The organism is Mesorhizobium sp. 128a (assembly GCF_053848025.1).
This window is the reverse complement of the sequence record NZ_JBSPKY010000003.1, coordinates 391,816-488,413: the sequence shown is the minus strand read 5'-3', so window position 1 is coordinate 488,413 and position 96,598 is coordinate 391,816. Positions and strand designations below refer to the sequence as shown.

At 63.6% G+C, this 96,598-nt stretch carries 91 protein-coding genes and 1 tRNA gene (1 of these 92 cut by a window edge); 65 read left to right on the top strand and 27 right to left on the bottom strand.

The features are described from left to right. Positions 1-104 precede the first annotated feature (104 nt). Together ACWTU9_RS08680 and ACWTU9_RS08675 are read right to left on the bottom strand one after the other, a co-directional pair. Complete coding sequence (locus tag ACWTU9_RS08680) at positions 105-1,298, bottom strand: TMEM43 family protein (protein WP_455857930.1); 1,194 nt, start codon at positions 1,296-1,298, stop codon at positions 105-107. Positions 1,299-1,360: 62 nt separating this feature from the next. Next, complete coding sequence (locus ACWTU9_RS08675) at positions 1,361-4,261, bottom strand: M16 family metallopeptidase (protein ID WP_455857929.1); 2,901 nt, start codon at positions 4,259-4,261, stop codon at positions 1,361-1,363. A gap of 511 nt (positions 4,262-4,772) precedes the next feature. On the opposite strand from ACWTU9_RS08675, the gene ACWTU9_RS08670 reads away from it, so the two are divergent. Further along, the gene (locus ACWTU9_RS08670; RefSeq protein WP_454574573.1) at positions 4,773-5,483 is read left to right on the top strand and encodes a helix-turn-helix transcriptional regulator; all 711 of its coding nucleotides are present in this window, start codon (positions 4,773-4,775) and stop codon (positions 5,481-5,483) included. After that, positions 5,480-6,250, top strand: a complete 771-nt coding sequence (locus tag ACWTU9_RS08665) for a response regulator transcription factor (protein ID WP_454585736.1) — start codon at positions 5,480-5,482, stop codon at positions 6,248-6,250. Before ACWTU9_RS08670 ends, ACWTU9_RS08665 begins: the two co-directional genes overlap by 4 nt. Before the next feature lie 56 nt (positions 6,251-6,306). Here ACWTU9_RS08665 and ACWTU9_RS08660 read toward each other — a convergent pair whose 3' ends face one another. Genes ACWTU9_RS08660 through motA form a run of 6 tightly spaced genes read right to left on the bottom strand, consistent with a single transcriptional unit; the run spans position 6,307 to position 11,169 of the window. After that, positions 6,307-6,744 (bottom strand): hypothetical protein, encoded by a 438-nt coding sequence (locus tag ACWTU9_RS08660; RefSeq protein WP_023671756.1) that lies wholly within the window; start codon positions 6,742-6,744, stop codon positions 6,307-6,309. Continuing rightward, positions 6,741-7,823: a flagellar biosynthesis protein FlhB gene (flhB, locus tag ACWTU9_RS08655; RefSeq protein ID WP_455857928.1), complete on the bottom strand. Its 1,083-nt coding sequence runs from the start codon at positions 7,821-7,823 to the stop codon at positions 6,741-6,743. Before flhB ends, ACWTU9_RS08660 begins: the two co-directional genes overlap by 4 nt. A 19-nt stretch (positions 7,824-7,842) precedes the next feature. Next, a complete protein-coding gene (locus ACWTU9_RS08650; protein ID WP_455857927.1) occupies positions 7,843-8,859 on the bottom strand; it encodes a flagellar motor switch protein FliG in 1,017 nt (338 codons plus the stop codon). A gap of 43 nt (positions 8,860-8,902) precedes the next feature. Next, positions 8,903-9,292, bottom strand: coding sequence for a flagellar motor switch protein FliN (fliN, locus tag ACWTU9_RS08645; RefSeq protein WP_455857926.1), 390 nt, complete (start codon positions 9,290-9,292; stop codon positions 8,903-8,905). A 33-nt stretch (positions 9,293-9,325) separates the two neighbouring features. Beyond that, positions 9,326-10,258 carry a FliM/FliN family flagellar motor switch protein gene (locus ACWTU9_RS08640; protein WP_455857925.1) on the bottom strand — a complete coding sequence of 311 codons (933 nt, stop codon included), beginning with the start codon at positions 10,256-10,258 and terminating at the stop codon, positions 9,326-9,328. 35 nt (positions 10,259-10,293) lie between these two features. After that, positions 10,294-11,169: a flagellar motor stator protein MotA gene (motA, locus tag ACWTU9_RS08635; RefSeq protein ID WP_181057535.1), complete on the bottom strand. Its 876-nt coding sequence runs from the start codon at positions 11,167-11,169 to the stop codon at positions 10,294-10,296. A gap of 143 nt (positions 11,170-11,312) precedes the next feature. On the opposite strand from motA, the gene ACWTU9_RS08630 reads away from it, so the two are divergent. The 35 genes from ACWTU9_RS08630 to ACWTU9_RS08460 all read left to right on the top strand — a co-directional run bounded on the left by ACWTU9_RS08630 (position 11,313) and on the right by ACWTU9_RS08460 (position 46,073). Next, positions 11,313-13,124, top strand: coding sequence for a DUF1217 domain-containing protein (locus tag ACWTU9_RS08630; RefSeq protein WP_455857924.1), 1,812 nt, complete (start codon positions 11,313-11,315; stop codon positions 13,122-13,124). An 8-nt stretch (positions 13,125-13,132) separates the two neighbouring features. Then, positions 13,133-13,858: a flagellar basal-body rod protein FlgF gene (flgF, locus tag ACWTU9_RS08625; RefSeq protein ID WP_455857923.1), complete on the top strand. Its 726-nt coding sequence runs from the start codon at positions 13,133-13,135 to the stop codon at positions 13,856-13,858. Positions 13,859-13,862: 4 nt separating this feature from the next. Further along, the gene (gene fliI, locus ACWTU9_RS08620) at positions 13,863-15,269 is read left to right on the top strand and encodes a flagellar protein export ATPase FliI (RefSeq protein WP_455857922.1); all 1,407 of its coding nucleotides are present in this window, start codon (positions 13,863-13,865) and stop codon (positions 15,267-15,269) included. Next, complete coding sequence (locus ACWTU9_RS08615) at positions 15,256-16,470, top strand: hypothetical protein (protein ID WP_455857921.1); 1,215 nt, start codon at positions 15,256-15,258, stop codon at positions 16,468-16,470. The genes fliI and ACWTU9_RS08615 overlap by 14 nt, the downstream gene beginning before the upstream one ends. A gap of 86 nt (positions 16,471-16,556) precedes the next feature. Beyond that, a complete protein-coding gene (flgB, locus tag ACWTU9_RS08610; RefSeq protein WP_455857920.1) occupies positions 16,557-16,937 on the top strand; it encodes a flagellar basal body rod protein FlgB in 381 nt (126 codons plus the stop codon). Between the two features lie 2 nt (positions 16,938-16,939). Beyond that, the gene (gene flgC, locus ACWTU9_RS08605; RefSeq protein ID WP_454585746.1) at positions 16,940-17,356 is read left to right on the top strand and encodes a flagellar basal body rod protein FlgC; all 417 of its coding nucleotides are present in this window, start codon (positions 16,940-16,942) and stop codon (positions 17,354-17,356) included. Then, positions 17,356-17,691 carry a flagellar hook-basal body complex protein FliE gene (locus ACWTU9_RS08600; RefSeq protein ID WP_455857919.1) on the top strand — a complete coding sequence of 112 codons (336 nt, stop codon included), beginning with the start codon at positions 17,356-17,358 and terminating at the stop codon, positions 17,689-17,691. Before flgC ends, ACWTU9_RS08600 begins: the two co-directional genes overlap by 1 nt. Positions 17,692-17,702: 11 nt before the next feature. Then, complete coding sequence (gene flgG, locus ACWTU9_RS08595) at positions 17,703-18,491, top strand: flagellar basal-body rod protein FlgG (protein ID WP_112559336.1); 789 nt, start codon at positions 17,703-17,705, stop codon at positions 18,489-18,491. 6 nt (positions 18,492-18,497) lie between these two features. Beyond that, positions 18,498-19,013: a flagellar basal body P-ring formation chaperone FlgA gene (gene flgA, locus ACWTU9_RS08590; RefSeq protein WP_455857918.1), complete on the top strand. Its 516-nt coding sequence runs from the start codon at positions 18,498-18,500 to the stop codon at positions 19,011-19,013. Next, positions 19,010-20,251 (top strand): flagellar basal body P-ring protein FlgI, encoded by a 1,242-nt coding sequence (locus ACWTU9_RS08585; RefSeq protein WP_454585748.1) that lies wholly within the window; start codon positions 19,010-19,012, stop codon positions 20,249-20,251. The genes flgA and ACWTU9_RS08585 overlap by 4 nt, the downstream gene beginning before the upstream one ends. A gap of 3 nt (positions 20,252-20,254) precedes the next feature. Beyond that, the gene (locus tag ACWTU9_RS08580; protein WP_455857917.1) at positions 20,255-20,830 is read left to right on the top strand and encodes a MotE family protein; all 576 of its coding nucleotides are present in this window, start codon (positions 20,255-20,257) and stop codon (positions 20,828-20,830) included. Further along, positions 20,827-21,531 (top strand): flagellar basal body L-ring protein FlgH, encoded by a 705-nt coding sequence (gene flgH / locus ACWTU9_RS08575; RefSeq protein ID WP_455857916.1) that lies wholly within the window; start codon positions 20,827-20,829, stop codon positions 21,529-21,531. Before ACWTU9_RS08580 ends, flgH begins: the two co-directional genes overlap by 4 nt. Positions 21,532-21,549: 18 nt before the next feature. After that, positions 21,550-22,050, top strand: coding sequence for a flagellar basal body-associated FliL family protein (locus ACWTU9_RS08570; protein WP_455857915.1), 501 nt, complete (start codon positions 21,550-21,552; stop codon positions 22,048-22,050). Next, complete coding sequence (gene fliP, locus ACWTU9_RS08565; protein WP_455857914.1) at positions 22,047-22,778, top strand: flagellar type III secretion system pore protein FliP; 732 nt, start codon at positions 22,047-22,049, stop codon at positions 22,776-22,778. Before ACWTU9_RS08570 ends, fliP begins: the two co-directional genes overlap by 4 nt. A 212-nt stretch (positions 22,779-22,990) precedes the next feature. After that, the gene (locus ACWTU9_RS08560) at positions 22,991-23,875 is read left to right on the top strand and encodes a flagellin N-terminal helical domain-containing protein (RefSeq protein ID WP_112559330.1); all 885 of its coding nucleotides are present in this window, start codon (positions 22,991-22,993) and stop codon (positions 23,873-23,875) included. A gap of 282 nt (positions 23,876-24,157) precedes the next feature. Further along, positions 24,158-25,042 carry a flagellin N-terminal helical domain-containing protein gene (locus ACWTU9_RS08555; RefSeq protein WP_454574556.1) on the top strand — a complete coding sequence of 295 codons (885 nt, stop codon included), beginning with the start codon at positions 24,158-24,160 and terminating at the stop codon, positions 25,040-25,042. 195 nt (positions 25,043-25,237) lie between these two features. After that, on the top strand, positions 25,238-26,878 hold the full coding sequence (fliF, locus tag ACWTU9_RS08550; RefSeq protein WP_455857913.1) for a flagellar basal-body MS-ring/collar protein FliF: 1,641 nt from the start codon (positions 25,238-25,240) through the stop codon (positions 26,876-26,878). 3 nt (positions 26,879-26,881) lie between these two features. Continuing rightward, positions 26,882-27,508, top strand: a complete 627-nt coding sequence (locus tag ACWTU9_RS08545) for a hypothetical protein (RefSeq protein WP_455857912.1) — start codon at positions 26,882-26,884, stop codon at positions 27,506-27,508. 13 nt (positions 27,509-27,521) lie between these two features. Next, positions 27,522-28,898, top strand: a complete 1,377-nt coding sequence (locus ACWTU9_RS08540; RefSeq protein ID WP_455857911.1) for a MotB family protein — start codon at positions 27,522-27,524, stop codon at positions 28,896-28,898. Then, the gene (locus ACWTU9_RS08535; protein WP_455857910.1) at positions 28,895-30,322 is read left to right on the top strand and encodes a chemotaxis protein MotC; all 1,428 of its coding nucleotides are present in this window, start codon (positions 28,895-28,897) and stop codon (positions 30,320-30,322) included. The genes ACWTU9_RS08540 and ACWTU9_RS08535 overlap by 4 nt, the downstream gene beginning before the upstream one ends. Further along, positions 30,319-31,710, top strand: coding sequence for a flagellar hook-length control protein FliK (fliK, locus tag ACWTU9_RS08530; protein ID WP_455857909.1), 1,392 nt, complete (start codon positions 30,319-30,321; stop codon positions 31,708-31,710). Before ACWTU9_RS08535 ends, fliK begins: the two co-directional genes overlap by 4 nt. Further along, the gene (locus ACWTU9_RS08525) at positions 31,643-32,230 is read left to right on the top strand and encodes a transglycosylase SLT domain-containing protein (RefSeq protein WP_455857945.1); all 588 of its coding nucleotides are present in this window, start codon (positions 31,643-31,645) and stop codon (positions 32,228-32,230) included. Before fliK ends, ACWTU9_RS08525 begins: the two co-directional genes overlap by 68 nt. 222 nt (positions 32,231-32,452) lie before the next feature. Continuing rightward, positions 32,453-33,121 carry a response regulator transcription factor gene (locus tag ACWTU9_RS08520; protein WP_455857908.1) on the top strand — a complete coding sequence of 223 codons (669 nt, stop codon included), beginning with the start codon at positions 32,453-32,455 and terminating at the stop codon, positions 33,119-33,121. Between the two features lie 79 nt (positions 33,122-33,200). After that, entirely contained in the window at positions 33,201-34,454 is a 1,254-nt protein-coding gene (locus tag ACWTU9_RS08515; RefSeq protein ID WP_454574549.1) for a flagellar hook protein FlgE, read from the top strand. A gap of 176 nt (positions 34,455-34,630) precedes the next feature. After that, a complete protein-coding gene (flgK, locus tag ACWTU9_RS08510) occupies positions 34,631-36,085 on the top strand; it encodes a flagellar hook-associated protein FlgK (protein WP_455857907.1) in 1,455 nt (484 codons plus the stop codon). Positions 36,086-36,088: 3 nt separating this feature from the next. Then, positions 36,089-37,132: a flagellar hook-associated family protein gene (locus ACWTU9_RS08505; protein ID WP_455857906.1), complete on the top strand. Its 1,044-nt coding sequence runs from the start codon at positions 36,089-36,091 to the stop codon at positions 37,130-37,132. 30 nt (positions 37,133-37,162) lie between these two features. Continuing rightward, positions 37,163-37,510: a flagellar biosynthesis regulator FlaF gene (flaF, locus tag ACWTU9_RS08500; RefSeq protein WP_454574546.1), complete on the top strand. Its 348-nt coding sequence runs from the start codon at positions 37,163-37,165 to the stop codon at positions 37,508-37,510. Continuing rightward, on the top strand, positions 37,507-37,950 hold the full coding sequence (flbT, locus tag ACWTU9_RS08495) for a flagellar biosynthesis repressor FlbT (RefSeq protein WP_454574545.1): 444 nt from the start codon (positions 37,507-37,509) through the stop codon (positions 37,948-37,950). Before flaF ends, flbT begins: the two co-directional genes overlap by 4 nt. Then, entirely contained in the window at positions 37,950-38,357 is a 408-nt protein-coding gene (gene flgD, locus ACWTU9_RS08490; protein WP_142865976.1) for a flagellar hook assembly protein FlgD, read from the top strand. Before flbT ends, flgD begins: the two co-directional genes overlap by 1 nt. A gap of 25 nt (positions 38,358-38,382) precedes the next feature. Next, the gene (fliQ, locus tag ACWTU9_RS08485; protein WP_127853917.1) at positions 38,383-38,649 is read left to right on the top strand and encodes a flagellar biosynthesis protein FliQ; all 267 of its coding nucleotides are present in this window, start codon (positions 38,383-38,385) and stop codon (positions 38,647-38,649) included. 71 nt (positions 38,650-38,720) lie between these two features. After that, on the top strand, positions 38,721-40,589 hold the full coding sequence (asnB, locus tag ACWTU9_RS08480; protein WP_455857905.1) for an asparagine synthase (glutamine-hydrolyzing): 1,869 nt from the start codon (positions 38,721-38,723) through the stop codon (positions 40,587-40,589). A gap of 223 nt (positions 40,590-40,812) precedes the next feature. Further along, positions 40,813-42,456, top strand: a complete 1,644-nt coding sequence (locus tag ACWTU9_RS08475; RefSeq protein ID WP_455857904.1) for an MFS transporter — start codon at positions 40,813-40,815, stop codon at positions 42,454-42,456. Between the two features lie 155 nt (positions 42,457-42,611). Continuing rightward, positions 42,612-43,211, top strand: a complete 600-nt coding sequence (locus tag ACWTU9_RS08470) for a c-type cytochrome (RefSeq protein WP_455857903.1) — start codon at positions 42,612-42,614, stop codon at positions 43,209-43,211. A 290-nt stretch (positions 43,212-43,501) separates the two neighbouring features. Further along, complete coding sequence (locus ACWTU9_RS08465; protein ID WP_454585763.1) at positions 43,502-44,023, top strand: molybdopterin-dependent oxidoreductase; 522 nt, start codon at positions 43,502-43,504, stop codon at positions 44,021-44,023. Positions 44,024-44,039: 16 nt separating this feature from the next. Further along, positions 44,040-46,073, top strand: a complete 2,034-nt coding sequence (locus tag ACWTU9_RS08460) for a putative bifunctional diguanylate cyclase/phosphodiesterase (RefSeq protein WP_455857902.1) — start codon at positions 44,040-44,042, stop codon at positions 46,071-46,073. A gap of 103 nt (positions 46,074-46,176) precedes the next feature. Here the strand turns inward: ACWTU9_RS08460 and ACWTU9_RS08455 are convergent, their stop codons facing one another. Further along, positions 46,177-47,889 carry a chloride channel protein gene (locus ACWTU9_RS08455; RefSeq protein WP_455857944.1) on the bottom strand — a complete coding sequence of 571 codons (1,713 nt, stop codon included), beginning with the start codon at positions 47,887-47,889 and terminating at the stop codon, positions 46,177-46,179. 205 nt (positions 47,890-48,094) lie between these two features. Continuing rightward, positions 48,095-48,394, bottom strand: a complete 300-nt coding sequence (locus ACWTU9_RS08450; protein WP_455857901.1) for a putative quinol monooxygenase — start codon at positions 48,392-48,394, stop codon at positions 48,095-48,097. Positions 48,395-48,515: 121 nt separating this feature from the next. On the opposite strand from ACWTU9_RS08450, the gene flhA reads away from it, so the two are divergent. From flhA to ACWTU9_RS08415, 7 genes are all read left to right on the top strand, one after another. Continuing rightward, positions 48,516-50,603 (top strand): flagellar biosynthesis protein FlhA, encoded by a 2,088-nt coding sequence (gene flhA / locus ACWTU9_RS08445; RefSeq protein ID WP_454574538.1) that lies wholly within the window; start codon positions 48,516-48,518, stop codon positions 50,601-50,603. Beyond that, entirely contained in the window at positions 50,600-51,352 is a 753-nt protein-coding gene (gene fliR, locus ACWTU9_RS08440) for a flagellar biosynthetic protein FliR (RefSeq protein WP_455857900.1), read from the top strand. Before flhA ends, fliR begins: the two co-directional genes overlap by 4 nt. A gap of 1 nt (position 51,353) precedes the next feature. Continuing rightward, a complete protein-coding gene (locus ACWTU9_RS08435; protein WP_455857899.1) occupies positions 51,354-51,737 on the top strand; it encodes a hypothetical protein in 384 nt (127 codons plus the stop codon). Positions 51,738-51,812: 75 nt separating this feature from the next. Continuing rightward, positions 51,813-52,385: a rod-binding protein gene (locus ACWTU9_RS08430; RefSeq protein ID WP_455857898.1), complete on the top strand. Its 573-nt coding sequence runs from the start codon at positions 51,813-51,815 to the stop codon at positions 52,383-52,385. 13 nt (positions 52,386-52,398) lie between these two features. After that, on the top strand, positions 52,399-52,815 hold the full coding sequence (locus tag ACWTU9_RS08425) for a hypothetical protein (protein ID WP_142865992.1): 417 nt from the start codon (positions 52,399-52,401) through the stop codon (positions 52,813-52,815). A 31-nt stretch (positions 52,816-52,846) separates the two neighbouring features. After that, a complete protein-coding gene (locus tag ACWTU9_RS08420) occupies positions 52,847-53,386 on the top strand; it encodes a hypothetical protein (protein ID WP_454585768.1) in 540 nt (179 codons plus the stop codon). A gap of 201 nt (positions 53,387-53,587) precedes the next feature. Then, the gene (locus tag ACWTU9_RS08415) at positions 53,588-53,872 is read left to right on the top strand and encodes an SCP2 sterol-binding domain-containing protein (RefSeq protein WP_455857897.1); all 285 of its coding nucleotides are present in this window, start codon (positions 53,588-53,590) and stop codon (positions 53,870-53,872) included. 88 nt (positions 53,873-53,960) lie between these two features. Here ACWTU9_RS08415 and ACWTU9_RS08410 read toward each other — a convergent pair whose 3' ends face one another. Continuing rightward, positions 53,961-54,530, bottom strand: coding sequence for a GNAT family N-acetyltransferase (locus ACWTU9_RS08410; RefSeq protein WP_455857896.1), 570 nt, complete (start codon positions 54,528-54,530; stop codon positions 53,961-53,963). A 90-nt stretch (positions 54,531-54,620) separates the two neighbouring features. Next, the gene (gene odc2, locus ACWTU9_RS08405) at positions 54,621-55,754 is read right to left on the bottom strand and encodes an ornithine/lysine decarboxylase (RefSeq protein ID WP_455857895.1); all 1,134 of its coding nucleotides are present in this window, start codon (positions 55,752-55,754) and stop codon (positions 54,621-54,623) included. 539 nt (positions 55,755-56,293) lie between these two features. Between odc2 and ACWTU9_RS08400 the strand changes: the two genes are divergently transcribed. The 4 genes from ACWTU9_RS08400 (at position 56,294) to ACWTU9_RS08385 (ending at position 60,353) form a co-directional block, all read left to right on the top strand. Next, the gene (locus ACWTU9_RS08400) at positions 56,294-57,493 is read left to right on the top strand and encodes an amidase (RefSeq protein WP_455857894.1); all 1,200 of its coding nucleotides are present in this window, start codon (positions 56,294-56,296) and stop codon (positions 57,491-57,493) included. Positions 57,494-57,496: 3 nt separating this feature from the next. Continuing rightward, positions 57,497-58,396: a LysR family transcriptional regulator gene (locus tag ACWTU9_RS08395; protein ID WP_454585771.1), complete on the top strand. Its 900-nt coding sequence runs from the start codon at positions 57,497-57,499 to the stop codon at positions 58,394-58,396. A gap of 89 nt (positions 58,397-58,485) precedes the next feature. Further along, complete coding sequence (locus ACWTU9_RS08390) at positions 58,486-59,154, top strand: DUF1007 family protein (RefSeq protein ID WP_454585772.1); 669 nt, start codon at positions 58,486-58,488, stop codon at positions 59,152-59,154. An 8-nt stretch (positions 59,155-59,162) separates the two neighbouring features. Further along, the gene (locus ACWTU9_RS08385; RefSeq protein WP_455857943.1) at positions 59,163-60,353 is read left to right on the top strand and encodes a nickel/cobalt transporter; all 1,191 of its coding nucleotides are present in this window, start codon (positions 59,163-59,165) and stop codon (positions 60,351-60,353) included. Positions 60,354-60,363: 10 nt separating this feature from the next. Here ACWTU9_RS08385 and denD read toward each other — a convergent pair whose 3' ends face one another. Genes denD through ACWTU9_RS08365 form a run of 4 tightly spaced genes read right to left on the bottom strand, consistent with a single transcriptional unit; the run spans position 60,364 to position 63,303 of the window. Further along, the gene (denD, locus tag ACWTU9_RS08380) at positions 60,364-61,347 is read right to left on the bottom strand and encodes a D-erythronate dehydrogenase (RefSeq protein WP_455857893.1); all 984 of its coding nucleotides are present in this window, start codon (positions 61,345-61,347) and stop codon (positions 60,364-60,366) included. Between the two features lie 13 nt (positions 61,348-61,360). Further along, complete coding sequence (locus tag ACWTU9_RS08375; RefSeq protein WP_455857942.1) at positions 61,361-61,567, bottom strand: hypothetical protein; 207 nt, start codon at positions 61,565-61,567, stop codon at positions 61,361-61,363. 58 nt (positions 61,568-61,625) lie between these two features. Beyond that, positions 61,626-62,603 (bottom strand): cation diffusion facilitator family transporter, encoded by a 978-nt coding sequence (locus ACWTU9_RS08370; protein ID WP_455857892.1) that lies wholly within the window; start codon positions 62,601-62,603, stop codon positions 61,626-61,628. 13 nt (positions 62,604-62,616) lie between these two features. Then, positions 62,617-63,303, bottom strand: a complete 687-nt coding sequence (locus ACWTU9_RS08365) for a GNAT family N-acetyltransferase (RefSeq protein WP_455857891.1) — start codon at positions 63,301-63,303, stop codon at positions 62,617-62,619. Positions 63,304-63,386: 83 nt separating this feature from the next. Here ACWTU9_RS08365 and ACWTU9_RS08360 point away from each other — a divergent pair, with 83 nt between their 5' ends. Then, complete coding sequence (locus tag ACWTU9_RS08360) at positions 63,387-64,571, top strand: pyridoxal phosphate-dependent aminotransferase (RefSeq protein WP_455857890.1); 1,185 nt, start codon at positions 63,387-63,389, stop codon at positions 64,569-64,571. Positions 64,572-64,675: 104 nt separating this feature from the next. Here the strand turns inward: ACWTU9_RS08360 and ACWTU9_RS08355 are convergent, their stop codons facing one another. Both ACWTU9_RS08355 and ACWTU9_RS08350 read right to left on the bottom strand, forming a co-directional pair. Continuing rightward, a complete protein-coding gene (locus ACWTU9_RS08355) occupies positions 64,676-65,437 on the bottom strand; it encodes an SDR family oxidoreductase (protein WP_455857889.1) in 762 nt (253 codons plus the stop codon). 272 nt (positions 65,438-65,709) lie between these two features. Further along, positions 65,710-66,462 (bottom strand): tellurite resistance TerB family protein, encoded by a 753-nt coding sequence (locus ACWTU9_RS08350; protein ID WP_455857888.1) that lies wholly within the window; start codon positions 66,460-66,462, stop codon positions 65,710-65,712. Between the two features lie 203 nt (positions 66,463-66,665). Between ACWTU9_RS08350 and ACWTU9_RS08345 the strand changes: the two genes are divergently transcribed. After that, entirely contained in the window at positions 66,666-67,028 is a 363-nt protein-coding gene (locus ACWTU9_RS08345) for a YybH family protein (RefSeq protein ID WP_455857887.1), read from the top strand. 21 nt (positions 67,029-67,049) lie between these two features. Here the strand turns inward: ACWTU9_RS08345 and trhO are convergent, their stop codons facing one another. Beyond that, complete coding sequence (gene trhO, locus ACWTU9_RS08340) at positions 67,050-67,976, bottom strand: oxygen-dependent tRNA uridine(34) hydroxylase TrhO (RefSeq protein WP_455857886.1); 927 nt, start codon at positions 67,974-67,976, stop codon at positions 67,050-67,052. A 177-nt stretch (positions 67,977-68,153) separates the two neighbouring features. Between trhO and ACWTU9_RS08335 the strand changes: the two genes are divergently transcribed. Beyond that, on the top strand, positions 68,154-68,792 hold the full coding sequence (locus ACWTU9_RS08335) for a 2-dehydro-3-deoxy-phosphogluconate aldolase (RefSeq protein WP_455857885.1): 639 nt from the start codon (positions 68,154-68,156) through the stop codon (positions 68,790-68,792). A gap of 69 nt (positions 68,793-68,861) precedes the next feature. Here the strand turns inward: ACWTU9_RS08335 and ACWTU9_RS08330 are convergent, their stop codons facing one another. The 4 genes from ACWTU9_RS08330 to ACWTU9_RS08315 all read right to left on the bottom strand — a co-directional run bounded on the left by ACWTU9_RS08330 (position 68,862) and on the right by ACWTU9_RS08315 (position 73,051). Then, positions 68,862-68,999: a hypothetical protein gene (locus ACWTU9_RS08330; RefSeq protein WP_455857884.1), complete on the bottom strand. Its 138-nt coding sequence runs from the start codon at positions 68,997-68,999 to the stop codon at positions 68,862-68,864. A gap of 94 nt (positions 69,000-69,093) precedes the next feature. After that, positions 69,094-69,167, bottom strand: a tRNA-Gln gene (locus ACWTU9_RS08325). Positions 69,168-69,298: 131 nt separating this feature from the next. Continuing rightward, entirely contained in the window at positions 69,299-71,125 is a 1,827-nt protein-coding gene (locus ACWTU9_RS08320) for a DUF882 domain-containing protein (RefSeq protein WP_455857941.1), read from the bottom strand. A gap of 390 nt (positions 71,126-71,515) precedes the next feature. Further along, positions 71,516-73,051, bottom strand: a complete 1,536-nt coding sequence (locus ACWTU9_RS08315) for a sigma-54-dependent transcriptional regulator (RefSeq protein WP_455857883.1) — start codon at positions 73,049-73,051, stop codon at positions 71,516-71,518. A gap of 144 nt (positions 73,052-73,195) precedes the next feature. On the opposite strand from ACWTU9_RS08315, the gene ACWTU9_RS08310 reads away from it, so the two are divergent. From ACWTU9_RS08310 to ACWTU9_RS08260, 11 genes are all read left to right on the top strand, one after another. Continuing rightward, a complete protein-coding gene (locus tag ACWTU9_RS08310) occupies positions 73,196-75,034 on the top strand; it encodes a M3 family oligoendopeptidase (protein ID WP_454574518.1) in 1,839 nt (612 codons plus the stop codon). 413 nt (positions 75,035-75,447) lie between these two features. Beyond that, positions 75,448-76,176, top strand: a complete 729-nt coding sequence (locus ACWTU9_RS08305; protein WP_455857882.1) for a proton-conducting membrane transporter — start codon at positions 75,448-75,450, stop codon at positions 76,174-76,176. Positions 76,177-76,341: 165 nt separating this feature from the next. Next, positions 76,342-77,487 (top strand): aminodeoxychorismate synthase component I, encoded by a 1,146-nt coding sequence (locus ACWTU9_RS08300; protein WP_455857881.1) that lies wholly within the window; start codon positions 76,342-76,344, stop codon positions 77,485-77,487. Then, the gene (locus ACWTU9_RS08295; protein WP_455857880.1) at positions 77,436-78,098 is read left to right on the top strand and encodes an aminotransferase class IV family protein; all 663 of its coding nucleotides are present in this window, start codon (positions 77,436-77,438) and stop codon (positions 78,096-78,098) included. The genes ACWTU9_RS08300 and ACWTU9_RS08295 overlap by 52 nt, the downstream gene beginning before the upstream one ends. A gap of 51 nt (positions 78,099-78,149) precedes the next feature. Further along, a complete protein-coding gene (locus ACWTU9_RS08290; RefSeq protein WP_455857879.1) occupies positions 78,150-79,073 on the top strand; it encodes a heme-dependent oxidative N-demethylase family protein in 924 nt (307 codons plus the stop codon). Between the two features lie 133 nt (positions 79,074-79,206). After that, positions 79,207-80,652 (top strand): homospermidine synthase, encoded by a 1,446-nt coding sequence (locus ACWTU9_RS08285; protein ID WP_455857878.1) that lies wholly within the window; start codon positions 79,207-79,209, stop codon positions 80,650-80,652. 180 nt (positions 80,653-80,832) lie between these two features. Then, positions 80,833-81,210, top strand: coding sequence for a hypothetical protein (locus ACWTU9_RS08280; RefSeq protein WP_454574512.1), 378 nt, complete (start codon positions 80,833-80,835; stop codon positions 81,208-81,210). Positions 81,211-81,412: 202 nt separating this feature from the next. Then, entirely contained in the window at positions 81,413-83,443 is a 2,031-nt protein-coding gene (locus ACWTU9_RS08275; protein WP_455857877.1) for a 5'-nucleotidase C-terminal domain-containing protein, read from the top strand. A gap of 130 nt (positions 83,444-83,573) precedes the next feature. After that, complete coding sequence (hemH, locus tag ACWTU9_RS08270) at positions 83,574-84,626, top strand: ferrochelatase (protein WP_455857876.1); 1,053 nt, start codon at positions 83,574-83,576, stop codon at positions 84,624-84,626. A gap of 158 nt (positions 84,627-84,784) precedes the next feature. After that, the gene (locus ACWTU9_RS08265) at positions 84,785-85,735 is read left to right on the top strand and encodes an SPFH domain-containing protein (RefSeq protein ID WP_455857875.1); all 951 of its coding nucleotides are present in this window, start codon (positions 84,785-84,787) and stop codon (positions 85,733-85,735) included. A 35-nt stretch (positions 85,736-85,770) separates the two neighbouring features. Beyond that, positions 85,771-86,235, top strand: a complete 465-nt coding sequence (locus ACWTU9_RS08260; RefSeq protein ID WP_181057460.1) for an NfeD family protein — start codon at positions 85,771-85,773, stop codon at positions 86,233-86,235. Between the two features lie 83 nt (positions 86,236-86,318). Here the strand turns inward: ACWTU9_RS08260 and ACWTU9_RS08255 are convergent, their stop codons facing one another. Next, positions 86,319-87,320 carry a KpsF/GutQ family sugar-phosphate isomerase gene (locus ACWTU9_RS08255; RefSeq protein ID WP_455857874.1) on the bottom strand — a complete coding sequence of 334 codons (1,002 nt, stop codon included), beginning with the start codon at positions 87,318-87,320 and terminating at the stop codon, positions 86,319-86,321. 150 nt (positions 87,321-87,470) lie between these two features. Here ACWTU9_RS08255 and ACWTU9_RS08250 point away from each other — a divergent pair, with 150 nt between their 5' ends. After that, complete coding sequence (locus ACWTU9_RS08250; protein ID WP_455857873.1) at positions 87,471-89,246, top strand: outer membrane beta-barrel protein; 1,776 nt, start codon at positions 87,471-87,473, stop codon at positions 89,244-89,246. A gap of 40 nt (positions 89,247-89,286) precedes the next feature. Here the strand turns inward: ACWTU9_RS08250 and galU are convergent, their stop codons facing one another. After that, positions 89,287-90,192: a UTP--glucose-1-phosphate uridylyltransferase GalU gene (gene galU, locus ACWTU9_RS08245; RefSeq protein WP_455857872.1), complete on the bottom strand. Its 906-nt coding sequence runs from the start codon at positions 90,190-90,192 to the stop codon at positions 89,287-89,289. Positions 90,193-90,399: 207 nt separating this feature from the next. On the opposite strand from galU, the gene ACWTU9_RS08240 reads away from it, so the two are divergent. Both ACWTU9_RS08240 and ACWTU9_RS08235 read left to right on the top strand, forming a co-directional pair. Further along, on the top strand, positions 90,400-91,623 hold the full coding sequence (locus tag ACWTU9_RS08240) for a lytic murein transglycosylase (RefSeq protein WP_455857871.1): 1,224 nt from the start codon (positions 90,400-90,402) through the stop codon (positions 91,621-91,623). 104 nt (positions 91,624-91,727) lie between these two features. Then, positions 91,728-92,942, top strand: coding sequence for an SGNH/GDSL hydrolase family protein (locus ACWTU9_RS08235; protein WP_455857870.1), 1,215 nt, complete (start codon positions 91,728-91,730; stop codon positions 92,940-92,942). On the opposite strand, the gene ACWTU9_RS08230 is transcribed toward ACWTU9_RS08235, so the two are convergent. Together ACWTU9_RS08230 and gltB are read right to left on the bottom strand one after the other, a co-directional pair. Next, positions 92,939-94,393: a glutamate synthase subunit beta gene (locus ACWTU9_RS08230; RefSeq protein ID WP_455857869.1), complete on the bottom strand. Its 1,455-nt coding sequence runs from the start codon at positions 94,391-94,393 to the stop codon at positions 92,939-92,941. The genes ACWTU9_RS08235 and ACWTU9_RS08230 overlap by 4 nt on opposite strands. A 144-nt stretch (positions 94,394-94,537) precedes the next feature. Further along, positions 94,538-96,598 carry the end of a glutamate synthase large subunit gene (gene gltB, locus ACWTU9_RS08225; protein ID WP_455857868.1) on the bottom strand. 2,700 nt of this gene lie beyond the right edge of the window, so the window shows 2,061 of its 4,761 coding nt (coding positions 2,701-4,761); the start codon falls outside the window, past its right edge; its stop codon occupies positions 94,538-94,540.

Genomic DNA, 96,598 nt, shown 5'->3' with positions numbered 1-96,598 from the left:
AACCCTGGACTTCGAAACGCCGGCCGATAGGCTACAGAAGGTGTTGCGATGACCGGTTGAACCCACCATCCCATCTCGGCCACCACCGATTATGGGTTCACGAACTAGACGGCTGCGCCGGCAGGCGGCGCCGCCGCCGGCACGGCCGGCTTTCGCGACCGACCGATCCTGTAGACAATCACCGCGGCGATCACGCCTGCCGCCAGGATGGCTACCGCCAACACTGGCCGGTACCAGAACCAGGCAATCGCGATTGTCGTCGTGCCAACCAGGATCGCGAGCACGAAGGCGATGATGCCAGTGCCCATCCGCGCCATGCTGCCGAGGAAGGGAATGACGTCGAGGATCACCCCGATCGGACTGAGGAACAGCGCAAAGCCGATGGTCAGCAAAAGCAGGCCGGCGCCGCGCAGCAGCCAGGTGATCAGCGTGTTGGCGCTGACCGCGTCGGCGAACATCTTTTCGGCCGGCACGTTGCCGGTATCGACCATCAGCAGCGCGTCGCCCGCTTGCGTCTGGTAGGGCTCGAACCGGCTGCCGGCCTGGCGCGCAACGATGCTGACCACGCCGAGCGGCGCCAGTTCGTAGCCGATGCGGTAGTCGCCCAAAGCAGGCGTCGTGTTGTCGTTGCCGAGATAGATCTTGCCATCGACGATGCTGAGCGGCTTCGTCCCGCTATAGGCGGCCTTTATCGCCGCCGACTGATCGGCCGTCAGCGAATAGTCCTTGTCGCCCTCGATGCGGTCCAGCACCGGCGTGTCCAGATCGAAGGCGACAAGCTTGCCCTGCGGGATCTGGAATGTGCGGCTGTGGATTGCCATTGACGGATTCTGATGGCCGTCCGGCTTCTTGAAATCGGACGAGTCGATCTGGCTGTCATCCCACACTCTGGAATAGCTGTAGGTCGTCACCGTCTCTTCGCCGCCGCCGAGCTTCTTCGTCGTCTCCGACTTGGACTCTTCCTTCCACTGATACATCTCGACACTGCGCGACAGCCGCAGCCCCTGCGCGGCAATGCCGAAATCCGGATCCGCCAGGCCGCTATCGGCCGTCACCGGGCCGCTCACATAGACCAGCTTGCCGTCATTGGCTGCATCGACGCTGTCGGCGCCGACCGAAACGACCGCTCCGGACCCCTCGGCCAGCGAGCGTGCCGTCTGCACGGCGCGGCCCTCGTTCCAGAACAGCCCGATCACCATCAGCACGATCAGGATGAAGCCGAAGATGACCCCGCCGACCGCGCGCTTGATCCGCCCGAACCACGAGACGGACGTTACTTCCTGAAATGAATCGCTCATCGTTTCCCCCGAAACAAAGTTGCCCAAGATTTCAACGCGGCCGGCGCCGCGCGTCGAACCGATTAGTCTGCGTGAATCTGCGCGCCGCAATCCCTGTCACCGGCGCAGGCGTGCACCGCCCGCGTCGTGCCACCATCACCCACCCGCCATGGCGATGCGGACAGAGGCGCTTGCCTCTTGTTGCCGAGAAGGTCAAGCGCCCGCATCGCGGTCTGCTCCTCCGTTTCTTCCCGTTTGACGACCTGCACATCTCTAAGGCCGATCGCGGCAAGCTGCGGCATCACCACATCAGGGTCGCCCGCCACCACGATCAGCGACGGATCGAGCGACGACAAAGCCAACGCCTGTTTCTGCACCGCATCGAGAGTCAGCTTTGTGCGCGCCGCCATGCGGCCTTGCTGGTCCTCCAGCGTCGAGCCGCTGCCAACCGCGCCAATCAGCGAGGAGAACAGGCCGGCCGAGGTCTCGGCCGATCCGGCGAGCGCCCGGCGATAGACGGTCACCGTGCGGTCGACCTCGTCCTGCGCCACCGGCAAGGTGGTCAGGCCGGCAAACCCTTTGAGGATTTCGGTGATCGCCGGTCCGGTGTTGGCGCGCTCGACGGTGGTTGCCACGACCAGTCCCGAGCCGGCCTTCATCGGGCTCATGAGATAGCTCGACACGCCATAGGAATAGCCCTTCTCCTCGCGAATCACCGAATTCAGCCGGCTGGAGAAATCGGCGCCGAGCAGATTGGAGACCGCGGTCGATTCGGCGCGCTCGCTTTCGTCGGTGCCGGGCGCCGGCCGCGCGACGAACAGCGCCGACTGGCTGGCGCCGGGTTCTGGCACCAGCAGCACCGTTTGGCCGCCACCGAAATGCGCCGCCGGCGCTTGCTCGACGGCATAGCCGGCGGCGTCGCTTGTCCATGCGCCGAATGCTTTCTCAAGGCCGGCTGCAACAGTCGCGACCGGCATCGGGCCGACGCTGTAGAAGGTCACCGCCTTCGGCGTGAACTCCGCCTTGAACGCGTCTCTTGCCTCGTCGAGCGAGATCGAGGCCAGCGCCTTTGCCGACCAGTCGACCGCAGCCTTGCCCGGCACCTGCGGGATAAGGGCTGCCTTTGCCACGCGGCCGGCTACGCCCGGCAGGTCCGCCTCGCGGCCGTTCAGCCAGTCGGTCGTCTGCGCCATCAGCACCGTCCATTCGGTCTTGTCGAAACGCGGCTTCAGCACCGCGTCGGTAAGCAGGCCAAGACCCTGGTCCAGTTTTTCCGGTGGCACGCCAAGCGTCATCGTCGTGGTCAGTGCGCCGGCCTGGTAGCCGACACCGGCGCCGATGTCGCTCGCCGCCTTGGCGAAGTCGGCCGAGCCGCGTGTCCCCGCACCGCGCGTTGCCATGCTTGCAGCAAGTTCCAGAAGCCCTTCCTTGCCTTCCGGCACGCTGTTCCAGCCGCCTGCGGCACTGGCCGCCACATAGACCATCGGCGCTTCCGGCATGGTGTAGTGGACGAGCTTGATGCCATTGGACAGCGTCGCCGTTTCTTTTGCCGGCAATGTCGCCGAAGGCGCTTGCCCGGCCTCATGCTTAGGAATGTCGACCGCTGCCCGCTGCGGCGCGGTGAACGGCAGCGGCGTGCCGGACGAACCGATCAGCGCATCGGGATAGCCGCCGCGCGGGCCGGGCTTCAGCACCAGCACGCTGGCGTCTTCCGGTTTCAACAGCCGCTTCATCGTCGCTTCGACGTCCGCCGCGCTGGCGTTCTTGACGCGCGGATCGTCGACCAGCGCGCTCTGCCCATCGCCGAGCACGTCGGCATTGTAGGAGACGGTGCCGGCGCGGTCCTTCAGCCCTTCATTGCCGAGCCGCGCGGCCTGCAACAGGCCGATGCGCGCGCGCTCGACATCGGCCGGATCGAGCGGCGTCTTGAGGAAATCGGCGAACGCCGATTTCATCGCGCTTTCCAGCGCCTCCGGCGCTACGCCTTCGGCCGCACCCGCCTCGAAGGTGAAGCGGCCGCCGAGCAGGCCGACGGTCCAGTTCGCGCTGGCATAGGTGGCAATGCCCAATTGCGAAACCAGCCGGTTGCGCAGAAATCCATATTCGCCATTGCCGAGCAGTTCGGCTCCAATGCTGATCGCGCCATTGTCCGGCGACTGCGCCACCGGGCCGCTGAAGCCGACCACGACAACGGGGCTCGGCACACGATCCTCCAGCACCAGCTTCAGCCGGGCCTGCGCCGGTTCCGGCACGGCGGGTCGCGCCACGTCGGAGCCGCGCGCCACCCGGCCGAACGTATCGGCAATCAGCGCTTTGGTGTCGTCAACCTTGAGGTCGCCGACCAGCACCAGCACCGCATTGTTGGGCAGATAATAGCTATTGAAGAACCCTCTGACATCGTCGAGCGTCGCCGCGTCCAGGTCGGCGACAGAGCCGATGACCATGCGGCTATAGGGATGCGGCTTCGGGAACAGGCCGGACCAGAAAGCTTCCCAGCCGGACGCGCCGGCCTTGTCGAGCACGTTCTGGCGCATTTCGTTCTTGACCACCGAACGCTGCAAATCGAGCTTGGCCTGCGTTACCGACCGGCCGAGATTGGCCATGCGGTCAGCTTCCAGCGACAAGATCATCGGCAGCGACGACGACAGCCCGTCGACGTAATAGACCGTGCCGTCTTCGGTGGTCCATGCATTGATCTCGTTGCCGAGCGCGGCGTGTGCACCGAACACGTTCGGCCAGGCCGGCGTGCCGGAAAACATCAGATGTTCGAACAGATGGGCGAAGCCTGAGCGTCCCGCGGGCTCATTCATCGACCCGACGCGATAGCGCAGGTTCATCACCACCTTCGGCGCACGATGGTCCGGCACCAGCACCACCTGCAGCCCATTGTCGAGCGCATAGGTGACGATCGGCTCCGCCTTGCCAGCTACCACACCGGCAAGAACAGCAAGCACCACCGTGAACGCCAGGAAAACCCGCTTCATCATTACCCCCGATGCTGATGGCCGCGAAGCAAGCGCCGCCAAATCCGCCTTTTACGACCGAAGGGATGCCCACCCCTGCCGGTCGCCGAGAACCTATCGGAATCGATCGTTTCTCGATACGGCAGTGTCGCGCCACCCTCTGGCTTTTTCGTGTCGGCGTTTCGGGTCGCTCGAGGCAGGAAAGGGCCACGGAAGCCGCCCCCGAGTCGCCTGAGTCCAGAAAAATCGATTTTGTCAAATCGCGTTTGATGTCGGATTCATCTGCGGGTAGATTAGACCCGAATCAGCCGGTCCTTGGGGGGCGCGGCGACCACCCAAAGTCTCAAGTACCGGCCTCTGACCGGCACCAGACGCGGACGGCTTCGCGTTCCCTGATGGATTCGGTGATCTGCGCGACACCGCGCCGTGTGAGTGCTTCGTAAACGTGATGCGTCTTCAAGTTCGGCCGCTGGTGACCCAGCATCCGGGCTCAAGAAAAGATTCCGGCCATGACATACAACCAAAGCATCCAATGAGCAGCTCCGCCGCGCTTCTGCAATCCGACACATCAGGTTCGCGCCTCGCGTCCCGCGGCGATCTCACCTCGTTCTTCATGCAGCTTGCCGCCGAGATCGGCGCCGACAGCTACATGCTCGTCGCCATCGTCCACGACCAGGACCGCAACGACGCCCGCATCGTCTCCTCCAATTGGATCTTCGACGCCATCGAACTCATCGGCAAGCGGCTGATCGCCGGCCTTGCCCAGGGGCCGCTGACCGTGGCACCGGGCATCCGCCCGAAGCCGTTGGTGGCCGCCGAAGCGCCCGACGCCGGCAGGCTGCTCACCGGCGAGGAAGCGCGCCTGCTCGACGTGCTTGGCCATGCCGAAGTCTATTCGCTGCGGCTCAATGTCGGCCGCCAGCGGCTGTTTGCCTTGTTCTCGGCCGCCGAGGCCGGCAAGATCGACCAGCCGGCGCTGATGAAGGCGCAGCTGAAGTGCTGCTATGCGCTGTCCGCCATTCCGCAATTGGTCGCCGCCGCCGCCATGCAGGACCCGCTGTCCGACCGCGAGCGCGAATGCCTGTTCTGGGTGTCGGAAGGCAAGACCACCGATGAGGTCGCGGTGATCCTCGGGGTCTCCTCCAACACGGTCAACAGCTACATCACCCACGCCATCCAGAAATTCGCGGCCTCGAACCGCGCGATGGCCATCGCCACGGCGATCAGGAGCGGCATCATTTGAAACACGCTGACATCAAGGCGGCGGCCGAAGCCCTCTTCAACGAGCAGCGCAATCCGTTCGGCGCCTTCTCCATCGGTTCCGAAACGCACAACGCCGTCACCATCCCGGACGCGGTGCGGCGCTGCCGCTGGATCGCCGTCGACATCAACGCGTCAGCCTTCGGCCTCTACTTCGTCAGCCCTTCGCCGGAACGCGCGCGCCTCGTGCCGAGCTTCGATTCCGACTATCCCGCTACCGCTGTCGCGACCAAGTTCATCGCCGGCGCCAATGGCGAGGAGATGGTGCGCCACAGCGGCACTTCCACGGCGCCGCGTTGGTGGGCCGATGACGGCATCGCCGGCTCGGACGCCGTCTTCCAGAAACTCGCCTGGACGGAGCGCACGGCGCCGCTGGCGCCGGGCACCAACGGCATCGCCTTTCCCGTTCATGCCGATCGTGGTCATTGCGGGCTGGTGGTCTTCCTGGGCTCGACGATCACGCTGCCGGAGGACACGCTCTACGAAATCCACGCCCGCTGTTTCTCGCTGTTCGCCGCCGTCGCCCGCATTCGTCCCAACGATGCCAGCCGGATGCGATCGATCTCCAAGCGTGAGCTGGAGTGCCTGAAGCTGACCGCCAACGGCAACACCAGCGAAGAGATCGCCAGGCTGCTGAAGCTATCGGTCCACACCGCCAACCAGTATCTCACCCAGTCCACCCAGAAGCTCAATGCGGTCAACCGCAACCAGGCGGTGGCCAAGGCGTTGCGGCTGGGGTTGATCGAGTAACGCCTGCCTGCGTTCAGGCCGGCGTACTCAGACGATTGAGATAGCGGGAAAAAAAATCAGCGATAGGCGAGCGGCTCGGTCCTGCGGATGCGCGCCTCTTCGATCACCGTTTCCAGCAAGGCCGTGTTGTGCTCGGGGTCCTCACCGGGCTTCTCGAACGAGACATAGTTGACGGCGACCGAAGACCTCTCTTCGCTCAGCGTCAGCTGGAAATAGACGGTCACGCCGGGCGGCCTGAGCTCGAGATCGAGCACGATGCGCGGGCTGCCGCTCCAGTCGACATGCGCTTCGCCGCCGTGGCCGAGCCGCAGCGTGCCAGGCAGGAAGAACAGTTCCACCGCCGAATCCACAAGGTCCGACAGGCAAGCGAAATGCTCGAGCCGGATGAAGGCGATGTAGTCGGCGACATCGATCAGGCGCAACTCGTCCACCACTTGCTCGATGGCCTTGGCGACGATGAGTTCGCGGGATTTTGCGTGCGGTTGGCGGTTCATTGAATTTGTCTCCGCTCAGCCTTTTTCGAGTAGACGATCCGCACCAGTTCGGCGACGGCCTGGTAGAATTGCGACGGGATCACGCTATCAACCGAAACTTGCTTGTACATGGAGCGGGCGAGCGCCACGTCCTCGAAGATCGGGATGTTATGCTCCTTGGCGATCTCGCGAATCTTGAGCGCCACCAGATCCTGGCCCTTGGCCAGCACCACGGGTGCTGAATCCTCGTCGCGGACATATTTGAGCGCGATGGAAAAGTGCGTCGGATTGGCGATGATCAGCGTAGCGCGCGGCACCGCCGTCATCATCCGCTTGCGAGCCCGGTCACGCGCCAGCGAGCGCAGCCGCGACTTGATGATCGGGTCGCCTTCGGACTGCTTGAACTCGTCCTTGACCTCCTGCTTGGTCATGCGCAAATCCTGCTTCCAGTGGAAGCGCGACCAGACGATGTCGACAGACGCGATCAGCCCCATGACGAAGACGATCGCCACCAAAATGTCGACGGCGATGCTTTTGATAACGAGGCCGAAAGCGACCGGGTTGGTGATCATGCCGGCCAGGAGCTGGCGGTAATCCTGCGACAGCGTGAAGTAGAGCACGATGCTGGCAAAGCCAAGCTTGCCCAGCGACTTCAGGAATTCGACGAAACCCTGCACGCCGAACAGCCGGGTCCAGCCCTTGCTGATCGAGATACGCGACAGTTGCGGCCGGATCCGCTCGCCGACGAATTGCGGCATGTTCTGCAGCACCGAAGCGCCGATGCCGGCCACCACCAGCAGCACCAGCAGGCTGACGACGGCACGGCCGATCTCCATCATCACGGTCTTGTAGAGCGCGATGACGTCGGTCTCGGTGTCCATCGGCCACGCCTCCGGCTTCTCCAGGAACATGGACAGGAACATACCGAGATCGACCACCGCGTCCTTGGCGTAGAAGACGGTGAACACCAATATGGCAATGAAGGACGCCAGGAGTGCGGCTTCCCGCGAATGGGGCAGCTTGCCCTGTTCGATGGTGTCGCGGATCTTCTTTTCTGTCGCGTCTTCGGTTTTGGAGTCTTTGTCAGCCGCTTCAGCCATTTGGGGTCAGCGCTCGGCTCTACGCCGCCTCGCTCTGCTGCGACGAGGGGAGTTCGAAAGCCCCCTCGCGCGAAAGCCGGATCGTCGCCACCGCAACGTTCTTGCGCGCCGCCATGATGTCGGCAAGCTGGATGCCTTCCGAACCCTGTCCGAGCTCGGACTCGATCATGCGCCGCGACCGGGCGCCGATTGCCGACAGCACCGACTCGGTCAATGCGGGCGCCGCACCGCGCAGCGCCAGCGTGATCAGTTCGGTCGACAGCCCGTCGAACAGAAGCACCCTCGCCTTCTGCGTCAGAAGCGGCAGATCGTCGAAGGCAAACAGCCTGGAGCGGACGCCGCCGAGATCCGGCGTGCCGGCCTCTTCCAGGTCCTGCATGACCTCTTCCAGCTGCGGCTTGTCCATTTCGTTGAGCACGCTGGCAACGCGCGCCTGTCCGGCCGATATGTCCTTGGTCGCGGTCTGCGCCAGCACGCTGGCGCGCAGCTGGTTTTCGATGATCCTGGCGGCGGCGTCGGGAATCGTCGCCATCGTCACCATGCGCTTGATGATCTCGCTGCGCATCGGCTTTTCCAAGGTCAGCAGGATGTTGGCGGCGGCCTGCGGCGCAAGCTTCGACAGCACCATGGCTGCGGTCTGCGGATGTTCGCCGGCAAGGAATGTACCGAGACGCGTCGGTTCGAGCTTTTCCAGCTCCGGCCAGATCGGCGGCGGTCCCTCCGGCGCGACCTCGAAGCGCTTGTCCCCCATGATGGCGCTCATCTCTTCGGGCGACAGCGATTCGTTGAGGATGGTGTCCATCCGGTCAGCAGAATCGAGCAGGCCGGCGCCTTCGGTGAATTCGGCCTCGAATTCGGCGACGATACGTTCGAGATCGCTCTGCGGAATGGTGCGCAGCAGACGCGCTCCTTCGATCAACGCCTTCAGCTCTTCCTGCTTGAAGAACTTTAAAAGCCGGCTCGCCGATGGCTTGCCCATCGCCACCAGGATGGCGGCGGCCTTTTGCGGGCGCGTGAGCGTCACCGGCGTGGTCATGGCATCCGCTCCGATCGCTGCTGAGACCGCATTTCGTCTGTCCTTAGGCGCTCTTGGTGGCGGCGATGATTTCGGTCAGCCTGATGCCGAAGCGCGACGGATCGCTTTCCAGCACGGTGATCTCGCCACGCGCGATCTTGCGGCCATTGACCACGACATCGACCGGCTCACCGATGCGCCGGTTCAGCGCGACCGTCGAACCCTTCTGCAGCGCCATCAGGTCCGACACCGGCATTTCGGTGCTACCGAGGATGATCTGCACGTCGACCGGAATGCTCATGATGACGTTCGAATTGGTGCTGGACATAGCGGCACGCAAGGCGGCGTCGGGCCGCTTTTCCTCCTCCTGGAGGACGCCGCGCAATTCCTCGATGGCGCGGTCGAGCTGTTCGTCCGGCTGGTCGATATTGGCTTCCACCTTGGTCTTGGCCATAAGTCGTCTCCAAATGCTTGAGCTTGCGCGGCGTCAGCCTGGCATGAGCCCATCGATAAAATCCTGACCGGCATCGTAAGGATGCCTGATCCGGACGGTGTAATTCTGCCCGAGTTTGCCGAACTCGCACACAAACAGCGTCTTGTCGCGCGCGCTCAGCCTCGCGTGCGACTGCGCCGTTTCCTCGAACTCGATGACCTGCCCCGGCTCGAAGCCGGCGATGTCGCCGAGCGTCAGGCGGGCCAGTGGCATGGTCGCTTCAAGCGTCACCGTCGAGCGCATCACCTCTTCCGAAAAGCGTGCCCGCCAGTCGGAGGTTGTGCCCTCGCTGTCCTGAACATCGGCGATACCGCGCGTCGCCAAGAGGATGCGCTGCGGGATCATCACCGTGACCGTGCCGCTGTCGGTCGGCGTCGAAATGCCGAAGACGATGCGCACCGCAGCGCCATCGCGCAGCACGCGTCGCCTGGCTTCGCTGCCCGAAAGCGCCCGCGGCACAGGCAGCCGCAATTCGAGTGAGCGCCGGCCCGATCCGTTCAGCGCCTGCGCAACCTCCTGGAACACGGTGGTCGCCACATCGGTTTCGATCTGCGACAGCGCGCGCTCGATCGGCGAAACCGGCTGATCCGGATCGCCGCCGAACAGCGCGCAGACCATAACTGCGATCGCTGGCGCATCGATCACCAGCGTCATCGCATCGGAAGAGGTCGGCGATGCAATGATGGTCATGGCAAAGCTGTCGCCGGCATGCACGCGCGCATCCGGCACGCGGCTGACCTCGACCGCGCGCAGGTCGACGGTAACTTGGGCGCCGAGTCCGCCGGCCAGGCTCTTCTGCAGCAGCGGCAGGGCGCGCTCGCCCATCGATCGCCCGGTGCCGATGACATGACCTGCCTCACCGCTGTCACCGACCAGACGCTCGATGATCAGCGAGCGGGCTTGCGAGGGGCTGCCAGGACTTGTCATGACGGCGTGCGGTCCTGTCTGTCGTCATGCATGGCTCAGGCCGCTTTCTTCTCGGCGGATGCGGTGTTCATCGTGCTCTGCTCGACGGCATCGATCGTCGGCCGCTCATAGGACGAGATGGTCTTGCGGCCGAACTCGATCGCCACCTGCGGCAAGGCGCCGTTCATGTAGGCGAGCAGCGTCTGCTTGACGATGATGTAGAGGCGGTTCTTCTTCTCGCGCACCGTCTTGATCTTGGTGGCGACCGGCCCGACCACGGCGTAGGACAGGAAGATGCCGAGAAAGGTTCCGACAAGGGCGGCGCCGATCAGGCCGCCGAGGATTTCCGGGGACTGGTCGAGCGCGCCCATCGCCTTGACCACGCCGAGCACCGCGGCAACGATGCCGAGCGCCGGCAGACCGTCGCCCACCGCCACCAGCGCATGATAGGCCTTCATCTTGTCGGTCTTGATGGTCTGGATTTCCTCGTCCATCAGCGCCTCGATCTCATGCGAGCGCGCATTGCCGATGATGATGATGCGGCAATAGTCGCAGATGAAATGCGTCAGATCGTGGTTCTTGAGCACGGTCGGGAACGCCTGGAAGATCGCCGATTCCTCGGGGTTGTCGATATGCGCCTCGACCTCGCTGCGGGACTTCGAGCGCAGTTCGCGCATCAGGCTGTGCAGGACGCCTAGCGTCTCCAGATAGTCGCGTTCCTTCGGCACCGCCTGCTTGAAGGCTTCGAGAATGCCCTTGCCGGTGTCCTTGACCGTCTTCATCGGGTTGGCGACGAGGAAGGTGCCGAGCGCGGCGCCGCAGATGACCACCGCCTCCCAGGGCTGCATCAGCACATGCAGATGGCCGCCCATGGCCATGAAGCCGCCGAGAACACAGCCGAGCGTCACCACCAGTCCGATCAGAATGCCCACGCCAGATCCTTCCACATCACGTCAGGCCTAATCGATAGCCCCCGTGCCTTGTGTGAGGCTTGAATCACGCATGGCGAACCGATTCAGCCTCGCGCAAGCAAGTCCGCATACTCTGACTCTGAAGCTGCGACCGGAGGCATGTCGTGTTGAGCACTTTTACCAGCTACCAGCTCATCGCCAGGGATATTCCCAAGGCGATCGACCGCATCGAGGCGGACCCGGTCACCAAGCGCGACACCGACTACTATCTGGCCAACATCGGCAGCGTGAAATCGATCGACGATTTCGTCAAGAACACCCGACTTTTCACTTATGCCATGAAGGCCTTCGGCCTTGGCGACATGGCCTACGCCAAGGCCTTCATGGTCAAAGCCCTGAAGGAAGGCGTCTCCGACCCCGACAGCTTCGCCAACAAATTGACCGACAAGCGCTATGCAGAGTTCGTCTCCGCCTTCAATTTCGCAGCGTTGGGCGCGGATGCCACCAGCTACAACCCCGCGCAGCAGGGCGTGACCAAGAACTATGCGGCCCAAATTGGGCTTGGCGCCTTGCAGAACGGGTTCGACTACTACAAGGGCGAGACGTCCTACTTCATCAGCAACATCTCCAACGTCAAATCGATCGACGATTTGATGGGCAACGACCGCCTGCTCACCTATGCGATGGCCGCATTCGGCCTCGACGCCGACGCCGAAGCGCCGGCGACCGTCCGGGCGATGCTGGAAGGCGGCGTCACCGACCCGAACAGTCCGGCGAACACGTCGACCAACAAGGGCTATGCAGCTTTCGTCGCCGCCTTCGACTTCGTCCAGTATGGCGACCAGGCGACAGCACGCGACGCCGTCCAGCAGGCGGTTCCAAAGGCGATCATCGCCGGAACCGGGCTGGTGCTGGTCAAGCCGACCGCGCAATACATCAAGGGCGAGGCCGACTACTACGCGGCAAACATCTCCAAGGTGAAGTCGATCGAAGACCTGCTGAAGGACAAGCGCCTGCTGACCTTCGCCATGGCTGCCTATGGGCTGGATGCATCGACCCAGACGGCGAAGCAGATCCGCACGATGGTCAACGGCGGCGTCACCGATCCGTTCAGCCCCGCCAACCTGTTGACCGACAAAAGCTACGCCAACTTCGTCGGCGCCTTCGACTTTGCCCAATATGGCGATCAGACGACCACGCGCGACGCCGTGCTGAAGACCACGCCGAAGCTTTACACGACCGAGTCCAGTCTTGGTCTCATCAAGCCGAATGCGGATGCGGTACAGGCCGAGACCAGCTACTACCTCGCCAACATCACCAAGGTGAAGTCGATAGACGATCTGATGGCCGACAGCCGGCTCTACAATTATGCGCTGTCGGCCAGCGGGATCGATCCGGCAAGCGTCAGCAAGGACCTGATCCGCAGGGTGCTGGAAGGCGGCGTCCGTGACCCGGACAGCGTCGCCAACAAGGCCAACAACAAGGCCTTCGCCAGGCTCGCCACCTCGTTGAATTTCGAGGCTTATGGCGAAGCGGCCACCACCCGCAGCGCCTCACAGCAGCCGGTCGTCGACAAATACATGCGTCAGACGCTGGAAGAAGATGCCGGCAAGACCAATGAAGGTGTGCGGCTGGCGCTCTATTTCGAACGAAAGGCGCCGACGATCACCAACTGGTACGACGTGCTGGCCGATACAGCCCTGGCCAGCGTGGTACGCACCGCGATCGGCCTGCCCGATTCTTTCGCCACCGCCGACATCGACAAGCAGGCGCAGGCCTTCGAGGCAAAGCTCGACCTCACCGATTTCACCGACCCCGCCAAGCTCGACAAATTCCTGACCCGCTTCACCAGCCTGTGGGAAATCAACCATCCGACCTCGACCGCCCAGACCTCGGTCGGTGTGCTGTTTGCCCAACCGACCACCGTCGGCATCTCGACCGATCTGATGATGGCCATGCAGAAACTGAAATTCTGAGAGCACCCATGCAGGACAGCCTCTACGTCGCCCTTTCCTCGCAGATCGCGCTCGAGCGCCGTCTCGACACCATCGCCGACAATGTCGCCAACGCCTCGACCATCGGCTTTCGAGCCACCGGCGTGAAGTTCGAGGATGTCGTCTCCGGCACCGGCGCCAAATCCGTGTCGTTCGCCTCTTCGGGCAAGACCTATCTTTCCGGCGCACATGGCGCGATGACGGAGACCGGCAACCCGTTCGACTTCGCCGTCCAGGGCGATGCCTGGTTCGGCATCGATACGCCGGCCGGCACCGTGATGACGCGCGACGGGCGGTTTTCGATGAACGAGAACGGCGAGCTAATGTCGCTCGAGGGCCATCCGGTGCTCGATGCCGGCGGCGCGCCGATCCAGCTCGATCCGCGCGACGGCCCGCCCAAGGCCGGCGCCGACGGCTCGCTGCGCCAGGGCGACAAGCTTGTCGGCGCTATCGGCCTGTTCAATTTCGACCCGGGCCCGAATTTCGTCCGCTACGGCAATTCGGGCATCGTTCCCTCGCGCACGCCGGAGCCGGTCACCGACCGCTCCGATCTCGGTGTCGCGCAAGGCTTTGTCGAAGAATCCAACGTCAATCCGGTGCTGGAGATGACGCGCCTGATCATGGTCCAGCGCGCCTTCGAGAACACGGCGGCGCTGATGCGCCAGACCGACGCCTCGACCGGCGACGCCATCAAGACGCTCGGCTCCAAGACGTAGCGGCATGTCGAGCAGCCAATCATCGATACGCGCACTTGAACGGCAGCCGGAAGCAGCGCCTGAAAACCGGCTGGCTGCGCTGGAGCGGATCTGGCGCCGGTTCGACGATACCGAAACGCTGCTGCGGCGCGGCGGCCGCGTCGCCGAGGTTTCGCCGACGCACTACAAGGTGCGCGGCCTGTCCGAAATCGCCAGGCTCGGTGATCTCGTCGAGCAGCGCGGCAAAGCCGGCACGCGCCGGGGCGAGATCGTCAGGATCGGCCGCGACGAGGTCGTCATCGCGCCCTTCGAACGCAGCGCCGATGGCGGTATCGGCGACGCCGTGTTTCGGCGTGGTCCGCTGGTGGTGACGCCGCACGCCTCGTGGCGCGGACGCGCCATCGACGCGCTGACTCGCGCCATCGACGGCGGGCCGCCGCTGATCAGGAACGGCGAAGCGGCAGGCGGCGACGGCAATACGCCCGGCGCCATGTCGCGGCAGCGCGTCGGCACCGCCTTCACGACCGGCGTCAAGGTCATCGACATCTTCACGCCGCTCTGCTTGGGCCAGCGCCTCGGCGTCTTTGCCGGATCCGGCGTCGGCAAGTCGACGCTGCTCGCCATGCTGGCCGGCGCCGATGCCTTCGACACCGTGGTCGTGGCGCTGATCGGCGAACGCGGCCGCGAGGTGCGCGAATTCCTCGAAGACACGATCGGCGCGCAAAGCATGGCCAAGACCGTCGCTGTCGTCGCTACCAGCGACGAGAGCGCCATGATGCGCCGGCGCGCGCCCGACACCGCCATGCGCGTTGCCGAGCATTTTCGCGACCAGGGCCACCGTGTACTTCTGGTGCTGGATTCGATCACCCGCTTTGCCCACGCGTTGCGCGAAGTGGCGACCGGCACCGGCGAACCACCGGTCGCCCGCGGCTACCCCGCTTCGGTTTTCACCGACCTGCCCAAATTGCTTGAGCGCGCGGGGCCAGGCGCTGAAGGAAAAGGGTCGATCACCGCCATCATCTCGGTGCTGGTCGACGGCGACGACCACAACGACCCGGTCGCCGATTCGGTGCGCGGCATCCTCGACGGCCACGTCGTGCTCGACCGGGCCATAGCCGAACAGGGCCGTTATCCGCCCGTCAATCCGCTGTCGTCGATCTCGCGCCTTGCCGACAAGGCATGGAGCCCCGAGCAGCGCATGCTGGTGACCAGGCTGAAGTCGATGATCTCGCGCTTCGAGGACACGCGCGATATCCGCCTGCTTGGCGCCTACCAGGGCGGCGCCGATGCCGAGCTCGACATTGCGGTGCGCCAGGTGCCGCTGATCTATGAAGCGCTGACGCAGTCGCCGAAGGACCGCGCCTCGAGCGACGCATTCTCCGACCTCGCCCGTCATCTGAAAGGCAAGCAAAGTGTCGATGCCGGAGACTGAGCGCCAATACACCGAGCGGCTTCTGCGCGAGATGCTGGCCGAGGCTAGCGCCGCCGAGGAAGCCAGGGCTGACGAAGCAAGGGCTGCCAAGGCGAAAGCTGATCGCGCCAAGGCAGCCAAAACCGCGGCCGCATTGGCCAGGGCGGCCAAGCCACCCTTGCCGAGACTGGTCCAGCCTGCGCTGCGCAGCGTGCCCGAACCAGCCTTGCTCGGCTCGTCTGAGGCTGCCTTGCCGAGCGTGACCAACCTGGCCTTGCCCGGCATGGGTGAGCCATCCACGCCCAGCCCGTTCAGGCGTGCCTTGGTCGGTGCGCCCAAGGCTGCCTTGCGCGGCGTATCCAAGCTTGCATCGCGAAGCGTGAAACTCATATCGAGCAACGCGTCCAAGGCCGCGTCGCGCAAAGCAGCCAGGCTGGCGGCGCGCAGAGCGGCCAAGTCCGCCTCGCGCAAAATGGCCAAGCCTGCTCCAACCAGCGACACCGGGCCCGCATCGCTCAGGACAGTCGAAACTGCATTGCGCGATGTCAGCAGGCCTGCCTTCCCCCAGGTGGCCAGACCTGCTCCCCCCACTTTCGCCAAGCCCCCACTGCCCAAGGCTCCGCATGCCGAACTCAACGAGGCGATCGCGGCCAGCCGTGACTCGCTTCTCGATGGGCTCTTCCCCGATGTCGACTGGCCGCAGCCGCCAAGGGCGCAGTTTCCCAAGGTGAAAAAGAACGATGACCGCCGCAGCGATGTCGTCTTTGCCGCGCTGGGCATCACGCTCGGCCTGATCTGCGCGCTGTTCCCCTGGTACATCTTCTTCAACCAGGACCAGTTCGGCGTCCAGGCGATCAAGTTCGGCGGCAGCGGCACCAATGCCGGACGTGTCAGCGGCGGCTCGCAGATGGAGAATTCCGGCCAGCCGCTGACGGCCAACGATGTACCCGATGTCGACCTGTTCGCCACCGGCACGCTGCAGGATCCGGAGGACAAGGCCCAGCCTCCAGACGCCGACGAGCAGGCCTTTCCGGGCGATCCCAAATTCCGCATGGTCCATGTCGCCAACGGCCGCGCCATGATCGAGGACGACGCCGGCCTGTGGATCGTCCAGCGCGGCTCGAAGCTGCCCGACTCCAGCACCGTCTCGTCGATCGAGCAGCGCGGCGGCAAATGGGTAATGGTCACCAGCGCCGACCAGGTGATCGAACTCTCCAAATAGCGGAACACGCGGGCTTACCCCTGGTCCGCGCAAGGTCCGCGCAAGACTGGCGGCCTACTCTGGTGCGTACCAGCCTGGAGATCCCCATGGAGCCCGTCAACCTTTTCGATCTTGCAGCCAAGCAGTCGCAATGGCTGTCCGTGCGTCAGTCCGCCATTGCCGGCAACATCGCCAACGTCAACACGCCGGGCTACACCGCCGGCGATGTCGAGCCGTTCGAGAAGGTACTCGACCGCACCGCAGTGTCGTTGACCGCGACCCAGGCTGGGCATCTTGGCACCGCCACCACCAATGCCGGCTTCACGGTCAAGCCCGAGGAAACGACCGGCGCCATCATGCCGTCGAAGAACACCGTGGTGGTCGAGAACGAACTGATGAAGGCCGGCGAGGTCCGCCGCTCCTTCGAGCTCAACACGGCGATCGTAAAGGCCTTCCATTCGATGATGATGATGGCGGTCAAGACCTGACCATGGACGCGCTCACTGCAGCCCTCAAAATCGCCGCATCCGGCCTCGGCGCCCAGTCGGACCGCTTGCGCGTCGTCTCGGAAAACCTCGCCAACGCGCAGTCGACCGGCAACACGCCGGGCGCCGACCCCTATCGCCGCAAGACCATCAGTTTCGTCTCCGAGCTCGACCGCGCCTCGGGGGGCACGATGGTGGAGGTCAACTCCATCGACCGCGATCCCAGCGACTTTCCCGTCGAGTTCCAGCCCGGCAGCGAGGCCGCCGACGACAAGGGCTACGTCAAGATGCCCAACGTCAACGTGCTGGTCGAGATGGCCGACATGAGCGAAGCCAACCGTTCCTACGAAGCCAACCTTCAGGTCATCAAGCAGGCGCGTGATCTGATCTCCATGACCATCGACCTGATGAGGAACCAGTAATGATCAGCGGCATTGGCGGTATCGGATCGCTTCCACTCAAGCCGGAGATCGGCGGCGCCGATGCGGCGACCGACCTGTTTCAGGGCACCAAGGCGCCGATGGTCGGCAGCGAAATCGCCGGCACCTTCGCCGAGGCGCTGAGCCAGGCTGCTTCAAAGACCGTCAACACCTTGCAGAATGCCGAGCAGGTCTCGATCCAGGCGCTCAAGGGCGACGCCGATACCCGTCAGGTCGTCGACGCCGTCATGAGCGCCCAACAGGCCCTGCAGACCACGATCGCCATTCGCGACAAGGTCGTCTCCGCCTATCTCGAAATCAGCCGTATGGGCATCTGAGGAGACTTGCCGTGAAAGCACTCGCCATTGCCGCGACCGGCATGAACGCCCAGCAGACCAATCTGGAAGTCATCGCCAACAACATCGCCAACATCAACACCACCGGCTACAAGCGCGCGCGCGCCGAATTCTCCGACCTTCTCTACCAGGTCGATCGCACGCAAGGCGTGCCCAACCGCTCGAATTCCTCGCTGGTGCCGGAAGGCGTCTCGATCGGCCTCGGCGTCAAGACGACCGCGGTGCGCAATGTCCACACGCAGGGCGAGCTGACCTCAACCGGCAACAGTTTCGACATGGCGCTGACCGGCCGCGGCTGGTTCCAGATCGAGGGCGCCGACGGCGGCACGCTCTACAGCCGCGCCGGCGCCTTCAACACCAACGCCACCGGCCAGTTGGTGACCGTCGACGGCGCCAATGTCATCCCGGCGATCACCGTGCCGGTCGATGCCATCGAAGTCGTCGTCAACAAGACCGGCCAGGTCTTTGCCCGCATCGACGGCCAGACCGATCTCCAGCTGCTCGGCCAGCTGCAGCTCGCCAACTTCGCCAACGAAGCCGGCCTGGCGCCGCTGGGCGACAATTTGTTCCAGGAAACGCCGGCCTCCGGACCGGCCAATGTCGGCGTGCCCGGCGATCCCGGCTTTGCCACGGTCGAGCAGGGCTATCTTGAGGCGTCCAACGTCGATCCGGTCAAGGAAATCACCGAGCTGATCTCGGCGCAGCGCGCCTATGAGATGAACTCCAAGGTCATCCAGGCCGCCGACGACATGGCCTCGGTCGTGTCCAAGAACATCAGGTAAGGTTTGATGGTCTCTCCGGCCTCCCGCTCCGCGCTTTGCCGCACCGCGCTGATTCTCGCGCTGGTGGCCGGCGGCGTGCCGGCTTTTGCGCAGGAGCAGACCACCACGCAGGTCGCCAGCAACCAGGCGGCCGGCGAAGTCGTCTTGATCCCCAATCGGGTTATTTACCCCGGCGAGATGATCGACACCGGCGCCTTGAAACCGGTGACGCTGCTTCCCGGCAAGCACAAACCGGACGCGGTCGCCACGCAGGCTCAGGAACTCCAGGGCAAGGTCGCCAAGCGCACGCTGCTGCCCGGCCGCTACATTCCGGTCGCCGCCATCCGCGATGCCTGGCTGGTCGAACAGGGTGCCGCCGTACAGGTCTATTTCATCGCCGGCGACCTCACCATTTCGGCCACGGCCGTGTCGCTGCAGCCGGGCGCCGCGGGTGACCTGATCAAGGTCCGCAACGCCGACAGCGGTAAGATCTTTTCCGGCACGGTGATGGCCGACGGCACCATCCGGGTAAGCGCTTCATGAGGCGCGTACCTGCCCTTCTGCTTGCGGCCATCCTCGGCCTGCAGCCGGCGCTGGCCGATGGTCTTACGCCGAAACAAAAGCGCGATCTTGCCGGCCAGAATGGCGGCGTCTTCGTCGATCCCGAATACGACCCGGCCACCACCAGCCGCATGTTCAGGGTGTCCAACGGCCCAAGCTCGCTGCCGCCCGGCCAGGTCGCATCGCGCATCAAGGACATCGCGCAATTGCAGGCTTCGCGCGACAACCAGCTCGTCGGCTATGGCCTCGTCATCGGCCTCGCCGGATCGGGCGACAGCCTGCGCAATTCGCCCTTCACCGAACAGTCGATCCGCGCCATGCTCGAAAATCTCGGCATCGCCACCGAAGGCGGCAGCGCGCGCGCCAAGAACGTCGCCGCCGTCATCGTCACCGCCAACATGCCGCCCTACGTACAATCTGGCGCCCGCATCGACATCGACGTCTCCTCCATGGGCGACGCCACCTCGCTCGCCGGCGGAACGCTGGTGATGACGCCGCTGAAAGCGGCCGACGGCGAAATCTACGCTGTCGGGCAAGGCTCGGTGATCGTGTCCGGCTTCACCGCCCAGGGCGACGCGGAAAAGCTGACGCAGGGCGTGCCGACGGCCGGCCGCGTGCCCAACGGCGCCATTGTCGAGCGTACGGTTCGCGCCGAGTTCGAAGACCAGTCGCTGCTCACCTTGCAGCTTCGCAATCCGGATTTCTCGACCGCCGTTCGCATCGCCGACGCCATCAACGGCTACACCTCGCAGCGCTTCGGCATGCGCGTGGCGGCGGAGCGCGATGCGCGCACCGTGCAGATCAGACGGCCGAAGAATGTTTCGGCAGCGCGCTTCTACGCCGAGATCGAAAACCTTGTCGTCGAATCCGACACGCCGGCGCGCGTCGTCATCGACGAGCGCACCGGCACTATCGTCATCGGCAACGAGGTCAAGATCTCGCGGGTGGCGATCAGCCACGGGACGCTCACCGTGCGCATCACCGAACAGCCGAAGGTCGTCCAGCCCGAACCATTCTCCAAGGGCGTAACGGCTGAGGAACCCTTCACCACCATCGAGGCAACCCGGCCCGATGCGCGCGTCGCCGTGCTCGACGGACCCAACCTCGAAACGCTGGTGTCGGGCCTCAACCGTCTCGGCGTCAAGCCGGACGGCATCATTGCCATCCTGCAAGGCATCAAGTCGGCCGGCGCTTTGCAGGCCGATCTGGTTCTCCAATAGGCCATGCCGATGATCACTCGCCTTTCCCGAATTAACCGCCGCAACGCAGCGCTGGCGGCCTGCGCCGTCACTACGCTTTTCGCAGGCTCCCCGGTTCGCGCGGAAGAAGCGGTTCGGCAGGTTCTGCCCGGCGGGCAGCAGCCGGCAGCAGCTCAGCAGCTGGTTCGCGAGAAAGCGCCGGACGAAAGCGAAATCCAGCGCTTCTGCTCCAACATCGCTGACGCCGCCCGCGACCGCCGCTACGCGCTGCAGGCCGAGGAACTGAAGCAGCTGCAGGCCGGCATCGACCAGCGTATGAAGGCGCTGGACGAGAAGCGCGCCGAATACGAGCAATGGCTGAAGCGGCGCGAAGTTTTTCTGGCCCGCGCCGAGGACGGCGTCGTCAAGATTTATGCCGGCATGAAACCGGATGCCGCGGCCGAGCGCCTGGCCATGGTCACCCCCGATCTCGCCGCCGCCATCCTGATGAAACTCGATTCGCGCAAGGCCGGCGTCATTCTCAATGAAATGGACCAGAAGGCGGCGGCCACGCTCACCGGCATCATGGCCAGCGCGGCCCGAAGGGTAGATCCGTCATGAAGTTGCAGTTGCTCACCCTGGTCGCCGCCGCAGCACTGTCTGGCTGCGCAGTCGACCCGAAGGAGATCGGCAGGGAGCCGGCGCTGTCGCCGGTCGGCACCGGCATCACCGGCAGCGTCGACGCGCCCTACTCATACCCGGACGAGCCGCGGACGCCGGTGAAGAAATTCTCGCTATGGGACGATCGCCAGAGCCGATTGTTCACCGATCCGCGTGCGCTGCGCGATGGCGATATCCTGACTGTCAGGATCAAGCTCAACGACAAGGCCAACTTCAAGAACCAGAACGACCGCAGCCGCACCGCCGCGCGCAAGCTCGGCTATGACGTCAAGCTCGGATGGGAGGATGCCAGCACCACCGGCAAGGGCGACGCCGGCTTGAGCTCCAGCACCGAAACCAATGCGGACGGCGAAATCAAGCGCTCGGAAAACCTCGAGCTCAACGTCGCCGCCGTCGTCACCGAAGTCCTGCCCAACGGCAATCTGATGATCCGCGGCTCGCAGGAAGTGCGCGTCAACTACGAGCTCAGGGTGCTGACCATTGCCGGCATGGTGCGTCCCTCAGATATCGGCGCCGAAAACACCATTTCCTACGAACGCATCGCCGAGGCGCGCATCTCCTATGGCGGCCGCGGCCGGATTGCAGAGATCCAGCAACCTGCTTACGGCCAGCAGATCCTCGACCAAGTCCTCCCCTTCTAGGATCAGGAGAACGGCGCCGTGGCAAATGTCGACCAGGTCCAGCCCAAGAAGGGCCCGTCGCTTGTCATCCAGCTCGCCATGCTTTTGGCGGTGACGGGTGCTGCGATCGGCATGGGCTGGGTCTCCGGCGGTTATCTGAAGGGTGTCGGCGGACCGGTGCCGGTGCCGGCGGCGCCCGAGAACCAGTCCAATGCCGAGCAGCAGAGCACGGCCACCGAACATGCGCCGGGCACCGGGCCGGCGCTCGTGCAGCTGGCGCCGATCACCACCAATCTGGCCGCGCCGGCCGATGTCTGGATAAGGCTGGAAGCCTCGGTGGTCTACGATGCGCCGCAGCCGCCGGAGCTCACCGAGAGCATCCACCAGGACCTGCTGGCCATGGTCCGGACCCTGAAGATGCATCAGATCGAAGGCGCCAGCGGCTACCAGCATTTGAAAGCCGACCTCGAGGAGCGCGCCGCGATCCGCAGCGGTGGCCATGCCAAACAGGTTCTGATCAGGACATTGCTGCTCGAATGAGAAAGCTGCTTCTCGCCGCCACGATCGTCGTCGCCGCCACTTCTGTCGCCGCTGCCCAGCAGCTCGACCTCGGTGGCATCGGCAAGGCCGACGGCGCCACAGTCGGCTATATCATCCAGATGTTCGGCCTGCTCACGGTGCTGTCGGTGGCGCCGGGCCTGTTGATCATGGTGACGAGCTTCACCCGCTTCGTCATCGCCTTCTCGATCCTGCGCGCCGGCATCGGCCTGCAGTCGACGCCGGCCAATCTGATCCTGATCTCATTGTCGCTGTTCATGACCTTCTATGTCATGGCGCCGACCTTCGACCAGGCCTGGAACACCGGCGTCAAGCCGCTGATGGACAACCAGATCAGCCAGACCGAGGCGTTCGAGAAAATTTCGGACCCGTTCCGCACCTTCATGCTGCACAACGTCCGCGACAAGGATTTCGACCTGTTCGCCGACCTCGCCCGCGAGCGCGGCCAGGTGGTTGCCAAGGAAACCGTCGACCTGCGTATCCTGGTGCCGGCCTTCATGATTTCCGAAATCCGCCGCGGCTTCGAGATCGGTTTCTTGATCGTGCTGCCCTTCCTCGTTATCGATCTGATCGTCGCCACCATCACCATGGCCATGGGCATGATGATGCTGCCGCCGACCGTCGTTTCGCTGCCCTTCAAGATCCTGTTCTTCGTCCTCATCGACGGCTGGAACCTGCTGGTCGGCAGCCTGGTGCGATCCTTCACCTGACCGCCGGCGACCCTGCGTGGCGCCTGGCCAAGACTTTATCCAATATATTTCCGGTTAACCGTCCCGTTTAGCCCTTTGGTAGGGACTTGCCCGCATATTGCTCGCAGATGGCGGGTGATCGGGTCTCACGATCATTGGCATGATGCCGCTCCGTCATACCGGAAAAGCCGGTATGCAAAAAAACACCTGTAAAAATCAAGGTACGAGTAGCCATGTCCAGTATCATGACGAACGCCTCGGCGCTGACCGCGCTGCAGAGCCTCAACAGCACCAACAAGCAGCTCGAAATGACCCAGGCCCGCATTTCCACGGGCTACCGCGTCGCCACCGCCAGCGACAACGCCGCCTACTGGTCGATCGCGACCTCGATGAAGTCCGACAACAAGGCGCTTTCGGCCGTCCAGGACTCGCTCGGCCTCGGCGCCGGCAAGGTCGACACCGCCTACACCGCCATCAACGACATCAAGGACCAGGTCGACCTGATCAAGTCCAAGCTGGTCACCGCCCGTGGCGCCAGCCAGGAAGACCAGCAGAAGATCGCGACCGAAATCAACGCCATCCAGGCGCAGATCAAGTCGTCGGTCACCAACGCCAACTTCGCCGGCTCGAACCTGCTGCAGAACGACGGCGCCGCCGCATCGGACCTGAAGATCGTCGCTTCCTACAACCGCACCGGCGCGACCGTCACCATCGACACGATCGATGTCACGGCTGCCGACACGCAGGTTCTCGACGTCGCTGGCACCGGCGGCATCGTCGGCGGCCTGCTGGCCACGACCTTCTTCGACCCGAGTGCAGCCGCGGTTGCCGACACCGCCATCGACACGGCACTCGGCAGCGTTGAAACGGCGCTTAGCTCACTGTCCACGGGCGCTGCCTCGCTCGGCGCAGCCAAGTCGCGCATCGACACCCAGAAGAGCTTCCTGTCGAACCTGTCGGACTCCATCGACAAGGGCGTCGGCGCCCTCGTCGACGCCGACATGAACAAGGAATCGACCCGTCTGCAGGCCCTCCAGGTCCAGCAGCAGCTCGGCATCCAGGCGCTGTCGATCGCCAACGGCAACTCGCAGTCGATCCTGTCGCTCTTCCGCGGCTGATCTCTCGACTTTTACGACTGACACGATCCGATCGGGCCGCGCCAACAGCGCGGCCCGATTTTCTTTTGTGGCTGTTGATTTTCTCCTTGAATAGTGGCCGATTTTGCTTTTGGCCAGCGCCCGGATTGGCTTGTTTTAACAGGCCATTAACCATATCCCGCTAGTCATGATTAACCATACCATGGCGGGCAGACCAGACGGTCGATGGGCTTATGCCTACCCCCTGATGAAGTTGACCCGGCGTGTGCAGGACGCGCCAGTTTTTGAGAAGGGGTAAATATCTTGGCAAGCATCATGACGAACGCCTCGGCGCTGACCGCGCTGCAGAGCCTGAACAACACCAACAAGCAGCTCGAAACCACGCAGTCGCGCATTTCGACCGGCTACCGCGTCGCCACCGCTTCCGACAACGCCGCCTACTGGTCGATCGCCACCACGATGAAATCGGACAACAAGGCGCTTTCGGCCGTCCAGGACGCGCTCGGCCTCGGCGCCGGCAAGGTCGACACCGCCTACACCGCCATCACCGATATCAAGGACCAGGTCGACCAGATCAAGGCCAAGCTGGTGACCGCCCGCGGTGCGAGCCAGGACAACCAGCAAAAGATCGCGACCGAAATCAAGGCAATTCAGGACCAGATCAAGTCATCGGTCACCAACGCCTCCTATGCCGGGTCGAACCTGCTGCAGAATGACGCCGCCGCGACCTCCGACCTGAAGATCGTTGCCTCCTACAACCGCACCGGCACGACGGTCGCCATCGACACCATCGACGTCAAGGCAGCTGATACCCAAGTGCTGGACATTGCCGGCACGGGCGGCATTGCCGGCGGTTTGCTTGCTACCACCTTCTTCGATCCGAGCACCACGGCGGTTACCGCTGCCGCCATCGACACGGCACTCGGCGCCGTTGAAACGGCGCTTGCCAAACTGTCCACGGGCGCTGCCTATCTCGGCGCCGCCAAGTCGCGCATCGACACCCAGAAGAGCTTTCTGTCGAACCTGTCGGACTCCATCGACAAGGGCGTCGGCGCCCTGGTCGACGCCGACATGAACAAGGAGTCGACCCGTCTGCAGGCCCTCCAGGTCCAGCAGCAGCTCGGCATCCAGTCGCTCTCGATTGCCAACGGCAACTCGCAGTCGATCCTGGCGCTGTTCAAGCAATAGACCGGCCCCGGCTTTCTCTTCCTTCGAATTGAAGGGCCGCGCCAACAGCGCGGCCCTTTCGCTTTGTGGCTGTGTTTTGATGCATGTCGTTGGCCCGGAACCGCTGCACACTTCCGGGCGACATGCATTATCATCTTCGCACAAGCTTCGCGGTCTAGTGTTCCCACGGAATATCATGCTGGGAGCGCTTGAATCGTGCCGCAACAGATCCAGAGCATTATCTCGAATCTCACGGCATTTGGCGTCAGGCGCCTGGCCATGCTGGCCGGCATTGCCGCGCTGGTCATGGCCGTCATCGGCATCGGCTCGGTCTATCTCAACCGCCCCGCCTATGAGACGCTCTATGTCGGGCTCGATCGTTCCGACGTGAACCAGATCGGCCTGGTGCTCGGCGAGGCCGGCATTGGCTTCGACGTCGGCTCCGACGGTACTTCCGTGCTGGTGCCGGCCGGCACCACGGCGCAGGCCCGCATGCTGCTTGCCGAGAAGGGCCTGCCGACCAGCGCCAATGCCGGCTACGAGCTGTTCGACAATGTCGGCGCGATGGGCCTCACCTCCTTCATGCAGCAGATCACCCGCGTGCGTGCGCTCGAAGGCGAGATCGCCCGCACCATCCAGTCCATCGCCGGCATCAAGGCGGCACGCGTCCACATCGTCATGTCCGAGCGCGCAAATTTCCGCCGCGACGAACAGCAGCCCTCGGCATCGGTGGTCATCCGCTATTCCGGCATCGATGCCGAAAAGAGCGCCATGTCGATCCGCCATCTCGTTTCCGCCGCGGTCCCCGGCCTGTCGGCCGATAAGGTCACCGTGCTCGATTCCAACGGCAACCTTCTCGCCGCCGGCGATGACCCCTCCAACACAAGTGCCGCCCGCACGCTCGGCGTCGAGCAGACCGTCGAGGCGCAGATCGGCGACAACATCCGCCGCGCGCTGACCCCTTATCTCGGCCCCGACAATTTCCGCGCCTCGGTCAAGGCCGATGTCAACACCGACACCCGCCAGACCGAAGAGACGATCTTCGATCCGGAGTCGCGCGTCGAACGTTCGGTGCAGTCGGTGCGCGCCAACGAAAACAGCAACCAGAAGCAGGCCTCGACACCGGCCAGCGTCGAGCAGAACCTGCCGGAGACCCAGGCGACCAGCACCGAGGGCCCGCAGACATCGTCGGCGAACGACCGCAAGGAAGAGATCACCAATTACGAGATCAATTCCAAGAAGATCGCCACCGTCTCAAACGGCTACTCCGTCACCAAAATGTCGGTCGCCGTCGTCGTCAACCAGCAGCGGCTGATGACCATCCTCGGCAAGGACGCCACCCCCGAGCGGATCGCCAAGCGCGTCGCCGACATCCAGAAGATGGTGGCTTCCGCCACCGGCTTCGACGACAAGCGGGGCGACGTCATCGACGTCTCGGCGGTCGAGTTCATCGACGGGCTGGACGGCGAGCCGATCGAACAGCCGGGCATACTGGCATCGATCGGCACGTATACTGGCACGCTGATCAATGCCGCCGCCTTCATCGTCGTGGTGTTCCTGGTCGCCTTCTTCGGCCTGAGGCCGATGGCCGCCGCGCTGACCGCGCGGCCGACGCCCGCACTTGCCGGTCCGAGCTTCGACGATGTCCAGCGTTCGCTGCCGACACCCGAAACCGCCAGTGCCGAACCTGCGACGGCTGCCTTGCCCGGCAGCCGCCCCGGCCCGACCCCGCTCGACGATCTTCGCCAGAAGATCAGGCCGGCGCCGCAAGAACGGCTTGCCCGCATGGTCGATCTCAACGAGGAGCGCACCGCGCAGATCCTGCGCAAATGGGCCGCCCAGGAAGCAACGGTGTAGACCATGGCCTCGGCAGCGCTTTTCGACCTTTTGCCGGATTTCGGCGCACGCACCCAGCGCGCCGGCCAGCCACCGCTCGCGACCCAGGCCGAACCAAGGCCGGAGACGCCGGCGCCGCAGGCCGACATCGGCGCGCTGATCGCCGAGGCGGTCATCGATGCTGAAGCCGCCCTTGAAGCCCGCCTTGCCATCGCCCACCAGGCAGCGCTCGAAGCAGAGCGTCAGGCCAGCGCCGATGAAGCGAGGGTTTTCCTGGAAGGCTTCGGCGGTGACCTTGGCGCCGCCGTCACTGCCCGTATCGACACCATGGAGGCGAAGGTCTGCGAGCTTGTCAGCGCCACCGTTGCCCGCATCATTGGCGGCATCGTCAGTGACGATCTGCAGAAGCGCTCGCTGGAAGCCCTTGCCGGCACGATCCGCGAAGCCGTCGGCGACAGCGAGGCGGTGCGCATCGCCGTGCGCGGGCCGCTGTCGCTATTCGAGACGCTGAAGGTTTCGCTTGGCCAACGCGCGGCCAATCTCGATTTCGTCGAGGCGCCCGGCTTCGACCTTACGGTCGCCATTGACGAGGCGGTGTTCGAAACCCGCATTGCCGAATGGTCCTCTGCCTTGTCCGAGGCCCTCTCATGAGCGAGGACTTGTCATGAGCGTTGCCGACGCTGCAGAACCCAGGCACGAAATCATCATCGTGCGGCGCAACCACGACGACCACGACGACGCCCATCATGGCGGCGTCTGGAAGATCGCCTTTGCCGATTTCATGACCGCCATGATGTGCTTCTTCCTCGTCATGTGGCTGATCAATGCCGCCAATGAGCAGACCAAGGCCGCCGTCGCCAGCTATTTCAACCCGGTCAAGCTGGTCGACCGCAACGCCAGCCGCAAAGGCCTCGAAGACCTCGGCGATGGCCCGAGCAAGGTCGGGCTGACGGCTGACGACCCGAAGGACAAGACCAGGAAGGCCGGACAGGACGGCATCGGCGGCGCCGGCACTTCCGACAAGAAGCAGCCGAAGGAATCGGCGCCGAAGACCGATCTTTCCGACGAGCATCTGTTTGCCGATCCTTATGCGGTGCTGTCGGAAATCGCCACCGACACCGGCGTCATGCAGAATGTCAGCGAAAAGGGCGATGGCGGCGCGCAGGCGTCCGGCCCGGCCACCGGCGCATCGGGCGGCCAATCCTACCGCGACCCGTTCGCGCCGGATTTCTGGTCGCAGCAGGTGGCGGCACCCGGCGCCGAAGCCACCGCCGAACGCAGCAAGATCGAAGGCGATCCGCTCAAGCCCGGCGACAAGGCGGCACAGACGCAAGTGGCGGAAGTGAAGGCCGTGCCGCCCGCTCCGCCCGTGACCTCGGCCCCACTCGAGCCGCTGGCGAAATCCGCATCCGACAAGCCGCTGACCAAGGCTGAGGCAAAGGCAGCGGCCAAGGCTGAAGTCGCAAAGGTCGAAGAGGCAAAGGCCGAAGCGAAAAAGGCAGAAATTGCAAAGGCCGAAGCCGCCGAAGCACAACCAGCACCCAAGCCCGAAGCCGCGGAAAAGACGCCGAGTGCTGCCGCCGTCAAGGCCGCGGCGCAGGTCAAGCAGGAGCTGGCCGAGGCCTTCAAGCCTGGCGACAAACTGCACGACGGCGTCTCCGTCGAGGCCACCGACAAGGGCGTCGTCATCTCGATCACCGACCAGTTCGATTTCGGCATGTTCGAGATCGGATCCGCGGTGCCGCGGCGTGAACTGGTGCTGGCGATGGAGAAGATCGGCCGCATCGTCAATGAGCAGAAAGGCACGATCAGCATCAACGGCCACACCGATGCGCGACCATTCCGCAGCGATACCTACGACAATTGGCGGCTGTCCACGGCGCGCGCCCATTCCGCCTACTACATGCTGGTGCGCGGCGGCGTCGACGAGCGCCGCATCACCGAAGTCGCCGGCTTCGCCGACCGCGAGCCGAAGGTTGCAACCGATCCGATGGCGGCCGCCAACCGACGCATCGAGATCCTGATGGCGACCGACGGATGAGGCGCTCCGCCATCATCGGCCGCGCCATCGGCCTGCTGCTGCTGAGCACTGTCCACTCGCCGGTAGCTTTTGCCGAGGACGGCTTGCAGCCCTATCAGCTGGTGCGTTCGCTGCAGCTGGTGCAGGACCGCATCGCCGCCGGCGACCACGCCGCGCTGCCGATGCAGGCCAAGCTGCTCGAAATGGCCGACACAAGGTTGCGCGCGGCGGACGCGGACGATTTTAGCGACCCGAAAAATTTTCGCGCCTTGCTGGTCTATGGCATGAGCGGCGGCAATCCCGTCACCGTCGAGGCGGCGGTATCGCGCGCCAAGACCGACCCGCAAAACCTGGCCATTGCGAAAGGTATTGTCGACTATCTGAACGGCCGCCCCGCCGCCGCGATCGAGGCGCTGAAGCCGATCGATCCGATGGCGCTGCCCACCGATCTCGGTGCTTTCCTGGCGTTGGTCAAGGGTTCGCTGCTGGCTACCGAGGAACCGCGCACGGCGCTGGCGTTGCTCGACGATGCGCGCCTGCTCAGCCCCGGCACACTGGTCGAGGAAGCAGCGCTGCGCCGCTCGGTCGGCATCGCCGCTGCGCAAGGCGACGGCGCGCGCTTCGCGCTCGCCTCGACCCAATATGTTCAGGATTATCTCTATTCGCCCTATGCCAGCCAGTTTGCCGACGCCTTCGTCTCAGGCGTCATCACGCTGCATATGGCGATCAGCCAGGACAAGCTCGCCGACATCACCACAATGATGGATCCCGAGCGCGAGAAGGTGATCTACCTGCGCATTGCCCGCCGTGCCGCGATCGATGGCCTGGCCGATCTCTCCGCTTTTGCGTCGGCCAGGGCCGAACAGGGCCGCGACGGCATCCACAATCAGGGCGACCCGCGTGCGCAACTCTATTCCAGCCTGTCCACGGTGACGTCTGGCACTATCGACGAGGTCCGCGCCAAGCTGGACAAGATCGATCGCAGCCAGCTTTCGCAAAGCGACCGCGACTTGCTCGATGCCGCGCAGGCCGTGGCCGGCGAAGTGATCGCGCCGCCGGCGCCGCTGCCTGCCGGCAAGCCCGCGCCTGCCGCGGCCGAACACGAGCCGGTCAAGAGCGCGGCAGCGGCAAACCCCGACGAGCCCGAATTGCCGCCGGTCGAAGGCGCAATGCCAGAACAGCCAGCTGCTGCGGCATCGGGCGGACCGGCCGCAACCGACGAGCCGAAAGCGCCAGGCGAACCAGCCGCGCAGGCACAGAGCACGCCTCGGACAAAGGCGCCGGAAGCGACTGCAGTCGCCACCCCGGGTGATGCGGCCGCTGTCGTGCCGGCATCGGCACCTGCAGCCGGCGCCGAACCCGCCGATCCCACCGACGCCACCATGGCCAAGACGCGCCGCCAGCTCGATTTGATCGACCAGATGCTTGGAGCAGCCCCGAAATGACCACCAATGTTGGCCAGCCCCTGCCGGGATTTGCGCCCATGCACGCTGGATCGAAGCAGCCGGCGCCGAACGCCAAAGGCGACGACAAAAGCTTCGGCGAACTGGTGCGCGGCGAGGACAATCCGCCGACGCAAAAAGGCCAGGGAGCAATCGAGGCCGCGCCGCACGAGCCACGCTGGACCCGACGCGGCACAGCCGGTCCCGCCAGGGGTGAGACTGTACACGCAGAGACGGGCAAGACGGCCTCCAAACCGGTTGTCGGGAAAGCCGAAAAAGACCCTGTCGACGGCGATCAGGACAAAGGGTCCGCCGACGCCGAGGCGGTCGGACAAGGCACAGGCACATCGCCACTTCAGGACCAGTTGCCTTTACTGATAGCGCTGCATGACATCAGCCGTTTCTCGGCGGCCAGGGCGAGCGGGAACGGCGTCGCTACGAATGAACAGACTGAGCAACCGGCGCTCGACGGCGAAACCGCTTCTGCGCCGCCTCTGACGTTGAAGAAATTCCGCGCGACATCCGGCCCCGACAACAGCCTGGACACGGAGCCGCGGCCCGAACGGGCCAGGGCCGGCGCTGACGTTTCCGCGCAGCATCAGGGGCAAAAGCTGGCCGCAATAGGGCCCGAGGCCAGCAAACTGCCTAGCCCGGATGGCGCGACCCCAGCTCTGCAGGCGGGCGAGCCGGCAAGCGAGAGGTCCGCGCCCGCCGCAAAGCGGTCAGCTTTGTCGACAAAGGGCGTCGAAGCCGCGCAGTCCACTGCATCCTCCGCATCCGGAAAACAGGCACCGTCCGCCGGGCGCGTCGACATTGTCGCCGAGCAAAGTTTCCCGGCACCGGCGCAAAGCCCGATAAACCAGACGACCTCAGCTTTGATCGACGCACTCGCCTCGGACAACGGCCTGCGGCAAGCGGTTTCGACGCCGTCGACGACCGCCCAGACGGCCGGTTCTGTTGCCGTTCCGACACATACATTGAAGATCGAGCTTCACCCCGCCGAACTGGGCATGGTCACTGCCAGTCTCAGGCTCGCCGGAGAACAACTTTCGATAGAATTGAAGCCCGAAACCCATGAGGCCTATCGCCGTCTCGCCACCGACAGCGACGCCATCGTGAAGTCGTTGCGCGGGCTCGGCTTCGATGTCGACAAGGTCACCATCCTGCAACCCTCGATAGCAGCCCACGCCCCGGCGCGCAGCGATGCAGGCAACCCTCAGCCGATGCCGCAAGGCCGCGACCAGTCCGCTTTTCAACCCGGAAACTCGAGCGGCAACAATGCGGGTTCGGGCGGCCAGCAGTCGGGAAGAAACCGTAATGAAGATGCCCAGGAATTCGGCCGCCCCGGTGCGCCTGCTCGCGAGCGCGCTGGCGACGATATGTTTATCTAGCCCCGCGGCCAGCCCCGCCAACGCCGCCACCAACCCTTGCGAGCCCGAGATCCTGCGCGCCGCCGATCGCTATGGCGTGCCGGCCGGCATCCTCTATGCAGTCGGCCTTGCCGAAACCGGCAAGAGGGGTAGCCTACAGCCTAATGCATTGAATATAGAAGGAAAGGCGGTGTTTCCGAGAAGCCGAAGCGAGGCCCTGGCTACCTTCGAAGCAGCCCGGCGCGAGGGCAAGACGCTCATCGACCTCGGCTGCATGCAGATCAACCATCACTATCACGCCGCGCATTTCCGCAGCGTCGACGATATGCTCGATCCGCGCCAGAATGTCGACTATGCGGCGCGCTTCCTGGCCAGCCTGCATGCCCGTCATGTCAGTTGGTCGATGGCCGTCGCCCGCTACCACGCCGGCCCAGACAACGATCCCGCGCAGAAGTTTTATGTCTGCCGCGTCATCTCCAACATGGTGGCCACCGGCTTCGGCAAATGGACGCCGAACGCCCGCGCCTTCTGCAACCCGTAGATGCATTCGTCATTCGCGGGGGCCACGAGCCCTTCTGCGGAAAGTGACGTACACGTCACCCCGCATCCGCAGCCATCGACACAACCAACCGGCCGGCTTTATTGCGGATCACGAAATAACTCCCAAGAAAATAGTTACAAGAAATGATGGTTTTTCAGGATTCACGGCACCGGATACGCCTTTTGCCACGGGGCAGATGATCTGATTCGGAAGGGCGGGCCGATGATTGTAATCGTTGACGAGCGTGAGCTCGTAACTGAGGGGTATAACTCACTTTTCGATCGCGAGGGGGTCGCCTGTGCGGGCTTCGCACCTGGCGAATTCGGCGAGTGGGTGACATCGGCTGCCGACACCGATTTGAAGTCGGTCCGCGCCTTCCTCATCGGCGATTGCCGCGAAGGCGCCATCTCGCCACGCCAGATCCGCGACCGTACCGGCGCTCCGGTCATCGCGCTCAGCGAACAGCACTCGCTTGAAAATACGCTGCGACTGTTCGAGAGCGGCGTCGACGATGTCATCCGCAAACCGGTCCACATCAGAGAGATCCTGGCCCGCATCACCGCCATCCGCCGCCGCGCCCATGAGGACGTCAGCTACACCGAGATCGGCGCCATGCGCATCTTCATGGACGGTCGCGATCCCGAGATCGATGGCCAGCCGCTGCCTCTGCCGCGCCGCGAGCGTCGGATCCTCGAATATCTGGCGAGCAACCGCGGACGCCGCGTCACCAAGACCCAGGTCTTCAACGCAATCTACGGCATTTTCGACGAAGAGGTCGAGGAGAACGTGGTCGAGAGCCACATCTCCAAATTGCGCAAGAAGCTGCGCGAAAAGCTTGGCAAGGACCCGATCGATTCCAAGCGCTTCCTCGGCTACCGGCTGGTGTTCTGATGGCGGTCTGCGCCAGCCTCGCGCAAGACAGAAATCATACCCTCGCGACCACGGACATGGGCATTGAGGAGACGTTTCGATGAGCCTTTACGGAATGATGCGGACCGGCGTTTCCGGCATGAATGCACAGGCTAATCGCCTGTCGGCGACAGCCGACAACATCGCCAATTCCGACACCACCGGCTACAAGCGATCCTCCGCCGAGTTTTCGACGCTGATCATGCCGCAGGTCGGCGGCGCCTACAATTCCGGCGGCGTCAACACCACCATCCGCTCGGCGATCAGCGCCCAGGGCGTGCTTCAGTACACAACCTCGGTCTCCGACCTGGCGGTCAACGGCAACGGTTTCTTCGTCGTCCAGGACCCCAGCGGAACGCCTTTCCTCACCCGCGCCGGCGCTTTCGTTCCCGACGCCCAGGGCAGGCTGGTCAACGCAGCCGGCTACCAGCTGATGGCCTACAGCTACGCCAACGGCACGCCTGCTGCCACCGCCAACGGCTTCGAAGGCCTGGTGCCCGTCGAGATCTCCGACCAGGAAATGACGGCGACACCCAGCACCTCGGGAAACTTCAACGCCAATCTGCCCGCGGGCGCCACCCCGCCCGCCGGTCCGCTGCCGTCCACCAACAGCGCGACGGCAGAGTACACGTCGAAATCCTCGATGGTTACCTACGACAATCTCGGCAACAAGAAGCTGCTCGACGTCTACTTTACCAACACCGGCACTGGCACTTGGTCGGTTTCGGTGTTCGACCAGTCCAAGGCGACGCCCGGCACGTCCTTCCCCTATACCGGCGGTGCGCTGGCCTCGGCCAACCTGACATTCGACACCACCACCGGTAAACTCACCGGCGCTGTCGACTCAATTACGATCCCCGTACCGGGCGGTGCGTCGCTCGATCTCGATCTGTCCAAGCTGACCCAGCTCGGCACCGGCTTCACCGTCTCCGAGGCAAAGGTCAACGGCAACGCGCCCAGCACGATCGAAAAGATTCAGATCGGCGAGGACGGCGTCATCTACGCCCAGTATCAGGACGGCTCGACCAAGCCGCTGTTCAAGATTCCGCTGGCCGACGTGCAGAGCGCCGACAACCTCACCGCGCTGCCCGGCAACGTCTATGCACAGAGCACCGACTCCGGCACCGTGCGCATCGGCTTTGCCAATGAAGGCAAGCTCGGCAGCATCATCTCCGGCGCGTTGGAAAATTCCAACGTCGATATCGCCGAGGAATTGACCAACATGATTGCGGCGCAGCGCAGCTACACCGCAAACTCGAAAGTATTCCAAACCGGTTCCGACCTCATGGATGTCCTTGTCAACCTGAAGAGATAAACGACGGGCGCTAGTGGGATGAACCCAAACCAGAGCGGCGCGGTGCGCGGAGTTCGAATTCAAGGCTACACCGGCAAACCGGCTGGTGTGGTCTGGGATTGGAGGTTTCCGAACGCTGACATCGCCGACAGGGCAGAAACGTCATCCTCCTCCCACTGGCCTCGTGAAAGACCCGCATGTCGCTGACTTCCGCATTGACCATAGCCCAACAGTCGCTTCAGACCACGTCGAAGCAGACCAGCGTCCTTTCCCGCAACATTGCCGACGCTAGCAATCCCGACTACGCCCGCCGCACGGCGGTCGTCGTCAGCAGCGCGCCGGGCGCCCGCTCGGTGGAGATCCAGCGCGCGGCCAATGCCCTGCTGTTTCGCCAGAACCTCAGCGCGCAATCGGCCTGGAGCGGCCAGAGCACGCTCTACAGCGGCATTGACCGCCTCGCCGTAGCCGTCAACGGCGTCGACAATGCCTCCTCTGCTTCCACCGCGATCGGCAATCTGCAGAACGCGCTGCAGCTTTACGCCGCCACGCCATCCAACCAGAACCTCGGCTCCAGCGTCATCGACGCGGCACAGCAGGTGGTGCGCGCGCTGAACGACGGCACCAACGCGATCCAGGATTTCCGCACCCAGGCTGATGGCGAGATATCAACGGCCGTCGACGATCTCAACTCGCTGCTCAGCCAGTTCCAGGACGCCAACAAGGCGGTCATCTCCGCAACCCGCTCGGGCACCGACGCATCCGACGCGCTCGACCAGCGCGACTCCCTGCTGAAGAAGATCGCGGACTATGTTCCGGTATCGACCTTCACGCGCGGCGACAACGACATGGTCATCACCACCAAGGACGGCACGACGCTGTTCGAGACCATTCCGCGCTCGGTCAGTTTCACGCCGTCGGCGGGTTACACCGCCGGCACGCCGGGCAACACCATCTATATCGACAATGTGCCGGTCCGCGCCGGCACCGGCGGCAACACCAGCGCCGACGGCAAACTGGCCGGACTGATCACCTTGCGCGACGGCGTCGCTGCGACCATGCAGAGCCAGCTCGACGAAGTCGCGCGTGGCCTGATCACTGCCTTTGCCGAAACCGCACCTGCGCAGCCCGATCGGACAGGCCTGTTCACCTGGTCGGGCGCACCCGCCATTCCGGCCGCCGGTACACTGATCGACGGCCTTGCCGGCTCGATCAAGGTCAACGCCGCAATGGATCCGAGCGTCGGCGGCAATCCGGTTCTGCTGCGCGACGGCGGCTCCAATGGCGTCGCCTATATCGCCAACACCGCCGCCAACGCATCCTATTCGCAGCTGCTGATCGGCTATGGCGACAAGCTCGACAAGCCGATGCCTTTCGACGCTTCGGCCGGCATCACCGTCACCTCCAGCGTCTCCGACTACGCCGCCAACGCCATTGGCTGGTTCGAAGGCCAGCGCCAGCAGGCCTCGACCAATGCCGACGCCAAGGAAGCGCTGGCCTCGCGCACCGCCGAGGCGCTGTCCAACGACACCGGCGTCAATGTCGATCAGGAGATGTCGCTGCTGCTCGACCTCGAACACACCTATCAGGCCTCGGCGCGCATGATGAAAACCGTCGACGACATGCTGTCGTCCCTGCTCGATGCCGTGGGATAAGCCATGAAAGCCACATCCGTCTCCTCAGCCGCCCTTTCCAACGCCGCGCGCTACCAGCAGATGCGCATGCAGGCCGAGCTGGTCAAAGCCACCAAGGAATCGACGACCGGCATCGTCGCCGATGTCGGCCTGGCGCTCGGCGCGCGCACCTCGCAGGCGGTGACATTCTCGCGCGATCTCGACCGGTTGAACGTCATCATCGATTCCAATTCGCTGGTCACCGCCCGGCTGTCTTCGACCCAGGATGCGCTTGGGCAGCTTTCCGACACGGCGCAGAATTTGCTGACCGCGCTGACCGCCGCCGGCAATTCCTCGAGCACCATCACACAGCAAGCCGGCAAGGCCGCCGTGCAGCAGATGACCTCGATCCTCAACGCCAGCGTCAACGGCGAATATCTGTTTGCCGGCACCAATACCGACGTCAAGCCGATCGACGATTTCACCGCCACCGGCTCGCCCGCCAAGGCGGCATTCGACGCTTCCTTCTCGTCCTATTTCGGCTTCACGCAGAACGACCCGCTCGCCGCCAACATCACCGCCGCCCAGATGGACGCCTTCATCACCAGCAATGTCGTGCCGCAGTTCATGGGCGCGGGCTGGCAGGCCAATTGGTCCAACGCCACCGACCAGCAGATTGTCAGCCGCATTTCGCTCGGCGAAACCACCCAGACATCGGCCAGCGCCAATAACGACAGCATCCGAAAACTTGCGATGGCTTCCGCCATGGTCACCGACCTGCTCTCCGGCAACATCAGCCAGGCGGCGAAGACCACCGTTGTCGGCCGCGCCCAGGCGATGGTCGGCGAGGCGCTGGGCGGGCTCGGCCAGCTGCAGGCCGAGACCGGCCTTGCCGAGAAGCGTGTGTCCGACGCCAGCGACCGGATGAAGACGCAGGTCGACCTGTTCGAACGTCATATCCTCGATCTGGAACACGTCGATCCGGCCGAGGCAGCCACCCGCGTCGCGGATCTGACACAGCATATCGAGACGTCCTTCGCGCTGACCGCGCGCCTGCAGCAGATGAGTCTGCTGAACTACCTGACCTGACAATCTCAACCGCAACGGTAGAGCCAAACGATGTACCAATTCTCCTACGCCGACGTTCAGACCGACTCCGTTGCCGATGCGAAGGATCGCGAGCGGCAGCTTTTGACCCGCTCGATCGAGATGCTGGCAGCAGCGGCGGCCGTCGGTCACACTTCGATGGAGGCGGTCGAGGCGCTGCACTTCACCAACCGGGTCTGGACCACATTCGTCGAGGATCTCGGCTCCAGCGACAATGTCCTGCCCAAGGAACTGCGCGCCAACCTCATCTCCATCGGCCTGTGGCTGCTGCGCGAGGCCGAGGACATCCGCCAGGGCCGCACCGACAATTTCGAAGGCCTGATCGAAGTGTCCCAGATCATCCGGGACGGCATTCAATGACCAACACGTTGAAGATATCGCTGAAGCCGAACGAGAAGATCTACATCAACGGCGCCGTCATCCGCGTCGACCGCAAGGTCACCGTCGAGCTGATGAACGATGTGCAGTTTTTGCTCGAGAACCATGTCATCCAGGCCGACGAGGCCTCGACACCGCTGAAGCAGCTCTACTTCATCCTGCAGGTCATGCTGATGAACCCGGCCGGCGCGGTCGAGGCGCGCGCCATGTTTCGCCGCTCACTCCCCCTGCTGCTGGCAAGCTTCGAGGACGAGCAGATTAACAGCGCGCTGAAGCAGATCGACCGCATGGTCGGTGAAGACCACATCTATGAAGCGCTTAAGGCGATCCGCGCGCTTTATCCGCTCGAACGCCGCGCGCTTGGCGGCAATGACGATGTTCAGGGTGCGCAGCGCCCGCAGGCCGTGGGAGCACGATACTGATGAATGTAGACATGACGACGACGATCCCGACGGGCGCCAACCAGGGCACCCAGCAAACTTCGAAGACAGCGGTCGACTACCAATCGTTCCTGAAGCTGCTGATCGCCGAGATGAAGAACCAGGATCCGACGAAACCGATGGATTCGACGCAGTATGTCGCCCAGCTCGCCACCTTCTCGCAGGTCGAGCAATCGGTGCAGACCAACACCAAGCTCGAGCAGATCATGCAGTCCTCGGCGCTGTCGCAGGCGGACGCCCTGATCGGCCGCTCAATCACTTCCGCCGACGGCAAGACGACGGGCGTCGTGGCCTCCGTCAAGCTTGCCAGCAACGGCCTGATCGCGGTACTGCAGAACGGCACCGAAGTGCCGGTTGGCGCGGGCGTTTCGATCAAGCCGGCCAGCTAGGCCGGTTCCGCAGAGGCGCACTCACATGAACGAGGCCGACGCACTCGACATCGTCCAGTACGCGGTGTGGACGGTGCTCACCGCTTCCGCGCCGGTGGTGCTGGTCGCCATGGCGGTCGGCATCGGCATCGCGCTGATCCAGGCCCTGACCCAGATCCAGGAAATCACCCTGACCTTCGTGCCCAAGATCGTCGCCATCATGCTGGTCGTGGCGCTGACCGGTCCGTTCATCGGCAGCCAGATCTCGGCCTTCACCAACGTCATCTTCGAGCGCATCGAAAACGGGTTCTAGGCGCCGCTTGCAGGCAGCCGTGTTCCGGCTAGATTGCAGGCCATGACTCAGACAGAACTCACCGGCAGGCCATGTGCGGAATAGCCGGCGTCTGGCGCAAACGAAACCCGATCGACGCCAACGACCTATCGGATGTCGCCAACATGATGCAGGCGCTGGTGCATCGCGGCCCCGATGATCATGACAGCTGGAGCAACAACCGGCTGGCACTCGGGCACCGCCGGCTGACCATCATCGACCCCTCGCACGCCGCCCGCGAACCGATGCTGACCGCATCCGGCCAGGGCGTCCTCGTCTACAATGGCGAGGTCTACAATTACCGCTCGCTGCGCGAGACGCTGCAGGCGCAAGGCGTCGTCTTTCGAACCATCTGCGATGCCGAAGTGGTTCTCGAAGCCTTGCATCACTGGGGTCCCGAAAAGGCCGTGCCGCTGTTCGACGGCATGTTTTCCTTCGCCTATTTCGACGCCCGCAACGGTGCGCTGTGGCTTGCCCGCGATCGTCTCGGCATCAAGCCGATGTCGGTGGCGGAGATGCCGGAGCGGATCGTGTTTGCCTCGGAGGACAAGGCACTCCTCGCCTGCGCCGGTTTCCCGCGCGATATCGACAGACGCGAGATGACCTTGCGACTGGCCTGGCAGAGCCGTGATTCCAGCTACAGCCTGTTCGACCGCATCGAGCGGCTGCCGCCCGCCGGCCTGTGGAAGATCACCGATGGCGGTATAGAAAAGCGCCGCTTCTGGCATGTGCTGGACGTGCTGGAGACCGCGCGTATCACCGGCACCGTGGCCTCCGATGCAGAGCACATGACGACGCTGGAGGCATTGCTGAAGGACAGCGTCGGGCTCCATTGCGTCGCCGACACCGCTCTCGCCACGGCCTGCAGCAGCGGCATCGATTCCGGTCTGATAACGGCGCTGGCAAAGCAGTTCAGGCCGGAGGTCCATGGTTATGTCGTCGACCCGCAGCTCGGCCGCAGCGAGGCCGAAGACGCCGAGCGCACCGGCCGCCATGTCGGCGTGCCCTTGCGCCGGGTGCCGGTCGACAGGAACCGGTTTTTCGAACTTTGGCCAAGGGTAATCTGGCATATTGAAAGCGATGGCTGGCACGCCAGCCATGTCGGGCTGCTGGCGCTTGCCGAACAATGCCGGGCCGATGGCATCAAGGTGCTGCTCACCGGGGAAGGCGCCGACGAATTGTTTGGCGGTTACCCCCTGCAGGCCTTGAGCATGAGGAAATGGCGTTCCTGGTCGTGGCCCCGGCGTCTGTTGCATTCGAAGCGCTCGCTCGACCGGAAATTCGAACAGCAGCGCCGCGCCCCTTACAAGCTCTCGGTTGGCGGCCACTCACAGATGGAGCGCAGCATGATCCTGCGTGCTTTGTCGCCGGAGCTGAATTTCCTGCAGACCGAGATCTTCGACCGCCTGGAACCGGTGACGCCGCCCGCCGATCGCGCCTTTCTCGGAAGCTGCCTCTATGACCTCTATTCGCATCTGCAGGACATCCTGCATCGGCACGACCGCCTGAGCATGGCGGCGTCCGTGGAGCTACGGGTCCCGTTCCTGGAAAACCGGCTGATCGATTTTGCGATCCATTTGCCGCGGCGGCATAAATACCGCGACAAAACAGGAAAATGGCTTTTGCGAAAGGTCGCGCAAAAACATATTCCGCGCCAGAACGTCCAGGCGCGCAAGATCGGCTTCGGGATGTCGTCCGAATTTTCTGCCGGCACGGAGACTTTGCTGCGCGGCGGCTTCCTGCGCGACGCCATGAAGTGGCCCGCCGCCAGCGTGGAGGACATGATCCAGCTCGCGCGGCACGAGGAACCGTCCAGACTGCGGCTTGTCGGCATGGAGCTTTTCCTGCGCCTTCACGCCGGCGGCGAGACGACCGGCACGCTGACCGAAGCTTTGCATGCCGCCGCCCGCGACAGAAGCTGACTTTGCCCCCGTCCGATACCCCCGAGCGGTGGACCAACGAGAACATCGCCCTGGGGAGCGAACCCTTGCCGGCTGACGTATTTTTGCCTTGCTACCCTGTTGTTGGACCATGATCTTTTTCAAAGAGGCGTTCGCCCTTTTGGATGTCGTGCTCTATTTCAAACGGATGCCATGATTGCCGTCCCGGCGGACGAAACCAGCGCATGAAGGTGGGACAGGTCTGATGATCGATGACGAGCCGGACAGCGAACGCGTCTCGGCGCTGGCGCCGTTCCGGCATGGTATTTTTCGCGCCGTCTGGTCGGCCAGCCTGGTGTCGAATTTCGGTGGCCTGATCCAGGGCGTCGGCGCCGCCTGGATGATGACCACCATCGCCACCTCGCCCTATCAGGTGGCGCTGGTCCAGGCCTCGACCACTCTGCCGATCATGCTGTTTGCACTCGTCGCCGGCGCCATCGCCGACAGCTTTAACCGGCGCAAGGTGATGCTGATCGCCCAGGTCTTCATGCTGGTCATCTCCGCACTTCTGACGCTGTTCACCTGGAACGGCTGGATGACGCCGTGGACGCTGCTTGCCTTCACCTTCCTGATCGACAGCGGCACGGCGCTCAACAACCCGTCCTGGCAGGCGTCGGTCGGCGACATGGTGCCCCGCAACAAGCTGCCGGCGGCCGTTGCGCTGAATTCCCTCGGCTTCAACCTGACGCGCAGCGTCGGTCCGGCGATCGGCGGCATCATCGTTGCCGCCGCCGGTGCGGCCGCTGCCTTTGCCGCCAATGCGCTGAGCTATATCGGCCTCATCATCGTGCTCTTCCGCTGGAAGCCGGAGCTGCCGGTCTCGACGCTGCCGCGCGAGACGCTGGGTGCCGCCATGGGCGCCGGCCTGCGCTATGTCGCCATGTCGCCCAACATCGGCAAGGTGCTGGTCAGGGGCTCGGCCTTCGGCTTCAGCGCCGGCGCGGTGCTGGCGCTGCTGCCGCTGGTGGCGCGCGACATCGTCAAGGGCGATGCCTTGACCTACGGGATCATGCTCGGCGCCTTCGGCATCGGCGCCGTCGGCGGCGCGCTGATCAGCGTGCGTCTGCGGCAATTGCTGTCCAGCGAGACGATGGTGCGCATGGCCTTCGCCGGCTTCGCCGTCTGCGCCTTCAACGCCGCAATCAGCCACAATGCCTGGCAGACCGCGGCGGGTCTGCTCATCGGCGGCGCCTGCTGGGTAATTGCGCTGTCGCACTTCAACGTCACCGTGCAGATGTCGACGCCGCGCTGGGTCGTCGGCCGGGTGCTTTCGGTCTACCAGACGGCGACTTTCGGCGGCATTGCGCTGGGCAGCTGGGTGTGGGGCGTGGTTGCCGACGCGCATGGCGCTGAAACCGCGTTGATCGCCGCGGCCATCGCCATGCTTGTCGGCGGCTCCATTGGCCTGCTCCTGCCCTTGCCGCAACAGGCCGCGCTCAACCTCGATCCGCTCAACCGCTTCAAGGAGCCGCATCTCGGCCTCGACCTCAAGCCGCGCAGCGGCCCGATCGCCATCATGATCGAGTATGTCATTCGCGACGAGGATGTGCCCGAATTCCTCGCCACCATGGCCGAGCGCGGACGCATCCGCCGCCGCGACGGCGCCCGCAACTGGACGCTGGCGCGCGACCTCGAAAATCCGGCGATCTGGATCGAGCACTACCACACGCCGACCTGGCTGGAATACATCCGCCACAACCGGCGCGCCACCTATGCCGACGCCGTCGTCGGCGAGCGCTTGCGGGCGCTGCACAGCGGCGACGAACCGCCGCGCGTGCGCCGCCTGATCGAGCGCCCGACGACCGCCGGCACCGCGCTGGTGATGGCGAAAGGCCCGATCGAGCACTGATTTCGTCTGAGCCGGGCCACACATGGCTCTAGGGCGTGAACTCATAAAAACGCAGCCAAGTCGGATGGAGGCGAGGGAGTCCGCTCGCCTACGGTTGCATCTCGTGATAAAATCAGCATCACACTTTAGCTTAAGTCCCGATCTGGGGGCCTCGCATGCCCTGCAGCAACGCGCTCGCTCCGTTCGTCATCGCCGCTCTCGTGGCCCTCGGTCCGCTGCCGGCTGGAGCACAGAACAATGCTGCGCCACCCCCGCCGGAGATCGCCGACAAGGTCCAGCATTGCGCGACCTGTCACGGTGCGGATGGTCTCCCGGTTGTTCAGAACGTGCCGATCATCGCCGGCCAGCACAAGATCAATTTGCTGATAGTTTTGCAGGAATTTAGCAAGGGAAAGCGCACCAGCAACGTCATGGGCCCGATCGCTAAGAATCTTTCTAACCACGACATGGTTGCGCTTGCGGTCTACTTCTCTGCACTGCCCTGGCCCGCCTACCGCGAGCCGGCCGACGCAGCGAGCATTACCCGCGTCCAAGCGCTCGACGTCCTGAAGACGTGCACCTCGTGCCACCAGGAGGGTTTCGTCGGACGCGCCAACACTCCGCGCGTCGCAAATCAGAAGCTGGACTACCTGATCAAAACCCTCTCCGACTTTCACGATAACAAGCGCCCCGACAAGGCCAGCATGACGACCTTGGTGCGCAATTTGTCGGCCGACGACATCGCTGCCATGGCTCACTATCTTGCCGGCCTCTGACGATCAGGTTCGGGGTCGGCGATCCACGAAATAGAGCCGCCGAAATAGCGATCACTGCGTTACCGCGATTGGCACCTCTTTGCCCACCTAAGCTATCCGTGCGCCGGTCATTTCTGGCCGTTTATGGGTTCACGGCCTAGTGGCCTGTGTCGGCGATCGCCGCCAGTTTCGAAACGAAACCGACCAAAAAATTAAGCTTTCAACGGCAGTATCGACTGTTAGCCAGCGAGATCCTGCGGCCAAGATCCGTAGCGGCTCCGCCAGGTGGGAAGGATAGTGATATGTTGTCCTTGCTGAAGAAGGGCCGGTTCATGCTTATGCGCAGCCTGCTGATGCTGGCTGTTCTGGCGATCGGTGCGTTGCCCGTTTGGGCGCTAGAACCGGCCAGTTTTCCCGAGCCACCGGAGACTGTGGCTTTCAACGTTCAGAAGGACGGCAAGTCGATCCCGATCACGCTGCGGCAGTTGGAAAAGCTTGGCGTCTACAAGGTCGTCACCACAAGTCCTTTCGAGAACGGGCAACTGATCTTTCAAGGCGTTCTGTTCCGAGACGTGCTCAAATCCGTTGGGTTGGAAGATAGGGATTCCGTTACCCTGCGGGCAGTGGACGAATACGTGCAGGTAATCCCGCACGAAGATTGGACGGAAGGGCCTCTGCTTCTCGCAACCCGCCAGGACGGGGAGTTGCTCACCCGACGGACGCAAGGACCGACCCGCCTGATCTACCCTCTCAAGGACCACCCCGCCTTCGACACGCCGATCCGCAAGCCGCGATGGGTCTGGCTGATCAAGACGATCGAGTCCGGCAACTGATCGGCTGTAGGCCTCAATGGTAGGTTCTCGACTGAGAGGCTGGCAAATTCCGCTTACCTACGGCAGCGCCATAGGGCTGGCGGCGATCGGTTCCGCGATCCTCATCGTCATGCTGTTTGTCAGTATCAGCAAGATCGAGTCATCGCTGCCTAGGTTCGGGTTCTTCGCCATCCGCGAATTCCACATCGCGATACGCGACGTGACTCACCTGAGGGATATGATCTCACTCGCCGAGGGCGCTCCCAATTCCCAGGAAAGCCTCGATCAACTGTCGACAGCAAACGACCTGGTTTACATACGCTTCGACCGGATCGACGGCAGAGAGACGATCAGCGCAATTCCAGCTTATGCAGGCATCGTGCCACGCGTCAACGATGTGGTGAAGCGACTTGATGTCGTGATTGCGGCCGGGCTGCCGCTCGATCAAAAAAGCCTGACGGAACTGGGTTTGGAGCTTGAGCAGATCGTCGGCCGGATGAACGACGAGTATTACAAATACGGCGAGGAAGTTAACGCCGATCTCTATTCGTCGGAAGTCAGCTTGAAGAGGTTCAACTATCAGATAGCCTTTGCCTTGACGATCCTGTCGCTGCTGGCGATGGGGACGGCGGTTCTGTTCATCGGGCGCCGGGAAACGATAAAGCAGCTGGAATTTCTTGCTTGGCGCGACGCGACGACGGGGTTGAAGAATCGTGCCTGGATGGCAGCCAACAGGGATGCCATGTTGGACCGGGCGAGGGAGACCGGCAAACAGCTTCAGTTGCTGCTGATCGATCTCGACCACTTCAAGAGCGTGAACGATACCTTCGGTCATCACGTCGGAGACCTGCTGCTGAAAGCGGTTGCCGAAATCCTTGAGTCGGTCGAGCAGGCCGACGACATAGCCGCCGTGCGATTGGGCGGAGACGAATTTGCGATCATGGCTATTGCCGAGCGGAACGTTGGTGACGATTTGGGAGAATGTCTGCGCGAGCAGCTGAACAGGTTTGCCGAGTTGGAGGGCCACCAGGTGCGCATTGGCGCCAGCATCGGCATGGCGTGTTTCCCCCAACATGGTTCCGACATCTCCATGTTGCTGCACAACGCAGACAGTGCTCTCTACAAGGCGAAGGCCGAAGGGCGGTCCGGTTTCGTGACGTTTTCGCCCTCGATCCTAAGTCAGATCGACATGCAGCTTGGTGAAGAAGCAGCCATCAAACGGGCGCTTAATTGCGACGAGTTCTTCCTGGTTTGGCAACCCCAGTTCGAGCTGGCGACCGGCCGCATGACCGGCGCCGAGGCACTGGTCCGCTGGCGCGATCCTGTCTCGGGGGCGGTTCGTCCGCCGGCATCGTTCATTCCAATCGCGGAGCGGAGTGATTTGATATTGGAACTCGACAAGGTGGTTCTGGGCAAGGCTTGCGTGCAAGCCGCCAAATGGATGCCCATTTCTGCCGAGGAGTTCATCTGTTCAGTCAACGTCTCTGGAAAAAGCCTCCAGGCCTATGCCTATCTGACGCACCTCACCGAGATGCTGCAGCAGACCGGATTGCCGCCATCGCGCCTGCAATTGGAGATCACGGAAGGTATATTTATCCAGGACAGCCGCAATGCCCTGGAGACTATCGGGAAAATTCGAGAAATCGGAGTCAGCCTGGCACTCGACGATTTTGGGTCCGGCTATGCGAGCTTCGGGTATCTTGCCGATTTCAACTTGAACCAACTGAAAATCGATCGCTCGTTCCTGGCCGATCTGGCTTCCTCCACCAGGAAACAGAATGTGGTTCGAGGGATCATCGCGCTGGCCAATTCGCTAGGTCTGACCGTTGTCGCGGAAGGGGTGGAGAACGAAGCTCAACTCGACTTTCTGATCCACGAACACTGCCACGGCGCTCAAGGGTTCTTTATGTCGGAGCCCGTTGAGGAGAGACTGATGACAAACTACCTCATCGCAAGGCAAGGCCGCGCCAAACATATCGAAAAGTTCAGGCTGAGTCCCTTCGCCCCGGCCCCAACTCTGCTGCGGAAAGCCAATGTTGTCGCCAAGCAAAGCCGGAAGACCGCCAATTAGAGCGTTTCACGGTTCATGGAAACGGAGAATCGCTCAATCTTCTTGTTTTGACGCAATTCCGGACGGAAAACCGCTCACACTTTTCCTGGAATTGCTCTAGCCCTCAGCCCTCGCCCGACAGATCGCGCCGCGCCTTGTCGAGTTCCTCGGCGTAGCGCCGCATCAGATGGCCCTCGGTCAGAAGCCCGACAACGGCCCGATTGTCGAAATCCTCGACCACCGCCAGTTCCTCGGCGCCGGCGCGCTGAAAAGTTTCAGCGGCGGACTGGACGTTCATGGTCGGCACCAGCACCGCGTCCATGAATTTGGCCAGCGCCAGCACCGGCGTCTCGCCGTCCGAAGGGTCGCTGTGCAGTTCGGCGACGATCAGCACGCCGACATAATGCTGGTCTTCATCGACGGCGATGACGCGCTGCGCCGAACCGAGCGGCACGTCTTTGCGAAACGCGGCAAGCGTCTTTGCGGCATCGACAGTGCGGACATCCTGGCGCATCATTTTTCCGACCGTCAGATTGCGCATCCAGCCGACGTCATGGGCGCTGCGGATCGTCTCGCCGCGCAGATGGAAGCGCCAGGTCGAGAAGGAGTAGCCGAAGGTCTCGCGCACCAGGATCGCCGCCATCAGCGAGGCCGCCAGCACGACGCCGGTAAGCGTCAGGTCGCGAGTCGATTCCAGTGCCAGGAAGGTCATCGTCAGCGGTCCGCCGACGACACCGACGGCAAGCGACGTCATGCCGACGACGGCGGCGACGGAAGGGTCGATGCCGGTTGCAGGCGAGATGACGGCCATGACGCCGGCGAAGGCCTTGCCGAGCAGCGCGCCAAGAAACAGGGAGGCAAAGAACAGACCGCCGCGAAAGCCCGAGCCGAGCGAGATCGCCGACGCCGCGAGCTTGAGCACGAAGACGCTGGCAACGACGGCGAGCCCGTAATTCATCGCGAATTCGCGATGCAGCGCGCCATGGCCTGAGGACAGCACCTGCGGCGTTATCAACCCGAGCAGCCCGACGAAGATGCCGCCGATGAATGGACGGATCGAGGCATCGATCGCCAGCCGCGCAAAGCCGCGCTCGACCATGCTTACCAGATACATGATAGCGACCGAGGCGCCGCCGCCGAGCAGCCCGAGCAACAGGAACGGCAAATACTGGCTGGCGGTCAGTTCAGGCAGGCCGGACAATTCCAGCGGGAACGGCACGCCGCCGAACGTCTCGGCGGTCAGCGAAGCGCAGATCGCGGCCGTCATCACCGGCGCGACGTTGGCGACCGAATAGATTCCGATGATCAGTTCAAAGCCGTAAAAGGCGCCGGTCAACGGCGCGTCGAAGGCGGCGGCGATAGCGCCCGCGGCGCCGCAGCCGACCAGGATGCGGACATCGTTGCGGCGCAGCCGCAAGGCACGCGCCAGCCGTGATGCAACGCCGGAGCCGATCTGCGTGTAGCCGGCTTCCAATCCGACGGAGGCGCCGAAGCCACTCGATATCATCGTCTGGACGACGATGATGAAGGTATCGGTGAGCGACATGCGTCCGCCATAGAGCGCGTTCGCCTCGATAGGATCGACGGGGGTGCGGAATTTCCACCTGCGCAGCCAGATCACCGACAGGCCGAGCACCAAGCCACCGATTGCCGGAAACATCGCCTGCATCGGACTGGCAAGGGAAAACATTCCCGAAAGCCGGCCGCCCGGCTGAACGTCGAAGAGCAGGAAGTGCAGGCCCTGCACCAGCGCGCTCATGCCGGTGACCAGTCCGCCCGCCATCACCCCGACCGCACTCGCCAGCAGGACGATGACGATTCCGCGCGCCTCGAGCATCGGGATCGATCGGATCAGCACCGCGCGCAGCCGGCGGGCATAGACTTGGCGGTGACTTATGGCGGACACGAGGCAGCTCGCCGATGTGCGAGGGTTGAAAGCTGCCTTGGCTGATACGCCCGGCGGCATTGCGAGGCAACCGCAATGCCGACCGCTTGTGGCGTCATTTTGGCGTTGTCTGTCCCGACCCGATGGCCGGTGCTGGTCAAGTCGGTTTGGGCTCGCCGGCCTCATAAAGCTTGAGGTTGCGCTCGCCGATGCCGAGCGCTGCCCAGCTCGCCCGCCAGTCAGCGATGCGCGGCGAGCGGAAATGCGCGTCGAGTGCTTCCCTGTCGCTCCACACCTCCGTCACGTGGATGAGCCCGGCGTCGAGCACGTCCTGCGCATAGGAATAGTCTAGGCAGCCAGGCTCGGCGCGGCTGCCGGAGATCATGCGCTGCATGGCCGGCCTTGCTTCGTCGAGCCGTTCCGCCGGCAGGCGGATAGTGCCGATGATCACCAGCATGATCTCTCCTCAAAGCTTCTGTCCTTTCGGCAGTAGCCAGTTTCCCACCCTCGCGCAAGCTTGGCTGGTTAGGCTCGAAGGGCTGCCCTCAAGTTCGGGCAGTCCATGGCTCGGGGACGATATGGCGATCAGCGAAAGCTTAGCGACGGGAACAGTGGCCAAGAATGGCCGCGATGTCTTCTTCGCCATCGGCATCGTCATCATCCTGGCCGTGCTGTTCCTGCCGATTCCGGCCTTCCTCATCGACATCGGCCTCGCCTTCTCGATCGCGCTGTCGGTGCTGATCCTGATGGTGGCACTGTGGATCCAGCGGCCGCTCGATTTCTCGTCCTTCCCGACCGTGCTGCTCATCGCCACGATGCTGCGTCTGTCCCTCAACATCGCCACCACGCGCATGATCCTGTCGCACGGCAATGAGGGTACGCATGCCGCCGGCTATGTCATCGCCGGCTTCTCCCGGCTGGTGATGGCCAGCGACTTCGTCATCGGCCTGATCGTCTTCCTGATTCTCATCGTGGTGAACTTCATCGTCATCACCAAGGGCGCCACTCGTATCGCCGAAGTCGGCGCCCGCTTCACCCTCGACGCCATCCCCGGCAAGCAGATGTCGATCGACGCCGATCTGTCCGCCGGCATGATCGACGACAAGACGGCGCAATTGCGCCGCCGGGAACTGGAGGAAGAATCCTCCTTCTTCGGCTCGATGGACGGCGCCTCGAAATTCGTGCGGGGCGATGCGATTGCCGGCCTCATCATCACCGCTATCAACATCGTCGGCGGCATCGCCATCGGTTACATCAGGCATGGCATGGGCATGGGCGAAGCCGCCGATGTCTTCATCAAGCTGTCGGTCGGCGACGGCCTCGTCACCCAGATCCCGGCGCTCATCGTCTCGCTGGCCGCCGGCCTTCTGGTGTCCAAGGGCGGCACACGCGGCTCGACCAACCAGGCGGTATTCGGGCAGCTCGGCGCCCATCCGCGCGCACTCTATGTCGCGGCCTCGCTGCTCGTGCTGCTCGGGCTGATGCCCGGCCTGCCTTTCTTCCCGTTCTTCACGCTGGCCGCCGGCATGGCCGGCCTCGGCTACGTCATCCCGATGCGCGCCAACCGTGAGGCTGCCGCCGTCGAAGCGCTCAAGGACCAGGAAAAGGCGAACAAGGTCGAGGAGGAAAAGAACTCGGTCAAGGCTTCGCTGACCACCGCCGAGATCGAGCTTTTGATCGGCAAGCAGCTGTCGACGCGGCTGCTGGTGTCGCACCAGGAACTGGTGTTCCGCATGGCCAAGATGCGCAAGAAGTTTGCCACCCAATACGGTTTCGTCGTGCCGGAGGTGCGGGTCGCCGACGATTTCGGCATCCCGCCGAAGAGCTACCAGATCAAGGTCCACGGCACCGTTGTCGCCGAATATCAGATGCGCGTCGGCGAGATCATGGTGCTGCTCGGCACCCGTGACCTGCCCGACGTACCCGGCGAGGAAATCCGCGAGCCGGCCTTCGGCATGCGCGCCTTCTCGGTGCTGGAAACCTTCGCCGAGGATCTGAAGCGCGAGAACTACACTTTTGCCGACAACATGTCGGTGCTGCTCACCCATCTCTCCGAAGTGATCCGCAACAACCTGCCGCAGCTTCTGTCCTACAAGGACATGAAGGCGCTGCTCGAACGCCAGGATCCGGAATACAGAAAACTCGCTGACGAGATCTGCACCTCGCACATCTCCTACCCCGGCCTGCAGGCGGTGCTGAAACTGCTGCTGGCCGAGCGCGTCTCGATCCGCAATCTGCACCTGATCATCGAGGCCATCGCCGAGATCGCGCCGCATGTGCGCCGCACCGAGCAGATCGTCGAGCATGTCCGCATCCGCATGGCCCAGCAGATTTGCGGCGATCTCTCGGAAGGCGGCATGCTCAAGGTGCTGCGCCTCGGCAACCGTTGGGACCTCGCCTTCCACCAGAGCCTCAAGCGCGACGCCAAGGGCGAAGTGCGCGAATTCGACATCGACCCGCGCCAGCTGGAAGAATTCGGCCAGGATGCGACCAAGGCGATCCGTAAGCATCTCGAGGCCGGCGAGCGTTTTGTCCTCGTCACCGCGCCCGATGCGCGGCCCTATGTGCGCATGATCATCGAGCGCCTGTTCACGACGCTTCCCGTGCTCTCCCATGTCGAAATCGCCAAGGGCGTCGAGATCAAGGTGCTCGGGACAATCTCGTGAACGTATTGTCGCAAGGCGTCGTCATCGCCGCCTTCCTCGCCTTCTGCCGCATCGGCGCCTGCTTCATGCTGATGCCGGGCCTCTCCAGCGCCCGCGTGCCGGTCCAGGTCCGGCTGTTCGTGTCGATCGCCGCCACCGGCGGCCTGCTCGCCTTCCTGTGGGACAAGATCTTTCCCTTCGTCGATGCGCGTCCGCAGGTGCTGGCGCCGATGATCATCTCCGAACTGCTGGTCGGCGGGCTGATCGGCGCCATGACAAGGCTCTACATGGAGGCGCTGCGCTTCATGGGCTCGGCCATCGCCATGCTGATCGGCTATGGCGGCACCGGCGGGCCGGCCATCGAGGAGCCGGAGCCGCAGGCTGCCCTTGCCGCCATCATCTCGTTCTCGGCGCTGCTGCTGCTCTTCGTCTTCGATTTCGACCACGAGATCATCCGCGCTCTGGTCACCTCCTACACGGTGGCGCCGGTCAACGTCTTCTTCAATCCGCAGGCAGCCCTCGTCGATCTCACCGACACCGTGTCGGACGCCTTCTTCCTGGTCCTCCGGCTTGGCAGTCCGTTCGTCGCCTATGCCATACTGGTCAACCTCACCATCGGCTTCGTCAACAAGCTGACGCCGCAGATTCCGGTCTATTTCATCTCGCTGCCCTTCGTCATCGCCGGCGGCATGATCATCTTCTACTTCGCCATCGGCACCATGCTGTCGCTGTTCGTCGACGGCTTCGTCGACCTGACCCTGGCGAGGTGAGATGAACACGCGCAAGGAACGGCTGAAGAAACTGGTCAAGGTGCAGGAGCAGCTGAAGGCCCTGCACGAAACCCGCCACGCGAGCTTCCTGGCGGCGGCGGTATCAGCCGGGACCGAGGCAAAGGAACTTGTCCAGCATTTCGATGCCGACCAGTCGATGGCGGTCCTGTTTCCGGACCTTTACCATCGCCGCATCGCCAACGCTTTGGTGCGGCAGGAAGCGAGCCTCGAAAGCGCCAGGCAGGAGGTCGGCCTGATCGCAACCGCGACGGCGCGCACCAACATGGTCGAGCGTGCCTACAAGGATGTGCGAAGCCGCGACGAACGCGAACGCTCCGACCGCGACCGACTTGATCTCATCGCCCAGAAGCGGAACGGCGATTAGCCCTCAGCCGCAAGCCTGCCACAAGCTTGTTGCGGCATGGTCGCTCAGGAAAACCCGGCAAAGAGGCGGACTTTCTTGGCGATTTCTCCACCCAGCGACATCGTTCTCGATGTCAGCAGAGCCGTCGACGCGACGGATATCGAGGCAGCCCGCGCCGCGCTCACCAAGCGGGCCAATGGCGCTGGCGGTGCTTTTTCCGTCGACATGGCTGCTTCGGTCGATGCCGGCTCGATCCTGTCGCGCGCTTCGGCCGACAAGGCTGCCGCGACCGCCGACCCCGCTGGAAAATTCAAGAAGTTCGAGGCGATGGTCCTGCAGACCTTCATCCAGAACATGCTGCCCAAGGACACCGAAGGCGTCTACGGCAAGGGGCTGGCCGGCGATATGTGGAAATCGCAGCTGGCCGAGCGCGTCGCCGACGTCATGGCCGAGCGCGGCGGCATCGGCATCGCCAAGTCGCTGCTGGCCGACCACTACAAGGACGGCAAGCGCACCGTGCCGATCGGGCCGGTGTCAACCGGGCCGCAAAAGACCGAGATCGACCAGCAGACGCGGCTGTCCACCTCGCTGGTCGAGGAATTGCAGCGCAAGGCCGCACGGTCGATGACCGGCGACGAGACGACCATCAAAACCGACATCAATATCTAGACCAGGATTTTCAATGGCCGATTTTTCAAAATTCTCTTCCAACCTGCCGGCGCGGACTTCCGAGGCGCCGATCCCCTTTGCCCGACCGGGCAACCTTGCCGCCATCATCGGCCGCATCGAGGAGGCGGTCGAGGAAGAGACGGCGGGACTGAAGAACGACACCAGCTATGACCTCAAGGCCTCGAACGCCCGCAAGAGCCGCTACCTCTATGAGTTGACCCGCGCCATGAAGGGCGCCAACGAAATCGAATTCCTGGAGCAGCATCGCGACAGCCTGGCACGGCTGCGCCAGAAGCTGGCGAAGAACGAAGCCGCAATCCTCGCCCATCTCAACGCGGTCAACGAGGTCGCCACGTTGTTAAAGAACGCCATCCAGCGCGCCGAAGCCGACGGCACCTACTCGGCCGGCGAATTCGGATGGGCGAGCTGATGTTCGCGAGAAGACCTGGCGGGAAAAGCCGGTGATCAAATTCATCGCCGCCGCGATCTGGATCTGTGCCGCCACGCTGGGCGCGGTGTTCTATTCGTTCCAGGCGGCCGGTGAGCGCGGCGTCGGCGAAACGCCGAAGCCAATGCTGGGCGGTCTCGACTACGTTAAGACCGACATCATCTCGGTGCCGCTGATCCGCAACTCCAAGATCGACGGCTATTTCCTCACCAAGCTCGTCTACACGGTCGAGCCGGCCGAGATAAAGAAGATGTCGATCCCGGCTGAGGCGCTGATGACCGATCAGGTCTATTCCTATCTCTATTCCAACCCGCAGATCGACTTCACCAAGAAGGAAACCATCGATCTCGACGCCTTCCGCAAGGCCATACGCGACACCGTCAACGCCCGCGTCGGCGCCGACCTGGTGCATGAAGTGCTGATCGATCAGGTCAACTTCCTGACCAAGGATGAGATCCGCGACAACGCCATGCGCCGTCGCAAGGATCCGGCCACGACGACCGAACCTGCCCCTGCGGAATCGGCCCAGGCCGAGCCGGCCACAGAACACTGACCCCGTCGCTGGGCTGAATTTCTCCGCCTCACTCCTTCCGGCTGAAACGAGATGACGCATCGACGTTGCGTTGACGTTTACGTCAACTCGAAGCTATATGCGCCGAGCGACCCAGGATCGCGGGCACGCGCGAGACAGCGACTTTCGGCAGAGGCCGGTCATTGACGCGCGGCAAAACGCAACGAGACGAGGAGAACAGTCATGAGCGTTCAGGAGATTGCCGAGAAGATGAAGTCGCGCGTGGCGAGCGCCGGTTTCGAACATTCGGTGAAGTTCGATACCGGCGGCGACGGCGTCATCGTCATCGACGGCGCAACCGTCTCGACCACCGACGCCCCGACCGACTGCACCGTCAAGCTCTCGCTGGACGATCTGGATTCGCTGATCGCCGGCGACCTCAACCCGACCATGGCGTTCATGTCCGGCAAGATAAAGGTCGAAGGCGACATGACGGTCGCCATGGCGCTCAGCCAGCTGCTCGGCTAATCCCGTCGCAAAAGCAAAACGCCGCCCATGAGGCGGCGTTTTGGTTTTGTCGAGCCGAGGCTTGTTGAGCCGCGGAAAGCCGAAGGCTTTACGCCGCGAAGGTCAGCGGCAGCGCCTTGAGCATGCGCCCGGCGGCCTTCAGCGTGCCATGCGCGCCGTCGAGCGCGCCCTCGACCAGCTCCAGCGCCAGCAGACGGTGCCGCTCGTATGGGCCGGGCATCGCGAGCGATCCGGTCTTGTCAGCCGAAAAGCCGAAGCGACCATAGTACGGCGCATCGCCGACCAGCAGGACCGCGGCATGGCCAAGACGCGCGGCTTCGGCCAGCGCATGACGCATCAGCGCCGAGCCGATGCCGGCGTTCTTCAGCGCCGGATCGACGGCGAGCGGGCCGAGCAGAAGCGCTGCCGGACCGCCCTCGCCCAGGCGCACATCCCACAACCGCACGGTGCCGGTCACCGCACCGGCCGCGTCGCGCACGACAAAGGCGAGGCCTTCGGAAGGCCGGCGGCCGCGCCGCAGCTTCTCCGACGACTTCTTGCGCCGCTTCGGCCCCATGGCGCGGTCGAGCAACGCTTCACGCGCCGCGACATCGGCAGGGGTTTCGGCGACGATGGCAAGGACTGGCAAGGGGTCCACGATTTCAACTGGCATTTTCATTTCCGCGATCCTTCACGAGCGGAGGTTGTTCCACAGGCGAACCCGGGCGGACGCAAACGCCCGCCTGGGGAGATCTGAAGGCCGAAGCCGTCAGATCACGTAGGATCGGAGAGGCTCGAAGCCGTTGAAGGCGACCGCCGAGTAGGTGGTCGTGTAGGCGCCGGTGCCTTCGATCAGCACCTCGTCGCCGATGGTCAGCGACAAGGGCAGCGGGTACGGCGTCTTTTCGTACATCACGTCGGCCGAATCGCAGGTCGGGCCGGCGAGCACGCAAGGTGCGGTCTCCGAACCGTCATGACGAGTGACGAGCGGGTAACGGATCGCCTCGTCCATCGTCTCGGCCAGACCGCCGAACTTGCCGATGTCGAGGAATACCCAGCGCACATCGTCGTTGTCGGCCTTCTTGGAGATCAGCACGACTTCCGACTTGATGACGCCGGCATTGCCGACCATGCCGCGGCCCGGCTCGATGATGGTCTCCGGAATGGCATTGCCGAAATGCTTGCGCAGCGCCGAGAAGATCGCCTGGCCATAGGCCTGGGCCACCGGCACGTCACGTAGGTAGCGCGTCGGGAAACCGCCGCCCATGTTGACCATCTTCAAGACGATGCCTTCGTCGGCGAGCGTGGCAAACACCTTCTTGGCGTCGGCCAGCGCACGGTCCCAGGCCGTCAGGTCGGTCTGCTGCGAGCCGACATGGAACGACACGCCATAGGCGTCGAGGCCGAGCGTCTTGGCATGGCGCAGCACGTCGACGGCCATCGCCGGCACGCAACCGAACTTGCGCGACAGCGGCCATTCGGCGCCTTCGCCATCGGTCAGCACGCGGCAGAACACGCGCGCGCCGGGAGCGACGCGGGCGATCTTGTCAACTTCCTCGACGCAGTCGACCGCGAACAGCCGAATGCCGAGCTGGTAGGCGCGTGCGATGTCACGCTCCTTCTTGATGGTGTTGCCGAAGGAGATGCGGTCCGCCGGCGCACCGGCGTCCATCGCCATCTCGACTTCGGCAACGGAAGCGGTGTCGAAGGACGAGCCCATCGCAGCAAGGAGTCGCAGGATCTCCGGCGCCGGGTTTGCTTTCACCGCATAGTAGATCTTGGAATCGGGCAGCGCTTTCTCGAAGGCGCGGAAATTGTCGCGCACGACATCGAGGTCGACGACGAGGCAGGGGCCGGACGGACGTCGGGTGGCGAGGAAGTCAAGGATGCGCTGGGTGGCCATCGGGGTCTCTCCATCGCGCCTTTCGGCGCGCACAAGGGTGCGGACGCAGGCTATCGGCCTCGCGAACACGCGGTCAAACAAAGGCGGGACGTCGAATTCATGGAACCAGCCGGTGGAGACCCCGGAACCATGAAACGCCGTCTCGCGGCGATGAACCTTGGCCTTGCCCGGCCTCGGTTCGCTTTGTCTGCCTTGGCTTGGATGGGAGACCCGTCCGCACTGCCGGCAATGAAGGTGTGCCTCTTTAGTAACCCCGGTCTTTGGACAACCGGAAGAGAACCAGAAAGGCCCGCACCGTCGTTGCTTCAAGGTGTCCTCGGGCTGGCGGTTGGCCGCTAGACCGACTGGAGGGGTTGGCTCCAGTTACCTTACCGATTTCCCTCACCATTCGAGGATCGGCGGACACCCACAGGCACGTGCGACTTTGGGCAAGCGCGATATAAGATCGAAAGATTTCACAATCAATAAAAATCGTATCCCAGGTTGTAAAATTTCTGGCATCGAACAATGCTGCGCCAACTGTATCCGGATATCGAACGATGCCAGGCACGCACGGCCCGCTCAACGCCTTTCTCGATCTGCGTCGCATGCCGGTCGCCGATGCGGAACTGGGTCCCCTGGCCGGGCTCAGGTTGGCCGTGAAGGACATTTACGACGTCGCCGGCTATCGCACCGGTTGTGGCAATCCGGTGAAGTTTAACGAGGCGCACGCAGCCTCCAGCACGGCGCCTGCCGTACAGATGATTCTCGACGCCGGCGCGCGTTTCATCGGCAAAACGCAAACTGATGAGCTTGCTTTCTCGCTGATGGGCCAGAACGCGCATTTTCCGTTTCCGGTGAACCCGGCGGCCCCTGATCGCGTCACCGGCGGCTCGTCCTCCGGGTCGGCGGCGGCGGTGGCAGGCAAGCTCGCCGACATTGCTACCGGCTCCGACACCGGCGGCTCGATCCGCACGCCGGCGAGCTTTTGCGGGCTGATCGGGCTGCGCACCACGCATGGCCGCGTTTCGCTCGACGGCACCATGAAGCTGGCGCCGAGCTTCGACACGTTCGGCTGGTTCGCCGACGACATCGAAACCTATGAGACGATCGGCAAATTGCTGCTCGGCCGCGACCCGCATCAGCACCCGCTCAACCGTCCGCTTTCGATCCGCTGGCTGGACGCCTTTGTCGCCGGTCCGGCCGAGGCAGCCGAGTATGCCAGGATGAGGGCGCTGGCGGCCACTGTCGTCGGCGAGCCAAAGCCGGTGGAGTACGTCTTTGCTTCCTTCCCGGGGGAGCTCTACTGGTGCTTTCGCCGGCTGCAGGCCTGCGAAGCCTGGCAAGAGCATGGCGCCTGGATCATATCCGGCGAGCGCGATCTCGGACCGGGCGTCGAGGAGCGCTTCGGCTTTGGCCGGACGATCGACGCAAAGACGGCACAGGCCGAGGCGGTGCGCCGCCTGACCTTCCGGTCCGAGCTCGCCGCCCTCCTCGGCCAGGACGGGTTTCTGGTCCTTCCCACGGTTCCAGGCCCCGCCCCTCTGGTCAAAAGCTCGCCTGAGCAACTCCAGGCCTACCGCGAAAGGGCCTTGCATCTTCTGTGCCTTTCGGGTCTTTCAGGCTTTCCACAAATCACACTGCCGCTGGGCTCGGTTGATGGCGCCCCTTTTGGCCTCTCGCTTCTCGGCCCTTCCGGCAGCGACATTGCCCTGATACGGCTCGGCCGGCGGCTTCTCGATACGGCACGAAAGGCCTGATCCATGGACACACTGACCCGCATGCGCGCCTTCATCGACGTCGTCGAGGCCGAGGGTTTTTCGGCCGCCGCGCGCAAGATCGGCCGTTCCAAGGCGCTGCTGTCGAAATACGTGCGCGAACTCGAGGACGAGCTCGGCGCGCTGCTGCTCAACCGTACCACGCGGCAGTTCTCGATGACCGAGGCAGGCCATACCTATTACAGCCGCGCTTCGGAAATCGTGCGCGAGGTCGACAGCCTGGCCGACGCGGTGCGCGAATCCTCCGGCGACGTTCGCGGCCGGATCAAGCTGTCGGCAGCGCGCACCTTCGCCGATGCGCCGATCGGCCAGTCGCTGATCGACTTCGCCAAGCAGCATCCCGACATCGTGCTCGACATCCAACTCGACGACCGTTTTGTCGATCTGGTCGAGGAGGGCTTCGATCTTGCCGTGCGCATCTCGCGGCTGGAGAACTCATCGCTGATCGCGCGGCGCCTCGGGCCATTTTCGGTCAGGCTGTGCGCATCGCCGGAGCTGATCGCCAAGCACGGCAAGCCGACGCGCCCGCAAGACCTCGCCAACATGCCCTGCATCGTCGACACCAATGGCCGCTCGCTCGCCAACTGGCGCTTTAAGGGCGATGGTGAGGAGTCCATCAGCGTCAATGTGTCGGGCCCGATCGAGGTCAACAGTCCGATGGCCGCGCGTGCCGCTGCCGTGTCCGGCCTGGGCTTCGCCATGCTGCCTGATTTCATCGCCGCTCCCGACCTCGAAACAGGCAGCCTGGTTTCTATGCTCGACGACCGCATCCAGTCGGGCAGCGGCATTTTCGCCGTCTATCCGCACCGCCGTTATCTGCCAGCCAAGGTCCGTGTTTTCGTCGATTTCTTGGTGCAATGGTTCAAGAACCGCGAGGGCGCCTGACCCGCTTCAACCATGTCGCGGTCCCAATTTCGCCCGCTTTCTGGTAACCTCTCGAAATCTCTCCGAGGCCGATGGAACAGCGACCGAGAATGCACCTGAAACAGCACGCAATCATGCTGGCTTCGGCCTTGGCGGCGCCTTTTGCCGCCGTGGGAGCGGTTGCGGCGCATCCTCACGTCTTCGCCGAGGCCCGCCTCGACGTAATCCTCTCGCCGGATCACCAAAGTGTGAAAGCGCTGCGCCATCTCTGGCGCTTCGACGATTTGTTTTCGAGTACGGTGATGATGGAGTTCGACAAGAACTCCGACCTGAAGCTTGACGACAAGGAGCTGAAGGATGTCGCCGACACCGTCCATGCCTCGCTGGCCGAGTTCAACTATTTCCAGCTTGTCACCGTCGACGGCAAGGACGTGCCGATGACGCCGCCACCGCACCTGATGGCCAATTTCGACAACGACCAGTTGATCATCCTGTTCGAATCCGAACCGAAGGTGCCGATCAAGCTCGCCGGCAAGATCGATTTCGGTGTCTACGATCCGACCTTCTACACGGCGATCGATTTCACCGAGGATTCCAACATCACCGTCGAAGGCCTGCCTTCGAACTGCACCAAAAGCGTCATCCGGCCCGACCCGGACGAGGCGATCAAGGAAAACCAGAAGACCCTGACGGAAGCTTTCTTCAACGATCCGACAGGCACCGACATGAGCAAGATCTTCGCCACCAAGCTCGAACTGAACTGCCCGCCAGAAGGATAGATCCGGTGATGAAACCGTCCCTGCGTTTGGCATTCGGCCTCATCGCCGCTGCCCTGGTGATGACGCACTTTCTCGGCACCGCTCACGCCCAGAGTTCGCTCGGCATCGGCGTCAATGACGGCATGGCGCCCACCACCGGCCCGTTCGCCCACATGCTGATGTGGATCAATCTGCGCCAGCAGGAATTCTATCGCGCGCTGGCCGCGGCGATGAAGGAAATGCGCGAGGACGGCAGCAAGATGTGGCTGCTCATCGGCCTGTCCTTCGCCTATGGCATTTTCCACGCCGCCGGCCCCGGCCACGGCAAGGCGGTGATCTCCTCCTACATGGTGGCCAATGAAGTGGCGCTCAGGCGCGGCATCCTGTTGTCCTTCGTCTCGGCGCTGCTGCAGGGCCTGACCGCGATCGTGGTGATGCTGCTTGCCTATTTTGTCCTGCGCGGCACCGCCATTTCGATGACCGACGCAGCCTGGTTCATGGAGATCATGAGCTATGTCTTCGTCACTCTGTTCGGCGCCTGGCTGCTGTGGCGCAAGCTTGGGCCCACGGTCCTGCGCTGGTTCGGCAAGGCGCCCGCCTACAGCCTTTCGGCAGCTCACGCCGGCCATTCGCATGCGGGCCACTCTCACGCCGGCCATTCGCATGCCGCCCACAGCCATTCTGCTCATGCTCATTCGTATTCGCTTCACGCTCATCACGATCATGCCGCGCATGATCATTCTCACGACCACAGCGCCCATGATCATGCCGGACACGATCATTCCCACCATGATCATTCCCATCACGGTCATGCGCATCACGACCATGCCGGCGAGGTCTGCGACACGTGCGGCCATTCGCATGCGCCCGATCCGGCGCTGCTGTCCGGCGACCGCTTCGACTGGCGCACGGCATGGTCGGCGGTGGCCGCCGTCGGCATCCGCCCCTGCTCCGGCGCGCTGATCGTGCTCAGCTTCGCGCTGCTCAACGGCCTTTGGCTCGGCGGCCTGCTCTCAGTGCTGGCCATGTCGCTCGGCACCGCCATCACCGTCTCGGCGCTGGCGACGATCGCGGTCACAGCCAAGAACTGGGCGGTTTATTTCGCCGGGGACGGCCGCATGGGCAACCGCATCCACACCTTCGTCGAGATCGGCGGCGCCGCCTTCGTCTTCCTGTTTGGATTGCTGCTCTTGTCGGCGAGCCTGACGGGCAGCGTATAATGGTTGCGGGTCAGGCCTGACCCGCAATCTTCCCATCAAGTTCATCCTCGATATGAGCTTGGATGATCTCGTCAAAACTCTTCTCGGCGCTGAAGCCGAGGTCTCTTGAGCGCCTAGCCTCGAAACGCGTCGGCCAGCCCTTGACGATCGCCCAGATCGTCTCGTCCGGCTCTTCGCGGATCAGCTTCACCACCTCGGCGCCGGCAATGCGCTCCAGCGCCTCGATCTGCTCGCCGACGGTGACGGCGACGCCGGGCATGGTGATGTTGCGGCGTGGCCCGACGGCGGCACCGTCGAGCCCGGCGGCATGGATCAGGAAGCCGACCGCCGAGCGCGGGCTGGCATGGGTGTGCAGCACCGAACGCGGCACCGGCAGGATCGCCTCCTGACCGCTGAGCGGCTCGCGGATGATGCCGGAGAAGAAGCCTGAGGCCGCCTTGTTCGGCTTGCCGGGCCGCACACAAATGGTCGGCAGCCTTATGCCGATGCCGTCGAAGAAGCCGCGCCTGGAATAGTCGGCCAGCAGCGCCTCGCTCATCTGCTTCTGTGTGCCGTAGGAGGTCAGCGGCGTCGGATGGAAGTCGTCCGGTATGACATCGGGGAACGGCGCCCCGAACACGGCGATCGACGAGGTGAAGACGAGGCGCGGCGCAAAGCCTGCCAGCCGGACCGCGTCGAACAGCGCCCTGGTGCCGTCGAGGTTGACGCGGTAGCCGAGATCGAAATTGGCTTCCGCCTCGCCCGAAACGATGCCGGCGAGATGGAACATCACGTCGGGGCGTGAGGCGACCAGGCTTTCGGCAGCGCCGGCCTCGGCCAGATCGCCGGTGTGGGTGCTGACACTGACGCCCTCCATCGCCGGCGCCTGCGGCGGCACGATGTCGTGAAGGTCGAGCGCCGTGATCTTGCGGCCGTTGAGCGTGCCGTCCTTGGCCAGCCGGGCGACAAGCTTGCGGCCGACCATGCCGGCCGCACCAGTGATCAGGATGCGCATTTCGAAAAGCCTCTTATTTGCCCTTGTTCCGGCTGCGGCCCCGCAACCAGAACACCAGAAAGAATGCCAGCACGAAGCCGATGCCGACGATGCCGGCAAGAACGGTCGAGATATTGCCGACGGCCAGCATCACCGTCGGCAGATAGAACGCCGCGATGCCGAACAGCAGCATGATCCAGGCTGCGGCAATCAGCGCGTTTCGCGTGTCGCGATCCATCATGCCGTCCCGCCATTGCGGAAACCCGTCGACCTGGATGCCAATGCCATGAAATTTCCTGTCAGTGATAATGGCCGTGATGCGGTAGCGCACCATGGTCGTGGTCATGATCGTGATCGTCATGGCTGTCGGCGCACTGGCCGAATTCCGGCTCGACGGTGGCGTGGCTGATGCCGTGCTCGGCGGCGAGCCGCTTCTTGATGGCGCTGACCGCCTGATGCGGATCGACGCCATCGTTGAGGCAGGCATGCAGCGTCGCCATGTTGCTGGAGCCGTCGAGCGACCAGACATGCATGTGGTGCACCTCGCGCACGCCCTTGACGGTGCCGGCAATATCTTTTGCGATCAGGTCGCGGTCGAGGCTTGCCGGCACGCCTTCGAGCAGCACATGGGCGGCTTCGCGCATCAGCGACCAGGCGGTGGACAGGATCAGCACCGAGACCAGCACCGACAGGATCGGATCGATCGGCGTCCAGCCGGTAGCCAGGATCACCAGCGCAGCCACGATCGCCGCCGCCGAGCCGAGCAGGTCGCCCAGCACATGCAAGATGGCGCCGCGCATGTTGAGACTGTCGCGGTCGCCGCCATGCAGCACGAAGAACGACGCGATGTTGACTAGAAGGCCGGCGATCGCCACCACCAGCATCGGCCCGCCAAGCACCGGCGCCGGCGTCATCAGGCGGCCCCAGGCCTCGTAGACGATCCACAGCGCGATGGCGAAGATGGCGATGCCGTTGGTGTAGGCGACCAGCGTCTTGACCCGGCCAAAGCCATAGGTGAGGCGCACCGTCGCCGGCCGTCCGCCCAGATGGAAGGCATACCAGGCAAGGCCGAGCGCGATGGAATCTGCGAGCATGTGGCCGGCGTCAGCCAGCAGCGCCAGCGATCCCGTCAGCAGGCCGCCCAGCACTTCTGCAACCATGAAGCCCGCGGTCAGGCAGGCTGCGACCAGCACGCGTTTCTTGTCGGTCGAGCCATGCACATGACCGGCGCCGTGGCTGTGGCCAGCATGCGAACCGTGATCATGGCTGTGCGCCATCGGAAAACTCCTGTTACGCCCCCAACTCGGCGCGGAAATCCTCGAGCCGCCGCTTCTGTCGGCCTTCGCCATCGAAATTCGCCGGATCGAGCCATGCCTCATAGGCTTTGCGCAAGGACGGCCACTCCTTGTCGATGATCGAGTACCACGCGGTATCGCGGTTTTCGCCCTTGACCACAAGATGCTGGCGGAAAATGCCCTCGAACTTGAAGCCGAAACGCTCCGCCGCGCGCTTCGAGGGTTCATTGCGGTGGTTGCATTTCCACTCGTAGCGGCGATAGCCGAGCCCGTCGAAAATGTACTTCATGAACAGGAACTGCGCCTCGGTTGCCGCCGGCTTGCGCGAGATCAGCGGCCCCCAATAGATGTTGCCGATCTCGATGACGCCATAGGCCGGGTCGATGCGCATCAGCGTCTGCCGCCCGGCCACCTTGCCGCTGGCCTTGTCGATGACGGTGAAGAACAGCGGATCCTCGCTCGCCTCGACCTTGTCCAGCCATGGCTGGAAATCGGCACGGGTTTGCGGCGGATAATCGGGCAGCCAGGCAAAGCGGCCGTCGATGTCGGGCACGGATGACGCTTCGTAGAGGCCGTCGCCATGCTTTTCGGCGCTCAGCGGTTCGAGCCGGACATAGCGACCGTCAATCGGCTTGCGCTCGGGTCGCGGGCGCGCCTGCCAGTCTTTGAGATTTTCCGACACCAAAAACTCCAATCCGTTTGACTTTTGCGAGCCGAGGCTCACAAAACCGCATCCCAACAGCAAGAACCACACGGACGGGAAAAATGCTCCACACGATTTCGGCCTTCGACCGTCTCGGCGAGGAAAACGCCTTTGCGGTGCTCGCGAGGGCCACGGCGCTTGCGCAACAGGGCCGCGACATCGTCAATCTCGGCATCGGCCAGCCCGACTTCAAAACCCCGCAGCACATCGTCGAGGCGGCGATCAAGGCGCTGCGTGACGGCCACCATGGCTATACTCCGGCCAACGGCCTTCTGGCGACCCGCGAGGCCGTGGTGCGGCGCACGCTGACCACGACCGGCGTCGAGGTCTCGGCCGAGAATGTGATGATCCTGCCCGGCGGCAAGCCGACCATGTTCGCGGCCATCCTGATGTTCGGCGAAGCGGGTGCCGAAATTCTCTATCCCGATCCAGGATTTCCGATCTACCGCTCGATGATCGAATTCACCGGCGCGGCCCCCATTCCGGTGCCGATCCGCGAGGAGAACGGCTTTGCCTTCTCGGCTGAGGAGACGCTGGCGCTGATCACATCGAAGACCAGGCTGCTGATCCTCAACTCGCCAGCCAACCCGACCGGCGGCGTGACCCCGCGCGCCGAGATCGAGAAGCTGATCAAGGGCCTGGAGAAGCACCCGCATGTCGCGGTTCTGTCGGACGAGATCTACGACGTCATGACCTATGACGGCGAGACGCATTTTTCGCTGCTCAATTTCCCCGAAATCCGCGACCGGCTGATCGTGCTCAATGGCTGGTCGAAGACCTGGGCGATGACCGGCTGGCGCATGGGCTGGTCGATCTGGCCAAACGGCGACAAGGGCGCCCACCTCTACGACAAGGTGCGCAAGCTGGCCGTCAATTGCTGGTCCTGCGTCAACGCCCCCAGCCAGTTCGCCGGCATCGCGGCCATAGACGGCCCGCAGGACGATGTCCACAAGATGATGCGCGCCTTCGACAACCGCAGGAAGATTGTGGTGGAAGGCCTCAATGCGCTGCCCGGCGTTTCCTGCATCACGCCCAAGGGCGCCTTCTACGCCTTCCCCAATGTTTCGAAGACCGGCTGGAAAGCCAAGAAACTTGCCTCGGCGCTGCTCGAGGATGCCGGTGTCGCGCTGATCGGCGGCCCCGATTTCGGCATTCTCGGCGAAGGCTATATCAGGCTCTCCTACGCCAATTCCGAGGAGAACATCTTGCGCGCGCTGGAACGGATCGAGGCTTTTTTGAAGAAGTAGTCACGGCCGCCCGGCCGGGTCCCCGCTGCTTCGCAGCGTCCCGGCGTTCGCTGGCCTTTCATCGTGCCACTGGCCCGATGAATTCGCTTCGCGAACCGGCTGCTCTACCCTCTGCCCACAAACGGCATCTTCGTCGCCATCACCGTCATGAACAACACATTGGCGTCGAGCGGCAGGCTGGCCATGTGGACGACGGCGTCGGCGACGCGCTGGACGTCCATCACTGCCTCGGCGGCGATCGAGCCGTTGGCCTGCGGCACGCCGACCGTCATGGCCTGCGCCATGTCCGTCAGCGCGTTGCCGATGTCGATCTGGCCGCAGGCGATGTCATAGGGCCGGCCGTCGAGCGCCAGCGTCTTGGTCAGCCCGGTGATGGCATGCTTGGTCGCCGTGTAGGGCACGGAGCCCGGCCGCGGTGCATAGGCCGAGACCGAGCCGTTGTTGATGATGCGGCCGCCCATCGGCTTTTGTCTGCGCATGGCGCCGAAAGCGGCGCGGGCGCACAGGAACGATCCCGTGAGATTGACGCCGACAATGTCGTTCCAGACCTCGACCGGGATTTCGTCGATCGGCGTCGACTTGTAGCTCATGCCGGCATTGTTGAAGAGCAGGTCGACGCGCCCGAAGGCTGCCGCCACCGTCTCGAACAGATCGTCGACTTCACCAGGCTTGCTGATGTCGCAGGCAACCGCCAATGCCTTGGCGTCCGTCCTGCCGGCTTCGGCGATCGCGGCGTCGAGCACCTGTTTGCGGCGGCCGCAGAACACGGTGTTCCAGCCCGCCTTGAGCAGCGCGGTGGCGACGCTCTTGCCAATGCCGGTGCCGGCGCCGGTGACGATGGCGGTTTTCTCTGTGAGGGCTGTCATGATTTTGCTCCTGCGCGCCGCGCATCCCCGGCGTACATCGGGATGCATCCGAATGCACCGAGCCATCGCAAATGACGGGGATCATGGCAAGCCGAACACTTGGTGATCGGCTGAACAAAAAGGGCGGTCATTGGCGACCGCCCCGATCTGAACCGGGCTTGGGAGGAGGATAAGCCGATCCGACTGTTAGAATCATGCGCTTCCTCGGTAAACGAGACGTTAACGCATTTTTCCGGCCCGGCGGCTCTGCTTCAGCCACGCGGCCGCGCTGGCTACCAGCGCGGGTTCGGCGCGGTCCCCGCCGGGACCGGCACCTTGGCCGCCGATACCGTCGCCTCGACATGGTCGACCAGTGCATCCGGCAGGCCGAGCCGGCCGGCGAGCAGGTCGAGATAGCCGCGTTCGGCGCGCGTATCGGGATCGATGGCCAGCCTCGACGCCGTATAGAGCTCGAGCCTCTGCTCATCGGTCTTGGCGCCGGCGACCAGCGTGTCGAGGTCGAGCGGGCTGTCCAGCTCGGCCAGCAGGAATTTTTCGGCATCGGAACCGACGCCGGCGAGCTTGAGCTTGCCGGCGATCTTTTCGCGCTCCTCGTCGTCGACATGGCCGTCGGCCTTGGCCGCCGAAATCATCGCCCGCACCAGGGTCAGCGTGAACTCGTCCTCGCCCTGCGGCGCCTGCGAAGGATGAAAGGCGGTGTCGGCGGGCGGCGGCAGCAATTCCGGACCGCCTGCCCCTGACGTCCCGGCCGCTGGCGCCTGCTCGGGGGCATTGCCGGCCTTGTAGTTCTGGTAGGCCTTGTAAGCGAGACCGCCGATCGCGGCCAACCCGCCGAGCTTGATGGCGGTGCCCGTCACCTGGCGTCCCGTTCCCGTCCCAAGCAACACCGCGGCCAGCGCACCGGCGGCCAGCGGATTGTCCTTGGCCATCTGCACGGCCTGTCCTGCCTTGTCGCGGACGGTGCCGGTGGTGCCGGGGACTTGCGAGCCGAGCAGGTCGTCGAGAAGCTTCTTGGGGTCGAACATGGTGCCTCCAGAAAAGGGCTCGTGCCTGATAAGAACGAGCAGGTTTTGGACGTTGCAGACGTAGGTCCCGCTTGTTGACATTACAATGACGGACGGCCGCTTTGCCAGCAATGCGGCTTTTCGAAAACTGGATTGCTATGTGTCGAAATGGGTAGCGGCTTGCGCTAGTGTCGCGCCCTTCGTGACGAGGGAGGAGCTTCGCCGTGATCGACGAGACAGAACGCCAGCCGGCGCGCGATCCGCAGGATCTTGAGCGCCTGCTGATTGACCGGCAGTGGGTGGGAGACATTGACGGAATGGTGGCGCTGTTCGAAGCCGATGCCATCATCGACACCGGCGAGGCGGAATTGACGCGCGGCCATGACGCCATCCGAGCTTTGTTCGAAGCATTTGCCGCGACCGGTCGCAAATTCCAACGTGGGGAGCAGCGACCGGCGGCCATCAACGGCGCCCTGGCGCTGACCTCGACCCGGCTTCCCGACGGCACGGTGACCTCAGAGGTTGCGCGCCGGCAGGCCGATGGCAGGTGGCTATGGGTGATCGACCGCTATTCCGTCGCCTGGTGACCGAAGCCCAGCGAAACCGAGCTAGCTTCCGATGTGCCCCCTGCCCTGCGCCTGCGCCAGTTCGACCTGGCGCTGGCGCTCGGCGTAGCGGGTGCGATCTTCGTCCGAGCGGGCCTCGAAGCAGTGCGGACATGACACGCCGGCAGCATAATGCGGTGACAGCCTTTCCTCGGGTGTCAGCGGATGCCGGCAGGCGCGGCAGAGTTCGGCTTCGCCCTCTGTCAGCCCATGCGAGACCGATACCCTTTCGTCGAACACGAAGCACTCACCTTGCCAAAGGCTTTCTTCGGCCGGCACCTCTTCGAGATATCTGAGGATGCCGCCCTTGAGATGGAACACATCCTCGAAGCCGAGCGACTTCACATAGGCCGTCGCCTTTTCGCAGCGAATGCCGCCGGTGCAGAACATCGCGACCTTGCGGCCATCGAGCGCATCGCGATGCTTTTCCACCCAGGCTGGGAATTCGCGAAAGCTCGATGTCTGTGGATCGACGGCGCGCTCAAAAGTGCCGATCGACACCTCGTAGGCATTGCGCGTATCGATCACGATGGTCCCGGGATCCGAGATCAGCGCATTCCAGTCGGCCGGCGCGACATAGGTGCCGGCGCCCGTCGCCGGATCGAGGTCTTCGACGCCCATGGTGACGATCTCGCGCTTCAACCGCACCTTCATGCGATGGAACGGCATTTCGGCGGCGGTGCTGTATTTGACCTCAAGGCCGACGAGACCCTCGATGGACTCCAGATAAGCGATCAGATCGGCAATATCGGTCTCGCTGCCGGCGACCGTGCCGTTGATGCCTTCCTGCGCCAGAAGCAGCGTGCCCTTGATGCCGCGGCCGCAGCAGAAGGCGGCGAGCGGCGTCCGCACGGTCCGCAACGTGTCGAAGTCGCCCAACGCTGCAAATTTGTAGAGCGCGGCGACGCGCACAGGTTCATGGGTGGTCATCGCCAAGCCACTAAACCGTGGTCAAAGCGGATTCAAGGCAAAGCCGACAAAGCCTTGTCGGCATTCGCTGAGTGGCTCATGGGCCGACAGATGTGACAACGCGGCAGGCCGGCTTTCGTGGACTCGGAATCTGCCTTCTGCTAATCGGTTGAAATCATCCCCCGGAGAGACAAGCCAATGCCCAGCAAGACCGAAAAGCTCCTGTCGCTGCTCAACGGCCAGCCGGTCATCCCGGTGCTGAAGATCGCCAATGTCGCGGACGCCGTGCCGCTTGCCCGGGCGCTCGCCGCTGGCGGCCTGCCGGCGATCGAGATCACGCTGAGGACCGCCGATGCCCTGGAAGCGATCCGCCGCGTCGCCGGCGAGGTCGAGGGCGCCATTGTCGGATCCGGCACCATTCTCGATGCCAAGCAGTTCGACGAGGCCGCCGCCGCCGGCTCGAAATTCATCGTCAGCCCCGGGATCACGCGCGAGCTGCTAGCGGCGGCCAAGGACAGCGACGTTCCCTTGCTGCCGGGCGCCATCACGCCGGGCGAAATCATGGCCGCCCGCGAGGCCGGCCTGCGTTTCCTGAAATTCTTTCCGGCCGAACAATCGGGCGGCATCGCCTCGCTGAAGGCTTTCGCCTCGCCGCTGGCCGACGTAAAATTCTGCCCGACCGGCGGCATCTCGGCCAAGAACGCCGCTGACTATCTCAGCCTGCCCAACGTTGTCTGTGTCGGTGGCTCCTGGGTAGCGCCGGACGAACTGGTCAAGGGCGGCAAATGGGACGAGGTCGAGGCGCTCGCAAGGGCCGCGAGCAAGCTCGGAAAGTAACCTCCGCTACTTTGCCTTTGCGCAATTCCCAAGGGAAAGCGCCTCCGCGCTTTTCCCGGGAAAACCGTCTCACAATTCTGGAATTGCTCTCGGCACAAAAACCGACCGGCTTGCGCCGACCGGGTCTTCTGCTTCCGAAAATACGGCCAGTTGCAGACCGTGATCTTCTTCACGATCTTCTGGTGATGCCGCCAGGTCGTGACCCATTTGGATCGGCAGTGCTTCTTGTCGAGAAGTTCAGCCACGCGTGATCGCCTGGGATGGGCGTGGCATAGCGGTCAAGAGGTCTTGGATCGAGAGTTGGTTCCCGCTCATGGGCTCGAACCACGATTCACGCCTTCAAAGGGCGCTGTCCTACCATTAGACGAAGCGGGAATGCAGGCTGGTGGTTAGCATTCCGGGACGCTGGAAGCCAGTCCCAAGGATGTATCGATAGTCGGCGGCCCTGAAAAGCAAAAGCCGCGCAGGTAGCCCGCGCGGCTTCGATGTCTGTCCGGTCGAGGCCCTTACTTTGTCTGGAAGCGGGCGACCGAAAGGAATTTTACGGCATTGCCGGTGAAGCGGTTGGCGCCGGCCATCTGGTTGTCCGCCTGGAAGCCTGCGGTATAGACTTCGCTCGGCGGCGTATGCACGATGTTGTAGGCATAGCGCGGCGCAGTCGTCGGGCTGGAAACGGTGGCGATATTGTCGCCGCTGCTCAGCGCCCAGCGCGCCGCCTGCGGTTCGGCCGCGATGACAACGGCCTTCGGTCCTGGCTTCAGGTCGCGGGCCGAGGCTCTCGCTTCCTTGCGCGTCGTCTTTACACCGGCGCCAATCGCCGAAGCCGGATCGGAACCGGCCGGGCGGGCAGCAATGGCGCCGCGCGGCGATGCGGCATCGACACCTGACGGGTCGTTGAAAGCCGAGCGCGGCTCGAGCGAGGCAACCTGATAGTCGTCGGTAACACCTGCGGCATCGGTGGCGCTGGCCTGTTCAAGAACGGCCTTGACCTCATCCGGACGCTGCGACGGCAGCACCGAGAAGGCATCGGTTGCAGTCTGCTTGTGGGCAGCCGAATCGGCCAGCGCCAGCAGCACGCTCTTGTCCTGCGCCGCAAGCTCAGCCGGCGGCGTAGAGCGGTCGGGACGCCAGGTCGGCAACGGGACGTTGACCGCAACCTGCGCCGGAGCGGCAGCCCCTTGGTCGGCGTTGCTCACATCGGCCATGCCGAACGGCACATTGGCCGGCGCCTGCGCTGTTACCACCGTCTGTTCGGTGGTGGCATCTGCCATGCCGAACGGCACAGTCTCAGGCTGCTGCGCACCGACATCGGCTTTCGGCCGCGGTGCAAAATCGGGCAGCGGCACTTCCTTGGCCGGCAGCGCCGCGATGATCGTCTCCGGCGTATCCTGCTGCGGCCCCGAATCGTCCGCGCTGTCGTCGGCAAGCTGCGGAATATTGGCGCGCTTGGCGTTCTGCGGCGACACGATCGCGATGCCGGGCAAGTTGCTGTCGTTGTTGTTGTTGCTCCTGGCAGTCAGGACCGGCTTCACGCTTCTCGGCGACGGCGCGGCGGTCGCGACATCGGCGCTGTCGTCGGCTTCGTCTTCGCCGCCACCGCCAAAGAAAGCGGACAGGAAGCCACCGGATTTCTTGGTGCTGCCGCCAGCGCTGGCCATCATGATGGCCGGGGAACCGGCGCCCTTGCGCGCCTTGTAGGCTGCCATCGCCTGCTCATAGCCCGGCAGGGGCTTGCCGTCGCTGGGCACATGCAGCGTCTTGCCATTTGGAAACAGGCTGACCAGTTCCTGGCGGCTGATGCCGGGCCAATGGCGCACATTGCCGACATCCATGTGGACGAAGGGCGAACCGGACGACGGATAATAGCCGACGCCGCCGCCCTGCATCTTGAGGCCGATGTTGCGAAGCTTCTTCAGCGGCACGCCCGGAATGTAGAAGTCCATCGCCTTGCCCAGCATATGCTGGCTTTCCTTGGCGACGCCTCGGCTGCGGCTGCGCAGCATCGAGTTGGTCGCCGGCGAGCGATAGCCGCAGACGACCTGGATGTAGTCGGTGGCGCCGGCCTGCCGGTAGGCTTCCCACACCAGGTCGAGCAGGCGCGGATCCATCTTCGTCGGTTCGTTGCGACGCCAGTCGCGCAGGATGATGTTGATCTTCCTGAGGCCTTCCGGATCGTAGCGGCCATTGCGCTTGTAGACGATCTCGGCCTTTTCGTGCGTGTGCAGGTGATAGAGCTTGAGCGAGCGCGTTTCAGCGCTGGCGCCGGCAGCAGTTGCGGCAAGGAAACCGAACGCAACAATCACCGCTGCCAGCCATCTCGGCCAGACGCCAATGTGATAGTGCCGCCCGTTTCTGTGTCGTTCGACTTTGTTCAAATCAAAAGGCCTTGCAGGCTGCCGTTTGTCCCCGGATTTGTCCAAACGGATGCGTGGTTCTCACATCCGAATATCGATCCTAATGGTTAATCATCGCTTATTGAAGCCGAAATGCGGTAACACCGTGGCGATATCCCGTCAAAAATAATACACAGGATTTCTTGGTAAACTGCTGGTTTAGATCAAGATTCAGCCTTTTACCGCTACACGATCTGTTACCATTGGCCTTAATGCGTGAACAGCGCTGTTCGCACCAGCCATATTCCTGCCCCAACTCCTTATGCAGTGCGGAATATTGCCTGGCAAGCTGGTCCCGGCCTTATGCCGGCAAGCTGTGGAATACTGTTTTCAAGAGGCAAGGCGGTCGAGGCGGCCGGTTTCCGGGTCGATGCCGTACTCCTTGAGCTTGCGGTAGAGCGTCGAGCGGCCGATGCCGAGACGCCGGGCAACCTCGCTCATCTGGCCGTTATAGTGGTCGATGGCCAGCTTGATCATTTCGAGCTCGACATCGGCCAGCGCGCGCACATTGCCGCGCTCGTCCAGCGCCCTCAGCGTGCCGAAACGCGACTGCAACCTGGCGGGAGGCTCTAGCTCGGCAGCGACAGGTCCAACGTCATCAGTCTGCGCGCTATCGCCTTGCGATTCGCTCCACGCCATGCCGGGGTCCGACAGGGACGCGTCGGCATCGAGGTTGATCGTGCCATCGACCTGCGCCCGGATTTGCGGGAATTCGTCCAGCGTCAGCACATCGCCTTCGGCAAGCACCGAGGCCCGGAACACGGCGTTTTCCAGCTGCCTGATGTTTCCCGGCCAGTCATAAGCCTGCAGCATGGCCAGTGCGGCGTCCGAAATGCCGTGCAGGCGATTGCCCGCAGGCGCCACCTTGTCCATGAAATGCTTGACCAGATAGGGGATGTCGTCGCGCCGGTCGCGCAGCGGCGGCACGACGATCGGGTAGACGTTGAGCCTATAGAACAGATCCTCACGGAACTTGCCGTCCTTGACCTGTTGCAGAAGGTTGCGGTGCGTGGCCGAGATCAGCCTGATATCGACCCTCACCGTGGCACGGCCGCCAACCGGATCGACCTCGCCGTCCTGTACGGCGCGCAACAGCTTCACCTGTACGTCGAGCGGCAGGTCGCCGATTTCATCCAGGAACAGAGTGCCCGAATGCGCCTCGACGAACTTGCCGGTGTGTTTGTCGGTGGCGCCGGTAAACGAGCCCTTCTCGTGGCCGAACAGGATCGATTCGACCAGATTGTCGGGAATGGCGCCGCAATTGACGGTGACGAAGGGTTTTGAACGACGATCCCCGGTGCCCTGGATGGCGCGCGCCACCAGTTCCTTGCCGACGCCCGATTCGCCCTCGATCAGGATCGGGATGTTGGAGGCCGCCGCCTTCTGGCCAAGGCGGATAACCCGGTCCATCGCAGGACTGTGCGTGATCATGTCCTTGAAGGTCAGGTGGCCGCCGCGCCGCCGCGACGTGCGCTTGACCTCATCCTCGACCGCCTCGACCTTGAGCGCGTTGCCGATCGCGGTCTGCAGCCGGTCGGGAGATGCCGGCTTGACGACGAAATCGAAAGCGCCATGGCGCATGGCCGAAACCACCGTCTCGATGCCGCCCTGCGCGGTCTGCACGATGACGGGAACGGTGATGCCGCGCTCGCGCATCGCCTTCAGCACGCCGATGCCATCAAGACCGGGCATGCCAAGGTCGAGGATGACCGCCGACACATCCCGCGCATTGGGTCCGTCGAGGGCCGCCAGGCCGGCCTCGCCGCCATCCGCGACGATGGCGCTGTGGCCGAATTTCGTCACCGCCGCCTCGAGCAACCTGCGCTGCACGGGATCGTCATCGACTATGAGAATGGAACCTGTCATGACTGATTTGAGTTGTCCGCCCGGGAAATTCCCATGGATCATCCTGGCACAGGGTTCTAAACAAGGTTTCAAAAAACCCGGTGAATGAATTCCTTAGGATTTGATCGGCTTATCCTTCCCCTTGATCCCAGAAGGTAATTGTTGATGCGCAGGATTCTCGGTCGGCAGCTTGCGGCGGCAGCGTCCGGTCAGGGCGCGGCGGAGCTCGGCGACCTGCCGGAATGGAACCTCGCCGATCTCTATTCCGGCATGGAGGCGCCTGAACTGAAGCGCGACATCGCCAAGGCGGCCGCCGACGCCGTCGCCTTCGAGAACCGCTGGAAGGGCACGCTGGCCGCGGAGGCTGGCCGCGGCAGCGCCGGCAAGCTGGGTGAGGCGCTGGCCGCCTATGAGGCGCTGGAGGAACTGATCGGCCGCATCGTCTCCTATGCCGGTCTGGTCTATGCCGGCAACACCGCCGATCCGCAGCGCGCCAAGCTCTATGGCGACATCCAGGAGAAGATGACCGACGCCAGCGCGCATCTTCTGTTCTTCGCGCTGGAACTGAACCTGATCGACGACAAGGCGCTGGAAGCAGCCCTCGCCGCCGATGCCAGCTTTGCCCACTACCGGCCCTGGGTGCTCGATCTGCGTATGGACAAGCCATACCAGCTCGAGGACCGGGTCGAGCAGCTATTCCATGAAAAGTCGATCACCGGGCGCGGCGCCTGGAACCGGCTGTTCGACGAGACGATGACCGATCTGCGCTTCGACATAGACGGCGAGGAGCTGACGCTGGAACCGGCGCTGAACCGCCTGCAGGACGCCGATGGCGAGGTCCGCCGCCGTGCCGCCGAGGCGTTGGCCACCACCTTCCGCAAAAGCCTGCGCACCTTCACCCTGATCACCAACACGCTGGCCAAGGACAAGGAGATTTCCGACCGCTGGCGCGGCTTCGAGGACATCGCCGATTCACGCCATCTCGCCAACCGCGTCGAGCGCAGCGTGGTCGATGCGCTGGCGTCGGCCGTACGCGAGGCCTATCCGCGCCTGTCGCACCGCTACTATGCGATGAAGGCGCGCTGGCTCGGCATGGATGTGATGAACCACTGGGACCGCAACGCGCCCTTGCCCGAGACCCCGCAGGCGGTGATCCGCTGGGATGACGCCAGGCACACGGTGCTGTCGGCCTATCAGCGCTTTTCCCCTGATATGGCGGAGATCGCTCGTGTTTTCTTCGATCGCAACTGGATCGACGCGCCGGTGCGGCCCGGCAAGTCGCCCGGCGCCTTCGCCCATCCGACCGTGCCTTCGGCGCACCCTTATGTGCTGCTCAACTACATGGGCAAGCCGCGCGATGTGATGACGCTGGCGCATGAGCTCGGCCACGGCGTGCACCAGGTGCTGGCGGGCGGCCAGGGCGCGCTGATGGCTTCGACGCCGCTGACTTTGGCCGAGACGGCCTCCGTCTTCGGCGAGATGCTGACCTTCCGTTCGCTGCTGGACCAGACCACCGACAAGCGCGAACGCAAGGCCATGCTCGCCCAGAAGGTCGAGGACATGATCAACACGGTCGTGCGCCAGATCGCTTTTTACGAGTTCGAGCGCAAGGTGCATGCCGAGCGCAAGAACGGCGAACTGACCTCCGACAAGCTCGGCCAATTCTGGCTCGAGGTACAGGCCGAAAGCCTGGGGCCGGCGATCAAGCTGCGCGAGGGTTACGAGGTCTTCTGGACCTACATCCCGCACTTCATCCACTCGCCCTTTTACGTCTACGCCTATGCTTTCGGCGACTGCCTGGTGAACTCGCTCTACGCGGTCTACCAGAATGCCGAGCACGGCTTTCAAGACAAGTATTTCGAAATGCTGCGTGCCGGTGGCACCAAGCATCACTCCGAGCTCCTCGCTCCCTTCGGCCTCGATGCCACCGACCCCGCCTTCTGGCAGATCGGCCTTGGCGTGATCGGCGGCCTGATCGACGAGTTGGAAGCGCTCGACAGTTGATGCTACGGAGCCGTTGGACCAGTAGCGCGGAGCGAAAGGTTCGGCGGCGGTCTCGACTTTGCGAAATCGCAGAACAGTTTAGCCGGAATGCATGTGACGGTAGCTCTGTTCTTGTTCTAAATATCTGTTCTTGAAGAACTCTCGGGCGAAATTTTCCGTTAGCTTTCCGGAATCCGTATGATAGCCTTTCCGATTGAAGCTCAGCCGGGCGCGCGGCTCAGGCCGGACAGCATCCCGGCCCTTGGCAGCGGTCTGGCGGATGCGACAGCGACGGTTGGCAATGGGCGGGAAGCCGAACGCCGGCAGTCGGATAGACCGGCTGTTCCCTGAACCGCCGAACCATCATTGGATGATCCGATCCGCCAAGGTCATGACTTTAGGCGGCGGCGGACGGATCCGACTGGAGAGAGACCATGACCTTCTTCTACATTGTCCTGGCGTTCCTTGTAGGTTTGTTGGTTGGCTGGTTTATCTGGGGCCGGCTGCGCGGTGAGCTTGACAGCCTGCGCGGCGACCTCGACCGCACCCGCAGCGAGCGCGACAGGCTGCGCGCCGATGCCGACCGCCTGACAGGCGAACTCGACGCTTGCGGCAAGACCCGCGCCGATCTCGAGCGCCGGCTGCGTGAAACGTCTACTCCATCGGCCAAGCCTTCCAGCGCGGCGCCGGCTGCGATGTTGTCGACACCGGCAACGGCCAAGTCCGCTCCGGCCGCGAAGCCCGCCAAACCTGCGGCGGCCAAACCTGCCGCCAAGCCAGCTGCGGCCAAATCCGCGGCCGCCAAACCGGCTGCCAGCAAACCCGCGGCTGCCAAGGCGAGCGCCGCTCCGAAGCCTGCCGCTTCAAAGCCCGCCGCAGCCCCCAAGAAGGCCGCCCCGGCAGCTGGGAAGGCCGACAATTTGCGCCGGCTGATCGGCATCGGCCCGGTCAACGACAAGCTGCTCAAGGGCCTTGGTGTCACGACTTATGCCCAGATCGCCGCCTGGACGGCGGCCGACGTCAAGCGCATCGAGGACACGCTGAATTTCGACGGCCGCATCGCACGCGAAAAGTGGATCGAGCAGGCCAAGCTGCTTGCCGCCGGCGACGAGACGGAATTCGCGCGCCAATTCCCGACCGCCGGGACTGCCAACAACACCTGATCTGATCATCGGCAATAGGGCCGACAGGGCGGCGCCCTCGGGGCGCCGCTTTTGTTTTCGCAAGCGCCGCCGTCTTTGCGCCCTGCGACGCCGCTCCCTCGATTGCACGCCGCCCGCCCCCCATATAGAGCGGTTCTGGCGTCATCGACCGCAGCTCCGAGCCCCATGCCTCTGCCCTCTGCCATTTTCCGCAACGACGAAAGCGGCCGTCAGCTGGTCTTCGACCGCCCGGCCGACATCATCGTCGCCTATAATGCCAAGGATTTCCTGCCGGCACTGGCGGCGGCGCAGGCGGCATCAGACGCCGGCAAATGGCTGGCGGGCTATTTCTCCTACGAAGCCGGCTACCTGCTCGAGCCGAAACTGGTGCCGCTGCTGCCCGAGGACCGGCGCGCGCCGCTGGTCTGCCTAGGCGTGTTCGACCGCCCGGTTGAACAGGCGGTGCCACACAACAATGCGCCGACCAGCAACGGCCCGATCTTCGACGCCAGAGCCGTCTGGTCGGAGCGGGACTACGCAGAACGCTTTGCGCGCCTTCACGACCACATCCGCAAGGGCGATTGCTATCAGGGCAACCTGACCTTTCCGATCCATGCGCAGTGGTCTGGCGATCCGCTCGCCGCCTTCGATGCGCTGACCAGTCGCCAGCCGGTGAAATACGGCGCGCTGATTTCGCTCGGTGATCCCATCGTTCTGTCGCGCTCGCCCGAACTGTTCTTCGAGATCGACACCGAAGGCATGATCGAAACCCATCCGATGAAGGGCACCGCACCGCGTGGCGCCACCAAGGCCGAGGACGCCCGGCTGAAGATGTTTTTGCGCAATGACGAAAAGAACCAGGCCGAGAACCGGATGATCGTCGACCTCCTGCGCAACGACATTTCGCTGATCAGCCAGGTCGGCTCGCTGGAGGTCCCGGAACTGTTCCGCATCGAGAGCTACCCGACCGTCCACCAGATGGTGAGCCGCGTCAGGGCAAAGCTGTTGCCTGATCTCGGCATCCGCCAGATCTTCGCCGCCCTGTTTCCCTGCGGCTCGATCACAGGTGCGCCAAAGATCCGTGCCATGGAAATCCTGCACGATCTGGAAGCCACGCCGCGTGACGTCTATTGTGGCGCCATCGGCTGGATCGCGCCCGGCGGCACGATGCGTTTTTCCGTGGCGATCCGCACCATCTCGCTCTTTTCCAGCGGCGAGGCCGTCTACAACGTCGGCGGCGGTGTCGTCTTCGATTCGACGGCCGAGGAGGAGTATCAAGAGTGTCTGTTGAAGGCGCGCTTCGCGACGGGAACACCGCCCACTTCGAGCTGATCGAGACCATGCGCTGGGAGCCGGGTCAAGGCTTCCTGCGCTTCGACCGTCACCTCGCGCGCCTTTACGGCTCGGCGGAAGAACTGGGCTTTGCCTGCGATCCGCAACGGATTGGCGATGTGCTGGCGAAGACCGTGGGCCGCCAGCAGACGGCATTGCGCACCCGTCTTGTCCTGCAGCGCAATGGCGAGACGACCGCCTCGGCTCAGCTCTACGAGCCACTCGCCGCCGACAAGGTCTGGCGGCTGCAGCTGGCGCGGGTGCGACTGTCGTCCAGCGATACGCTGCTGCGCCACAAGACCAGCCGGCGGCAGGTCTACACCCATGCCCGTGCCGAATACCTCCCTACGCGCGCCGACGAGGTGCTCTTGGCCAATGAGCGCGGCGAAATCTGCGAAGGCACCATCACCAACATCTTCGCTGATTTCGGCAATGGCGTGCTGATGACACCCCGGCTCGACTGCGGCCTGCTGCCTGGCGTATTGCGCGCCGAGCTGCTGGACGAAGGCCGTGCCCAGGAAGCGATCTACAGCTTTGATGATTTGAAATCCGCCAAGACGCTGTTCGTCGGCAATTCCCTGCGCGGCTTGATCCCGGCAACATTGGCCTGATACGAAGCGGCTGCGAGAATGACCGCGGGCATTGGACACTTTCTAGCAAGCATGAATTCTCGTCAGCCCACTCACACGCCCTATGATGGCTCCTCAAAGCTCTTCACGATCGGGCTGAAGCCGCTCGAGCTCGACAAATGGATCGAGGTCGATGGGCATCTTGTCGATCATCTCGCCGAGAAGCGGCGGCTCTATGCCGAAATTCCCGACAAGGTGTTTGTCGAGGAGGACGGTACGCGCTACGCCCAACGCGAAGTGCGCGACCTTATCGAAGCACATCTGCTGGTGACATTTCCCGAGATCTACCGGCGCACCAGTGCCGGGGTTGAGGTCATTGGCGCCAAAGCCGACTCCGACGCCTTCCCCGATGCCCCGCTGGTCGCAGCCTCGCTGCTCGTCCAGGAAGACCTGATCCTGATGCGCCGCGAAGACAGCGGCTGGCGGCTCGCCGCCGGCTCACTGTGCTTCCCGTCATCCTGGTCGCTGCTCGAAAAATTCGGGCGGCCGCTGCAGGAGATTCACGCACCGGTGCCGGGCTTCGGTCCGGGCACCAGGCCGGCCGAGCTCATCAACCGCATGTTCGATGGCCTGCAGGGTCAGGCCGTCGAGCGCTTCAACTGGTCGATCCAGGCCGGCGGCGCGCTCTATCATCCGCTGTCCAATGTCGAGCGCATCGACCGCGCCACCAACCGGCCTTCGCGGTTTCCAGACGGCGACGTCAACGCCCACGCCTTCATCCGCGTCGAGCGCCAGACGTTGCGCAAACTGCCGGTTTCGCACGATATCCTGTTCACCATCCGCATCCATCTCGACCCGCTGGCCGTGTTGGCGCGGCACCCTGAGCGGGCAACGCTTGCCACCTCTTTCGCGGCGCAATTGCAGGCGCTGGATGAGGCTCAACTCGACTATAAGGGCATGACCGCCGACCGCGACCGGCTGATCGGCGTCCTTAACCACATGGCCACTGACGGCTAGAAGCGGGTTGGCGCTTTTCGCTGGTTTGTGACAATGATCTGTGATGTAGCGCATGGTCACCGGGCGAAAACGCCCGGTTTTGCGCGTGTTTTGCCCCCAGTTTCCTGGGTTTTTTGAAGGAGTGCTCGATAAAATGGCGAATGAAAACTGGCCCGTTTACGGTGAAATCACCGGCCCTGTCGTGATGATCGGCTTTGGTTCGATCGGACGGGGAACGCTGCCTCTGATCGAGCGCCATTTCAAGTTCGACAAGTCGCGCATGACGGTCGTCGACCCGCTCGATACCGATCGCAAGCTGCTCGACGAGCGCGGCATCGCCTTCGTCCAGGAGCACGTGACCGAGAAGAACTACAAGAAGCTTTTGACCCCGCTTCTGACCAATGGCGGCGGCCAGGGCTTTTGCGTCAATCTGTCGGTCGATACCGGCTCGGTCGACCTGATGCGGCTCTGCCGCAAGCTCGGCGTGCTTTACATCGACACCGTCGTCGAGCCGTGGCTCGGCTTCTATTTCGACACCAAGGCCGACAATGCCAGCCGCACCAACTACGCGCTGCGCGAAGCCATGATCAAGGAAAAGCACGACAAGCCCGGCGGTGCGACGGCGGTTTCGACCTGTGGCGCCAATCCGGGCATGGTCTCGTGGTTCGTCAAGCAGGCGTTGCTGAACCTCGCCGGTGATCTCGGCCTCGAATTTTCCGAACCGACGCAGGACGACCGTGACGGCTGGGCCAAGCTGATGAAAAAGGCCGGGGTCAAGGGCATCCACATCGCCGAGCGCGACACCCAGCGCACCAAGAAGCCGAAGCCGATGAACGTGTTCTGGAACACCTGGTCGGTCGAGGGCTTCATTTCGGAAGGGCTGCAGCCGGCCGAGCTCGGCTGGGGCACGCATGAGAAATGGATGCCGAAGAACGGCAAGAAGCACAAGGATGGCTCCAAGGCCGCGATTTACCTGGAACAGCCTGGCGCCAACACCCGCGTGCGTTCATGGTGCCCGACGCCGGGCGCGCAATACGGTTTCCTGGTGACGCACAACGAGGCGATTTCGATCGCCGATTTCTTCACCGTGCGCGGCAAGAAGGGCAAGGTCCATTACCGCCCGACCTGCCACTATGCCTATCACCCCTGCAACGACGCCGTGCTGTCGTTGCACGAAATGTTCGGCGCCGCGGGCAAGGCACAGCCCGTGCATCACGTGCTTGACGAGAACGAGCTGGTCGACGGCGTCGACGAACTCGGCGTGCTGCTCTACGGCCACGGCAAGAACGCCTACTGGTACGGTTCTCAGCTGTCGCTGGCGGAAGCCCGCAAGCTGGCGCCCTACCAGAACGCCACCGGGATGCAGGTCACGTCGGCCGTGCTCGCCGGCATGGTCTGGGCGCTGGAAAACCCGGAGGCCGGTATCGTCGAGGCCGACGAGATGGACTACAAACGCTGCCTGGAAGTGCAGTCGCAGTATCTCGGACCGGTCAAGGGTTACTACACCGACTGGACGCCGCTGGATAATCGCCCGGGTCTATTCCCCGAGGACCTCGACAAAAACGACCCGTGGCAATTCCGCAACATCCTCGTCCGATAGCGGATCTGTAACCCTGCCTCACTGCCTTGCAATCGCCCGGAAATCGGGCGATTGAAGGGATGCGGACGAGAGCAGTGTGCGCCCATTTGGGCGCACGTGGGAAGGCTCTGGAAACTTGAGGCCACGCACATCGTGCCTTCCATTGCGGTTGGGGTCGATGCGCCAGGGAGAGGATTTGATATGACGATTGCGCGCAAAATTCTTTCGGCGGGCGCGGCGGGCGCTCTTGCGACGATGCTTGCCGCCTGCACCACCGGCGGTTCCGACGGGCCACCGATGTCATCGCAGCCGCGAGGCGTCGAAGGGTCCTGGCTGAACGCCGAAGGCAAGGCGGTCTCGACATTGAGCGGCGGCGTCTTCACCACTGTTTCGGCAGAGACCGGCGAGAAGTTCGCCGATGGCAGCTACACCAAGACCGGCGCCACCTCTGTCGAGATCAACGGCACTTCGCTGATCCGGCAGCAGCCGATCGCTTTCAACTGCCTGCTGGTGTCGATCAACCAGCTGAATTGCACCAGCTCCGCTGGCCAGAACTTCGTGCTGACCAGGCGCAGCTGAGCTTATCTCATACGGCCTTGCGAAAAGGCGGCGGCACGAGGCCGCCGCCTTTTTTATGCCGGCAAACCGATGCCGATTTCGCCCGCCCTGATTCTTCTTGCATCGCCATAACCGCGATGGGAACATGACCAAAAGCTGGCTGTTATCCTGCAGTCTAGCAAGAGCGTTAAACGCTTTGACCAGGTCCATCCGGGAGACGAAGATGAAGAAGCTCGCCGCCATTGCCGCCCTTTCTGCCTCGACGCTCGGCCTGTCGGCCGTGCCATCCTTTGCCGACTACACGTTGAATATCCTGCATTTCAACGATTGGCACAGCCGCATCGAAGGCAACAACAAATACGAGTCGACCTGCTCGGCCGAGGAGGAGACCAAGGGTGAGTGCATTGGCGGTGCGGGCCGGCTGGTCACAGCGATCGCGCAGGAGCGCAAGAAGCTCGAAGGCCAGAATGTGCTGCTGCTCAATGCCGGCGACAGCTTCCAGGGATCGCTGTTCTACATCACCTACAAGGGTGCTGCGGAAGAGGAATTTCTCAATCAGATCAAACCCGACGCGGTAACGCTCGGCAACCACGAGTTTGACGATGGCGAGAGCGCGCTGGTGCCTTACCTCGACAAGGCGAAATTCCCGATCGTCAGCGCCAATGTCGTGGCCAATGACAAGTCCGGCGCCGCGGGCAAGATCAAGCCGTCGATCGTGCTTGAGGTCGGCGGCCAGAAGATCGGCATCGTCGGCGCCGTGACCAACGACACGCCGGAACTCGCCTCGCCCGGCCCCAACATCACCATCGCCGACGACGTCAAGTCGATCACCGCCGAGGTCGAGAAGCTGAAGGCGCAAGGCGTCAACAAGATCATCGCCGTCACTCATATCGGTTACAGGCGCGAGCGCGATGTCATTGCCAAGATCCCCGGCATCGACGTGGTGGTCGGCGGCCACAGCCATTCGCTTCTGTCCAACACCGATCCGAAGGCGGAAGGCCCCTACCCAACAATGGTCGACAACCCTGACGGCTCCAAGGTACCGGTGGTGCAGGCGGCCTCCTATTCGAAATATCTCGGTGAGTTCAAGGTCGTGTTCGACGACAATGGCGTCGTCAAGGAAGCCAGCGGCGACCCGATCTTCCTCGACAAGTCGATCACCCCCGACCCTGCCGTGCTTGCCCGTATCAAGGAACTCGGCGCGCCGATCGAGGCGCTGAAGAACAAGGAAGTCGCCGAGACCGCCGAGGCCGTCGACGGCAGCCGCGAGAATTGCCGCACCAAGGAATGCGCGATGGGCAACCTCGTTTCCGACGCCATCCTCGACCGCGTCAAGGGACAGGGTGTCGAGATCGTCGTCTCCAATGGCGGCGGCCTGCGTGCCTCGATCGACAAGGGCACCGTGACCATGGGCGAGGTGCTGACCGTGCTGCCGTTCCAGAACACGCTGGCGACCTTCCAGATTTCCGGCAAGGATCTGGTTGCCGGGCTGGAAAACGGCGTCAGCCAGGTCGAGGACGGCGCCGGCCGCTTCCCGCAGGTGGCAGGTCTCAAATACTCTTTCGACAAGTCGGTCGCGCCCAATGCCGGCCGCGTCAAGTCGGTCGAGGTGATGGAAGGCGGCGCCTGGGCGCCGATCAACCCGGACAAGGACTATCTGGTCGCCACCAACAATTACGTCCGCCAGGGCGGCGACGGCTACAAGGTCTTCGCCGAGAAGGCCAAGAACGCCTATGATTACGGCCCCGGCCTGGAACAGGTGGTTGCCGACTATCTCGCCGCGCATCGGCCCTATACGCCGAAGCTCGACGGTCGCATCACCGAGGTCGCGGCAACCGTGGCGGCTGCCCCGGCCGCCGAACCGGCAAAACCTGCTGAACCGGCACCTGCTCCAGCTGAGCCGGCAAAACCGGCCGAGGCGGAGCCGGCGATGCCCGCATTGCCGGCAGGCTCTGGCGACATCACCACCACGCCTCCGACTGTCCCCGCGGAAACCGCCCCGGCGGCGTCGGCGACCGAACCGGCCAAACCGGCTGAGGCAGCTCCCGCTCCCGCAACGCCTGCCCCTGCCGAGCCGGCAAAGCCGGCCGAGGCCAGCCACGTCATCGTTGCCGGCGATACCTATTGGGACCTAGCCAAGAAGGCTTATGGCGACGGCGCCAAATGGAAGGTGATCTCCGAGGCCAACAAGGGCTACGAGCCACGCCGGCTGCCTGTCGGCGCGACCCTGACCATCCCGCCGGCGGCCAACTAGAGCCGGCAGAAATCCGCAACACCCGTCCGGTCAGCCGGGCGGGTGTTGCTTTTCCCGAGAGGTGCGGCCAGACGTGGCATTGAAAACCGGCGCGGCGTCATTAGTTTCACGCCGTGTCCGGAGAACCGCCATGACGATTGATCCCAAAGCAGCGAAAGCGCTCGGCCCGCTGCCGGCTGGACATCCGCCGGTAAAGGCCGGCAAGATTGGCGTCATGCTGGTCAATCTCGGCACGCCCGACGGCACCGATTTCAAGCCGATGTGGCGCTATCTCCGTGAATTCCTGTCCGATCCGCGGGTCATCGAGCTCAACAAGGCGATCTGGTACCCGATCCTCTACGGGCTGGTGCTGACCACGAGGCCGAAGAAGTCCGGGGCCAATTACGCCAGGATCTGGAACCAGGAGAAGAACGAGTCGCCGCTGCGCACCTACACCCGAGCCCAGAGCGAGAAGCTGGCGGAGGCGCTCCGCGACCTGCCTGATGTCGTCGTCGACTGGGCGATGCGCTACGGCAACCCGTCGACCGCGAGCGTCGCGCAAAGGCTGGTCGAGCAGGGCTGTGACCGCATCCTGGCGTTCCCGCTCTATCCGCAATATTCGGCGACCACCACCGCGACCGCCAATGACCAGCTTTTTCGCGCGCTGATGAAGATGCGGGCGGCACCGGCGATTCGTAGCGTGCCGCCCTACTATGACGAGCCGGTCTATATCGAGGCGCTGGCGCGTTCGATCGAGCAGCATCTGACGACACTCGATTTCGAGCCGGAGGTGGTCATCACCTCGTATCACGGCATCCCGAAGCCCTATTTCGAGAAGGGCGATCCCTATCACTGCCACTGCCAGAAGACGACACGGCTGTTGCGTGAACGACTGGGGTGGGATGAAAAGAAACTGATCATCACCTTCCAGTCCCGCTTCGGCGCCCAGGAATGGCTGCAGCCCTACACCGACAAGACGGTCGAGAAACTGGCGAAGGATGGGGTGAAATCGATCGCCATCGTCAATCCGGGATTTTCGGTCGACTGCATCGAGACGCTGGACGAAATCGGCCGCGAGGCGGCCGAGACCTTCCACCATGCCGGCGGCAAGAAATTCGCCCACATCCCATGCCTCAACGACAGTGCAGAAGGCATGGCGGTGATCGAGGCGATGGTCCGGCGCGAGCTGTCGGGTTGGATCTGAGGCCGCCACGTTGCAGCGATCGACCGCCACTGTTGCGGTCGTCTATGCACTAATAATCAGCGATCACCTGATTGTAACATTATTGAAACACACCTAAGTGTTTGGTGAAGTCGGTTGCATGGAATCAACACCATGGCCGGCGTCTGAGGGAGATTTAAATGGACTTCAGCGGTTTCGGTATTGCGATTGGTGCGCTTGCCTTTCTGGTGTTGGTGCTTCTTATCAAAGGCATCAGGACAATCCCGCAAGGCTATAATTATACCGTCGAGCGTTTTGGCCGTTACACCAAAACACTGAGCCCCGGCCTCAACCTCATCGTGCCGTTCGTCGACCGTATCGGCGCCAAGATGAACATGATGGAGCAGGTGCTCGACGTTCCGAGCCAGGAAATCATCACCCGCGACAACGCTATAGTGGGTGTCGACGGCATCGCCTTCTACCAGATCCTCAATGCTGCGCAGGCCGCCTATCAGGTCGCCGGCCTCGAGAACGCCATCCTCAACCTGACGATGACCAACATCCGTACCGTCATGGGCTCGATGGACCTCGACGAACTGCTGTCCAACCGCGACGCCATCAACGAGCGCTTGCTGCGTGTCGTCGACGAAGCGGCGCATCCGTGGGGCATCAAGATCACCCGCGTCGAGATCAAGGATATCAATCCACCGGCCAACCTTATCGAATCGATGGGCCGGCAGATGACGGCCGAACGCAACAAGCGTGCGCAGATCCTTGCCGCCGAAGGTCTCAAGCAGTCGCAGATCCTCGAGGCTGAAGGCCGCAAGGAAGCCGCCTTCCGCGACGCCGAGGCGCGCGAACGCTCGGCCGAGGCCGAAGCGCGCGCCACCCAGGTTGTGTCGGAAGCGATCTCCAAGGGCGACGTGCAGGCGCTCAACTACTTCGTGGCGCTGAAATACACCGAGGCGATGGGCAAGATCGGCACCGCCAACAACAGCAAGGTCGTGCTGATGCCGATGGAAGCCTCGGCGCTGATCGGCACGCTAGGCGGCATAAGCGAAATCGCCAAGGAGGTGTTTCGCAACGAAGGCACCGCCGGCGCTGCGCGGCAGGCCGCCCGCCCCCCGGTGGTTCGCCCGAGCGAGAATTGAGACCAAGCGAACTGAGATCATAGGAGCACACTCCCATGTTCGACCGCATTATTTCCGAACTTGGCCCGTGGAACTGGATGGTTTTGGGCTTCGTCCTCCTGGTGATGGAGGTCATAGCGCCAGGCATCTTCATGCTTTGGATCGGGATTGCCGCATTGGTGATCGGCTTGATTTCGCTGCTCATCTGGGGCGCAAGCTTTTGGACCTGGGAAGTCCAGGTCCTCGCCTTCCTGGCGCTGTCGCTGGTCTCGGCCTTTGCCGGCAAGAAGCTGGTTGGCGGACGTAATGTCCCGAGCGACCAGCCGCTGCTCAACCGGCGCGGCGCGCAGCTTGTCGGCAAGATGGCCACCCTTGCCGAACCGATCAAGGACGGCCGCGGCCGCATCAAGCTCGGCGACACGCTGTGGCGCGTCTCCGGTCCCGACCTCCCGGCCGGTACCCAGGTGCGCGTCGTCAGTTCGGCCGACACCGATTTGGAACTGACGGTCGAGGCTGTCTGAACGCCCAAAAGCGCACAGCGCTTTCGGAACGGGAAACAGGGCGCGTCGCGAAGGCTTCCGAATGTGACGCGCCCCCTGATTTTTCAGGCAGCCCCTATGCGCAGCAGGTCGTGCAAGTGGACCAGTCCCACCGGCCGCCTGCCCTCGACCACCATCAGGCTGGTGATCGCCGAGTCGTTGATGGTCTGCAGCGCCGTCGCCACCAGCGTGTCGGGGGTGGACGTCTTCGGTTTTTTCGTCATCACCTGATCGACACTCATCTCCATGAGATTGCTGCCGATATGGCGCCTGATGTCGCCATCGGTGATGATGCCGACCAAGGCGCCGTCAGCGGAAGTGATGGCCACGCAGCCGAACCCCTTGTTCGATAACTCCAGGATCGCCTCGCGCATGCTGGTGCCCGAAGCCACCAGCGGCAGCCTGTCGCCGACATGCATGATCTCGTGGATCTGCGTCAGATTGGCGCCGAGCTGGCCACCGGGGTGGAAAGTGCGGAAATGGTCGGGGGTGAAACCGCGCGCTTCGAGCAGCGCGATGGCCAGCGCATCGCCGACCACCAGTTGCAGCAGCGTCGACGTCGTCGGCGCCAGGCCGTGCGGGCAGGCTTCCGGCACGGATGGCAGAAGCAGCACCACGTCGGCCGCCCGCGCCAGCGCCGAGGTGGCGCCGGAGGTAATCGCAATCAGCGGGATCGAAAAGCGCCTGGAATAGGCCACGATGCCCATCAATTCCTTGCTCTCGCCGGACCAAGACATGGCGATGATGGCATCATCCCTGGCGATCATGCCGAGGTCGCCATGATTGGCCTCCGCCGGATGGACGAAGAAGGCAGGCGTCCCGGTCGAGGCAAGCGTGGCGGCGATCTTGGAGCCGATATGGCCGCTTTTGCCGACGCCGGTGACGATGACCCGGCCATCGATGCGCGAGATGATGTCGACTGCGTGGGCGAAGGGCCCGGCCAGTCCGTTTTCCAGCGCCGCGGCCAATGCCGCCACGCCGGCCTGTTCCGTGGCTACCGTTCTCAGCGCCGAGGCGATCGAAGCCTGACTGTCCAAAGGCTTCTTTTCTGGGGATCCCGCATGCATGGCTGATGCGCTTAGCGCTTTGCCGTTCGTCTGTCCAACAGAATTGCCGTCCGGCCAGGTTTGACAGGCAACCCTTCAACCCTCCGTTAACCATCCCTGTTTACGGTTCGGTAAGTATGGCGCGCTTGCGCCGCGCAAGCAGTGGTGACTATGTCGCGGGCCCAGCCTGAAAAGAAAAAAGGTCGAATGGGCAGAGCCTTTTGCGCTCTGCTTCTGGCGACGAGCGTGCTCGCTTTGCTGCGGCCAACTGCGCTACATGCCCAGGAAACCGAGCTGCGCGGCGAGGTTTCGGAATCGGCGATTCTGTCCGATCAGCAGCGCCGGGCCAGGCAATTGAGCAAGGCCAACTCGCAGGTCAAGCCGGCGCCTGCCGACACCACCCCCACGGAAAACACGCCAACCGCCTATGTGCCGGCCAGCGATGGCGCCTTGCCCGATGACACCGACCCGTCACAGGCCGGCGCAAACAGCATTTTCGACCCGCCGGGGACCACCGACGATTCGTTCGCCAACCAGCCGCCAACCGTTCAGCCACGCCGGCCGTCGACAGCAAAGCAACGCGCCGCCGATGCGGACAAGGCCAAGACCAAGGCTGCGGACAAGAAGAAGCCTGGCTTGGCAACCGACGCAACCACCACCGGAACGACTTCGGATGGCACTGCGGCGGACGATACGGACCAGGATACGGCCAACCGCCGTGCCCTCACCGTCGACAGCGTCGACCGGCAGAAGCTCGACCCTGGCGCCGAGCGCACCGATGCCATCGAGGGCCAGAAGAAGAAGCCCGAGGACGATCCCTACGCGGCAACCGGGATCAAGGTCGGCTCTTTCCTGCTGCGGCCGACGCTGGAGCAGGGCGTTACCGTCACGTCGAATGCCGATTCCAGCTCTGGCGGCAAGTCGGCGGTGCTGTCCGAAACGGCGCTGCGTTTCTCTGCCGCCTCCGACTGGCGCGAGAATTCGGCTGTCATCGACGGCTACGGCAACTTCCGCAACACCATTTCGGGCCAGAAGATCAATGAGGGGCGCGGCCGCATCGAAGGTACGCTCAATGTCGATCTCGACAATGAACTGCGCGCCATCGCCAAGCTCGGCTACGAGATCGCGCCGGAATCGGCCTCCTCGCCCAACGCGATTCCTGGCGTCGCCTCGCAGCCGATCCGCCAGACCGTCGACGGCAGCCTAGCCATCAAGAAGGATGTCGGCAAGCTGCGTTTCGCCCTGACCGGCGCGGTCTCGCATGACTTCTACGGCGACGCCAAGCTTTCGGGCGGCATGGTGTTGTCGCAGAAGGACCGCGATTCCACCCTCTATACGGCGACCTTGCGCACCGGCTACGAGATCTCTCCCGCCATCACGCCCTTCGCCGAAATCGAAGTCGGTCGCCGCGCCTATGATCTGCGCGTCGATTCGGGCGGCTTTGAGCGGTCATCGACCCGGCTCGGCGCGCGCGCCGGTGTCGAACTGGACATGGGCGAGAAACTGGCCGGCGAATTCTCGGCCGGCTGGCTCCGGGAAGCGATCGACGACAACAGTCTGGAGGCGAATTCGGGGGCGTCGGTGAATGCCGACCTGAAATGGTCGCCTGAACGCGGCACCATCATCGGCCTTACCGCGCAAACCATGATCGAAGGCACCACGGCCGCCAATGAAAGCGGCGACATCCTTTACTCCGGCCGCCTCACCGGTGAGCGGCAGATCCGCGCCGACCTCACCGGCAACGCAGCCCTCGGCGTCGACTGGCGCAATTATACCGGCTCCGACGGGCATGATCTAACGTTGAGCGCGGAAGCCGGATTGACATGGTGGCTGAACCGCTATGTCGGCCTCACCAGCCGCGCCCGTACCGAAAAGCTGACCAGCAATCTGCCCGGGCGCAACTACACCACCAACAGCATCTACCTCGGGCTGAAGCTCCAGCGTTGAGGATGGATGGCAAGTTGAGATTCAGCCGAAGCAGAGAAGGCTAGAACGCGGCGCCGCGACGCTCGGACGGCTTCATCTCGTCGAGCAGCGTGCGGATGACGCCGGCCATGTTCTCGTTCATGTCGCTGCGCCACAGCGCGAAGGCGACGTTGGCCTCGACGAAACCTTCCGGCGAACCGCAATCGAACGTGCGGCCCTGATAGTGGTAGCCAAAGAAGGGCTGCTGCTTTTCCAGCTTCAGCATCGCGTCGGTGAGCTGGATCTCGTTGCCGGCGCCCTTTTCCTGGCTTTCGAGGATCTTGAAGATCTCGGGCTGCAGGATATAGCGGCCGTTGATGTAGAGATTGGACGGCGCGGTGCCGGTCTTCGGCTTCTCGACCATCTCGGTGATGCAGAAGCCGTGATGCGTGTCCTCGCCGCGCCCGACGATGCCGTATTTATGCGCTTCGGCCGGGTCGCATTCCTGCACGGCTATGATGTTGTTGCCGGTCTCCTCGTAGAGTTCGACCATGGCCTTCGTGCAGCTCTTTTCCGACTGCATGATCATATCGGGCAAGAGAAGCGCGAACGGCTCGTCGCCGACCAGTTCGCGCGCACACCAAACGGCATGGCCGAGGCCCATAGGCACCTGTTGGCGTGTAAACGAGGTCTGCCCCGGTGCCGGCTGGAGCCGCTGCAAGCGGGCCAGCTGCTCGTCCTTGCCGCGCTGGGCGAGCGTGTCATAGAGCTCGAACTGGATATCGAAATGGTCCTCGATGACCGCCTTGTTGCGGCCGGTGACGAAGATGAAATGTTCGATGCCGGCCTCGCGCGCCTCATCGACGACGTACTGGATCACCGGCCGATCGACGACGGTCAGCATTTCCTTGGGGATGGCCTTGGTGGCCGGGAGGAACCGCGTACCGAGACCGGCGACCGGGAAAACTGCCTTGCGAACTCGCTTCATACGTCAATTATCCGTTTGATTGCCTGCTCCGCAATCCCGCTTCGAGACATTTTCACGCCGAAATCGAGGATTACGAGCTGCTGGTGAGAACTTCCAGTGCCTAAAGCATCGACGTGTCTTTTCGTTCCCGACGGCACCTATGGTAAACTAATTCCTAACCCGGTTCGGCGATGAATGGTCTTTCCTGAGATAGAGAAGGGGGAAAAGATGTCCGTTCGCAGTGCCGCAAAACTCTTTACCAGCGTCCTGACGGCGGCCAGCCTCTCGCTCGCTTTGCTGATGCCGGCCGGACCGGCCTTTGCCGATGCCGGTTTCCGGCAATGGGTCGCCGGCTTCCGCGCCACCGCCGTGGCGGGCGGCGTTTCGGGCGCCATCTACGATCAGGCGTTCCGGGGCATCAACGAACCCGACCCGGTGGTGCTGGAAAAGGCCCGCACGCAGCCTGAGTTCAGCGCGCCCGCCTGGGATTATTTCGACAACCGCGTCCATGACCAATCGGTTGCCGTCGGCCAGCAGATGGCGAAGAAATGGAAGCCCTGGCTGGACCGGATCGAAGCGAGGTTCGGCGTCGATCGCTACATCCTGCTCGCCATCTGGTCGATGGAATCGAACTATGGCGAAATCCTCAAGCGCGACGACATCATGCGCAATGTCATCCGCTCGCTGGCGACGCTCGCCTATGGCGATCCGAAGCGGTCGAAATTCGCCCGCACCCAATTGGTCGCCGCGCTGAAGATCCTGCAGACCGGCGACATCGACGAAAGCCACCTTATGGGCTCCTGGGCCGGCGCCATGGGCCAGACCCAGTTCATCCCGACCAGCTACCAGCATTATGCCGTCGACATGGACGGCAACGGCAGGCGCGACATCTGGAATTCGATCCCCGATGCGCTGGCGACATCAGCCAATCTGTTGAAGAAAAATGGCTGGCAAGGCGGCAAGACCTGGGGCTACGAAGTCACCATTCCGGCCGGCAAACTGCCCGCCGGCTCGAAGACCCTGGCGCAGTGGCAGGCGCTCGGCGTCGCCAGGGCCAATGGCAAGCCGTTCAAGAACGCAACCGACAAGGCGACGCTGAAAGTGCCGGACGGCCGAGGCGGGCCGGCCTTCCTGATGATCAAGAACTTCTCCGTCATCAAGGCTTACAACAACGCCGACAAATATGCCCTTGCCGTCGGCCTTCTTGCCGACGAAATCGCCGGCTCTAGTGGTCTGGTGCAGGACTGGAAGCGGCCTTTCACCAAGCTGTCCTTCGAGGAAAGGCAGGAGTTGCAGAAGCGGCTTTCGCAGCACGGGCTTTACGACGGCAAGTTCGACGGCAAGATCGGCGACGGCACGAAAACCGCCATCATGACGTATCAGGCAAAGGTCGGCTTGACCCAGGACGGCTATCCGAGCATGGAAGTGCTCAAATGGCTCAGAAAGAAATAGAGCCATCGGCAGTGCAGCGCATTTGCGACGCGCAAGGGACGCTGTAGCATCGGTCTGTGCATGATCCCCCGGAGGGGTCATGTGCCAAGGGATGGAGAGGGTGCTTGGTTTCGGCAGCGCGTATCCGTGCGATCGTTTTCCGCTTGCCGATCCTCGTTCTGGCCATCGTCGTCCTGGCAACGGGAATCGCCGGCACTTTCCACACCCCGGCTTTGGCGCAGGAACAACCGCAGAACCGCGGCTGGTCGCTGCGTGACCTTCTGTTCCCGCGCCGCAGCGAGCGCATCGAGCCGCCGCTCGACATCCGCAAGGCAAAGCCGAAGGTCAAGAAGAAGCCCCGCGCGCCCGTTGAACCTGCCGTTCCCGTCGTCGAGAAGACGCCGGATTCCCGCGTCATCCTGGTGATCGGCGATTTCATGGCGAGTGGCCTTGCCGAAGGCCTCGACACCGCCTTTGCCGCCAACCCCGCTATCAGGATCGTCGAGCGCGCCAACGGCTCGTCAGGCTTCGTGCGCGATGACGTCTACAACTGGCCCGAACAGGTCAAATCGCTGATCGAGGCCGAGAAGCCGGCAGCGGTGGTCGTCATGCTCGGCTCCAACGACCGACAGCAGATGCGCGTCAACGATATGCGCGAACAGCCGCGTTCCGAGAACTGGACCAAGGAATACGAGCGCCGGACCGAGGCGTTGGGCGAGGCGCTGGCATCGACCAAAGTGCCGTATCTGTGGGTCGGCATGCCGGCCTTCAAGGCGCCGAAGATGACCTCCGACATGCTCGCCTTCAACGACATCTACCACTCGGCCGCCGAGAAGAACGGCGGCGAATTCGTCGATGTCTGGGACGGGTTCGTCGACGAAAACGGAGCCTTTGTCACCTCCGGCCCCGATATTAACGGCCAGGCCGTGCGGCTGCGCTCCGACGACGGCATCAACGTGTCGAAGGCCGGCAAGCGCAAGCTCGCCTTCTACACCGAAAAACCGCTGGCCAAGATCCTCGGCCTGGCAGCGCCGGGAAGCGTGGTGACCGCTGCCGCGCCCGCCGGCGCCCCGGTCGAGGCGCCGTCGCTACCGGCAGCCCCCATCGTGGTCGATCGCACGGTTCCGATGCTGCTCAACGATCCGGCGCTCGACGGCGGCTCCGAACTTCTCGGCGCGGCGGCTGTGCCAAAGGCCAATCCGGATCTGCCCGGCGAAAAACTCATCCTCCAGGGCAAGGCTCCCGAGGCGTCACCCGGCCGCGCCGACGATTTCTCCTGGCCGCCGAAGGCACCGGCCACGGCCGCCGCGACGGATACGACGACGGCGATCAGCCGTTAACGGGGGAGTACCGTCGTCCCCATCAGCGCTTCGTCGATCGAGCGTGCCGCCTGGCGGCCTTCGCGGATCGCCCACACCACCAGCGACTGGCCGCGGCGCACGTCGCCGGCGGCATAAAGCTTGTCGACGCTGGTCTTGTAGTCGCGATCATTGGCTTCGACATTCCTGGACCGGCGGCTGTCGGTGGTGATCTTCATCTCCCCTTCCAGTTCCTTCGCCACGCCGGCGGCGGCCGGTCCGGCAAAGCCGATGGCGATGAAGGCGAGATCGGCGCGGATGACGAACTCAGTCCCGGCGATCGGCTTGCGCTTCTCGTCGACCTCGCAGCACTTCACGCCGGTGAGCTGGCCATCCTCGCCGATGAATTCGAGCGTCGCCACCTGGAATTCGCGCTCGGCACCTTCGGCCTGCGACGATGATGTCCGCATCTTGGTCGCCCAGTAGGGCCAAACCGCGAGCTTGTCTTCCTTTTCCGGCGGCTGCGGCCGGATGTCGAGCTGGGTGACGCGCACCGCGCCCTGGCGGAAGGCCGTGCCGACGCAGTCGGAAGCGGTATCGCCGCCGCCGACGACGACGACATGCTGGCCGCCGGCGATGATCGGATGCGACGGCCATGCAACCGACTGGATCGGCTCGCCACCGACGCGGCGGTTCTGCTGCACCAGATAGGGCATGGCATCATAGACGCCGCCGAGATCGTCGCCCGGAATGTTGGCCGGGCGCGGAGATTCCGAACCGCCGCAATAGAGCACCGCATCATATTCGGCGAGCAGCTCTGCCACGGGCTTATCGACGCCGACATTGATGCCGCAATGGAAGGTCACGCCCTCGCCCTGCATCTGCTCGATGCGACGGTCGATATAGTGCTTCTCGATCTTGAAGTCGGGAATGCCATAACGCATCAGCCCGCCGGGGCGGCTCTCACGTTCATAGACGCTGACCTCATGCCCAGCGCGGCCCAGCTGCTGGGCGGCCGCCATGCCGGCCGGGCCGGAGCCGATGACGGCGACCCGCTTGCCCGTCTTCTTCTCCGGCGGATAGGGCCGGATATGGCCGGTCTCGTAAGCCTTGTCGGCGATCGCCTGCTCGACCGTCTTGATGGCGACCGGAATGTCTTCGAGGTTCAGCGTGCAGGCTTCCTCGCAGGGCGCGGGGCAGATGCGGCCGGTGAATTCGGGGAAATTGTTGGTCGAATGCAGGTTGCGGATCGCATTGTCCCAATCGCCATTGTAGACGAGGTCGTTCCAGTCGGGGATCTGGTTGTGGATCGGGCAACCGGTCGGCCCATGGCAGAACGGAATGCCGCAATCCATGCAGCGCGCGGCCTGTTTCTCGACCTCCTTGTCCGACATCGGCAGCGTGAACTCGCGGAAATGCCGGATGCGGTCGGAGGCCGGCTGGTACTTGTGCACCTGCCGGTCGATTTCGAGAAAGCCTGTTACCTTGCCCATAGTCCAGTTCCTGCTGTCCAGATGGTGCGGGGTTCGCCGCACCCGTTAACCCCTTGAGGCAGCCATGGCAACCTTGCATCCGAGGTCAAACTGTCGCTGAAAGTTCCGCCGGGAAACCTGGGCTTCCCGGCACGTCTCAAAAGCCTATTCCGCCGCCACGCCCATGCGCATGCGTTCCATCTCGATCAGTGCACGGCGGTATTCGACCGGCATGATCTTGCGGAATTTCGGCCGGAATGTCGTCCAGTCGTCCAGTATCTGGCGGCCGCGCACCGAGCCCGTGAAATGGACGTGGTTCGAGATCAGCTGGTAGAGCCGCTCCTCGTCATGGCTGGTCATGTCGCCCGAGACGTCGACACGGCCCTTGTGGTCGAGGTCGCCGCCATGGTGCAGCAGCCTTTCCATCAGATCGTCCTCCTCCGGAACCGGCTCCAGCTCGACCATCGCCATGTTGCAACGCGCGGCGAAATCGCCGGCCTCGTCCAGCACATAGGCGACGCCGCCCGACATGCCGGCGGCGAAGTTGCGGCCAGTCTGACCGATGACGACGACGATGCCGCCGGTCATGTACTCGCAGCCATGATCGCCGACACCTTCAACGACGGCAGCCACGCCCGAGTTGCGCACCGCGAACCGTTCGCCGGCGACACCGGCGAAATAGGCCTCACCCTCGGTGGCCCCATAGAGCACCGTATTGCCGACGATGATCGATTCAGCCGCGACGATCCTGGATTCTTCCGGCGGCCGGATGACGATGCGTCCGCCCGAGAGACCTTTGCCGACATAGTCGTTGGCGGCGCCGACGAGATCAAACGATATGCCGCGCGCCAGGAAGGCGCCGAAGGACTGGCCGGCAGTGCCGGTCAGCTTCACCTGGATCGTGTCTTCGCGCAGGCCCTTGTGCCTGAAGCGCTTGGCGACTTCGCCCGACAGCATGGCGCCGGTCGAGCGGTCGACATTGCGGATGTCGACCTCGATCTTGACCGGCTGCTTGGCCTCGAGTGCCGGCTTCGCCAACTCGATCAGCTTGCGGTCGAGCACGTCGTCGATCGGATGCTTCTGCCGCTCGGTCCAATGTATGGCTTCATGCGGCGCGTCCGGCTTGAAGAACATCTTGCCGAAATCGAGCCCGCGCGCCTTCCAGTGCTGGATCATCTCGCGCTTTTCGAGAAGGTCGCTGTCGCCGACGATCTGGTCGATATGGGTGTAGCCCATTTCGGCGAGCAGCCCCCTCACCTCTTCCGCGACATAGAAGAAGAAGTTGATGACATGCTCTGGCGTGCCCTTGAAGCGCTTGCGCAGCACCGGGTCCTGCGTCGCGACGCCGACCGGGCAGGTATTGAGATGGCACTTGCGCATCATGATGCAGCCGGCCGCGATCAGCGGCGCGGTCGAGAAGCCGAACTCGTCGGCGCCGAGCAGCGCGCCGATGATGACGTCACGCCCGGTGCGCAGGCCGCCATCGACCTGCAGCGCGACGCGCGACCTCAGGCCGTTCAGCACCAGCGTCTGATGCGTTTCGGCAAGACCCATTTCCCACGGGCTGCCGGCATGCTTGAGCGAGGTCAGCGGCGACGCGCCGGTACCGCCATCATAGCCCGAAATGGTGATGTGGTCGGCGCGCGCCTTGGCGACGCCGGCCGCAACCGTGCCGACACCGACTTCCGACACCAGCTTGACCGAGACATCGGCCGCCGGGTTGACGTTCTTCAGATCGTAGATCAGCTGCGCCAGATCCTCGATCGAATAGATGTCGTGATGCGGCGGGGGCGAGATCAGGCCGACACCAGGCGTCGAGTGCCTGACTTTGGCGATGGTCGCGTCGACCTTGTGGCCGGGCAGCTGGCCGCCCTCGCCGGGCTTGGCGCCCTGCGCGACCTTGATCTGCATGACATCGGAATTGACGAGATATTCGGCCGTCACGCCGAACCGTCCCGAGGCGACCTGCTTGATCGCCGAGCGTTCCGGGTTCTTGCCGCCGCCGGGCAGCGGCAGATAACGGTCGGCTTCTTCGCCGCCTTCGCCGGTGTTCGACTTGCCGCCGATCTGGTTCATGGCGCGCGCCAGCGTGGTGTGCGCTTCACGCGAGATTGAGCCGAACGACATCGCTCCGGTCGAGAAGCGCTTGACGATGTCGGCCGCCGACATCACGTCCTCAATCGCGACCTTCTTGCGGCCGGTCTCTTCCGCCAGCTTGATCCTGAA

Excerpts from the sequence above, each read along its gene's own strand:
- fliI (WP_455857922.1), top strand. The coding sequence starts at position 13,863 with ATGTCGAGCAGCCAATCATCGATACGCGCACTTGAACGGCAGCCGGAA.
- ACWTU9_RS08515 (WP_454574549.1), top strand. The coding sequence starts at position 33,201 with ATGAGCCTTTACGGAATGATGCGGACCGGCGTTTCCGGCATGAATGCA.
- ACWTU9_RS08670 (WP_454574573.1), top strand. The coding sequence starts at position 4,773 with ATGAGCAGCTCCGCCGCGCTTCTGCAATCCGACACATCAGGTTCGCGC.
- fliK (WP_455857909.1), top strand. The coding sequence starts at position 30,319 with ATGACCACCAATGTTGGCCAGCCCCTGCCGGGATTTGCGCCCATGCAC.
- ACWTU9_RS08355 (WP_455857889.1), bottom strand. The coding sequence starts at position 65,437 with ATGACAGCCCTCACAGAGAAAACCGCCATCGTCACCGGCGCCGGCACC.
- ACWTU9_RS08390 (WP_454585772.1), top strand. The coding sequence starts at position 58,486 with ATGCACCTGAAACAGCACGCAATCATGCTGGCTTCGGCCTTGGCGGCG.
- ACWTU9_RS08265 (WP_455857875.1), top strand. The coding sequence starts at position 84,785 with ATGGACTTCAGCGGTTTCGGTATTGCGATTGGTGCGCTTGCCTTTCTG.
- ACWTU9_RS08600 (WP_455857919.1), top strand. The coding sequence starts at position 17,356 with ATGATCAGCGGCATTGGCGGTATCGGATCGCTTCCACTCAAGCCGGAG.
- galU (WP_455857872.1), bottom strand. The coding sequence starts at position 90,192 with ATGAAGCGAGTTCGCAAGGCAGTTTTCCCGGTCGCCGGTCTCGGTACG.
- ACWTU9_RS08305 (WP_455857882.1), top strand. The coding sequence starts at position 75,448 with ATGACCTTCTTCTACATTGTCCTGGCGTTCCTTGTAGGTTTGTTGGTT.
- ACWTU9_RS08470 (WP_455857903.1), top strand. The coding sequence starts at position 42,612 with ATGCCCTGCAGCAACGCGCTCGCTCCGTTCGTCATCGCCGCTCTCGTG.
- flhB (WP_455857928.1), bottom strand. The coding sequence starts at position 7,823 with ATGGCTGAAGCGGCTGACAAAGACTCCAAAACCGAAGACGCGACAGAA.
- ACWTU9_RS08335 (WP_455857885.1), top strand. The coding sequence starts at position 68,154 with ATGCCCAGCAAGACCGAAAAGCTCCTGTCGCTGCTCAACGGCCAGCCG.
- ACWTU9_RS08435 (WP_455857899.1), top strand. The coding sequence starts at position 51,354 with ATGAACACGCGCAAGGAACGGCTGAAGAAACTGGTCAAGGTGCAGGAG.
- ACWTU9_RS08285 (WP_455857878.1), top strand. The coding sequence starts at position 79,207 with ATGGCGAATGAAAACTGGCCCGTTTACGGTGAAATCACCGGCCCTGTC.
- ACWTU9_RS08680 (WP_455857930.1), bottom strand. The coding sequence starts at position 1,298 with ATGAGCGATTCATTTCAGGAAGTAACGTCCGTCTCGTGGTTCGGGCGG.
- ACWTU9_RS08330 (WP_455857884.1), bottom strand. The coding sequence starts at position 68,999 with ATGGGTCACGACCTGGCGGCATCACCAGAAGATCGTGAAGAAGATCAC.
- ACWTU9_RS08395 (WP_454585771.1), top strand. The coding sequence starts at position 57,497 with ATGGACACACTGACCCGCATGCGCGCCTTCATCGACGTCGTCGAGGCC.
- ACWTU9_RS08370 (WP_455857892.1), bottom strand. The coding sequence starts at position 62,603 with ATGGCGCACAGCCATGATCACGGTTCGCATGCTGGCCACAGCCACGGC.
- hemH (WP_455857876.1), top strand. The coding sequence starts at position 83,574 with ATGACGATTGATCCCAAAGCAGCGAAAGCGCTCGGCCCGCTGCCGGCT.
- ACWTU9_RS08410 (WP_455857896.1), bottom strand. The coding sequence starts at position 54,530 with ATGAAAATGCCAGTTGAAATCGTGGACCCCTTGCCAGTCCTTGCCATC.
- flgB (WP_455857920.1), top strand. The coding sequence starts at position 16,557 with ATGGAGCCCGTCAACCTTTTCGATCTTGCAGCCAAGCAGTCGCAATGG.
- ACWTU9_RS08650 (WP_455857927.1), bottom strand. The coding sequence starts at position 8,859 with ATGACCACGCCGGTGACGCTCACGCGCCCGCAAAAGGCCGCCGCCATC.
- ACWTU9_RS08585 (WP_454585748.1), top strand. The coding sequence starts at position 19,010 with ATGAGGCGCGTACCTGCCCTTCTGCTTGCGGCCATCCTCGGCCTGCAG.
- ACWTU9_RS08425 (WP_142865992.1), top strand. The coding sequence starts at position 52,399 with ATGGCCGATTTTTCAAAATTCTCTTCCAACCTGCCGGCGCGGACTTCC.
- denD (WP_455857893.1), bottom strand. The coding sequence starts at position 61,347 with ATGCGCATCCTGATCACTGGTGCGGCCGGCATGGTCGGCCGCAAGCTT.
- ACWTU9_RS08640 (WP_455857925.1), bottom strand. The coding sequence starts at position 10,258 with ATGACAAGTCCTGGCAGCCCCTCGCAAGCCCGCTCGCTGATCATCGAG.
- ACWTU9_RS08255 (WP_455857874.1), bottom strand. The coding sequence starts at position 87,320 with ATGCATGCGGGATCCCCAGAAAAGAAGCCTTTGGACAGTCAGGCTTCG.
- ACWTU9_RS08675 (WP_455857929.1), bottom strand. The coding sequence starts at position 4,261 with ATGAAGCGGGTTTTCCTGGCGTTCACGGTGGTGCTTGCTGTTCTTGCC.
- ACWTU9_RS08290 (WP_455857879.1), top strand. The coding sequence starts at position 78,150 with ATGAATTCTCGTCAGCCCACTCACACGCCCTATGATGGCTCCTCAAAG.
- ACWTU9_RS08275 (WP_455857877.1), top strand. The coding sequence starts at position 81,413 with ATGAAGAAGCTCGCCGCCATTGCCGCCCTTTCTGCCTCGACGCTCGGC.
- ACWTU9_RS08280 (WP_454574512.1), top strand. The coding sequence starts at position 80,833 with ATGACGATTGCGCGCAAAATTCTTTCGGCGGGCGCGGCGGGCGCTCTT.
- ACWTU9_RS08580 (WP_455857917.1), top strand. The coding sequence starts at position 20,255 with ATGCCGATGATCACTCGCCTTTCCCGAATTAACCGCCGCAACGCAGCG.
- flgH (WP_455857916.1), top strand. The coding sequence starts at position 20,827 with ATGAAGTTGCAGTTGCTCACCCTGGTCGCCGCCGCAGCACTGTCTGGC.
- ACWTU9_RS08660 (WP_023671756.1), bottom strand. The coding sequence starts at position 6,744 with ATGAACCGCCAACCGCACGCAAAATCCCGCGAACTCATCGTCGCCAAG.
- fliN (WP_455857926.1), bottom strand. The coding sequence starts at position 9,292 with ATGGCCAAGACCAAGGTGGAAGCCAATATCGACCAGCCGGACGAACAG.
- ACWTU9_RS08360 (WP_455857890.1), top strand. The coding sequence starts at position 63,387 with ATGCTCCACACGATTTCGGCCTTCGACCGTCTCGGCGAGGAAAACGCC.
- ACWTU9_RS08260 (WP_181057460.1), top strand. The coding sequence starts at position 85,771 with ATGTTCGACCGCATTATTTCCGAACTTGGCCCGTGGAACTGGATGGTT.
- ACWTU9_RS08475 (WP_455857904.1), top strand. The coding sequence starts at position 40,813 with ATGATCGATGACGAGCCGGACAGCGAACGCGTCTCGGCGCTGGCGCCG.
- flgA (WP_455857918.1), top strand. The coding sequence starts at position 18,498 with ATGGTCTCTCCGGCCTCCCGCTCCGCGCTTTGCCGCACCGCGCTGATT.
- fliP (WP_455857914.1), top strand. The coding sequence starts at position 22,047 with ATGAGAAAGCTGCTTCTCGCCGCCACGATCGTCGTCGCCGCCACTTCT.
- ACWTU9_RS08375 (WP_455857942.1), bottom strand. The coding sequence starts at position 61,567 with ATGATGGATCGCGACACGCGAAACGCGCTGATTGCCGCAGCCTGGATC.
- flgF (WP_455857923.1), top strand. The coding sequence starts at position 13,133 with ATGCAGGACAGCCTCTACGTCGCCCTTTCCTCGCAGATCGCGCTCGAG.
- flgD (WP_142865976.1), top strand. The coding sequence starts at position 37,950 with ATGAATGTAGACATGACGACGACGATCCCGACGGGCGCCAACCAGGGC.
- ACWTU9_RS08250 (WP_455857873.1), top strand. The coding sequence starts at position 87,471 with ATGTCGCGGGCCCAGCCTGAAAAGAAAAAAGGTCGAATGGGCAGAGCC.
- ACWTU9_RS08535 (WP_455857910.1), top strand. The coding sequence starts at position 28,895 with ATGAGGCGCTCCGCCATCATCGGCCGCGCCATCGGCCTGCTGCTGCTG.
- ACWTU9_RS08350 (WP_455857888.1), bottom strand. The coding sequence starts at position 66,462 with ATGTTCGACCCCAAGAAGCTTCTCGACGACCTGCTCGGCTCGCAAGTC.
- odc2 (WP_455857895.1), bottom strand. The coding sequence starts at position 55,754 with ATGGCCACCCAGCGCATCCTTGACTTCCTCGCCACCCGACGTCCGTCC.
- asnB (WP_455857905.1), top strand. The coding sequence starts at position 38,721 with ATGTGCGGAATAGCCGGCGTCTGGCGCAAACGAAACCCGATCGACGCC.
- flgK (WP_455857907.1), top strand. The coding sequence starts at position 34,631 with ATGTCGCTGACTTCCGCATTGACCATAGCCCAACAGTCGCTTCAGACC.
- flhA (WP_454574538.1), top strand. The coding sequence starts at position 48,516 with ATGGCGATCAGCGAAAGCTTAGCGACGGGAACAGTGGCCAAGAATGGC.
- ACWTU9_RS08540 (WP_455857911.1), top strand. The coding sequence starts at position 27,522 with ATGAGCGTTGCCGACGCTGCAGAACCCAGGCACGAAATCATCATCGTG.
- ACWTU9_RS08230 (WP_455857869.1), bottom strand. The coding sequence starts at position 94,393 with ATGGGCAAGGTAACAGGCTTTCTCGAAATCGACCGGCAGGTGCACAAG.
- ACWTU9_RS08315 (WP_455857883.1), bottom strand. The coding sequence starts at position 73,051 with ATGACAGGTTCCATTCTCATAGTCGATGACGATCCCGTGCAGCGCAGG.
- ACWTU9_RS08310 (WP_454574518.1), top strand. The coding sequence starts at position 73,196 with ATGCGCAGGATTCTCGGTCGGCAGCTTGCGGCGGCAGCGTCCGGTCAG.
- ACWTU9_RS08615 (WP_455857921.1), top strand. The coding sequence starts at position 15,256 with ATGCCGGAGACTGAGCGCCAATACACCGAGCGGCTTCTGCGCGAGATG.
- ACWTU9_RS08385 (WP_455857943.1), top strand. The coding sequence starts at position 59,163 with ATGAAACCGTCCCTGCGTTTGGCATTCGGCCTCATCGCCGCTGCCCTG.
- ACWTU9_RS08300 (WP_455857881.1), top strand. The coding sequence starts at position 76,342 with ATGCCTCTGCCCTCTGCCATTTTCCGCAACGACGAAAGCGGCCGTCAG.
- ACWTU9_RS08240 (WP_455857871.1), top strand. The coding sequence starts at position 90,400 with ATGTCCGTTCGCAGTGCCGCAAAACTCTTTACCAGCGTCCTGACGGCG.
- ACWTU9_RS08450 (WP_455857901.1), bottom strand. The coding sequence starts at position 48,394 with ATGCTGGTGATCATCGGCACTATCCGCCTGCCGGCGGAACGGCTCGAC.
- ACWTU9_RS08525 (WP_455857945.1), top strand. The coding sequence starts at position 31,643 with ATGCCCAGGAATTCGGCCGCCCCGGTGCGCCTGCTCGCGAGCGCGCTG.
- ACWTU9_RS08460 (WP_455857902.1), top strand. The coding sequence starts at position 44,040 with ATGGTAGGTTCTCGACTGAGAGGCTGGCAAATTCCGCTTACCTACGGC.
- ACWTU9_RS08520 (WP_455857908.1), top strand. The coding sequence starts at position 32,453 with ATGATTGTAATCGTTGACGAGCGTGAGCTCGTAACTGAGGGGTATAAC.
- ACWTU9_RS08505 (WP_455857906.1), top strand. The coding sequence starts at position 36,089 with ATGAAAGCCACATCCGTCTCCTCAGCCGCCCTTTCCAACGCCGCGCGC.
- ACWTU9_RS08560 (WP_112559330.1), top strand. The coding sequence starts at position 22,991 with ATGTCCAGTATCATGACGAACGCCTCGGCGCTGACCGCGCTGCAGAGC.
- ACWTU9_RS08415 (WP_455857897.1), top strand. The coding sequence starts at position 53,588 with ATGAGCGTTCAGGAGATTGCCGAGAAGATGAAGTCGCGCGTGGCGAGC.
- trhO (WP_455857886.1), bottom strand. The coding sequence starts at position 67,976 with ATGACCACCCATGAACCTGTGCGCGTCGCCGCGCTCTACAAATTTGCA.
- ACWTU9_RS08455 (WP_455857944.1), bottom strand. The coding sequence starts at position 47,889 with ATGCTCGAGGCGCGCGGAATCGTCATCGTCCTGCTGGCGAGTGCGGTC.
- ACWTU9_RS08545 (WP_455857912.1), top strand. The coding sequence starts at position 26,882 with ATGGCCTCGGCAGCGCTTTTCGACCTTTTGCCGGATTTCGGCGCACGC.
- flbT (WP_454574545.1), top strand. The coding sequence starts at position 37,507 with ATGACCAACACGTTGAAGATATCGCTGAAGCCGAACGAGAAGATCTAC.
- flgC (WP_454585746.1), top strand. The coding sequence starts at position 16,940 with ATGGACGCGCTCACTGCAGCCCTCAAAATCGCCGCATCCGGCCTCGGC.
- flaF (WP_454574546.1), top strand. The coding sequence starts at position 37,163 with ATGTACCAATTCTCCTACGCCGACGTTCAGACCGACTCCGTTGCCGAT.
- fliQ (WP_127853917.1), top strand. The coding sequence starts at position 38,383 with ATGAACGAGGCCGACGCACTCGACATCGTCCAGTACGCGGTGTGGACG.
- ACWTU9_RS08400 (WP_455857894.1), top strand. The coding sequence starts at position 56,294 with ATGCCAGGCACGCACGGCCCGCTCAACGCCTTTCTCGATCTGCGTCGC.